Raw genomic sequence first — 115343 nt, forward strand, 5'->3', positions numbered from 1 at the left:
TTGCAAAGAAATTTGGTTATTCTGTGCTAACCATTGAAGATTTGGTTGAATATCGTTTAGCACATAATATTTAAAATGAAGAAGTGCGGTGAAAATTTCTATGATTTTTCACCGCACTTTTTATCTTATACCATTCCACATTTTATTTATTTGGGTAACTTTTATGCTCAGCTCAGCACAATTATGTTATCAGTTTAACTACTGAACAAAAACGCCGAAAACATATTACAGAAGAATTCGGTAAGCAGAATATTCCTTTTGAATTTTTTGATGCTATCACGCCTGAACTTATTGAAGAAACGGCTAAAAAATTCAATATCACCTTTGATCGTTCATCAAAAGCAACTTTGTGTGACGGTGAGATAGCCTGTGCACTAAGCCATATCGTTTTATGGAATTTCGTTTTAGAAAATAATTTAGATTATATTAATATTTTTGAAGATGATATTTATTTGGGAGAAAATGCAAAAGAATTACTTGAAATCGATTACATCCCCAAAGATACCGATATTCTTAAACTAGAAACCTTGTACGGTAAAATTATGCTCGGCAGTATGTATAAAATAAAATGTCAACGAAATATATTTCAATTAAAGTATAAACATACTGGTATGGGCGGGTATACCATCACAGCCAAAGGTGCTCGATATTTATTGAATAAAATCCAAAATAGACAACTTGTTCTAGCAATAGACACGCTTATTTTTGATAAACTCTTAAACCAAAGAGAATATAAAGTTATGCAACTCTATCCCGCTGTCTGTATCCAAGATTTAATTATAAATGGTGAAAGTAAATTTAAGAGTAGCTTACAAGATGGTAGAGAAACCGTTCATGCTAATCAAACCAAAACAACCCCATTAGAAAAAGTGATCAATGAATTGGGGCGAATTAAAAGACGAATATTCGGTAAACCAGTACCATTTAAATAATACTTATTTAATCAAAAATACAATAATTTGAGATTCTAAGCAAAGTGATTACTTAAGATACGAAGTAATATAATAGAAAATTTATTAATACAAGGACTATGTTATGAATTCAACAAAAACATTCCCGCTTCCTACGGGTTATTTCGGTATTCCTCTTGGATTGGCAGCATTATCTCTAGCTTGGTTGCACTTAGAAAATCACTTTCCTGTAGCTCGTACTATAAGTGATGTAATCGGTATCATAGCAAGTGCAATTTGGATTCTATTTATTCTAATGTATGCCTATAAACTTCGTTATTATAGTGATGAAGTTCGCTCAGAATATCATTGCCCAGTACGTTTTTCTTTCATTGCACTCATTCCTATCACCACAATGCTTATAGGCGATATTACTTATCGCTGGACTCCATGGCTTGCGGAAGTAATGATTTGGCTTGGCACTATTGGTCAATTACTTTTCTCGTCCTTACGCATTAGTGAGCTATGGCAAGGTGGTGTATTTGAACAAAAATCTACTCGCCCACCTTTTTATTTACCTGCTGTTGCAGCTAACTTCACGAGTGCAAGCTCTCTTGCCTTACTTGGCTATCACGATTTAGGGTATTTATTTTTTGGTGCTGGTCTAATAGCATGGATCATTTTTGAACCCGTATTGCTTCAACACCTACGAATTTCATCACTTGAACCACCATTTCGAGCTACGATGGGAATCATTCTTGCTCCAGCGTTTGTAGGGGCTGCTGCATATTTATCTCTAAATAAAGGGGAAATTGATACATTCGTCAAAATTCTTTGGGGATATGGCTTTCTACAACTCTTTTTCTTATTACGATTATTACCTTGGATTATGGAAAAAGGCTTAAATATTGGATTATGGGGATTCTCATTCGGATTAGCGTCTATGGCAAATAGCTCAATTGCCTTTTTTCACGGCGACGTATTACAAGGTATCTCAATTTTTGCCTTTGTATTCTCTAACCTGATGATTGGCTTACTCGTATTAATGACCATCTACAAATTAGCCAAAGGACAATTCTTCTTAAAATAAAACACAATTAAAAAATAAGGCGTATGTGATGTGAATAAACATACGCCATTTTAATAAAAACATCATTGATAAAATATAGGATTACTCGGCTTACGTCGTTTGCCGATATTTTTCGTATCCTTATGACGCAATTTCACTTTTTTCTTCGCCTCTGTTTTTTTCTTTTCTTCACGTTTTTCTTTAATACGTGCCTTTTGTTTTTTGCTTACAGATTTCACTTCACCATCTTTTGGTGGCTTAGTGCGAGGTTCTAAACCTTCTAAAATACGCGCCTTTAAAATTTCCTCGGTATAGCGTTTGATTTTACCCAGTAACTTGTAATCATGAGCTTCGACAAAAGAGACTGCCGTGCCCTTTTTACCTGCTCTCGCGGTACGTCCAATTCGATGCAAATAAGTATCTGCACTATAAGGCAAATCAAAATTCATAACATGGCTTACATCATCAATATCAATACCACGCGCAGCCACATCTGTTGCAACCAATACCGTCACAATACCGGATTTCAATTTATCAATCGCATTGTTACGTTGAGTTTGTGCCATTTCACCTTCTAGATACGCGGAACGAATACCTCGTTTACGCAATGTTTCAGAAAGTTCTCGCGCATCTTCACGACGACGAACAAACACAATTCCACGCGTCACTTCTTCAGTTTCAATAAAACGCGCGAGCAATTTGATTTTGTGTTCATTGCTGTCTGCGTGGTAATACCATTGATTGATTTTTTTTCTTTCTCGACGGCTTGGTTCGGCATCCACCTTAATAGGATCATTCAACAAACGCTCCGCGAAATCGACCAATAACTCCCCTTCCAAGGTTGCAGAAAACAACAAGGTTTGTTTCCGCCAACGGGTTTCAGCCGCAATTTTTTCCGCATCTTGCCCAAATCCCATTTGTAACATTCTATCCGCTTCATCAAAAATCAGCATTTCAACCGAACGGCAATCAAAATTTTCTTCCTTAATGTATTGCAATAAACGACCAGGCGTTGCCACCACCAAATCTTGATTAGTGTTGAACACATCACCGTGATTTTGATACGCCACGCCACCTGTAATTGTCGCAATATTTAAATGGGTGAACTGCGCTAATTCTTCCGCTTGTTCTGCCACTTGCATTGCTAGTTCACGGGTTGGTGTTAATACCAAAATACGTGGTGGGCCTGGTTTACGGCGTGGATAATCCAATAAATGTTGTAGCGCAGGTAATAAAAAAGCAGCCGTTTTCCCTGTTCCCGTTGGTGCAGAGCCTAATACATCACGCTCTTCCATTGCTGCTGGAATGGCTTCCATTTGAATAGCTGTTGGGCGGGAATAACCTTTTTTCTCAAGCGCCTTTAAAAGCTCAGGAGAAAGATCGAATTGTTCAAATTGGGATAAATTCATTATTGTGCGGTTCTTTGTTAAAATTGGCGCGGATTATACCTGAAATTAGGGGCTGTTGATAACTCATTTCACGCTTGAGTTATCAACAGCCCCAAGTGCGGTCAATTTACGAAAAATTTATGAGAGGATTTACCTTTAAACAATTCCATGTCAACCAAGATTCTTGTGCGATGAAAGTCGGCACTGATGGCATTTTGTTAGGTGCTTGGGTTGATGTAAAACATTGTAAAAATATTTTAGATATGGGCAGTGGCACAGGGTTATTGGCTTTAATGTTGGCACAACGAACTGAAGAAAACTGCCAAATTCAAGCGGTTGAGTTGGATCCCATTGCAGCAAAACAAGCGCAAGAAAACATCAATGATTCAGTGTGGAAAAATCGCATTCAACTTATTCAAACGGATATACAACATTTTTTACAAACCACTGAACAAACCTTTGATTTAATTGTGGCAAATCCACCTTATTTTGAACAAGGTATTGCTTGCAAACATGAGGAAAGAGAATTGGCTCGTTATACCAAGCAAAGCCACTTAAATTGGTTAGAATGGGCTGCCACGCGCTTAGCGGAAAATGGGAAAATAAGTTTTGTTTTGCCTTATGATGCCGGAAAAATGCTTATAAAATCCACCGCACTTTTTTGCATAAAACAAACGAATGTCATCACTAAAGTGGGAAAAACGTCCCAAAGAATGCTACTCACGTTTTCTAAACAACCCCAAGTTTCAATACAAGATCAATTGGTAATTTATGATGAGGATAACCAATACACTGAAGAGTTTATTGAATTGACTAAAGACTTTTATTTGAAATTTTAAAGGGGAAATCATTTTCCCCTTTAATCATACACTATCTAAAATACCACTTCGCCAACAACACCCCAGCATTCACTGCAATGTTTAAGCCTGATTTAATTGGACTTGCAAGCGTTAAACGCACTTGTGTGTCTTCTGAAGTCGCTAAACTTTCCGTAGAACTTTCACTTAGCACAAAAACCACTTTATTTTTTAACCGCACTTTATCCAACGGTTCGCCTTGTTTATTGTGCGATACGTGAATAATTTGATAGCCTGATTTGCGCAATTGCATTAAAGCAGAATCAATATAATCCGTTTCTAACACACGAATATATTCTGCACCACCTTCTGCTACGCGCATTGAGGCTGCCGAATACAGATTTTCCACATTATCGGAGACAATATTTTTCACGCCAAAATAAGCACAAGTACGCAATACGCCACCAATATTTTGCGCATTATTCACGTTGTCTAATAGCACTAAACAATCCTCTTCGCGAGGAATATCCAAATACCCTTGCAACGTGAAAGCACGCGGTTTCTTCACCAATAAGCAAATGCCACCATGATGTTCTGTTCCACTCACTCGAGCTAATTCTTCGCTATCTACAACATGATAAGCCTTCTTGTTTTCGGCTAAATAACTCAATACCTCGCCAATTTTGTGTGACATTTGTACGGTTGCCCACAATCGAACAATACTTTCAGGGCGTTCTGCAAATAAAGCTAAACAGGCATTTTCACCGTAAACTTTCATTTCTTCCGCACGGTTTTTCTTAATTTTTTCAGGTGCACGAGGAGAAAGCGCCCCCGTTTTCTTTTCTTTTGTTTTATAAACCGTACCCGTACTTTTTATCGTCACTTGAACCTTAGGTTTTTCTACATTTTTATTTGATGGCGCACGAGATAAAGAAAGTTGCGTAATTTTAGTTTCTTTCACTTCTTGTTTATCACGAGAAAAACGAGATTTTTCGTTTCTATTTCCATTAAATTTATCATTAGAGTGCGGTCGATTTTGAGTTGGTTTTTCTCTATATTTTTCACCTACTGAGCGTTCTTGAAAAGATCTGCCGGCGGATTGAAAAGACGGTTTGCGTTTGTCGTTCATAGGGTTTCCCTGAATAAAAATGAATATTTTTTAGCCAAAAAATGCTAAAATTTGTGAGCATTATAACGAAAAAAAGCCTTTTTTCTATTAATAAGCGCGTGAAATATTGTAAACTAAGGCACTAGTCTTTAATCACGAGATGGATTATGTTAATCAATAAAACCAAACGAGCTGAACAAAATTTAAATAATTTGCCATTCCTTGCTTTGCAAGCTGAGCAAATTGAATTTTTGGGTAGCCCGGCTGAATTTAAAACTCAAATTATTGAATTAATCAGAAACGCAAAAAAACGTATTTATGTCACCGCACTTTATTGGCAAAAAGATGAAGCGGGGCAGGAAATCCTCGATGAAATTTATCGCGTGAAGCAAGAAAATCCACACTTGGATGTAAAAATTCTCATAGATTGGCATCGCGCACAACGCAATTTATTAGGGGCGGAAAAATCGGCCACTAATGCAGACTGGTATTGCGAGCAACGCCAAACCTATCAGTTACCTGATGATCCAAATATGTTCTTTGGCGTGCCAATTAATACGCGCGAAGTTTTTGGTGTATTGCATGTTAAAGGCTTTGTATTTGATGATACGGTGCTTTATAGCGGTGCAAGCATTAACAATGTCTATCTTCATCAATTTGAAAAATATCGTTACGACCGCTATCAAAAAATCACTCATTCAGAATTAGCTGATTCGATGGTGAATTTCATCAATGATTACTTGTTAGATTTCAGTGCAGTTTATCCACTTGATGTCACCAACCGCCCTCGCACCAAAGAGATCCGCGGCAATATACGCGCTTATCGTAAAGACCTTGCACAAAATGGAGAATATTCATTAAAAAGTGCAGTGAAATTACCGAATGTTTTAAGCGTATCACCGCTGTTTGGCTTAGGCGCATCGGGCAACGAATTAAATCAAGTGATTGAAGATTTATTCTTGCAAGTACAAGAAAAATTGGTGATTTGTACGCCATACTTTAATTTCCCACGCACATTGCAACATAAAATAGCAACGTTATTGGAAAACGGTAAACGAGTAGAAATTATTGTTGGCGATAAAGTCGCAAACGATTTTTATATTCCACCAGAACAACCATTCAAAATGGCGGGAGCGTTACCTTATCTTTATGAAAGTAATCTTCGCCGTTTTTGTGAAAAATTTGAGACTCAAATTGAAAATGGTCAGCTTGTGGTGCGTTTATGGCGTGATGGCGATAATACTTACCACTTAAAAGGTGTGTGGGTAGATGACCGTTATATTTTACTGACGGGCAATAATCTTAACCCTCGAGCATGGCGTTTGGATGCAGAAAATGGCTTATTAATTTACGATCCTCAACAACAGCTTTTAGCCCAAGTGGAAAAAGAACAAAACCAAATTCGCCAACATACAAAAGTATTAAAACATTACACTGAATTAGAAGAATTGAATCAATACCCAGAACCAGTGCAAAAACTTTTGAAAAAATTTGCACGAATTAAAGCGGATAAATTGGTGAAAATGATTCTTTAGGTTATATTTTTAAAAAATAAGGGAACGTTAAGTTCCCTTTATCATATTTGCTAATCACCGAGCTTTAATGACTTAAATGCCAGATGATTTAGATCAAGATTATTTATTTAATTTAGCTTTGTAAGTTGGATTCATTAAGTTTTCTACAGAAAGAATGTCATCTAATTGTTCTTCTGTTAATAAACCTTTTTCTAACACAACTTCACGTACGCCTTTACCTGTTTGCGCACAGATTTTACCCACTAAGTCGCCGTTGTGGTGACCAATAAATGGATTTAAGTAAGTCACAATACCGATTGAATTAAACACGTAGTTTTCACAAATTTCTTTGTTTACAGTGATGCCATCCACGCATTTATCACGTAAGTTCACACAAGCATTCGTTAAGATGTCAATAGATTCGAACATTGCTTGACCAATCACTGGCTCCATTACGTTTAATTGTAATTGACCTGCTTCAGATGCAAAAGTCACAGTGGTATCGTTACCAATTACTTTAAAGCATACTTGATTCACCACTTCTGGAACAACTGGGTTTACTTTTGCCGGCATGATAGAAGAACCCGCTTGTAATTCAGGTAAGTTAATTTCTTTAATACCAGCACGCGGACCAGAAGAAAGTAAACGTAAGTCATTACATACTTTAGAAAGTTTCACTGCGGTACGTTTTAATGCTCCGTGAACCATGACATAAGCACCACAGTCAGATGTTGCTTCAATTAAGTTTTCTGCTGGTACGCAAGCTAATCCAGTTACCTCAGCAAGGTATTTTACAACTAATTCTGTATAGCCTTGTGGAGTATTTAAACCAGTACCGATCGCTGTTGCACCAAGATTTACTTCAAGGAGTAAACTTGCTGTACGTTTTAAGTTACGCACTTCTTCTTCAAGTAATACCGCGAAAGCTTTGAATTCTTGACCAACAGTCATTGGCACAGCATCTTGCAATTGAGTACGACCCATTTTTAAGATGTTCGCAAACTCTTTTGCTTTATTATCAAAACCGTCGTGTAAATATTGAATTTTATCGATCAATTTTAAGATGCTGTTATACACTGCAATACGGAAACCAGTAGGATATGCATCGTTGGTTGATTGGCTTGCGTTAACGTGATCCATTGGGTTAATTACGTTATATTCGCCTTTTTTATGGCCAATTTTTTCAAGCGCAAGGTTAGCAACCACTTCATTGGTATTCATATTGACAGACGTACCTGCACCACCTTGATATACGTCTGATGGGAATTGATCTAAGCATTTTCCAGTGGTAAGAATTTCATCACAAGCTGCTACAATCGCTTTTGCAATATCACTTGGAATTGCACCTAATTCACCATTGGCTAAAGCCGTTGCTTTTTTCACCATCACCATGCCACGAACAAACTCAGGCACGTCAGAAATGGTTACGTTAGAAATATTGAAATTTTCTACCGCTCTTAATGTATGAATACCCCAGTACGCATCTGCTGGTACATCACGTTCGCCGAGTAAATCTACTTCTTTTCTAAATTGAGTCATTTGAATCACCTTTTCTGGTTAGTTAATTTGACGCCATTATAGAAATTTTAAGGAGAAAAAACTTGACCAAGATCACATTTTCAAGAAATGCTCTCAAGACATATTTTCATTTTTCGAATTAGTTTTTTTAGGGGAAAATCACTTATCTATTAATCTTACGCAGCTTTTAACTGCTCACCAATTTTCTCAAACAGTTTCTGAATTTGCTCTGCTCTATACCCTAACACACGCACAATCAACCCGCCTTCATTCAACTGAGATATACCAAGGAGTAAAGATTTATCTGTTTCTTGCTGTTGAAGCTGTTGCGCTATCTGCTTAATTTCTGCAGATGTTTTTTGTAAGTTAATGTAAACCAAGGATCCCTGATGTGAAAAACCTTCCATTTGGCTTAACGCGGTTAAATTCATTTTAGACGGCAACCACTGAATACAATCCAACATCAGCGGTTTAACTTTCCCATTTTCTTGCACAAGCTGAACTTTTAAATGAGAAGAAAATTGGCGAAATTCAAAACGTTCATCATTTGCCACTCGCCCAATAGCCACAATTTCACCATAAATTAGCGTACTCTCAGGTTGCATATTGATTGACGTTTTTTGCTTAAGGGCAGAATTCTTATGCAAAACCAATGGATGAGGTAAATAAAATAAACGACTTTTCTCAGCAAGTTGAATCAATGTATTTTGCTCGGCAAAATCTCCCTCATTCATTGCCTGAACCCGAGTAAATGCCTGCGTATTTAAAGAAAGTGCGGTAGATTTTTCGAAAGTTATTTGAATATCAACTCGATCCCCTGCTAATAACCCTGGAGAAGAAGACATTTGCATTGCGCTAAGTCCATTTTCCCAAGAATCAGCGTAAGCAGACAATGTCATTACTTTAAAAGGTGGCGTCACAAAGTATTCATCAAGTTGAGTTTTGCCGTTTGAGGAAAGTTTGGTTGAAAGTTTGAGGGTACTATTCATAATTTTTTCAATTTGTACCCCCCCCTCTTTAAAGGAGAGGGGATGCTTCTTTATCTCACTAATGCCTTAGGTTCTTCTACGTTCTTCAACAACGCATATTTTTCAATCCAACCAATCACGCCATCTAGATTTTCTTTTTTCATTAAATTAGTAAACACAAAGGGCTGTCCATTACGCATACGACGCGCATCGCGCTCCATAATGCTTAAATCCGCACCAACAAATGGTGCAAGATCTGTTTTGTTAATCACTAGCAAATCTGAACGAGTGATACCTGGCCCACCTTTGCGTGGGATTTTCTCGCCTTGAGCCACGTCAATCACGAAAATTGTCACGTCTGCTAAATCGGGACTAAAAGTTGCCGATAAGTTATCACCGCCTGATTCGATAAAAACAATTTCTACATCAGGGAAACGTGCCACCATTTCATCGACCGCTTCTAAATTCATTGAGGCATCTTCACGAATTGCCGTATGTGGGCACCCTCCCGTTTCTACACCCATAATACGCTCTGGCGGAAGTAGGCTATTTTTCGTTAAAAACTCCGCATCTTCTTGGGTGTAAATATCATTAGTAATGACTGCCACGCTATATTTACTCGCCATTTCGCGAGTGAGTTTTTCAATTAAGGCAGTTTTGCCCGCGCCAACAGGGCCTGCCACGCCAATTTTAATGTAGTTACGCATAATATTCCTGATTTGATTAATATGTCTTGAAATAAAATTAATGATTGTTAACGAATTACTGAAACAGAATCAACCTCTCCTTCAGCACCTATAAAACGGACTTCTGGCTGTAAACATACACCAAATTTAATTTCCACAGTATGACGCACATGACGAGCTAGATTTGCCACATCTTCACCTTTAGCTCCCCCCTTATTAATCAACACCAGTGCTTGTTTTTCATGTACTGCTGCTCCACCAATTTGATAACCTTTTAATTGACATTGATCGATTAACCATCCAGCAGCAAGTTTGATTGAGCCATCAGGTTGTGGAAAGTGCGGTAAATTTTCGTGATGTTTTTTGATTTCCGCAAAATGCTCTGCACTCACTACGGGATTTTTAAAGAAACTTCCTGCATTACCCAATTCATCAGGGTTAGGCAATTTACTTTGACGAATTTGACATATTTCATCAAAAATTTGTTTTGCCGTAACTTTCAGAGAATCAAACTCAGTTAAAGAGCCATATTTTAGTACTGGCTGCCAGTTTTTGTTTAATTTCACCCCTATCGCAGTGATCACATAGCCAGACTGATAATGGTGTTTAAAGATACTGTCTCGATAACCGAATTTACATTCTTCAGCTGTTAATCGAAATATTTCATGAGTACTTAAATTTAACACCTCTACATAATGGCATATATCTTTAAATTCTACGCCATAAGCACCGATATTTTGGATCGGTGCTGAGCCTGCACAACCTGGAATGAGTGCAAGATTTTCCAAACCATAGATACCTTCATTTACACTCCATTCCACCAAATGATGCCAATTTTCGCCACCATTTACATGAAGATAATGAAAGTCAGTATCTTGTGTATGTGTAATCCCCATTAATCGATTAAGCACAACAATACCACTGAAGTCTGCTAAAAATAGCATATTGCTTCCTTGACCAAGGAAAAGTATGGGGAGATTCATTGCTTTTGCATGATCCCAAGCTTCTTGCAATTGTGCCACACTATGCGCATCAATAATTTCATGGGCTTGAACAGGAATATGAAAAGTATGAAAAGGTTGTAAATTTTGCATTTAAAATACCATTTTAGGATGCACTTATGCTTTGCTACTCGTGCATGAATTATCAAAAGTATATGAATTTTTAAATTCACTCTACGTTTAAACTAGGGTATGAGGTAAAGTAATTTTTACCTGAGTCCCCCCCTCTTCTCGACGTCGAATATCTAATTCTGCATTCAATTGACGACAACGTTCTGTCATAATATTCAAACCATAATGTCCTTCGGGCTCTTCAAGATTAAGAATACCGATGCCATTATCTAGCACAGAAATTTCATACTCTCCCTCAGGGTTAATCAGGGCATGAATTTCAATAGCAGAACCTTTAGAATGTTTTATCGCATTTGTTGTTGCTTCACGTACGATTTGCAATACATGTACTAACTGCTGAGGATTTAAACTTTGTGAAGGTAAATGACTATTCACACTCATTTTCATACTAGTTTGAGCACGTAAAGAATCAATCACTTGCTCCAAAGCCAGTTGTAAGTTAGCTTCTTGAATCGTTAATCGGAATGTTGCTAAAAGTTCACGCAATTGTGCATAACCACCTGAAAGTGCTTGTTCAAAATCAGCAATAATCCCCAAGCTTTTTTCTCTTGCGTGTGGTTCTTCTTTCCTTAAATTATGTTTAAGCAACGTAAGTTGAATTTGCAGAAACGATAATACTTGAGCTAAAGAATCATGCAGTTCTCTTGCAATAATAGAACGTTCTTCCATCAACAAAAGCTGTTCTTGCTGACGCAAATTTTTATGGAAATACAAAGCTCGTGCAAGCATTTGTGCTAAATTCTGCATCATTCTAGGGTCGGGACAAGGCAATCCTGATTGCCAAGAAAGTACGCCTAAATCTTCATTATCTACCGATAGCACTTCGAGTTGTAAAGTACGATGAGAATCCTGCTCTCCAAAAGCAATATTCCAATGCTCCGCCCCCATAACTTCTATTTTAATATATTGCAAATGCTCACTCACACGTATGAGATCTAATACTTGGCTTAAAATTTTATCATTAATAGAATTCGCATTAAGAATCTGTGAACTTTGATAAAGGTTTGTCAAAGATCGGTTGGTTTGGCGTAATTTTTGTGTTTTTTCATTTACGGCATCTTCTAAACGAGAATAAAGTTGACCTAATTCCATCGACATTTGTGTAAAAACATGTGCCAATGTGCCCAATTCATTCTGTTTTGTTGTATCTAATGAAATATGATTAAACTGACGCATCTGCACTTGCATACTTGCTTTTGTCATTAGCTCTAAAGGTTTCACTACCTCACGATGAGTGTACCAAATCAAATAGGAAACCATGACCAAAATTAATAACATAGCTAAACAAAGTACAAATACGCCAAGGATCCATTTTTGCTCACTAAAACGCTGTAATTCAAACACAAAACGATCAACATCTGCGACATAATCCGTTAATTGTTCGCTATAACTTTTTACATTTTTCTGTTGGGCATATTTTTCCATTAATGCCCAACGCTGTAAAATAGTATGGTAGGATTGTTTGACTGCATCTGGAGTAAAAAATTGACGTTGAATTTCTAATAATGCAGATGAATGGAGGCTAATATTATAATGCCGTAAATTAGCCTCGACTGTTGAGGGTTGAGATTGCATTTCATAGAGCAAACGATAGCTTTGCATGCGCAATGAACCTGAAATATTAATCGCTTCAGCATCATACTTATTGCTACTCATAATTGCTAAACTTAGTGAGCTAATAACACCAGAAACAATAAGGATAATAAATAAATATTTAGCAATACGTGTAGAAACAGAATGTTTAGTATGCACAGCAACTCCAATGAAATAACATCAATTTATAGATAAAAGTGCGGTTATTTTCTTACTTCTTTTTTAATTGACTCCAAACTTTATCTTCCTGACCTCGCCATAAACGTTGAATATTATCGTGATGACGATAAACCAATAAACAACAAACTAAAGCAACAGGGAAAGTAAATTCAGGTTTAAACCACCATACATAAAAAGGCACAAGCAATGCCGCAAGTACGGCACTTAATGATGCATAACGACTAACAAGAAAGATCAATATCCACGTTCCAAACATTGACCCCGCAACAGCCCATGAAATAGGCGCTATCGCACCAAATGCAGTCGGCACACCTTTTCCTCCCTTAAATTGAAAGAACAGTGGGAAAATATGGCCTAAACATGCAGCTAAAGCAACCATACCTAATTCAAATTGAGTTAAACCTAAATAATAACCAGCCCATACGGGGAGCATACCCTTTAAAAGATCAAGGATTAATACAATTAATGCAGCCCAATAATTACCAATACGAAATACATTTGTTACATCTGGGGTACATGAGCCATTTTGACGAGGATCTGGCAAGCCTGCAACGCGACAAATTAGAATAGCACTGGAAATAGAGCCTAAAAGATAGGCACAAAGCATATAAAAAAGGGCAAAAAGGCTCATTTTGTACTCTAGCAAGAAAAATTATTCGTTATTCTACCCAAAGTTGATAGCATACGCCTACAATAATTTTAGAGGAAATCTTATGGATCGTGTTTTTATTGAAGAATTGACTGTTTTTGCTCAAATTGGCGTATATGATTGGGAACAGCAAATTAAGCAAAAACTTGTGTTTGATTTGGAAATGGCTTGGGATTGTAAGCAAGCTGCGGAAACGGATGATGTTGCATATTGTTTGAATTATGCTGAAGTGAGCCAAGTGATAATTGATTATGTGGAAAGCAAACCTTTCTTGTTGATTGAGCGAGTGGCTTATGAAGTGGCGGATTTGCTTGAGTCACGTTATCAACTTCAAGGATTAAAAATTAAACTGAGTAAGCCGAAAGCTGTCGCGCAAGCTCGAAATGTTGGCGTGTTGATTGTACGTGGATGTTTAAAATAATGTGAAATTTTCGTAAAAACTTGTCGGCTTTTTAAACGAAATTGACTAAAATAGTCATGAGTTTTTACTGCAATAAAGGAGATTGCAATGAATATGAAAACCTTATTAGCACTAGCGGTTAGTGCGGTATGTTCGGTTGGTATTGCGCAAGCACATGAGCATAATCATGATCACAATATGGCACCCAAAGGTGCTTCTATTGAAGTGAAAGTGCAACAACTTGATCCAGTAAACGGTAACAAAGATGTGGGTACAGTTACTATTACTGAATCTAACTATGGTCTTGTGTTTACCCCTAATTTACAAGGATTAAGCGAAGGCTTACATGGTTTCCACATCCATGAAAATCCAAGCTGTGAGCCAAAAGAAAAAGAGGGTAAATTGACAGCTGGTTTAGGCGCTGGTGGTCACTGGGATCCTAAAGGCGCAAAACAACATGGCTACCCATGGCAAGATGATGCACACTTAGGTGATTTACCTGCATTAACTGTATTACATGATGGTACAGCGACTAACCCTGTTTTAGCACCACGTCTTAAACATTTAGATGATGTTCGCGGTCACTCTATTATGATTCACGCTGGTGGTGATAATCACTCCGATCATCCTGCTCCACTTGGCGGTGGCGGTCCACGTATGGCATGTGGCGTGATTAAATAATTCGATTGTTCGAAACGAAAAGTGCGGTGAATTTTCACCGCACTTTTTTTGCTAGATATTTAGCATTTAATTCACGACTTCAGCAGTATATTTCAGCTTATGAATCGCATCGAATAATTGTTGGTTTGTGACTTTTGGATCTTCTACAATCGTCACTAAACCATCTTTAATGGATGCTTTTGTTGAAATAACGCCATCGATATTACGCAGTTCTTTATTGACTAAGTAAGCACAAAGCTGGCAATTCATTTCTTTTACTTTTAGCACAATTTGTTTGGTTTCATTCGCATGAGCGAAAGAAATTGCAAACAGCGAAAGCAAAAGTGCGGTACATAATTTCTTCATGTTTATTCCTAATTAGCTAATTCTAAAATCCAAGGCAAAATTGTTGGATAGGTTAAGAAAAAAATCATCACGATAAATATAATCCAATATAAAACGATGAGTTTTTTACGGGAAATATATTTGCTACAAATGATTTTTTTGGAAAACATCAACAGCCAAAATCCATAGGCAAAAGCGCATAATGAAACGATAAGCATAGGAATACGCAAATAATCATATTCGCCTAAGCCAATCAACCAAGTGGACGACACACCAAATACTAAATAGATTAATGGCGCAATACAGCACAAAGTTGATGCCACCGCGGCACTAAGTGCGGTGGCTATGGCAACCCAAAAGGATTTATTAGAGTTTTTTAGAGACGTAGTCATATTTAAATTCTTTTGGATCAAAGGAATTTAACGGATCGCCACCCACTTCAGCATACGGATAGCCGAAGTTATTGATCGGAGCTAGTTCTGGTTGTGGATATAAATCGAAGTCACGGGCATGATTAAATCCCACCCAGTTTGCTTCCCAGTTACCAAACAAATATTTTGCTACGGCTTGTGTATCTTTATCTTCAACAGATTTTTTCTCTGCTAAACGCATTTTGGCAACGTCTGCGGAATCAACTGGTACCCATCCAAACCCTGCAAGGTAGAATTCAGCTCGACAGTGTTGGCCACCACTTACGTTTGCGATGCCTTGTTCATTTGCACTACCGAAAGCACCTTTGGAATATTTGCCCATTTTCTCTGCCGCACCTAAGCGAATACCAAAAATTTCACGGGCTGGGATGCCTGCCGCACGAGCAAGCGCCACAAATACAGAGTTAATATCGGTACATTTACCTTTTAATACGCCAGTGGTAAGAATTTTTTCTACATCGCCGTCACCACAACCTAAAACAGAATTATCACGTTCCATATTGTTGACGATCCATTGGTGAATCAACTCAGCTTTTTTCAATGGATTGGTTTCTTTACCTACGATTTTGTCAGCAAATTCTTTCACAATGCCATCAGTTTTAATATGTGGAGTAGCTTTTAAGTATTCTTGTACATCTACAGAATACTGAATATCTTTTGGCGGAGTATAATTCTCTAAAGCACCTTTCACCATCGGTTCACGGTCTTTTGTTTCAATGACCATAGTGACTTTTAAATCACGTTTTTGTGCATCTTTATCCCAAGTTGCAAATAAGGTTTTCGCACCGTATTTATTGTTTTCTGTTACATAGGCATTCATGTAATTACCTTCAAAGTGAATCGATTTCACTTGTTGGTATTCTCCATTAAATGGCAATGGAACCCATAAATTGGTTTGTCCTTGCGAGCCTTTTGGCGCAACTAAATCGTAGGTTTGCGTGAATTCGTAAAGATGGGCGTCTGTATTGTAGTTTGGAATATTGGTGTTTGCATGAGCTAACGAGCCACATGCAGAAAGCACCGCAACTGCGATAAGTTTCTTCATGAAGAGATCCTCTAGTTAATAATAGTTAAACTTAACATATTAGATAAACTAATACGCCACTATGCTAACGGATTTTTGAGCAATAATTCAACCGTTTTGCATAAACTTTTTATTTTTCTTATATAAAAAATACTTTATTTTCCACCGCACTTTCCTTCTAACATTTGACACCCCTAGCCCTTACACCTATTATTCCCTCGTTATTTATTAAGATTTACGGAACAAAATAATTATGGTGAATAAAACCGCTCAACTTAAACAAGCTCTAGAAAATCGTATTCTCGTTTTAGACGGTGCGATGGGGACGATGATCCAAAAATATAAACTGACAGAAGCCGATTTTAGAGGCGAGAAGTTTAAGGAAAGTGCGGTTGATTTACGCGGTAATAATGATTTACTGACATTGACTCAGCCACTGCTAATTTCCGCTATTCATGAGAAATATTTGGCAGCGGGTGCCGATATTATTGAAACCAATACTTTTAGTTCAACTACGATTGCTCAAGCGGATTATGACTTGCAATCTATCGCTTATGAACTCAATTTTGTTGGCGCAAAATTAGCTCGTTTGGCAGCAGATAAATATAGCACATCAGAAAAACCTCGCTTTGTCGCGGGCGTGTTAGGCCCAACAAACCGTACAGCCTCCATTTCACCCGATGTTAATGATCCCGGTTTCCGCAATGTTACTTTTATGGAGTTAGTGGAGGCTTATGCCCAAGCAACAAAAGGCTTAATCGAAGGTGGGGCGGATTTAATTATGATCGAAACCATTTTCGACACGCTTAACGCTAAAGCGGCAGTTTTTGCTATTGAAAGCGTATTCGAAGAATTAGGCGTGGAATTACCAATCATGATTTCCGGCACCATTACTGATGCTTCAGGGCGTACCCTTTCTGGGCAAACTACCGAGGCTTTCTATAATTCCCTCCGTCACGCTAAACCACTGACATTCGGTTTGAACTGTGCTTTAGGTCCAAAAGAATTACGCCAATATGTAGAACAGCTTTCAAAAATCAGTGAAACCTATGTTTCTGTGCATCCTAACGCGGGCTTACCAAATGCTTTTGGTGGTTATGATTTAGGGGCAGAAGAGATGGCAGCTCACTTAAAAGAGTGGGCAGAAAGTGGTTTTGTGAACATTATCGGCGGTTGTTGCGGCACCACACCAGAACACATTAAAGCCTTTGCTGAGGCGGTAGAAAATATCCCGCCACGCAAATTGCCACAAATCAAAACCGCGATGCGTTTATCGGGTTTAGAGCCGCTCAATATTGATGATGAAAGCCTATTCGTGAATGTGGGCGAACGCAATAACGTAACGGGTTCGGCGAAATTCAAACGCTTAATTAAAGAAGACAAATTTGCCGAAGCCATTGAAATTGCCATCGACCAAGTGGAAAACGGTGCGCAAGTGATCGACGTGAACATGGATGAAGCCTTGCTCGACGGCAAAAAATGCATGACCCGTTTCCTCAACATTATGGCGACGGAACCTGATGCAGCCAAAGTGCCAGTGATGATTGACTCGTCTAAATGGGAAGTAATTGAGGCAGGTTTACAGTCGGTGCAAGGTAAACCGATTGTGAACTCTATCTCGTTGAAAGAGGGCGAGGAAAAATTTATCCATCAGGCTAAATTGGTGCGTAAATACGGTGCAGCCGTTGTGGTCATGGCATTTGATGAAGTAGGGCAGGCTGATACTGAAGAGCGTAAAGTGGAAATCTGTACCCGTGCCTATAACATCTTAGTTAACCAAGTCGGCTTCCCACCGGAAGACATTATTTTCGACCCGAATATTTTCGCGATTGGCACGGGGATAGAAGAACACAACAACTACGGCGTGGATTTCATTAACGCCACAGGCCGTATTAAACGCAGTTTGCCACACGCCAAAATTTCTGGTGGTGTATCAAACGTGTCTTTCTCTTTCCGCGGTAACAACGTGATGCGCGAAGCGATTCACGCGGTCTTTCTCTATCATGCCATCAAACAAGGAATGGACATGGGGATCGTGAACGCAGGCCAACTCGCGATTTACGATGATCTAGATCCGGAATTACGCAATGTGATTGAAGACGCTGTCTTGAACCGCACGCCGGATGGCACAGAGCGTTTATTAGATATTGCGGAAAAATATCGCAACCAAGGCAACGATGAAAGTGTGGTAGATTCTGTGGCTGAATGGCGTACGTGGCCTGTGGAAGAACGCTTAAAACACGCTCTGGTGAAAGGGATTACTACGCATATCATCGAAGACACCGAAGAGGCTCGTCAAAAATTGCCAACACCGTTAGAGGTGATCGAAGGGCCGCTGATGGCAGGCATGGACGTGGTGGGTGATTTGTTCGGCGACGGCAAAATGTTCCTGCCGCAAGTGGTGAAATCCGCACGCGTAATGAAACAATCGGTGGCGTATTTAGAGCCGTTTATCAACGCCACCAAACAAAAAGGCTCTAGTAACGGTAAAGTGGTGATTGCCACTGTGAAAGGCGATGTGCATGACATCGGCAAAAATATCGTGAGCGTGGTGTTGCAATGTAATAACTTTGAAGTGATTGATTTAGGCGTTATGGTGCCAGCGGACAAGATCATCCAAACTGCCATTGATGAAAAGGCGGATATTATTGGCTTGAGCGGTTTGATTACGCCATCCCTTGATGAAATGGAATACTTCCTCGGAGAAATGACGCGCTTAGGTTTGGACTTGCCGGTGTTGATTGGTGGGGCAACTACATCGAAAGAGCATACTGCGATTAAACTTTATCCAAAATATAAACAACATGGTGTGTTCTATACATCCAACGCCTCCCGTGCGGTAACGGTATGTGCCACGTTGATGAACCCGGAAGGCCGTGTAGCATTGTGGGAACAATTCAAGAAAGATTACGAGAAAATTCAGCAATCTTTCTCTAACCGTAAACCACTGCGTAAACAGCTTAGCATTGAAGAAGCACGAGCAAACCGCTTTGACGGCTTTAGCGGTGAATGGGCAGATTATGTGCCGCCAACGCCAAAACAAACGGGCATTGTGGAATTTAAAAACGTGCCAATTGCCGAACTACGCAAATTTATCGACTGGTCACCATTCTTCCGTATTTGGGGCTTGATGGGCGGCTACCCTGATGCCTTTGATTATCCGGAAGGCGGCGAAGAAGCCCGTCGCGTATGGAACGATGCACAAGTCGTTTTAGATGAATTAGAGCAAAACCACAAACTCAACCCAAGCGGTATCTTAGGCATTTTCCCTGCGGAACGTGTGGGCGACGATGTGGTGCTATTTTCTGATGAAGAACGCACACAAACCATTGGCACTGCTTATGGCTTACGCCAACAAACGGAACGTGGTAAAAACAGCAAAAGCCCATTTAACTTTGCTTTAAGCGACTTTATTGCTGATCGCGAAAGCGGTAAAAAAGACTGGTTCGGCATGTTCGCCGTATGCGCCGGCATTGAAGAAATGGATTTAGTGGAAGGCTATAAAGCGGTAGGCGATGACTACAACGCCATCTTGCTACAAGCTGTGGGCGACCGCCTCGCCGAAGCCATGGCAGAATACCTGCACTTCGAGCTGCGCACCCGCATTTGGGGCTACACCCAAGAGGAATTCGACAACCAAGGGTTAATCAATGAAAACTATGTCGGCATCCGCCCTGCTCCGGGTTATCCAAGCTGCCCGGAACACACGGAAAAAGCCTTAATTTGGGATTTATTAGAAGTAGAACAACGCATCGGTATGAAACTCACCGAAAGCTACGCCATGTGGCCGGCAGCTTCTGTGTGCGGTTGGTATTTCACCCACCCGGCAAGCAACTATTTCACTATAGGTCGCATCGATGAAGACCAAGCTCAAGATTATGCCAAACGTAAAGGTTGGGATGAGAGAGAAATGATGAAATGGTTGGGTGTGGCGATGAAGTAACACGTATAAGATTCTTATTACAACAATCTAATTGCATAATTTTTTATGCATAAATGAGATAGGAGAAATAAATGTTTACCCATACAAATGAGAGTAGAGAATCTTGGATAAAAGAAGTTTCTCTAGAGTCTTCCTTAGTTGAAGGGGTCAAGAATAGTGATATTCTATTTTTACCTATTAAAAAATATAAAGATATAAATTATATTTTTTTTACAACTGCTGAAGATTTTTTTAAATATGTAAAAAAACAAAATAAAGCATCTGTAGATATTTGTATAAATAATGACGATTATAAGCGGGTTTCATTAAACTCTAGAGAGTTTAGATTAGGTACTATTTTAGTTAAAGAGTTTGTATTACCAGTTCTAGTTGGACTCGTAATTAACTATTTTTCAGATAATCTGAAGACTTCTGTAGATGATGAAGTTTCTATATCTATAATAGTTGAAAAAGAAAATGGCAACTATCAACTAGATTACAAAGGAAACATTGATAATTTCATTAAATTAAAAGATCAGTTTAACTTAAAAAAAGAAGATGTGAAAAATGATGGAGATCATAAAGCAACTAACCAAATTTAAAAATAGAAAATATAACAAAAAAATAGAGATAAATCTAATTAATGACATTAACAATAAAATAAAAGCAAATAAAAACAATGAACATCTAGCAAATGAAATGTGGGAAATAAAGACTATCTTTCTAGCTCAAAACTTCTATTTAATATTTATAGAATCATTATATAAAAAACAATACTATTATGCTTGGTGTACTTTAGAAAAATGCGAACTAAAGATTAATGAGTTAGACCGACATGCTAGTGAAAAGATAAAGGATAACTATTATTTCCATTTTTTAAAATTTCAGGTAAAAAGATGGCAGGCTATATATCCGTATAAACTCTTTACAAGCCCCGAATTTATACATAAAAAAGTTAGATGTAGTATTTGCAATGAAATAATTTCTCCAAGAGGAAATTGCAAACATATTATTGGAGAATTATACTCCGGAGAAATATGCTACTGTACTGTTGAAGAGCTTGAGCTTATTGGCATCGCTATTGTTAAAAATCCGGTAATGAAAAGCAATGTCATAGATCCTGAAGGAAAAAATAAGAATTTTTCAGGGCTAAATATGATACTAAATACATTAAATACACCATTTCAATATTGGGATATAAATTACACAAAAGAATTTATTCCAAAGAAATTCATTACTGAATCTTCTGACAGTCTTTGTCCTTGTGGTTCTGGACTATCATATCTAATGTGTTGTCAGAGAAAAAATGGTTGCTTAATTCCTCATATGCAAATAATTCCATACAATCAAGATATAAAAAATAAATTGGATACCCACTTAAGTATTGGATTAAAAATATCTGATTATCTTTATCAGAAAAAATACTCATAATTTAAAAAGATGGCGCACGCTTACCAGCGTGTGCCTAACTTCAATAAAAAAACACTCCAAAAACTTACCGCACTTTATTTAATTTCCAAGGCACGCGTTAGGAAACACGCACTGTCATAAGCGTTAAACACAAAAAAGTGCGGTGAAAATTTTCAGTGTTTTTGGATTTACTGTCACAACTAATCCACCATAATTTCATTTACTTCCGTTTGTTATTAACTTTAAAGCCTAGTTGCACAATCCCCAATTTCCGCTATCATACGCGCTTTCTTATTTCTCGGAATTTTGTATTTATGAATAAATTAAAGATGGCATTGTTTGTGGGGGCTCTTGTGAGTTTATTTGCTTGTACCACAACACATCAGCCGAAGAAGACGGTTAAATCTCGATTTTTAAAGAATAATATTAGCCAAGCTGAGTTAAATAATTCTGTTAATTACAAGCCATATCATTATCGTTGTAATAATAAAGAAACTGGGGGAATTTCTCATTTAACGACTTATTTCCCTCTGTCGCGTGAAAGCCGTATGAAAGATAACTTCGGGTTTTATTTCCAGTTAGATAATGGTAAGTCGGTGCCTTTTGATCATTCATATACGCTGACACTGAATGCGCGCGGTACAAAATTTGAAGTGGTTTATCGTTCGTATGATCCGATTCAAGGAAGTTATGTGGATTTAATCGCGCGATCTCAAAGTTCAATTTACTACAAGAATCAACAAGGCAAGCAAGTTCCCTGGTTGATTTGTAAGGGGGGCTGATTTGTAAGGGCGGTTAATTTTTCTCGAAAATAACTTTTGCTTTCAGCAAAATGAGAAATTGGAATTAGGTTTCCAATTTCTCTATTCCATAAATCTCTCTTCTTTCTACATCAAATTTCACACTTATATCAAAGGCTTGTGCAAGATTCGCTGAATTTAGCACCGATTGTGTTTTGCCAGTTGCAATGATTTTGCCCTTGTCGAGCAAAATCACTTCATCACAGTATTTATATGCAAGGGATAAATGATGGATCGCTACAACACAAGTGTGCTGTGGCGTGAGCGATTTTAATTGTTCCATCATGTCTATTTGATAATAGGGATCGAGTGGTGCGATAGGTTCATCGGCAAGCAATAGCGGCGCATTTTTGATGCAACAACGAGCGAGTTGGACTCGTGCTTTTTCTCCGCCTGACAGTTTCTGAAAGGGTTTATTAAGCAAATGTTCTATCGAAAATTTTTGTGAAATCTCTGTGATTTTTGACCGCTCTTTTGCCGATGATAATGGCGAATTTAAGCCGAGAGCAATGACATCATAAACCGATAAATCCCAGTGGATATTGGTATCTTGCGCAAGATAAGCGAGTTGCAGGCTTTTTTCAGCTGTACTCATTTTGCTTAACGGGCTGTTTCCAAAATAAATTTCACCTTTTGTAATAGGTAAAATTCCTGCGATCGTTTTGAGCAAAGTTGATTTACCGGCACCGTTTGCGCCCATAATACCGATCAGTTTTCCTTTAGGAAGCGTGCAGCTGATGTTGTTTAAGCCATAAGGCTGAGAAAGGTTTTCGATTCTAATCATTATCTTGCCAACTTGCGTTGCTCCGTAATTAAAATCCAAATTAAGCAAGGTGCGCCAATGATTGCGATGAGCGTGCCAATATAAATATGTGAGAAGACTGGAATATATTGCACGCAAAGATCCGCAATAAGTAGCAATAATGCGCCAAGTAATGCACTTGTGATGTAAAGTTGCGAAGGACGTTTTTTTAGCAATAAGCGAGCAAAGTGCGGTGCGATTAAGCCAACAAAACCGATAGTGCCAGTTTGCGGAATCGTTGCACCCACTAATAATGCCACGCCAAAGGTCGTGACGAAAAAGCTACGTTTAGGATTTACGCCCATTGTGCTCGCGGTTTCTTCACCGAAGGTGAGCAAGTCAATATAGCGGCGTTCACGATATAAACAGAACAATCCCAATAATACGATTGGAAATGAAATGAGTAGCGTATCAAGTTTTGCCCACACAAGAGAACCTTGTAGCCATCGGTAGAGTTCAGCTAACGCCCACGGGCTTTCTGCGTTCGAAAGTAGTAATGCAACAGCAGCAGAGAGCAACATATTGACGGCTAAACCACTTAAAATCATCGCCGTTGTGCCATGATTTTTAGCGATTAAATAAACCAATAAAAAACTAGATAACGCGCCAGCTACACCGCCAATAAGCAACAGACTTAAGGGTACGGAAAAATAGTAAAGCAAAAAGACACTGGTGGTGGTTGCACCGGCACTACTTCCCAATAATCCAGGACTTGCCAGTGGATTTTGAAATATCCCCTGCATTGCATTGCCCGCTAAAGCAAGGCTTGCGCCAGTTAAAATGGCTAATCCGATGCGCGGTAGGCGAATATCAAGCAATACGAGCGAGCGCATATCCGTGAGCACACCATCGGCATTTTTGAGATGGGCAAAATCGCCTAGCTGATGATAAATCGCAAACCCGCTAATTAACAGCAACGCTAAGAAAAGTGCGGTATTTAATTTTAGTGTTTTGGTCAATGAACAATTTCCTATGTAATCCAAATATCATTTTAACTGTTGATAAATCTTCTCCGCCCCTTGCCACACGCCGTGATCAAAGCAATAAGTATATTTCATTGGAATACGAAAGTGCGGTCGATTTTTAAAAAGATTTTGCAAAAGTGGATGTTTAAGCAATTCCGCTTGCTCGTTATAACTTTGTTGGTCGCTGATTTCAATCAACACGTTTGGTTCAGCTCGTAACACTTTTTCAAGAGAAAAATTTTCTGCCGTAAGCGGTGTTTTTAGCGGGGTTAAGCCTAGCAAGTTAAGTAAAGTGGGATACTGTGGCGTATAAGTTTCTACAATGCCTGTATCTGAAAGTATTAATGTGTCAGTGAGTGATAGATTGAGGCGAGAATCTTGTAATTTAAGTTTATCGATTAAAGATTTCACATGCATTTCGTTACCCGTGAGTTTGCCCAAGTGCAATATTAGAGCAAATAATTCTTCTGCCGTTTGTGGCGTGTCATTAATTGGCTCAATTTTTGCCCCGAGTTTTTTCAAATCTGCTACAAGTTGTGGATAAAAGGTTTCATTGATAAGAAACGTTTTATCGAGATAGGGCAATAATGCGGTGAGTTGTGGCTCAAGTGTTGGCTTATCCACATTGAGTTTATCCAACATCATCAAGGGATTTTTAGAATAAGGTGACTGCGCAGCAATTTGCTCAGGGCGTGCAATTTCCGACAAAAGACGATCGCTACAAAGCGTAAGCGAGACAAATTGCTCCGACGCATACGAAGTCAATGGCAAGAAAAGTGCGGTTAAAATCAAACGGTTTTTTTGCATATAGATAATGATACGCTACGTCATCAAGAATGTAAAAAGGCGTGCTAAGCACGCCCTTATTAGTGGATAATAATTAGAACGATCCTTTCAATCCAACGTAAACATTACGTCCGTCTTGACCATAGCCTACAATGTTTTCGTATTTTTTATTGAATACGTTGTTAAGATTTGCATAAATCGTCAAGCTATCCGCCACTTTATAGTTCACGCCTAAGTTTGCCAAAGTGTAGGATGGCATTTTGAAATCGCCAGAATCAAGACGTTTACCCACATAAGAAACATTCACGTCAGAACCTAATTTTTCCGTGATTTGATAAGCTAGCCCTAGGTTTCCTGTGTGTTTCGGACGACGAACATAATTTAAACCATATTGATCATTTTCAGATTTAATATAGGTGTAAGTATAGTTTGCATAACCTGAAAGGCTATCGGTAAATTTACCGTTATACGCCACTTCTACGCCTTTGATCTTCGTCTTACCATCGCGGTTTACTGCACGATTTGTTGGATTCATGTAATTGCCGGTAAGGGAATTTTCGTCACTTAAAAAGTTATTTACATTACGGGCAAAATAGGTCGTATCCAAGCTATGACGCTTATCATCGGTTTCAAGTAAGACACCAAATTCTCCCCCCAAACTTTTTTCTGCTTTCAAGTTCGGGTTAGCTAACCAAGTACCACCCCAACCGTAATATTCGGACATGGTTGGATTATGAATAGCTTTACCCAAACTAGCGTGCGCTTTTACATTTGGCGAGAGGCGATAAGCACTGGCAAGACGCGCAGTGAAGGCATTTTCAAATAAGCTATTGTCAGTATAACGACCACTGACAGAAAGACTGTGGTCGGCTTCGGTAAATAAACGGTACTCTGCGGCAACACTTTTCTCTGTTAATTTTTTCTCAGCAAAATTGTAAGCGGAAGCAATATATTTTGTATTTTGGTAATCCGCTAAGACGCTGACGGCTTGTTTGACTTCACCTTCACGGTCGAAGTTAATATCAAGTTGATAGTTCGTATTCAACTTTTTGCTGTCGTATTCTGTTTTACCAATAGCGGAAGCCCAACTTTGATATTGTGCAGTATCTGCATCCGTTTTAACGTGACTTACCGCCGCTTTATGCACGAATAAATCTTCTGCATTACCAAAATAACCGCTTAATTTATAGCGAGTTTCGCGTGTACGGGTATTGTCATCAAATTTTCTTTCGTGCTCTGCACTATTATCAAAATGAACGGTTTGAGATGAATGTGAGGCAAGAAAATCAACGCCTTTTTTACCATCATCAAAACCTAAACGCATAGACACATTATCACGGTGGAAGCCATCCTTTTCAGTTGCCGGCACATTTATGCTTTTACCGCCGGATACGCTCGTATAATTAAATACGCGTTCGCTGCGCGCAGAAATCCCTTGCGTACGATGGCTATCGCCATGAAGAGCATAGTAAAGACCATGATGCTGACCAGAAAGGGTAACAGAGCCATCACGGGTGCGATGTGAACCTGTGCCTAAGTCAAAATCGACGTTAAATTCTTTGTCTTTATATAATCCGTTTTTTGTGGTGATATAAACAACGCCACCCATGGCATCACTACCCCAAAGTGAAGATTGTTCGCCACGTAACACTTCGATTTGTTCAATGTTACTTAATGCTAAACCACCAAAATCAAAGTTAGCATCTGCAGGATTAACGCGAATGCCGTCAATAATGACCGCAGTATGCTTTGAATTTGCACCACGCAAGAAAAGGCTTGTTAGTGCGCCACGTCCACCACTAGCCCCCATCGCCACACCCGGCATAGTCTTCAACACATCACTTACATAAGTTGCATTACGAGCTGCAAAATCTTTTTCTGTTAATACGGTGACTGATGATGCAGTTTGATCTTGGTTTACAGGCGTTGCGTAAGCTGAATATACATTGATCGATTCAAGCTCTGTTTTGGTTTCAGCTTGTACAAAAGCAGATGCACTCAATAAAAGTGCGGTAGTAATTAAGTTAGTTTTCATTAAGTTGGTTCCTCTTTTAAAAAAGTGCGCTATTTTGGCACAATAGAAATTCATTTCCTAGTTGAGAATTTTCATTTACTTTACAAATTCTGTTTATTTTGTAAAAAAATTCGTTTTTTGACCGCACTTTTTCGCTTTTATCCGCCTTGCGTTTTCAAGTATAATGTTTCAAACTATTGAATGAATTATGATGGTTTAGAATTCCTATTTTGAGCTATTTATCTTCTAACATAAATCCACACTTTATCTTCCTCCAGCGTCCTTTAATTGCTTAATTAAATCCTTCAGGAATAACCGTGTCTTTATCGTTTAATTCTTTTTGTAATATGAAACATTCTTTCAGGTGATTTCTATGAAAAAAAATGTATTTCGTCTTAATTTTCTAACCGCTTGTATTTCACTAGGGATAGCATCACAAGCGTGGGCAGGACATACTTATTTTGGTATTAATTACCAATATTATCGTGATTTTGCTGAGAATAAAGGGAAGTTCACAGTTGGAGCCCAGAATATTGAGGTTTATAACAAGAAAGGGGAAATGCTAGGTACGATGATGAAAGATGTACCGATGCCTGATTTATCTTCCCTAGCAAAAGGTGGATATGCGACGTTGGTCGGTGATCAAACGTTAATCAGTGTTGCGCATAATGTGGGTTATCAAGATGTTGATTTTGGGATGACAGGACATAATCCAGATCAACACAATTTCAAATATAAAGTCGTCAAGCGTTATAACTATAAAAATGATAGTACGCACCGTTATATGACTGACTATCAACATCCAAGACTAGCTAAATTTGTCACGGAAGTTGCCCCGATTGAAATGGTTTCTCGTATGGACGGGAGCGTTTATACCGATTTGAAAAAATATCCAATGCGTGTTCGTGTCGGTAGTGGTCATCAATATTGGAAAGATGATAACAATGATACGAATGCAGACTTAGCCTATGGCGGTGCTTGGCTTACAGGCGGTAATACCTTTATGAATGGTGGCACAGGAGATGGGCATCTCTATTTAAATGGCCGTGTGCAAACCCCTAATGAATATGGCCCATTGCCAATTGCAGGTGCTCAAGGTGATAGTGGTTCTCCTTTCTTTATTTATGATAAGGAACATGGAAAATGGCTATTAAATGGTGTACTACGTGAAGGGCATCCTTATGCTGCGGTGGGTAATGGATATCAAATTGCGCGCCAAGATTATCTTGAAGAGGTTCTTGAGCAAGATCTTGCTGCTAGATTCTTTTTAAATAACGCAAATTACACATTAAAAACAACCCGAGATGGGAATGGCACCATTACGCAAAATGGCAGACGTACCCAAACCATTGGTTTGTATAATAGCGCTTTACCATTTGATTCTCGTGGCGGAAACAATGGTGATGAATCGCCAACTTATAAAGGGCCAAATCCATGGTCGCCAGCATTACATCATGGTAAAAATATCTACTTAGGGGATATGGGAAAAGGCACACTGACTATCGAAAATACGGTCAATCAAGGTGCTGGTGGTATATATTTTGAAGGGGATTTTGCTGTTAAACCAAGTGATAACAACGTAACTTGGCAAGGCGCTGGTGTCTCTGTTGGAGAAGAAAGTACTGTTGAATGGCAGGTGCATAATCCAGAAGGCGATCGCTTATCCAAAATTGGGCTGGGAACCTTACTTGTTAATGGTAAAGGGAAAAACTTAGGAAGCTTGAGTGTCGGTAATGGTTTGGTTGTGTTAGATCAACAATCAGATGAATCGGGTCAAAAACAAGCCTTTAAAGAAGTTGGCATTGTAAGCGGTAGAGCAACTGTTCAACTAAATAGTGCAGATCAAGTTGATTCTAATAATATTTATTTCGGCTTCCGTGGTGGTCGTTTAGATCTTAATGGTAACTCATTGACTTTCAAACGTATTCAAAATACTGACGAAGGAGCGATGTTAGTTAACCACAATGCAACTCAAGCATCAGAAATTATCATTACTGGCAGTGATATTACCAATAATCAAGGAGGCGACTTAACCAATAAACGTGATATTGCTTTTAATGGTTGGTTTGGTGATAAAGATGATACTAAAAATACTGGACGTTTGAATGTTAATTACAATCCACTTAACAAAGATAATCACTTCCTTCTATCAGGTGGAACAAATTTAAAAGGGAATATTACCCAAAATGGCGGTAACTTAATTTTTAGCGGTCGTCCAACGCCTCATGCTTACAATCATTTAAATCAAAATCATGCCAAGATGGAAGGTTCAACGCGAGGAGAGGTCATCATCGATGATGATTGGATCAACCGCACTTTTAAGGCTGAAAATTTTCAAATTCAAGGTGGAAAAGCTATTGTTTCTCGTAATGTTTCCGAAATTAATGGTAATTGGCAATTAAGTAATAATGCTAAAGCCACTTTTGGTGTGACGCCAAATCAAGAGAATTTGGTGTGTATTCGTTCAGATTGGACGGGATTAACAGAATGTAAATCGGAAAATCTAACGAAACAGAAAACAATCGACTCATTACCAAGAACAAAAGTAAATGGCAACGTGCAGTTATCTAATACCGCAAGCCTCGTTGCATCAGGATTCGTGGATTTAATTGGCAACGTGAATTTAACCGAACAGAGTCAATTTACATTAAGCCATCATGCAACCCAAACTGGTTCGTTAAACCTTGTTAATCAGGCGAATGCAACCGTGAATAATGCCCAATTAATGGGGAATGTAACATTATCAGATTCTGCTCAGTTTAATTTAGCGAATAGTCATTTTTCACATCAAATTAGCGGTGCAGAAAGCACTACGGTTAATTTAGACAATGCAAATTGGACAATGCCAGCGAGTACTACTTTAGGTAGTTTGGCACTCAATAATAGCGAAATTACGCTGAACCCAGATTTTGTTACTCAAGCGAACAATAGCCAATTTAATACGTTAACGATCAATGGCAATTTAAGTGGCAATGGGACGTTTAATTATCGTACTTATCTGACCCAGTATTTAGGCGATAAATTACAAATTAATGGACGTGCACAAGGTGACTTTAAGCTTAATGTGCATAATACGGGGGCTGAACCCACAACACTTGAACAATTAACACTAGTTACCCTTAAACAAGCGGTAGATTCAGGCTTGAATTTTACCTTAGCCAATCAACACGTTGATGCAGGTACTTGGCGTTATGAGTTAATTAAAAAAGGTAATGAATATCGTCTATATAATCCAATTAAAGAACAAGAGTTAACTCAAAACTTAACCAATGAAGCTCAAAAGTTAAGCGAATTATTAGCGAAAAAAACGGCATTAACCGAAAAACGTCATGCTCAAGAAGAAAAAGTGCGGTCAAAAAGTTCAGTATTATCTGAAGCATTGCCTGATCAAAGCCATCTCAACATATTAAAAACGGAATTAGCAGCACTTCAACGTAACCAAAATGCAGCGCAGGAAGTGCAAAATCAGAAAGAAATGGCACTAACCCAAGCACAAGCTACAGTACAAGCTGCTCAAGAAAAAGCACAGACTGCAATTAATGCGTACGAATCCGCTAAAAGCCTAGAAACTGCTCAAGCTTTAGATAAAGCAAATATTGCTTTAGCTACAGCACAGGTGAAGAAAGAGGAAGCTCAAATTGAGTTTGCCACAGCTAAACTGACACAACTTAATCTCACAAAACAGCAACAAGAAAAAGCACTTGCTGTTGCTAAAGAGGAAAAAGTGTTATCTGAAAAAGGAGCATCTTTACAGGCTGAAAAGCAGGCTTTCTATTTTATGGTGTTATCACTTGAAGACGTGAAAGAGGAACTTATCATCACAGAAGAACTTCTCCGACAAGCACAAGCTAACAATGCAGAATTGAAAGCGAAAAAAGCATTACTTGAACGCGACTTAGAAGAACAAGCTAATCAAAATAAAGAGGCTCAAACCTTCAAAACTAATCTTGCAGAAACACAGCAAGAGAAAGCAACCGCGGCTCAAGAAAAAGCAAAAGCAACAGAGCAAAATAATAGTAGCTTAAGTGCTCTTAATCTGGCAAATCAAGCTGTTATTGCTAAACAACAAGCGGTCGAAAATCTTAAAAATAGCACTAATGCACAAACTCAAGCATTAACGGCAGAGCAAGCAAAAGTCGAACAAGATAAAACGCAAGCAGAGCATTACAAAGCAAATGCTCAACAACGTCAAACCATTGAGCAAACTATGCCAGTTACTGCTCAATTCCGTCAAGAGGAAGAAAAACGTATCGAGGAAGAGAAACGTGTAGCTGAAGAGAAACGTATCGCGGAAGAAAAACGTATCGCGGAAGAAAAACGTGTAGCTGAAGAAGCTCGCAAAGCCGAAGAAGCACGTAAGGAAGAGCAACGCAAAGCCGAAGAAGCTCGCAAAGCTGAAGAGGCACGTAAAGCCGAAGAAGCTCGTAAGGCTGAAGAGGCACGCAAAGTCGAAGAAGCTCGTAAGGCTGAAGAAGCTCGTAAGGCTGAAGAGGCACGCAAAGCCGAAGAAGCTCGTAAAGCTGAAGAAGCACGCAAAGCTGAAGAGGCACGTAAGGCTGAAGAAGCTCGTAAAGCGGAAGAAGCACGTAAAGCTGAAGAAGCCCGTAAAGCAGAAGAAGCACGTAAGGCTGAAGAAGCTCGTAAAGCGGAAGAAGCCAAACGTCTTGCTGAAGAGCGACGCAAGGCTGAAGAGGCACGTAAAGCTGAAGAAGCACGCAAAGCTGAAGAAGCCCGTAAAGCAGAAGAAGCACGTAAATCAGAAGAAGCACGCAAAGCTGAAGAGGCACGTAAAGCTGAAGAGGCACGTAAAGCTGAAGAGGCACGTAAAGTAGAAGAAGCACGCAAAGCTGAAGAGGCACGTAAGGCTGAAGAAGCTCGTAAAGCGGAAGAAGCCAAACGCTTAGCCGAAGAACAACGTAAAGCCGAAGAGGCTCGTAAAGCTGAAGAAGCACGCAAAGCGGAAGAAAGACGTATCGCAGAAGAGAAACGTCAAGCCGAAGAAGCACGCAAAGTGGAAGAAGCTCGTAAGGCTGAAGAGGCACGCAAGCAAAAAGAGCTTATTAGTCGTTATTCAAATAGTGCTCTTTCTGAATTGTCTGCAACGACAAATAGCATACTTTCAGTTCAACATGAGCTTGATAGAGTTTTGGTTTCGGATTCAGATCTTTCAGTATGGACGAATATTACGCAAGATAAAAAACGTTATGACTCAGATGATTTCCGTGCTTATCAACAAAATATGAATTTACGCCAAATTGGTGTTCAGAAAAAAGTTGAGAATGGACGGATGGGGGGGATTTTCTCACATGGTCGTGCTAATAATACCTTTGATGAGCAGATCTCCAATCAGATGGATCTCACGATGGTGTCTGCGTTTGCACAATATCAATGGCATGATTGGCAACTGGGTATCAACGCGGGTTATGGGGTGAGTTCAAGTAAAATTTCAGGTGAACAAAGCCAAAAAATTCATCGTCGTGTGATGAGTTATGGCCTTAATGCGAACTATCAGTTCCGTTTAGGAGAATTAGGTATTCAGCCTTATCTTGGTTTAAATCGCCATTTTATTGAAGGAGAAAATTACCAATACGAAGGTGTAAATATTCAGACACCGAAAATAGCATTTAATAGTTATACTACAGGGGCTAAAGTAGATTACACCTTTACACCAGCTCAAAATGTAACAATTAAACCGTATTTCTCGGTAAATTATGTCGATGCTTCAAATGCTCGCGTGCAAACTAAAGTCAATCAGGCGACCTTACAACAACAGTTCGGGCGTTATTGGCAAAAAGAATTGGGTGTAAGTGGTGAGATCTCGCATTTCCATATGTCGGTATATGCAACTCAATCTCAAGGTTCACAATTAAGTAAACAGAGAACAATTGGTGTGAAATTAGGGTATTGTTGGTAGCCTAAGATCTGTTCTTAAAGAGGCTTTTATGTTGTAACTGAAACAATGTAAAAGCCTCTTTTTTATTCTTTTCAACTGCATTTTTTCGCCTTTATCCGTTTTACGGATTCAAGTATAATACCAATATTTTTAATCACATCAGATCAACGATTATGAGCACAAAATTTAACGTAAAAACATTCCAAGGTATGATTTTAGCCCTGCAAGAATATTGGGCAAACCAAGGCTGCACCATTGTGCAACCTTTTGATATGGAAGTGGGCGCTGGGACTTCTCACCCAATGACTGCATTACGTGCATTAGGTCCAGAGCCGATGGCATTTGCTTATGTTCAACCTTCACGTCGTCCGACCGATGGTCGTTATGGCGAAAATCCAAACCGTTTACAACATTACTATCAATTCCAAGTGGTGATTAAACCCTCTCCGGACAATATTCAAGAACTTTATTTAGGTTCCCTTGAAATGCTTGGTTTCGATCCGACCAAAAACGACATTCGTTTCGTAGAAGATAACTGGGAAAACCCAACCTTAGGCGCATGGGGCTTGGGCTGGGAAGTGTGGCTAAACGGCATGGAAGTGACTCAATTTACCTATTTCCAACAAGTGGGCGGTTTAGAATGTAAACCTGTAACGGGCGAAGTGACTTACGGTTTAGAGCGTTTAGCCATGTACATTCAAGGCGTCGATTCTGTGTATGACTTAGTTTGGTCTGATGGTCCATTAGGCAAAACCACTTATGGCGATGTTTTCCATCAAAATGAAGTTGAGCAATCAACCTATAACTTTGAATACGCAAACACAGATTTCTTATTCTACTGCTTCGATCAATACGAAAAAGAGGCACAAGAGTTATTAGCCTTAGAAAAACCGTTACCATTGCCTGCTTATGAACGTATTTTGAAAGCAGCACACAGCTTTAACTTATTAGATGCGCGTAAAGCAATTTCGGTAACCGAACGCCAACGCTATATTTTACGTATTCGAGCCTTAACCAAAGGCGTGGCGGAAGCCTATTATGCAAGCCGTGAAGCCTTAGGGTTCCCGGGTTGTAAAAAATAACGTTTAAAGGTAATTCAAAAAGTGCGGTGAAATTTGACCGCACTTTAGGAGAGCAAAATGAGCAAACCAATTCTTTTTTATGCAGAAACATGCCCAGATACCGCGCCATTTATCGCGGAGTTGGATCGCTTAGGTGTGGATTACGATGAAGTAGAAATTATGACTTCATTGCCTAATCTTAAACAATTTATTCGTTTACGCGATAGCAGAGCAGAATTTGATAACTCGAAAGCAAATGGCTATTTAGGTATTCCTGCGTTGTTATTACTAAATGGCGATGTTGTTTTAGATGAATCCAAATTAAAAGAGATTTTCTAAAGTGATGAAAAAAACACTAGCTCTTGCAACTTCTGCCATGATTTTGACCGCTTGTAGCAATGCGCAACCACAAGCTGAAATGCCAACTGTGGGCGGTGAAACAGATGCTCACGGTTGCTTACCAAGTGCGGGACAGTCTTATTCTTATTTGAAAAAAGCCTGTGTACAAGTGTTTGATGTGGCGGATATTAAGCTAGACGACCCTGCCAATAAAACCCAAGCGGTTTATGGCATTCTTTCGGAAGATAAGCAACAGGTTGAAGTGTTTGCGTCTGATTTGCCTGAAAATACGATTTTAGATGTGGTAAAAGGCGGCTATATCTCAAAAGATGGCAAAGTGCGTTTAATGAAAACCAAGACAAGTTGGAAGATTAGTAAGTAATGAAGAAGGTCAGTTTTTTACAATTTTTATTTAAAATTGGCGATGACTATTTAATGTTTCTACGAAATTTAACGCCTGCAGTGTTATTTTTATCACTGGCATTATTTATGTTTTCTGAGCTGGATTGGGTACATTGGGGGTGGAGTGATGTACCAGTGCTGTTTTTATGCCTCGCTTCTGGATTTATTGCACTCAGCGTCATGGCAATAAATACTGTCGCTTTTGTACGCGAGATGCTGAAAACCTTAAGAACACTAAGCGGAGAGAGCGAACTTGATGAAAATATTGGTACGCTCGCATTATTTAAAATGCTCTGGGTGGAGAGCAACAGTAAACAACTAATCTTTTTTGCGGTAGTCAATATTGTTGCAGTATTTATGGTGTTAGTTTACGGCACCAAATATGCCTTGAATTTTTATAGCTCAATTTCAACATTAAATGATTAGGTCTCGAATATGAAAAAAATAACCCTAAAATTCACCGCACTTTTGCTTGGCTCAGCTTTAGCAAGTAGTGCGTTTGCAACAGAAAATGGTCAAACTTCCTCAAGTTCTGATTATGAATTAGAGAAAGTATTGATTTTTAGCCGACACGGATTGCGTTCACCAGTGGAAAAAGATCCGCAAGAAATGGCGAAATATTCCCCTTATGAATGGGCAAAATGGAATGTACCATCTGGCTATCTCACTGCAAAAGGGACGGTGCTAGAAACCTATTTCGGGCAATATTTAGGTCAGTGGCTTACAGATAAAGGGTTATTAACAACAGAACGTTGTGCATCAGGCGAAGGTATTTTCGCTTATGCGAATGGCGTGCAACGCACCATTGCAACAGGGCAAGCGATTGTTTCTGGTGCATTTGCAGGCTGTAATGTTCAACTGCAACATCACGGTAAAATTGGTTCAGAAAAAGATCCGATTTTTAAAACGCAAGCGCATAATCCAAGCAAAGCCTTGATTGAATCTGCAAAAAATAACGTTGATTTAACCGCTTTACAGCAAAAATTAGCGCCAAATTATGCGCTATTGAGTGAAATCATCGATTATAAAAATTCACCAAACTGCTTACAAAAAGGCGAGTGTGATTTAGGTGGAAAAGTCGGTGAATACAGTATTAAAGACGGCAAGTCAGTCAAAATTACTGGCTCTATCAGCAAAGGAAAGAAAATTGTCAGTGCATTATTGCTCGCTCATTATGTGGGTAAGCCTGATTCAGAAATCGCAAACGGCCGCGTGGATAGCCAAGAAAAATGGCGTGCAATTAACGAAATTAAAAACGAATATTACCGCACTTTATTTAAAAACAATGAAGCGTTGGCACAAAATGTCTCATATCCGTTGTTAGCATTTATTCAGCAACAGCTAAATAGTGAGAACAAAATTAACTTATTGGTCGGACACGATTCTAATATCGTCGCTCTGCTGGCAGCACTAGGTGTTGAGCCTTATGAGTTGAATGATTCATTGGAAAATATCCCAATCGGTGGCAAGTTGCTATTTGAAGTATGGAAACACAAACCAAGTGGCAAACTCAAATTTAAGTTGGATTATGTGTATCAAACTACTGACCAGCTGATTAACATCACGCCACTAAGTTTAGCAACACCACCAAACCAAACGGCATTAACCCTTAAAGGCTGTGAAAAAGATGAACATGGCTTTTGTGATTATGAGCAGTTTCAAAAGGTGTTGAGTGAGGGTATTAAGAACGGTAAAAACTAGTTGATTATCAGAAAAAAGATGCATTACGAGATACAGAATTAAATTCACTTGGTTTTACAACTGTGCAATTTAGATGAAGTAATATGTGAAAGAGAACATAAAAAATGCAGAATGATAATTTAGACGAAAATAATACAGATAAACTAATTTCGCTTACTAACTCTGTGTTAGGAGAATTTCCTGGTGGCTCTATTGTTAGCGGAATTATCAATAACTTAGTGCCAAATCAACGCCAAGATAGAATAGTTAAGTATCTTAGAGAATTAGAGAAAAGAGTATCTAAATTAGAATGTTTAATAAATTCAGATGCTAAAAAATTATCTGAATACATAGCACTGTTTGAAGATGGTCTGTTTTACGCTTTTAGAGCAGTTAGCGAAAAACGTCTTGAGCATATTGCTTCTGTTGTAGCAAATGGATTAAATACAGAAGAGATCCAGATATCTCAATATGTCTATTTACTTAATTTATTGTCAGAGTTAAATGATGAGGAGATTATTTGGTTAAGGTTTTATTTACATCCAACACTCGGTGGTGATGAAGAATTTAGAAGTAAGCATCAAAGTGTCTTAAATTTAGCTAGAAATTATATTGGAGCTCCAGAGGAGCAAATAGATAAATCTGCTATTCAAAATAGCTATAAAGATCATTTAGAAAGATTAGGTTTAATAAAAACTAAACTCGACATAGATAGAAATACGAATATGCCTATCTATGATAAATTATCAGGAAAGCCTAGAGGCTCTAAATTTATAACTCATTTAGGAAAAATGTTACTTAACGAGATTGGTTTTTCTGAATAACTGTAATTCGTAGTGTGTTTGTAAATACATTACAAAATTTAAAATTAATGGTGAAATTAAGCACACCTTACAAGAGAAACAAAATGACAACCCAAAACTTCCTAGTAGAAATCGGCACAGAAGAGCTGCCACCAAAAGCTCTCAAAACATTAGCAACCTCTTTTGCGGATAATGTTGAGGCGGAATTAAACCAAGCGGGTTTATCATTCGATAAAATCGAATGGTTTGCAGCGCCGCGTCGTTTGGCGGTGAAAGTGTTGAACTTAGCCACACAACAGCCAAGCAAAGAAATTGAAAAACGTGGACCAGCAGTGTCTGCAGCCTTTGATGCAGAAGGCAAACCAACTAAAGCGGCAGAAGGCTGGGCGCGTGGTTGTGGTATTACCGTTGAGCAAGCAGAACGCATTGCGACTGATAAAGGTGAATGGTTAGTTCACCGTGCAAAAATTGAAGGTCAACCGACCAAAAACTTGCTGAACAGCATCGTGGCCAATGCGTTGGCGAAATTGCCAATTCCAAAACCAATGCGTTGGGCAGACAAAACCGTGCAATTTATCCGCCCGGTTCATACTGTAATTATGTTGTTAGGTGATGAATTAATCGAAGGCGAAATTTTAGGTGTGGCAAGTGCGCGTACTATTCGTGGTCACCGTTTCTTAGGCGAGAAAGAATTTGAAATTCAACATGCAGATCAATATCCACAATTATTACGTGAAAAAGGTTCTGTAGTAGCGGATTTCAACGAGCGTAAAGCAGAAATTTTGGCAAAATCTCAAGCAAAAGCAACCGCACTTGGCGGCGTGGCTGACATTGAGGAAAGTCTGCTTGAAGAAGTGACTTCCTTGGTGGAATATCCAAATGTATTAGCGGCTAAATTTGAAGAACGTTTCTTAGCGGTGCCTGCGGAAGCTTTGGTTTATACCATGAAAGGCGACCAAAAATATTTTCCGATTTATGACAAAGACGGCAAATTATTACCGCACTTTATTTTTGTCTCGAACATCAATCCTGAAGACCCAACCGCGATTATCGAAGGGAATGAAAAAGTGGTTCGTCCACGTCTAACCGATGCAGAATTCTTCTTCAAAACCGACTTAAAACAAAAACTGGTTGATCGTTTACCACGCTTAGAAACCGTGTTATTCCAACAACAGCTCGGTACATTGAAAGATAAAACAGATCGTATTGAGCAACTTGCCGGCGAAATTGCAAAACAAATCGGTGCAGATGAAGTGAAAGCAAAACGTGCGGGTTTACTGTCAAAATGTGACTTAATGACCAACATGGTGTTTGAATTCACCGATACGCAAGGCGTAATGGGGATGCACTACGCTCGTCATGACGGTGAAGATGAAGAAGTGGCGGTGGCGTTAAATGAACAATATATGCCTCGCTTTGCCGGTGATGAGTTACCAAAATCGTTGGTGGCAAGTGCGGTCGCTTTAGCGGATAAATTTGACACTTTAACAGGGATCTTCGGTATCGGCCAAGTACCAAAAGGTAGCGCAGACCCGTTCGCATTACGTCGTGCGGCATTAGGTGCGTTACGTATTATTGTAGAGAAAAATTTACCACTAGATTTAGAAGATTTAGTGAAAAAATCAGCCGCACTTTTCGGTGATAAACTCACGAATCAAAATGTGGTTGCTGATGTGGTGGACTTCATGCTTGGTCGTTTCCGTGCGTGGTATCAAGATGAAGGCATTGCAGTGGATGTGATTCAAGCCGTATTGGCACGTCGTCCAACTCGTCCGGCTGATTTTGATGCGCGCGTGCGTGCGGTTTCACATTTCCGTACTTTAGATTCAGCAGAAGCGTTAGCAGCAGCAAATAAACGTGTAAGCAATATTTTAGCTAAAGCGGATGCTGCAATTGGTGAGATCAATTTGACCGCTTGCGTAGAGCCTGCAGAAAAAGCCCTTGCTGAAGCCGTACTTGTATTACGCACTGAAGTACAACCGCTTATCGCGCAAGGCGATTACACGGCAGTATTAGATAAATTAGCGAACTTACGCGCACCGGTAGACAGTTTCTTTGATAACGTAATGGTAAATGCTGAAGATCCTGCATTACGCCAAAACCGCTTAGCGATTTTAAATACGTTACAAGACTTGTTCTTACAAGTGGCTGATATTTCAGTGCTTCAATAATGATAAAAGGGATGATTGATTTTTCATCAATCATCCCTTCTTTTATAGACTTCAAGTGATTATTTCTCTATAATCACCGAACTTTCCCCCCTTAGCTCAGTCGGTTAGAGCAGGCGACTCATAATCGCTTGGTCACTGGTTCAAGTCCGGTAGGGGGGACCATTTCAAATTTTCTCGTCTTATTTATTCTTTCATCTTCATTCAATAATGACCTTATAAATACTGACCCTTACCAAGTTTTTATTTTTTCTACTCTCGCGTTCTCCTGTTAACTTCTACGTTTACAACCATATTTTTTTAGTTATATACTTAGTTATTCTTATACTTTTAACTCAATATTTTTGCTCACCGTGAGACCTATAGATTTAGGAATTTCAGGCGTTTTTTTTAACCACGAAATTTAAACAATGATGAGATTATAAAGCTTGGTTAAAAAATAGTTATAAAATATATGGTTATAAATACTTGAAGCAGTTGAATTACACTTGTAAAAACTGTGATAAAGCTTTGTAAAAAACGGAAAAAACACGATTAGTTATCGCTGGGTTTGTTTAGTCAAATGATGCCCTCTATAATGTCTTTTTAGTGCATGATCCATAATGGCACCGACAAGCTGGTGGATTTTTTGAGTGTGTTACTTCTATCTGCTATTTTTTCATAAATGCTAACTAACTCTTTTACTTTTATTTCTGATACATGCTTATCGCCAATATAAGGGAAGATATGATTTTTCAATCGTTCCCAATTCTTTTCTCGTGTTTCTGGATTTTTAGCTTTTTCTTTGTAGATACCATTAAAGTAACTTCCTGCAACAGAATGGAAAGTATCTTTTAAACGGTTTTCATATTCTTGTTGGATGCGGATTTTTTCTTCTTGTGGATCGATACCTTTAGCAAGTAACGCACGATATTCTTCACGTTTAGCACGAGCATCTGATAATTGGATTTGGGGATACATTCCAAGGCCAGCATTTGTTCTTTTTTTTGTAACTGGATGATAGTAGTTAAATAGCCAAATTTTAGATCCGTTTGGCTTAACTCTTAGAATAAGACCGTTACCATCAGATAATGGATATTCTTTTTCTTTTGGCTTTGCTTTTCTGATTTCTGTATCTGTTAAAGGTTTTTTGGTTCTAGACATAAGATTTCTTCCCTAACGCAGTAATACAAGATAATAGATATAGTAACATCAACTAAGTCAGTGTTACTAATAGTGTTACTAAAAACAGCGATTAAAGACAATTAGAGACGATTAGATATGATGGGTGAAAGTGCTATAAACCCTTGTGAAATCTGGATAAAACAAAACCCCGCGATTAGTTTCGCGGGGCTTTGTTTAGTCAAATGGTGCCTGGGCGGGATCTGAATCAAATACATACCATATTGAAATACAATGACTTTTATCAAAAAAGTTAGGTTTCTAAGGTTTTATACCCTTATTTGTACCCTTATTATCAAAAGTCATACCTTAAATATTCAATATTAACTCGATATGAAAATCCCTATTTTAACGAATTGTATCACAGATAAAAATGAACTCAAATTTGTAAAACTAGATACAAAAATGCCTACAACTTAGTATTGTAGGCATTCTTTTTTAAGAATTAATGTATTGCTCTATGTCTGATAATCTCCAGCGAACCGCTCTACTACCACAACGTTTAGGTTCAGGAAAAACTCCATTTTTTATGTGTTTATAGATAGTTGTTGATGATAATCCTGTCATAGCTATAACATCTTTAAGCTCTAGAAGTTGCTTAATTACATTATTGCTCTCTACTTGATTTTGTGTGTTCATTTTTTCCGTCCTTATATGTTGTCTTATGTTTTGAACGGTTACAATTAAACAGCATACACTTATACATAAAAATTTATATAGATGAAAATAACATCTATATAGATCTTACCTTATTCATTTGAAATGGGAGGACTTGGCAAATTTATCTCTTATATTGCTTTCACTCATACCTACATAACCTTGATATGTACTAGCAAGATAAATAATCAATTCTTCTTGATTTTTAAATGTATTATCGCTTAAGCATACCTCTTTTAATGCAAGAATTAAATTTAAGTAAGATGTTTCTGATTTTCCTTTAACCTCTTTTTCTATTGGTTCTGTTGGTGAAATAGTACGATTACTTAATAAATAATCTAGTCTAGGCTTATCAAGAAAGAGATTATGATATTCTGATGGAATATAGTCTATTGCGGTACCTGCACTAGAATTTTCGTTAGTAAAATTATCTCTGGCATATTCTAAGGCAATAAATAGAAAATCGGGATTACTGTCCTTTTCCATACAATTCAAATCAGAAAATTTCTCGAAAGAATAAGTCTTAATTCCATTGTTTTTTATCCAATCTTCATAGAAATAAGGATTATGATAATCAGAATGCTCATAACAAGTTAAACGATAACTATGTGGCTTTAATATGATAAGTAAATGATTAGCTATTTCACTATATGATAAGCTAGCATTCTTCTCTTTAATATTATCCATAAATTTAATTATAGAGATATATTTAGAATAACGCTGTATCAATAACTGATCGATTTTTTCTGTTAAATTTATCATAATAATAACCTACATAGATAAGTTTGTATTTACTAGTAGCAAGATTTTAGCATAGATTTTTAATGTTTTTCTGTCATCACTTGCCTACAAATTTTTTCCGCAAAAATGTATTCATACAATATCCCCCTATCATTGATATTTTGAGATTGCAGAGATAGCTATAAAGAACATTTATATAGATCAACAGACGACAAAGACGACAACAAGCAAACTCAAAGCACTCAACAACAGAAAATAGGATAAAAGAAAGATAGAAATAAAAACCTCAAATCAATCTATAAGGCAATATTTCAGGAATTTTCCAAAATTTGACAGATCTAGATTGACAAGGCTTAAAAGTGCATACATTGACAGATCCAGATTGACAGATCGAGATTGACACTAAAAAAGAACGTTATCTAGCGATAAACATCAGAAAGAATAGCAAAATATAAATAAGAATAAATATAGATTTAATCCAACAAATATAGATAATATATAAAGTATAATAAAAATAATAATAATAATTTATATTTTTTACTGTATATATTTACAGGTGTAAATTTGTACAGCATTTCCCTTTCGCGTGATCCAATTTTTTTTCTCTTTTTTTAATTTTTTTTCATTATACTTTATACTTTTCTGTAAGTGTTTGATTTTAAAGGATTTTTTTTCAATTTTTGCCTTATTCTTTTCCTTATAACTCATTATTCTTTTGAAAAAACTCAATAAAATCAATAAGTTAAAAAGAATAATGCGCATTTTTTAAACAGTTTTTTTGCACAATGTAGGAAGAATATCTAATAAAATCATATACTTACATTCCAGATCCTGTGTTAACTGATTAAAATTTGACTGATTAAATGTGTTTTGACAAAAATTCTACTTTTTAAGTATCGCTCTTACCATCTAACTAGCATTGATTTACCTACAAAATCGTAAAAGATTTCTAGATTGCGGATAAGAATCAGAAAAACTTAATTTTACCGCTCTATTTTTCATTTTATTTAAAAGCTGTAGGGTAATAGCCTGCCCCCTAAAATAATCAAAATTTGAGCTTTTTAGAGCGGTAGAAATTGATTTTTAAATACAACCTCTACATCTATCTTATTACATACTCTCTCGATTTGCTTTTTTTGGTTAATTTTTAACCAAAAAGCATTTTGAATGAAAATTATTTGTTGACCAATCATATTGATAGTGGAAAATTTATCAAACATTAAGAATAAGAAGCGGTTGTTTATGATTTTAACTTACATTTGCAAGAGGCTTTTCCTATGAAAAAATTACTATCAATCCTTTTCCTATTTCCTTGTTTATCTATGGCAAACTCAAGTGCAGAGGATTGCTTGAAAATTGATGATAAAGATAAACGTTTAGAATGTTATGACACTTATTTTTCCAACAACATTTCAAAATCAGTTTCAACTGATAGTACTAAATCTAACTTAAAACCTACAAAGTGGGTTCAAAAGTTCAAAGAAGACCCTATGACAGGAATAACTTCGCAAGTTGTTTCAATAGAGAGTGATAATACACACTCTTTCGGTTTCCCATATGAAGGAGCTCAAAGAGCAACATTACAAATTTATAATAGTGGAGAAAATACAGATGAATACTTATACTTTTATATTAAGAAAGGTCAAATACTTTGTAGAGAGCATTGTTCGCTTTATATAAAAATTGATAATAAAAAACCTTTTTTAGCAAAAGGATTTGAACCAGGTGACGGCAGTTCAAACTATACTTGGTTTCTATTAAGTGCTGAGAGTTTACGAGATATTTTAGGGGCTAAAAAGGTTCTTATTCAGCCTACTATATATCAAAATGGAGACCCTATTTTTGAATTTTCAGTAGAGAATAATCCATATAAACCTAAAAAGTCATATCTTAAGGCTGAGTTAAACGAGATGTTAATAAATAAAAAAACACCTCCTGAGTTAAAGGAAATTGCCAAAGAATCTAGCCCCTATATAGATAGTTTTGAAGAATGTATTAAAAAGGCAAAAACTAATATAGGGAAACTTAAACAAGGGGAATTTGGTAAGATTGAGAGTACTTACTCTAATTATGAGCAATTTACATATTTAGAGGAAAAAAGTAAAAATAAGATTAGCTATTATACATATGATGAAAAAACAGTTACACAAAATATCTGTGATAAAAAAGAAAACTTTTTTGGCTATATAACATATGAGTATAAATAGAAATTAGAACTTGAAAAATAGAATAGAAAATTTAACTTATGTAAAAATTCTATTCTATTTTTTCTTATCGGCTAAAGGCATTTATTTGACATATTTCGATAAAATTCCCCCACATTTGTAAAGCCTCTTTTCTTTGTGGAATATATTCAGCCTCATTATATACCCCTCTGATTCCTTTAATTGTGTGGGCTAAACACATTTCTATAACATCAGGTATTACGCCCTTCTCGTGCAGATATGTGCTAGCTATTTTTCTCATTCCGTGAGCGGTTTGACGATCTTTATACCCCATATTATCTCTAATAGCTTTATTAGCTGTTTGGCTATTCAGGTATCCATCTCTAGATCTTGAGCTATAAAATAAATAAGATTTATGGCTAGATAGTGATTTAATTTTCTTTAATAAAGACAATGCTTGTTTTGACAAAGGCACAATGTGAGATATGTTTTCATTTGCTTTTGTTTGTTTCATTTTATGAGCAGGAATTACCCACAATTCTTTATCTTCATCAATATCAGTCCATTCCGCTGTTACAGCTTCATTTGGTCTTACCATTGTTAGTAGTTGCCATTGAATAAGATATTTAGTTAGTAGATCTGTGTTAGAATTTATCAACTTATCAAAAAATTCAGGTAATTCATCAGGTTTAATACTTGGATTTTTCCCTCTTTTTAGTGGTTCAAATGCTGTTGCAATTTTGACACAAGGATTTAGTGGTATAAGAAATAAAGAATAAACAGCATAGTTTAATATGGAATTAAGTAATTTTACTGATTTCCTATACATTTCAGCTTTTCCTTGCTGGTAAGGAATTTCTAAGGCTTTTTTGGATAAGGCAGGTGTAATATCACTTATAGGGTAATTTGCTAGCGTAGGCAATAGGTAATTTCCAATAATTCCCCAATATTTTTTTAACGTTAGATCTTTTATTTTCCCTACCTTACTTTCTTTCCAACTCTCCGCCACACTCTTAAAAGTATTAGTTACCCGTGATAACTCATTTTTTTCTGCTTGTTCTCTATATTGTTTTGGATCTATCCCTTGAGCGATTAAAGTCAAAAATTCATCTCTCATATCTCTTGCTTGAGCGAGAGATATGCTAGGAAAATTACCTAGACTTATTTCATTTTCTTTATTGGTTATTGGTCGTTTATATCTAAATCGCCAATTTTTCACATCATTAGATTTTATTAGTAGAAACAATCCATTACCATCAATTAGCTTATAATTTTTTTCTTTCGACTTAGCGTTATTTACTTCCGTGTTTGTTAATGGTTTTGTCATTCTAGCCATAAAATCTCCATCAAGTTACAGACTCAATTCCCCAAATTTAATACACCTATTTTTAACTTATAGTCTATAAAGGAGTATAGGTTTCTCAACAGTTTTATTGACTGTCTCTCAGAGATAAATAAGGGTACAAATTTCTATATCCTAAACAAGGTACCCTTATTTGTACCCTTAAAGTTGGTGGTTGTCAACGTAAGAAAATGTAAGAATAAATAAGATAAAATAAGAGAAAGGGAATGAGATAACCTTATATCACAAGGATTTGGCTTATGTTAACGTAAGAAAAAAGAAAATAAAAAAAGACCGTAAAAAACGGTCTTTTTCAATACTGGTGCTCTGGGCGAGACTTGAACTCGCACGACCTGTGGTCACTACCCCCTCAAGATAGCGTGTCTACCAATTCCACCACCAGAGCGTTAATTTTTATGCTAATCCTATTTTATTGTGGGATATCGCTATTTTTATTTTCTTTCGCTGGAGCTGTTTGTTGTTGCTGAACTTGCTCTGCAGCTTGTGATAAATCGTCAAAAGCACCTTTTTGAATATTGCCTTTATGTGAATTCATGTTTCCCAAAACAAGAGCAATAACAAAAAATGCGGTTGCTAAAATCGCGCTAGTACGTGTTAAGAAGTTACCTGCACCAGCAGAGCCAAACATTGTACCTGATGCGCCACCACCAAAAGATGCGCCAGCGTTCGCTCCTTTACCTTGTTGAACGAGAATAAACCCGATCAAGGCAATCGCGACAACAACATAAATAAATAAAAGAACTTGATACATTTTTTCTCTCTAATTTGCAATTTTGCAAGAAAACTGGTCGTGAATGTTATAGAAAATTCAATTTTCTCGCAAGTGCTTTGCATAAAAAAAATATTAATTGGTTTAACTTTAATCAGTTTGACCGTTTGATTTACTCGATTTTTTTACCGCACTTTTAGGTTTGGTTCTATCGGATTTGATCATTTTAATGCGGCTTAATTGTCTTAATGCATTAAGATCTACAAAACGGACTAAATCAGGCAGCATTTGATTCAAGTTATGCATAAATTGCTGATAGGTTGCTTGTTTTTGACTAATGTCTGTGAGTTGCGATTCCCAATGGGCGGTCATATCTGGTTGGGTAGCAATATCTGGTAATGCCTGAATTAAAATTCTTCCAGTTTCTGTGCTATGAATATTTCGCCCTTTTTTCGTTAAAAAACCGCGTTTAAAAAGTAACTCAATGATGCCAGCGCGAGTAGCCTCTGTACCCAATCCATCTGTTTCTCGTAGGATTTTTTTGAGATCTTTATCCTGTACAAATCGAGCAATCCCCGTCATTGCAGAAAGCAGTGTGGCATCCGTGAAAGGTTTTGGTGGCTGAGTTTTTTTACTTATGACTTCTCCGCGTTCACAATACAAAATTTGTCCTTTCTTTACTATTGGTAATAAGGGTTCTTGATTTTCTGTGTCGTCTTCTTTGCCTAACAATTCTTTCCAGCCAGCCGTTTGTAAATTTCGCGCTTGGGCTATAAAAGTACCGCCGGCAATGTTTAATGTGATTTTGCTTTTACGATATTCTGCGTCAGGACAAAATTGCATTAAATATTGGCGAGCGATAAGGCTGTAAATATTACGTTCTTCTTGTGTTAGATTTACTGGACGATTTTTAGCCGTTGGAATGATTGCATGGTGAGCTTCTACTTTTTTATCATTCCAACAGCGATTTCGCTGTTCAGTTGAAATGACATTTGGTAAGACTTGATAAGCTTCACAATGGGTTGAAATTGCATTTAGTACATTGTGTCGTTCGGCAAAATGCTCTTCGGGTAAATAGCGACAATCAGAACGCGGATAAGTGATTAAACGATGAGTTTCATATAGGCGTTGGCACGTATCTAATACGGCTTGAGCGGACATGCCGAATCGCTTTGCTGCATCAATTTGTAACGCAGAAAGGGAATAAGGCAAGGGCGCCGTTTCTTTTTCACGAACGTCTTTGTATTCGGTTACTTCTGCAGATTGATTTGTAATACGTTTTACAACGTTTTCTGCTAATCCTTTAGAGAGCACCCTGCCGTCATCATCTTGGTAATCCTCACAAGCTTTGCTTGGTTGCCATAAGGCACTGAAAAGTGCGGTTGATTTTTCCTGAGTTTTTTCTTCTTTATTCTCTGGATTAATCCAAGCTAGTACTTCAAAGAAATCTTTCGGTTGGAAATGTTCAATTTCCAAATCCCGACGTACAATTAAACCTAGCACTGGGGTTTGTACTCGGCCAACAGAAAGCACGCCATCATAGCCAGTTTGTCTGCCACGAATGGTATAGGCTCTTGTCATATTGATGCCGTAAAGCCAATCGGCGCGAGCTCGTGCGAGTGCAGATGTGGCTAGAGGAATAAAGTTACGGTTTGGTTGTAATTTTTTAACCGCTTTTTCTACCGCACTTGGATTTAGGTCGCTAATCAAGCAGCGTAAAATTTTATCGCGTTTTTCGGCAGATAAATTGGCATAACTGAACACTTCATCGACAAGTAATTGTCCTTCTCTATCAGGGTCTCCTGCATTAACAAGAGTATCGGCTTGATGGATTAGTTTTTCCACCACAGAAAGTTGTTTTTTTACTTCTTTTCGCGGTAAAAGTTGCCATTTTTCAGGAATGATAGGGAGATGTTCTAAACACCATTGTTTGAATTTAGGATCATAGGCATCGGGTTCTGCTTGCTCGAGTAGATGCCCTACACACCAAGTTACCACATCATTATCGCCACATTTTATAAAACCATCCCCACGTTGATGGGGTTTGGGGAGCACATCAGCAATAGCTCGAGCTAAGCTTGGTTTTTCGGCGATAAATAAACGCATAATGGTATGAGAAGATTAGTCGATTTGACGACGACCTAGAAAAGAGTGAGTAAGCGTTGTGCCGTCCACAGTTTCCAGTTCACCACCGACAGGAATACCATGAGCGATACGACTTACTTTGATATTGTGCTGGCGACACATTTCAGCGATGTAGTTTGCTGTCGCATCACCTTCCACTGTTGGATTTGTTGCAAGAATCACCTCATGGAAAGATTCTTCTACTAAACGTTTTTGCAGTAAATCTAAACCAATTTCACGAGGACCAATACCATCAAGTGGCGATAAGTGTCCCATTAAGACAAAATAACGTCCTGAAAATTGCCCCGTTTGCTCAATCGCTTGAATATCTGCTGGCATTTCAACGACACAAAGCAAACCTGAATTTTGACGGCGTGGATTATTGCAAATGTTGCAAGTGTCTTCTTCTGTAAAGTCTCGACATTGTGAACAATGGCCAATTTTAGACATGGCTTCTATGAGTGCTCGAGCTAAATTCATTCCACCGCTACGATTACGTTGTAAAAGATGATAAGCCATACGTTGCGCAGATTTAGGCCCTACGCCTGGAAGACAACGTAAGTTTTCAATAAGGAGTTCTAAAAGTGGACTGCTTTGCATAGTGTTTATGATGGGAAAATATAAAATGGTATATGAGGTATCATATACCATAATTTAAATTATTTTGCTGAAAGACGAGCTCTTTCGGCATCTAATAATAGATGACGCTTTGCTTTTTTAGCATTTAAACAAATGAGATCATTTGGATGAATTTCACCATTCTTACATTGATAGAGATATTTTTCTAATAGTGTTTGATCTGCCTTAAACTGTTCCACAGTGATCACATCTTTACTAAAAGTAAAAAAGAAAAATGAGACAATTGCAATAAATAGTTTTTTCATTTAGCACCTCTGTCTTTTATCCAACAAATTAAAATGGAAACTTCATTCCTGGAGGTAATGGCATTCCAGCAGTAACCGATGCCATTTTTTCTTTTTGTAATTCTTCTGCACGACGTACCGCATCGTTAAAAGCGGCCGCGATTAAATCTTCTAACATTTCTTTATCGTCTTCCATTAAAGACGGATCAATGTCAATGCGACGGCAGTTATGTGCACCATTAATTGTGATTTTCACTAAACCTGCACCAGATTCACCCGTTACTTCTAGTTGCGCGATTTCTTCCTGCATTTTTTGCATTTTTTCTTGCATTTGTTGGGCTTGTTTCATTAAGCCGCCTAAACCGCCTTTTCCAAACATAATGTTATCCTTTATTAAGTCAAAAATTGACTGCATTCTAGCGAAAAAATTAATTCTTGGGAACAAAGAAATTAATACATGACGCTTGTAAAATCAGTGAAAAATTTAATATTTATCGCATTGAATCATAAAGATGATGGTAATAAAAAATCTAATAAAATATAGAACCAAGAAAAAGCGAGGATTTCAAAAACTTAATCAATTATCTTTTATTTAAAGTAATTTAGATACGTATCTTCTAAACGGAAACCCTCACATTTCATTCATCATCAACCTATTTTTTCAATGCCCCCATTATTCCTCTCATAATTTGCTTGGTAATTTGATTTCGAATATTTCGCCCTACAGACTGCGCAACACTATTTACAATTTGTTCAGTTGGCGATAATTTTTCACCGCGCTTTTGCGTACCAAAAATCATTCGGCTCAAACTACCTAAGAAGCCGTTTTCTTCTTCCGCTTGGGCTTGCTCTGCTTGTTTTTGTTGTACCGCAGATAAATCCGCTTGAGCAGTTAATACTTCAAAGGCAGATTCATTATCTACATATTCTTTATAATACGCATAAAGATCATCATCTTTCACCCAAGCATTACGTTCGTCTGTCGTTAATGGTGAAAGCTGACTTTTTGGCGGATAGATATAGGCAATTTCAACTGGCGTTGGCATGCCTTTTTCATCTAAAAATGATACCAATGCTTGTCCCACTCCAAGGGTTGAAATGGTCTCGACGACATTCACAGAAGGGTTTGCTCGGAAAGTTTCTGCAGCTGATTTTACAGCTTTTTGATCGCGAGGAGTAAATGCACGAAGAGCGTGTTGAACACGGTTACCTAACTGCCCTAATACGGTATCTGGCAAATCAAGTGGATTCTGCGTGACAAAATAGATTCCCACACCTTTAGAACGAATCAAACGCACAACCTGTTCTACTTTTTCCACTAGTACGCTCGGCGCACCATCAAACAATAAGTGTGCTTCATCAAAAAACATGACAAATTTAGGTTTCTCAGGATCTCCCACTTCTGGCAGTTGTTCAAAGAGTTCTGCCATCAACCATAATAGAAATGCGCTATACATTCTTGGGGAATTAATCAATTTTTCAGAATTGAGTACATTAATCACCCCTCGCCCATCGCGAGTTTGCATCCAATCATCTAGATTCAATGCTGGCTCACCAAATAAATTCGTTGCGCCTTCATTTTCAAGTGTCAGTAATGCTCGTTGGATTGCACCAACACTTGCAGTCGAAACATTGCCATACTCAACTTGGAAGGTTTTCGCATTCTCTGCAACATATTTCAGCATTGCACGAAGATCTTTTAAATCAATGAGCAATAAACCTTTATCATCTGCCACACGAAATACCAGGTTTAATAATCCTTCTTGCGTAGCATTTAAATTCAATAAACGAGAAAGCAACAACGGGCCCATTTCAGAAATAGTTGTTCTGAGAGGAATGCCAGTTTGGCCAAAAACATCCCAAAAAGAAACAGGATAGCCATTGAGATAACTTTCATTGCCTAACCCGAACTGCTCAATTCGTTCAGCAATTTTGCCCTGAAATTGACCGCTCTTTACTAAGCCAGAAAGATCGCCCTTTACGTCTACTAAAAATACCGGTACCCCATCATCACTGAAGGCCTCTGCCATTTTACGTAATGTGACAGTTTTACCCGTACCTGTTGCGCCAGCAATAAGGCCATGGCGGTTAGCCATTTTGGCCGTGATGCCTAGGATTTTACCTTGTTCTGTGCGAGAGAGATCGTATTGCATAAATGAATATCCTTTTGTTTTTTTGTTGTAACGAATAATAAGTAAAAAAAGAAGTGCGGTCAAAAAGTTAAACGTTTTCGGTTATAATTCCACGAAAATTTTTTCTAGAACAATAAAAAATCAAAATGGATGCAAAAATTTTAGTTATAAAAGTGGGACAAGTTGAAACCCTAACCTTTTCAGATGGAAGCGTATACGAAAGCGCAATTCGTAAGAAAACCGTACCATCGGTAAAAATTCATTCTCTTGGTGCAGAAGGAAACGACGTGGGTTTGAAAAAACATCATGGTGGTGTGGATAAGGCGCTATTTTTTATGTCGGCAGATTCTTTTAATGAATTAAATGCTTTATTAAATAAAGATTTTTCTTATATGGAAACTGCTACATACGGAGAAAATTTTGTCGTTTCAGGCTTGAATGAAGACAATGTTTGCATTGGTGATCGTTATCAAATCGGCTCAACCATTTTAGAAGTGTCTCAGCCACGTAAACCTTGTGAGCGTTTATCAAAAAATACGGAAAACGAAGAAACTCGCGATATTGTTTATCAAACTGGGCTCAGTGGATGGTATGTTCGCGTCATTGAAACGGGAGAAATTAGACAAGGTGATGAATTGAAATTGCTCGCGCGCCCTTATCCGCAAGTAACAATTCGTCATTTAAATCGCTTGTTATCTGCACCCGAAAATGAAGTTGAGCTGGAAGCAGCATTAGATATTGAAGTATTAGCTGAAGCCTTTAAACGATCAATTCGATCACAAGTATCGAAATTCAAACAACAGGGATAAATATGTCAGAAATTTCAACCGCACTTTCAGAAGGCTGCCCATGTCAATCTGGTCATCATTACGCAGATTGTTGTGGCAAATTTCATTTGAGACAAGCATTCCCCGAAACGGCAGAACAACTCATGCGTTCACGTTATACGGCTTATGTTTTAAAAAATATACCTTATATTGTTGCAACAACTGTGCCAAGCCAACAAACTTTATTAGAAACTCATCTATTGCAAGAATGGGCTGACAATACTACATGGCTGGGATTAGAAATCTTAAAAACAGAAAACCTCACAAAAACTCAAAGTGCGGTGGAATTTAAAGCTATTTTTCAAGGCGAAGAGGAAGAACTAACCCATCAAGAGCGGTCAATTTTTGTGAAAATTGAAAACCGTTGGTATTTTATTGATCCGACCGTATCCTTGCCTACAATGAAACAACCTTGTGTATGTGGTTCTGGTAAAAAATTTAAACATTGCTGTGGGGGATTTTTATGATTTCATTGAAACAATTTAGCCAGATCTTTTGGAAACGTTTTTCAGAAAATAAACTCAACCAAGCTGCTGGCGCACTAACTTACAGCACGATGCTTGCTATCGTGCCAATGGTGATGGTGATTTTTTCTATATTCTCTGCCTTTCCTGTATTCAATGAAGTAACAGGAGAATTGAAAGAAATGATTTTCACCAATTTTGCGCCATCAGCGAGTGATATGGTAGGCGAATATATCGATCAATTCGTCTCAAACTCAAAGAAAATGAGTGCGGTGGGAATTGTAAGTTTAATTGCCGTTGCATTGATGCTAATTAATAACATCGACCGAACCCTTAACAGCATTTGGCATGATACCAGTATTCGCCCTATTTTTACCTCTTTCGCGATTTACTGGATGATTCTGACTTTTGGACCTCTCCTTATAGGTACAAGTATAGGGATTAGCTCTTATATAAAAGTGATGTTTGAACAATCAGAAACACTTTCGCTCGGTGTGAAATTGCTCAGTTTACTCCCTTTCTTTTTCACATGGTTTATTTTCACATTGATTTATACCATCGTGCCAAATAAGAAAGTGGATACAAGATATTCTGCTTGTGGTGCGCTTATTGCCGCGATTTTCTTTACACTCGGTAAACAAGCCTTTACTTGGTATATCACTACATTCCCTTCTTATCAACTAATCTATGGCGCAATGGCAACATTGCCAATTATGCTGTTGTGGATTCAGATTAGCTGGTTAGTTGTGTTAGTCGGGGCGCAATTATCTGAAGTATTAGGAGAGTTAAAAGAATAAAAATAAAAATAGAAAGACCGATTATCAATATCGGTCTTTTTTATTTAGCTATTTTGCAATCTTTAAGGTTTGATAGAGATAATGACGATAGTCGTTCACGAATGCAGGATTAGAAGAATCCTCCAATTTTCCGTGACTTAGTTTACACATTGCCATATTCGCTTTCATAAATTCATCTTCTGCTGATAATCCAGCTACATTCATCAAGACGCCTCCGGCAAAAGCGAGATCTAAAAAATGTTGCTCTTGCTTAAATTGGCTCGCACAATTACTTCTTACAACAAATTGTGTTACATAATCAGGCTGTGCATAATCCCCTTTCTTCAGAGGGGTAACATTATCAAATGCTACTTGGTGATCACCGAAATACCCTAGAACAAAAGGCTTTTTACGTTCATGTAAATAGTTATTCATTCCTTCAATCGCATCATTCAAAGCGACAATACGTTGAGTATAGTCATTCAATGCAGAAATACTTTTAGCCCCTAAATTAGGCATTTGAAGATTAAATGTATTTTCCATGCCCAATTCATATGGGCCATGTTCTCGCATAGTCAACACATAAACAAACATCGGCTGATCCACATTTTCTAATGCAGGATGCTGTTTTTCCAAAATCATTCGGGTGTACTTCATCATTTCTTCACTACTAATATCCCAAAGATTTTTACTAATAGGCGCTGGATAGCCAAGGTCTTGCGGCTGTAACATCAAATCAAAACCGAAATGATCATAAGCGGATTTCGCATTGTAGTTACCTTTTGTAAAAGGCGATAAGGCAACACAAAAATATCCTTGTGCTTTTAGATTTTTCACTAAACCTGATTGCAAGTGCGGTACAACAGAATAAAAAACGCCACTTGCTAACGCGCCAAAATCGGTCGAAGGCACGCCTGCTAAAAAAGCAAATTCTGATTTCCAAGTTGCGCCAGCAAAAGTATGTACACGCAACGGCGAAGCAAATACCGTATTATTTTGAAGTTCAAACATGGAAAGTGGTGGAATAGATTGCTGACTAAAAGCAAATTGATGAGGGTTCAGCGTGGATTCCATTAATGTTACAACAATATCGGGTTTTGTTTCAGATACCTTGTTTGTATCAAATGAAAGTGCGGTCATTTTTTCAATAAAATTTTGGCTATTGCCATCAAAATTTGGCACTTTAAAAAAAATACCGCGGCAAGACATTGGTAAATTTAAAAACACATCACGACCATCATCGGGCAAAGAATCTAACCAAACTTGCACCGCACTTGGCTTTTTAGAATAATGCCACATCAAGCTAAAACTAACGATAAACAATAACGCCCCAATGCTGTTACCTAATAGCCCTAAAGACTCGACATCATTAAAACCCAAAATCGCATAACCTAATAACGCAAGTAACCCAATAACGCCAAACAACGCACCTTTATAATGAATTAAGGTTTCCCAATTTCGCCAATCCACCACAAGAAAGAAATCTGAAATTAACAAAGGCTGTTTGTAATAATGAATTTTTAAACGGTGAAATAACATCAGTACCACAAAAAGCACAGATGAAAAATTTAAAGCACGTTGCCATTGGCCGGAAACCATAAGCATGCCACCAAATAAAAAAGTAAAAAGCGTAATAGCAAAGAAATAAGTCCAACGATAATGGGAGTTTATGATAAAAATCACTGCCGCAATCGTGAATAAAGCTAAGAAAATATAAGCGATCATGAATTTTCCCTATGATGCATAACAGACTAAAATGAGACATGACAATGTCTGCGCACTTTATCACGTAAACGTAATAGATTGAACGGGAAAAGAAAATTATTTGGATAATTTAAAAATAAAGTGGTGGGCGATACCGGTCTCGAACCAGTGACCCCCTCCTTGTAAGGGAGGTGCTCTCCCAACTGAGCTAATCGCCCGATAATATTAAGGTAAAACCCTAAATTTTCGGTTTATTTAAACACTTTTAAGTGGTGGGCGATACCGGTCTCGAACCAGTGACCCCCTCCTTGTAAGGGAGGTGCTCTCCCAACTGAGCTAATCGCCCACTAGAAAGCGTTTAAATACAACGGGAAAGTTTGAGCGGAAAGGACACTTTAGAAAAGTGGTGGGCGATACCGGTCTCGAACCAGTGACCCCCTCCTTGTAAGGGAGGTGCTCTCCCAACTGAGCTAATCGCCCGCTAGGTCAAACTTAGTAACATTAAGAACACTTTTTAGAGAAGTGGTGGGCGATACCGGTCTCGAACCAGTGACCCCCTCCTTGTAAGGGAGGTGCTCTCCCAACTGAGCTAATCGCCCTTAATGTTGTGGGTTGGCATTATAGGGAGAATGCATTTTCAGTCAATACCTTTTTACTAAATTTTGTTTAATTGTCGTAAAAATAAGCATAAAATCCGCTTTTTTATTTAGAAGTCAAACAAGTCGTAGTAGAATAACGACTAATATTTTATTGAAGATAGGTTATAAAAATGAAACTAGATGCTCCTTTTAATTTAGATCCAAATGTAAAAGTGCGTACACGTTTTGCTCCTAGTCCTACAGGTTATTTACATGTAGGTGGCGCACGTACTGCACTTTATTCTTGGTTATACGCAAAACATAATAACGGCGAATTTGTATTACGAATTGAAGACACGGATTTAGAGCGTTCAACACCAGAAGCAACTGCTGCAATTATTGAAGGAATGGAATGGTTAAATCTTCCTTGGGAACATGGTCCTTATTACCAAACTAAACGCTTTGATCGTTACAACCAAGTGATCGATGAAATGATTGAACAAGGCTTAGCATATCGTTGTTATTGTACTAAAGATCGCTTAGAAGAACTTCGTCATACTCAAGAACAAAATAAAGAAAAACCACGTTATGACCGTCACTGCTTACACGATCACAACCATTCACCTGATGAACCCCACGTTGTACGTTTTAAAAATCCAACTGAAGGCTCAGTCGTATTTGATGATGCCGTGCGTGGCCGTATTGAAATCAGTAACAGTGAGCTTGATGATCTTATTATTCGTCGTACAGACGGTTCACCAACTTATAACTTCTGCGTAGTTGTGGATGACTGGGACATGGGTATCACTCATGTAGTACGTGGTGAAGATCATATCAACAACACGCCACGTCAAATCAATATTTTAAAAGCGATTGGTGCTCCAATTCCAACCTATGCGCACGTTTCCATGATTAATGGAGATGATGGTCAAAAATTATCTAAACGACATGGTGCAGTGAGCGTAATGCAATATCGTGATGATGGCTACTTACCAGAAGCTTTAATCAACTATCTTGTGCGTTTAGGTTGGGGACATGGCGACCAAGAAATTTTCAGTCGCGAAGAAATGATCAACTATTTCGAATTAGATCACGTCAGCAAATCAGCTAGCGCATTTAATACTGAAAAATTACAGTGGTTAAATCAACATTATATCCGTGAATTACCGCCAGAATACGTGGCTAAACACCTTGAATGGCATTACAAGGATCAAGGTATTGATACAAGCAATGGTCCAGCATTAACGGAAATAGTCACCATGCTTGCGGAACGTTGCAAAACCTTAAAAGAAATGGCTAGTTCAAGTCGCTACTTCTTTGAAGAATTTGAAACCTTTGATGAAGCAGCAGCAAAAAAACATTTCAAAGGCAACGCTGCCGAAGCACTAGCAAAAGTAAAAGAAAAATTAACCACACTTTCTAGCTGGGATTTACATTCTACTCACGAAGCGATTGAGCAAACGGCTGCTGAACTAGAAGTGGGCATGGGTAAAGTTGGCATGCCATTACGTGTCGCTGTGACAGGTTCTGGTCAATCTCCATCAATGGATGTTACCCTAGTCGGTATCGGTAGGGATCGCGTACTTGCGCGTATTCAGCGTGCTATTGATTTTATTCATGCACAAAACGCTTAATATTTAATCGGATAACAAACGCATAATAAAATCGTATTGACAGCCACATAGTCAAATTTTATCATGTTGCTGTCTTTTATGGGGATATAGCTCAGTTGGGAGAGCGCTTGAATGGCATTCAAGAGGTCGTCGGTTCGATCCCGATTATCTCCACCAAATTAATAAAGCAAGGTAAATCACCTTGCTTTTTTTATCTCAGAATTTTTACATTCCAAACTTTAAAGGGTAAAAATAGCGCCATTATTAAATGGCGCTATTTATAAAACAATTAACCGTTAAAACTCTCACCTAAACACGGTCTAATTTTATTCAACATTTCTTTTAATACTCTCGCTGGTGCTGCAATAATATTACCGCTACGTAAGTAGCCGTTACCAGCATCAAAATCACAGACTAAACCACCCGCTTCACGCACGATTAAATCGCCAGCAGCACAATCCCATGCTTTTAAGCCCATTTCAAAATAACCATCAATACGGTTTGACGCCACATAGCATAAATCCAATGCTGCAGAACCAGTACGACGGAAATCCGCGGCATCTTCAATTAAAGCATTCATCATTGCAAATTGAGTTGGCATTAATTTTGGTTGTTTGAATGGGAAACCGGTCGCTAAAATTGAACCTTGAATTTCACGTTTACTATCTACACGCAAACGTACTTCGTTTAATTTTGCGCCTTCACCACGCACAGCGGTAAATAATTCATTACGGATTGGATCATAAACAACCCCGACTTCAGTGCGATTTTTTACACGAATTGCGATAGACACGGCAAAATGAGGAAGGCCCGTCATAAAATTACGGGTACCATCTAGTGGATCAATCACCCATTGTACTTCACTATCTTTGCCTTCAAGCGCACCCGTTTCTTCGCTGATGATGGTGTGGTCAGGATAAGATTTACGAATAATTTCAATGATTTCTGCTTCTGCCGCTTTATCAACATTGGTCACATAATCATTAATACCTTTTTGCGTGCTTTCGATAGCATCACGGCGTTCATAATTTTTAGCAATCACATTGCCCGCTTTTCGTGCCGCACGAATTGCGATATTTAACATTGGATTCATATTTCCACCAGATTTTAAAGAACAGAAAAATTCCGCGCCATTATAGCGAGATTTGCCAAAATAACCAGTTGAAAATTATAAAACAATGGTTTTTATAGGTTTTCAAGAAAAGTTTGCGATACAGATCGCAAAAATAGCATGAAGTGATTTTTCTACTCATTATTTATCATTAAAGTGCGGTAGAAAATTGGAGCGTTTTATGCAGAAAGGTGTGACATTAGTAGAATTATTGATTGGGTTAGCAATTATCAGCATTGCGCTGAATTTTGTCGTGCCATTATGGCAAACAGACTCACCTAAAACGATTTTAGCCAAAGAGCAACATCGCCTGTATTTATTTCTACGCCAAATTCAGACTCGAGCAGAAAATTCATCGGAAGTGTGGTTCCTGCTGATAAATCGTAACCTTGCGACACAGCAATGGTGCTTAACGGCACAAGTAAAAAATGATCAAACTTGCGATTGTTTAAACCCAACAAACTGCCCGAAAGAGGCCTATGCACATTTTTACTATCCTTATTTTCCTCAAAAAACGATGATTCAAAGCCATTATATTTATCCCAAAGAAATCACGAGGTTTTATGGTGCTCGTAATACGAGTGTTACTCGTTGCTTTATTCTGCAAGCGGAAAATGAACGTACATTATTTTCATTTTTCAATGTTGGCAGTATTCGTTTGAAAACCAATCAAGCGGCTAGTGCATGCAATCAATCATGAAAACATTATTAAAAGGACAAACCCTATTAGCACTGATGATTTCGCTAGCGTTATCGTCTTTATTATTGCTAAGCATTTCACATTTTTATGTGCAAATACAAACGCAAAATCAACACATGTTATTGCATTTAAAACTACAAGCAGAACTACAACGAACATTACAGCTAATCGGTAAAGATCTTCGGCGATTGGGATTTAGAGCATTAAATACAAAAGGAACAGAAAGCAATTTATCTTTATTTGAATTAGATGAACAAGGCACTGCCATTTTCATTAGCCAAGAAGATAACGCCCCACTTAATAGCTGCGTGTTGTTCTTTTATGATTTAAATAAAAATGGTTGTATTGGCAAAGATTCGCCTAAAACCTGTATGAAAAATGGGAAAAATATATCTAAAAACAGTACAGAAGAATTATTCGGTTATAAAGTAAGTAATAAAATGATAAAAACCAAACTGACTTATCAAAGTGTTATTCCTACTAATTGCACAGCAGAAACTTGTAAACGAGCTTTTCAACAATCGGCTTGCAACGCTGGAGGCGGTTGGACAGATTTATTAGATAACAATGAATACGAAGTCACTACCCTACAATTTAATTGGTTAATCGAAGGCAAAGGATTAGAAATCAAACTAAAAGGAAATTTAAAACAAACCCCAAATATCAGTTACGAAACATCCCTTGTCGTTGCGCTCTGGAATCAAAAATAATGGCTACACACAAAGGCATTATCACGCTGACTATTCTGATTTTTATTTCAGGTTTATTAACCGTAATCTTATTATTGGATGACAGCCATTTAAGTTTTTTTCGTGCACAACAAAATCAACGAAAATACTATGTAGAAAGAACATTACAACTGCAAAAAATAACAGAGGAGAAAAAACAAACCGCCTGCCTTGATTTACCGTTAAATAATAATGAAAGTGTAAAGCAAACCAGCATCACGCTTGATGGCGCCACCGATGCAATTCAATATTTTCTTTGGTGTGAAAGAATGAGTCTATTTAAAAAATCGCCCACAAGAGGCGATAATCAAGGTGCATTGAAAGATTTTATTCACATAGAAAAACTAACGGATTTTCGACCGCGCTTTTCTTCCCCACCCAAAATTTTAAATGCTAACAAAATACCTAAACTTTATTGGTTTTCAAATTCACAAGCGGAAGTTGAAATTAATGGCATCGTGTCTGCCGTATTAATTGCGGAGGGAGATTTAAAACTAACGGGCAAAGGAAGGATTAGTGGCGCGGTGATCACCAACGGGAATTTAACTTTAGATGGGGTAACTTTAGCCTATGGCAAACCGGTTGTAACAACCTTAGTGCAACAATATAGCCAATGGCAGTTGGCTGAAAAAGGTTGGAGTGATTTTAATGTTCCAGATGAATAAAGGCATGTCGCTCACTACCCTATTATTTTCCTTGGCTTTATTTAGCGTTTTATTTATTGCTTTCAATCAATGGACGGCAAGCCAAAGAAAAAGTGCGGTGAAAACTTATCAAGATTTTCAGGCGATACAGATTGCGGAGAATCAAGCTCAACGCCAATTTTTAGGGTTAGCTTGTGAACAATTGATACCACAAAATGGCTTAACTTTTCGCGTTCAATGTCAAAACGAACGAGTCATTGTGCGTTATCCTATGGGTGAAATTTCGATAAAAACTAAGTAAAATGGGGCTTGTCTTTTTCTAAATCAAATCCTCAAAAGGTCGCCATTGTGTTCATTGTTTACTACTCTAATCAACTCGAAAAACAAAAAGAAATTCTTTCTTCCTTATTCAAATCGTTACCTCCAGAAGATCCTTTTCAGCAAGATATTATCTTGGTGCAAAGCCCGGGTATGGCGCAATGGCTGCAAATTGAATTAGCGAAAGAAACAGGCATTTCAGCGAACCTCAAATTTCCTATGCCAGCAAGTTTTATTTGGCAACTTTATGCTCAAAACTTACCCGCAACGGCACTGGAAAATCCTTTTGATAAAGATTCAATGACATGGCGATTAATGCGATTAATCCCGACTTTTCTCAAGAAAGAAAGTTTTTCACCTTTACGCAATTATTTAGCATCATCGCCTCATTCTGAACAATACAAACTTTATCAACTCAGCAGCAAAATTGCCGATTTATTTGACCAATATTTAGTTTATCGACCAGAATGGATTTTTGCTTGGGAAAAAGGCGAAGATGAACAAATCACTGTTCAAATACAAAAACAGCAACCTAACCTAAACGATACTTTGTTTGAGCAAATTCAAAGCAATACAAAATGGCAAGGTGAGTTATGGCGTGCATTGGTCGTCGATGTTAAATCAGATGTTGGGGATGCCACACATCGAGCGGCTTTGCATAATCAGTTCTTAGCCTTGCTTGCCGATAAGAAAGCACCGAAAAAATTACCTTCACGCATATTTATTTTTGGTATTCCAGCACTTCCAACTGCTTATCTCAATATTTTGCAAGCGATGTCATCAGAAGTGGATATTCATTTATTTTTTAATAATCCATGCCAAGAGTATTGGGGAGATATTAGCGATTTACGCCTTGATTATTTGCGTTCTCGCAAGCGTTATCAATTCAATAAACAAGATAAAAATCAACCGCTGTTTTCCGAGGATCAACTTTCTCAACTAGAAAACGCTCAGTTTGATGTCACTTATCAAAAAGAAAACCTTCAAGTAGGCAATCCGTTACTGGCTGCTTGGGGAAAAATGGGGCGAGATTTTCTTTACACCTTGGTGCGAGATGAAGAACATATTCCAACTTATCCCGTCAATGCTTATCAAGAAATTAAATCGAACAGTTTGCTTGGGCAATTGCAGTCTCAAATTCTGCATTTAGAAAATAAACCGCTAAATATCGCAAAAAATGACCGTACTTTAACCCTACATTCTTGCCACAGTGCTATGCGTGAAGTGGAAATATTGCACGATTATTTATTAGATTTATTTAATCAAGATCCTAACCTTACGCCAAAAGATGTGGTTGTTATGGTGGCAGATATAAACCAATATACACCTTATATTCAGGCAGTTTTCGGGCAAAAAAATGGGGATGCGCCACAAATTCCATTTTCACTTTCGGATAATAAACTTTCAGAAAGTGATGTGTTGGTATCAAGTTACTTAACTTTATTGCGCTTAAAAGAAAGCAATTTTAGTGCAGAGGACGTCTTAGCGTTGCTGGATATTCCTGCGATGCGAGAACGATTTAATATTTCTCTTGCTGATTTGCCATTAGTGCGAGAATGGGTGGCGGATTCAGGGATTCGTTTCGGTTTGCAAAAAAATCAAGATGGTATCAATTTCAATTCTTGGCAGGCTGGATTAGAACGAATGATGTTAGGTTATGCGATGCGTGAAGAACACGGTATTTGGCAAGATAGCCTAGGGTTAAACAGCAGCTATGGCTTAAAGGGTGAACTTGCTGGAAATTTATCTCACTTTTTCACCGCACTTTCAGCGTTGCATGAAACGCTGCAACAAGCACATTCCATCGAAAAATGGCAAGAAATTTTAACCGCGCTTTTATCAGATTTCTTCGTGCAAAATGAAGACACAAGCGACACGATTTTCTATATTCAAGAGAAAATTAATGAATTAGCTGAGCATCTAAAAACGCTCCATTTTACTGAAGAATTGCAAGCAGACGTGATTGCCGATGTCATCACAATGAAATTGGAAGATGCGCCAAATAGCCTCAAATTCCTTGCAGGAAAAGTAAACTTCTGCACCTTATTACCAATGCGTTCAGTGCCATTCAAGGTAGTTTGTTTACTTGGAATGAATGATGCGGATTACCCTAGAACACAAACACCAAACAGTTTTGATTTAATGCAATATCACCATCAAAAAGGCGACCGTGTTCGCCGTGATGATGATCGCTATTTGTTCTTAGAAGCCTTATTGGCAGCACGTGATTATTGCTATATCAGCTATGTTGGCCGTTCCATTACAGATAATCAACCGAAAGAACCTTCTGTATTGGTAAGTCAACTCGTGGATTATATTAATCAAGGTCAAAGCGAAAATACCCTTACGGTGATTGAGCATCCCATGACGGCATTTAGCCCAGATAATTTCAAATATAACGAGAAATTTACCCGCTCTTTTGCGACAAAATGGTTGCCAATAGCACAATTTGACGCAACAGCTAGCAATTCAGAATTTGCCGTCACTATGACAGAAAACCCAGAAAAAATAGAAGAAATTGAACTGGATCGTTTAGTCAGCTTTGTGGAAAATCCAGTGAAATTTTTCTTTGAAAAACAACTCGGTGTCTATTTCCGTGATGAAGATGATCGTATTGCCGACAGTGAAAATTTCACCTTAAGTGGATTCGATAATTACGCGCTCAATAATGACTTAATCTACCTTGATGAACAAAATTTTTCTGATTATTTTAGACAAGCAGAAGTAAAAGGCGTGTTACCTCGAGCCGAATTTGGAAAAGTTTATGCTGAAAATATTCGAGACAATGTTTTGGAATTTAAAAAGAAAATAGCGGATCTTGGTGAAGCCAAACATGCTTCCGTCGATTTCAATTTATCCGTAAATTGGCACAATGAAAATCAAGAAATTCGTCTATTTGGTTATATGGAGCCTTTATTTGGCGATGATTCACAGGTGATTCAATGGCATTTTGCGAAATACAAAGATCGCTATTGTATCCGTCCTTGGATTTATTATTTGATTCAATGTGTTACACAAGAAAATGCGGTACCACCAAAATTAATTACGCAAGATCAAGTTATCGAATTACCGCCTATTGAGCGCAAAACCGCTCTCGCTCAATTAGAAACTTACGTAAAAGATTATTTACAAAGTCAAATAGAAATCCAATTGGTGCCAACGGTAAGAAATGTGAATGATTTTATTGTGGACGATGAAAGTGCGGTAGATTTTGACAATATTTCTACAAAACTTCAGGAACTGGGCGAAGACAGCAATTACGGCGCTCAAGCAGATCCATATTGGTCACGCGTATTGGCGCAAACCTCAAGATTTGAACAAACTGGAAATATCGAAAAATTATTAAAACAAACAAAAGATTGGTTTGGCTTATTATTCGTACAAAAGAAGACAAGAAAGGCATAAAGCTAATCGTCAAAGAACCGATTTTTTGCTAAGATAACGGCCCTTTTTACGGAGAATTGTCTATGCGCTGTCCATTTTGTTTTACAGAAGAAACCAAGGTAATTGATAGCCGTTTGGTATCGGATGGCTATCAAGTTCGTCGCCGTCGTGAGTGCGGTCATTGTCATGAGCGTTTTACTACCTTTGAAACAGCCGAATTAATCGTACCAAAAATTATTAAAACTGACGGCACTCGAGAACCGTTTAATGAAGATAAATTACGCAGTGGTATTCAGCATGCGTTAGAAAAACGCCCTGTAAGTGCAGATGATGTTGAACAAGCAATTAACCATATAATTTTTCAATTACGTGCGACGGGTGAACGTGAAGTGCCAAGTAAACTGGTTGGAAAACTCGCGATGAATGAATTAAAAAAACTCGATAAAGTGGCTTATATTCGTTTTGCATCAGTCTATTTGAGTTTTGATAACATTAATCAATTCACCAAAGAAATTGAGAACTTAAAGGATTAACCATGAGCGAATTTTCCGCGCAAGATCGCAAATTTATGCAACGCGCCTTGGATTTAGCCGCCAAAGGACAATATACCACCACTCCGAATCCATCGGTAGGATGCGTATTGGTAAAAAATGGTGAAATTGTGGGGGAAGGCTTTCATTTTAAGGCTGGACAACCTCATGCTGAACGCGTTGCCTTAGCTCAAGCTGGTGAAAATGCCAAAGGAGCAACCGCTTACGTCACCTTAGAGCCCTGCTCTCATTATGGTCGCACACCGCCTTGCGCATTAGGATTAATCGAGGCTGGCGTAGTGAAAGTCATTGCTGCGATGCAAGACCCAAATCCCCAAGTAGCGGGGAAAGGATTGAAAATGTTGTCTGATGCAGGCGTCGAAAGTGCGGTGAATTTATTAAACGATCAAGCTGAAAAAATAAATAAAGGCTTTTTAAAACGAATGCGTCAAGGTATGCCTTTTGTTCAGCTCAAACTTGCAATGAGTTTAGATGGACGAACAGCAATGGCAAGTGGAGAAAGTAAATGGATTACGGGCCCTGATTCTCGTTCGGACGTACAAAAAATGCGAGCAAAATCATCCGCACTTTTATCCACTTCTGCGACAGTCGTTGCAGATGATCCTAGCCTTAATGTACGCTGGAATGAATTCCCTGAAAATCTTAAAACAGAATATAAAAAAGAAGATCTTCGTCAGCCTGTGCGTGTCATTTTAGATTCACAACATCGCATTCAGCCGACTCATAAACTTTTTTTAACGCATTCTCCCGTTTGGTTAGTTTCTAGTGAAACACGAGATTTAACAGGTTTTCCTGATTTCTGCGAACAAATTATGCTTCCAAAAGAAAATTTACTAAAAGAATTAATGCGAGAACTGGGAAAACGCCAAATAAATATGCTTTGGGTAGAAGCTGGAGCAAATCTAGCGGGTAGTTTAATTGATGCGAAATTAGTGGATGAATTGATTATTTACATTGCGCCCAAATTACTTGGCGACAATGCTCGTGGTCTATGCCAATTACCGAATTTAACTAAACTTGCCGATGCACCATTATGGCAACTCAATGAATTAGAACAAATCGGTGACGATATAAAATTAACTTACACACCGAAAGGAATCTAAATGCTTAAAAAACTTTTCCATTCCGCACTTTGGGGCTTGGCGGCTGCTGGCGTGATTTTGTTTGCAGTTCCAAGACTGAATAACAGCAATATCTTCACTTCAGACGATATTGTATCGTTCAAAAATGCGGTGCGTATTGCCTCTCCAGCAGTAGTGAATGTTTATAACCGCTCTTTTTCTTCCGCCAGCATTAATGATAATGATCAGCTACAAGTGAATAACTTAGGTTCTGGCGTAATTATGAGTAAAGATGGCTATATTCTGACGAATAAACACGTTATCCAAAATGCGGATCAAATTGTAGTAGCGTTACAAAACGGAAATATTTTTGAGGCCAGTCTTGTTGGTTCAGATAATCTCACCGATCTCGCTGTTCTCAAAATTCGTGCAAATAATCTTTCAACCATTCCACAAAATTCAGCTCGTCAAGCTCACGTTGGTGATGTGGTATTAGCAATCGGTAATCCCTATAACTTAGGGCAAAGCGTGTCTCAAGGTATTATTAGCGCAGTGGGACGTAATGCCGTAGGTGATTCTGTTGGCAGACAAAACTTCATCCAAACCGATGCTTCAATTAACCGCGGCAACTCAGGTGGTGCATTAATTAATTCTGCAGGGGAATTGGTTGGAATCAGCACCCTTAGTATTGGGAAAACCGCTAATGAAATAGCAGAAGGACTAAATTTTGCCATTCCAATGGATATTGCAAATGATGTTTTACAGAAAATCATTCGAGATGGGCGTGTTATCCGAGGTTATTTTGGTGTGCAAAGCGACATCAGTTCAAGTAGTGAAGAAGGCATAGTCATCACTGGAGTAAGCCCGAATAGCCCAGCAGCAAAAGCAGGAATTCAATTAGGTGATGTCATTTTGAAATTAAATAATCAAGAAGGCATTTCAGCCCGAGAAATGATGCAAATTATCGCAAATACAAAACCTAATTCAAAAGTTCTCGTCACCATTCTACGATTAGGCAAAATCTTACAACTTCCTGTTGTCATTGAAGAATTTCCAGTAAATTAATAAAAAAGTAGCGTTCTTAATCATGGAACTGACTTTCTATTTTTAACTCTTTCTCTTTTTAATAGGAAGAAGAACGAGAAGATCTAATTAAACTATAAAAAATAATACAAACGAAGAAATAAAATAACGATCCCGAATTATGCGCAAGAAATGACTGGCTCATAAAATAGAATAAATGAGATAATAGATGCATAACACCTAAAATTGCGACACATTTTATTTCTAAATTTTGTTGTTGACAATTTTTCATAAAATAAATAAAAGGCACAAATAATATAACTATCAATCCTATAAAACCTAATAGTCCCCGTTTAACCCAAGATTCTAAAAATTGATTATGCAAGCTATTAAACTGCAAGGTCGTTTTCGCCATACTACCTGATTCTATCTGTTTATTTCTGAATAGTTCGTAACCTCTGCTCCCATGACCAAAGATAGGCGATTCTTTAATGGCTACAAATGCATTCTCCCACATGTCAAACCTAGCCCCCAACGATGTACTTTTATCATTTTTTTCTAGATATAACTTAATATCAGACTCAGCCGCATAATAACGCTTCGTCATATTAAATTTAGGGTTCATTACAAGAAGAATAAAAGATCCACCCATAATAGCAAAAAAAGCTATTATCAGTTTCTTACTAAGAAATTGACGATATAGTAATAAAAGAATAATCAGTATAATTGGAAATCCTACCCAGCCACCACGCGCACCGGATAATGCGCTTGTACTCATCGCAAGAATAACTCCAGCCAATCCTATTAATACAGATTTATAATATTGTTTTATGAAAAAATGTATTGTGATCACTAAACTAAATGTCGCTAATGAAATAGCTATATCCCCAACCTGAATATGCATAATTTCAGGAAAAGGCTTATCATATCCCAAATAAAATTTCTGAAATAATGCCACGCACCCTGTTATAATTGCCCCTGTCGGAATAGCATACAAGATCGTATCAATCTTTAATGGGAAATGTCGAAATAAAATGAATAAAGGAATGAATAATAAAACTCGACTTGGGTTGTCAATTTCTCTAAAACTATCCTGATTAATAAAAACAGAAAGTAAAAAACTAATAAAATAATATAATAAGGAAAATATGAAAATTTTATCTATTTTAGATAATTCATCATGTATCTTTGATTTTATAAAATAAATAATAACATAAATAACACTAACAGCACCTAAAGTTATGGGAACATAGCTATATCCCTTCTTGAATATCAAAACCGTTGTAAAAAATAGCCCAACAAATACATTAATACAAAAAGTAATATATTTTTTATGAAAAAATGAAGTCATCGCAACGTCAACCTAATTACTAAGATAAGTCATTTTACCTAAATTTATCCATAAATACTCCTAAAATCAGACTATTACTTTATGAAATCAAGAATAAAACTGGTATAGTGTTCCCCCTCATTTTCTTTTATCTGGAGGACAAAGTGGAAATTATACTTTCATACCAACAAGCTAATGCTGTTTGGGGGGAAAAAACAATTCTCAGTTTTAACGATAAACAAGCGACTATTCATTTACAAAACAATGAAAAAACAGACCGTACTTTAATACAACGCGCTGCACGGAAGTTACGTAACATAGGCATTCAAGAAGTTGAGCTTTTAGGTGATAATTGGGCATTAGAATCTTGCTGGGCATTTTACCAAGGCTTTTATACTGCTAAACAAGATTATTCAATTGAATTTCCTCATCTTGATGACGAACCACAAGATGAACTATTAGCACGTATTGAATGCAGTGATTTTGTACGTGAAATCATTAATGAACCGGCACAAAACTTAACGCCTGTAAAATTGGCCGAGCATGCAGCCGAATTTATCTTAAATCAATCAGATATTTATAATAAAAAAAGTGCGGTAAGTTTCCAGATCGTTTCAGGAGAAGAACTTAAACAACAAGGATATCATGGTATCTGGACGGTTGGTAAGGGGTCAGCAAATCCACCAGCTATGTTACAACTTGATTTTAACCCAACAAATGATCCTAATGCGCCAATATTAGCCTGTTTAGTTGGGAAAGGGATTACTTTTGACAGTGGTGGTTACAGCCTAAAGCCAAGTGATGGAATGAGTACTATGCGTACCGACATGGGGGGAGCAGCATTATTAACTGGTGCTTTAGGATTAGCAATTACACGAGGGTTAAATCAACGTGTAAAACTTTACTTATGTTGTGCAGAAAACCTAGTGAGTAGTCATGCCTTTAAATTGGGAGATATTATCACTTATAGAAATGGCATTACCGCTGAAGTATTAAATACAGATGCTGAAGGCCGTCTTGTCCTAGCGGATGGGTTAATTGAAGCTGATAATCAGCACCCCAAATTTATTATTGACTGTGCAACATTAACTGGAGCGGCAAAAGTTGCATTAGGTAATGATTATCATGCAGCACTTTCAATGGATGAAAACTTAGTAGCAGAGCTATTCCAGTCTGCTCAAGATGAAAATGAACCCTTCTGGCGTTTACCGTTTGAAGATTTCCATCGTTCACAAATCAGCTCATCATTTGCAGACATTGCTAATATTGGTAGTGTCCCGGTTGGGGCAGGTGCAAGCACAGCAACAGCGTTTCTCTCTTATTTTATAAAAAATTATCAGAAGAACTGGTTACACATTGATTGTGCAGCAACTTATCGTAAATCAGGTAGCGATTTATGGGGTGTGGGAGCTACAGGTATTGGTATACAAACACTTGCAAATTTATTATTGTTAAAATCAGAAGAATAAGGATCTATTTATGACGGAAAGAACACTTTCTATTATTAAACCTGATGCAGTTAATCGCCATCTTATGGGTGCTATTTTGGCACGTTTCGAACAGGCTGGTTTTAAGATTATTGCCACAAAGATGATACATTTAACGCGTGAGCAAGCTGAAGGTTTCTATGCTGAACATCAAGGGAAAGTATTTTTTGAACCACTTATTAATTATATGATATCAGCACCAATTTTAGTTTCTGTATTAGAAAAAGAAAATGCAATTAAAGATTACCGCACTTTAATTGGCAATACGAATCCAGAAACAGCAGAAGAAGGTACAATTCGTAAAGAGTTTGCACTAAGTCAACGCGAAAATTCAGTTCACGGTTCTGATAGCCTAGAAAGTGCTAAACGTGAAATAGCCTATTTCTTTGTTGATTCAGAAATCTATACCTATTGACATATTTATATTATCTCTAACAACAAAGCACCTAGATACATATCTAGGTGCTTTATTAAAAAAAGCCCACTTTATGTGGGCAAAATAAGGATTAAAATTATAAAACTAAACTACTTTCTATAAAGTCTGTTATCTAATGATAAAGCGCCCGCACCAGAAAAAACAAAGTACAAAAATATAACAGAATAAAGTAACGCGAGCTCACCGCCATTTGCAATTGGGAATAATAAATTCCCTTTTCCAGCCACATGCATAAAGAAATACGCAAAAGCCATTTGACCAGATAAAACAAACGCAGCTGGGCGCGTAAATAATCCTAAAATTAATAAGATTGAGCCGACAATTTCAATCACGCCACCTACAATCATCATTGAGTCGCCGACTGGACCATTTCCACCCGTCATAGAAATTGGAAACTCCCAAAATTTTGCTGTGCCATGTAAGATAAACATGTAAGCAGCAGTGATACGTAATAGAGCTAATACATAAGGGCGATATTTTTCAAGATTGTTCATTTGCTTTCCTTTTGTTTAAAGATAAATTAGAACGGCGCCATATTAATATTTAACGGATAGTTAAACAATAATTAAAATTGAAAAATACTTTTTACCAAAAGTTAAAAATAACTAAAGTAGCTTTTCAATCCAATTAGAAAAAGAATCAGCATCCATAAAGCCCGTTACTCTACTTCCTTGAATCTCATTATTTTGCTTATCAAAAAATAAAATTGTGGGTAATCCCATCACATTAAAGCGTTCCATTAATGCTTTATTTTCCGGACTATTCTTTGTCATATTGACTTGTAACAATAAGATATTTTGAAATTGCTGTTGCACTTTTGGATCTGAAAAAGTCAACTTTTCAAATTCTTTACAAGCAACACACCAATCCGCGTATAAATCCAACATCGCGATTGAATAGGGATTTTCCGCTAAAGTGCGGTCAAGTTCTTCAATATTTTTAATTTGCTTAAATTTAACCTGAGAAACAGGCTTATTTTCTACCGCACTTTGTGTTGTGTTCTGAGCTTGCCAAATCCAATTTTGCAGAGGTTGTACGGAAACCATAGCCAACGCAAAACTAATAATTTTAATGGCATAGCCAAAACCGCTCTTAGGCATCTGCAACGCAAACCAAATAAAGAATGCTGTCGCTAATCCAGCCCATAAGCGTGGCTCCCATACTTCAGGCAAAATACGAGAAAGCAAAAACACAGGTAATGCTAACATAACAAAGCCGAATGTTTGTTTCACTGTGTTCATCCACTCACCTGATTTTGGCAAAATTTTATTACCAAATAATGTGATTAACATTAGCGGCACGCCCATACCAAGAGCGAGCAAATAAAGGGTTGCCGCACCTGTGAATAAATCACCACTTTGCGCCACATAAAGTAAAGCACCTGAAAGCGGGGCTGAAGTACAAGGTGAAGCAACAAGGCCGGCTATCATCCCCATAGCGAAGGCGCCACCAAAAGCCCCTGACGTTTGTTTCTGACTCCATGTATTAAGTTTATTTTGTAAACTATTCGGCAATTGAAGGGTAAACATCCCAAACATAGAAAGGGCAAGTACAACAAACAAAATAGAAAGCCCTACCATGACATAAGGATGTTGTAAGGCAATTTGGAACGGTAAGCCAATTGCTGCAACAGCAAGACCTAATAAAGTATAAGTCAACGCCATCCCTTGTACATAAAGGAATGTTAAAATAAATGCTCGCGACATACTTCTTTGTTGTTGACCAATAACAATTGCTGAAAGTAAAGGCAACATAGGCAACACACAAGGTGTAAAAGCAAGCCCTACGCCTAATAAAAAGAAGCCCCAAATTGCCCATTTGCTATGAAATAAGCTATCAGCCAAACGATCTTGCTCTGATAAAAGCACTGGTTCTTCCGTATTATTTTCTATAGCTTTAACATTAGAAATAACAAGATCACCAAGCCGTAAAACTTTACTTTCTGGTGGATAACAAAAACCTTCTGTACAACCTTGATAAGATATTTCCACTTTATCATCAGCATGGGAAAAATCACCGATAAAAGTGCCATCTATGGGTTGGGTAAAGACACTCACTTCACCAAAATAAGGATCCTGATGTCGTTCTGATTGTTGTAGAAAACGAGCTACCAACAATTTTGATTTATCAACAAATCTACCACTGATTTTATCTTGATAAAGATAATATCCTTTCACGATATCCCAATGAATCTGGAGTTGAGTTTTATCTGGAGATAATGTAGCAGAAAATGCAAATGCATCATCTACATTTAAAAATGATTGTTTTTTATCAAACAATCCTGCATTAGCTACAAATGTGGTAAAAATAAATATAAAAAAAAGGATAAATTTTTTCATAAAATAAACTAGAAAAGGAGAAACTTGCCTAAAATTTTAACATAAAGAAATTTGAAAGCATAAAACTATGATGTAGATCACAAAAACAAAACCTAATGAAAAAATCAGAGCATTTTTCTGTTGTTACAACAATGTTACATCGTTAGAATGATAACCACGATAGCATACGCCAAAATAAGTATAAGGATGGAAAATGGCTACCCCAAAAATTCTCATTGTTGAAGATGAAATCGTGACCCGTAATACGCTTAAAGGGATTTTTGAAGCTGAAGGGTATGATGTTCTTGAGGCTCAAGATGGCGCAGAAATGCATCATATTCTTGCACACTACACGATTAATCTTGTGGTAATGGATATTAACTTACCTGGAAAAAATGGTTTATTACTTGCCCGTGAATTGCGTGAAAATATTAATTTACCACTTATATTTTTAACGGGACGAGATAATGAAGTTGATAAAATTTTAGGATTAGAAATAGGTGCGGACGATTACTTAACCAAACCATTTAATCCCCGCGAACTTACTATTAGGGCTCGTAACTTACTACACCGTACTCTGCCTCACCAAGAAAAGGAAAATACATCGGGAAAAGAATTTTATCGCTTCAATGGTTGGGTATTAGATTTAAATAGCCATAATCTCATTACCCCAGAAAACCAAGAACTAAAATTGCCACGCAGTGAATTTCGCGCAATGCTTTATTTCTGTGAAAACCCAGGTAAGTTGCTAACTCGAGAAGAACTTCTGCGTAAAATGACAGGTAGAGCATTTAAACCACAAGATCGTACTGTAGATGTTACAATTCGCCGAATTCGGAAACATTTTGAGGAATATTCAAATACCGATGAAATCATCATGACAGTGCATGGAGAAGGATATCGATTTTGCGGTAATATAGAATAATGTCAAAGGCTATTATTCATTTCTTAAGATAAATGATAGCCTTTACCTAGCCGAATAACCCTCAAACCAACTTTCTAAAATCAAGCAAGCAGAAATACCATCGACCTTGTCCTTTTTAAGTGATCTGAAACCACCACGTTCAAATATCTCACTACGCGCTTCCATTGTTGTAAGACGTTCATCTTGTAACTCAACAGTAATACCAAAACGCCCATGCAACCGGTTAGCAAATTTTTTCGCTCGTAGTGTTAAGTCTTGAATGGTTCCATCCATATTAAGTGGCAAACCAACAACAAGTACATCAGGCTTCCATTCCTTTAGGCAGTTTTCAATAGCGCTCCAATTAGGGATCCCATCCTGTGCTTTAAATGCCGGAAGTGCTTGAGCCGTTCCAGTTATACTTTGTCCAACCGCGCAACCAATACTTTTTGTACCAAAATCAAAGGCAAGTACAGTAATCCCCATTAACTATGCCCCACTTGAGCCATCACAAAATTATGAGGATGAATACCAAGAGATTGATTAGCCACTATATAGCGTTCTTCATAAGGTGTATCAAACAAAATTTGTTCACTAGCTGGTGCAACTAACCAGGTATTATCAATAATTTCTTTTTCTAACTGTCCTGCAGACCAACTTGCACATCCTAGCGCAACTAAATATTTTTCTGGAGCGAATGTAGACCCAAGGGTTTCTACAACATCAGCAGATGTTGTCATAGAAAGTGTATCAGTAACCTTATAAGTATGTTGAAAATGATTAAGTGTATTTTTATGTAAAATAAAACCACGTTCTGAATGTATCGGACCGCCAGCAACGACCATTTCATTACCAAAAGTGCGGTCATTTTTCATCATAAAATTAAGCTTTAAATAAAGTTCTGCAATACTTAAATCCGTGGGCTGATTGATTACTAATCCCATAGAACCTTGTTCGTTATGTTCACACATAAACACCACAGTTCGGTTAAAATAATCGTCTAGATGAGGCATTGCGATGAGAAACTTCCCTTGCAGTTCCATCATTCTCCTAAATCTCCAAAATAAATTTGTAATGCACTGATCGCTGCTAGTGAAGCAGTCTCGGTACGTAATACACGCTTTCCTAATAAAATTTCAGTAAAACCTTTCTGTTGTGTTTGCACTATTTCCTGTTCTGACAACCCGCCTTCTGAACCAATTAACAAACGTACCCCATCTTTTGGAATCATTGGTAACGTTTTTATACTATGTTGTGCTCTAGGGTGTAAATTTAACTTAAGCGCTCCATCATCTTCTGCACACCAATCCTGTAATTTCATTAAAGGACGAATTTCTGGCACCACATTACGACCACATTGTTCACAAGCCGCAATGATAATTTTTTGCCACTGTTGAATTTTTTTATCCATCCGTTCGCCATCTAACTTCACGCCACAACGTTCAGACCACAGTGGCGTAATCACATTTACTCCCAATTCCACAGATTTTTGAATGGTGAATTCCATCCGTTCACCTCGTGAAATAACTTGACCTAAATGGATCTTTAAATTGGATTCTTTATTAGAAAGTTCTCTCCCTAAGATATTAACTTTTACCGATTTCTTATTGGATTCTGTGATTATTGCCGGATAAATATGGTTTGAACCATCAAAAAGTTCAAGTTGCTCACCTTCTACCATTCTCAATACACGACCTACATGATTGGTAGCATCTTCAGAAAGTTGACATTGCGTTTGATATTCTAGTGATTCAGGGTGATAGATTCTAGGTATGCGCATAGTATTCTAAAATGTTAATAGGAGACGGGAATAATATCTTTCACATGAAAAATAAATAAATTTACACGTGGGCTATTTTAAGCCCCTCATTCCCTATAGATTAATCAGATAGATTTTGAGGTAACCGCTCTAAAATAGCATGCCAGTAAGTGATAGAGCGAATATTATGTTTACGAATACAATCTACCACAGCATCAGCGTTACCTACCTGACAAATTTGCTGCATTTCTAAGTAGAATTGTTTAGTAAGTTCTCTGTGCTTTTCCTCTTTAAAGAAGAGTAAACCAATTCGTTGATAAACGCCCTTTAAACTATTGAATACTAATCGATAAAAAGGCTTATTAGCTACCACAGTAAATTGACGAAACAAAGTATAGTCAAATTCCGTGTAATCTTTAGCAGTATTCTCCAATTGCTCTAGTGATGCAAAAAGTGCGGCAGATTGCGCAGGAGAATTTTTAACAGCCTCATAAATATAAAATTCAGACATTTTACTACGTAAAGATAGCATATTATCAATAATCATTGGTGCTGAACGCATATCCAAACTAATCAATGTCTCGATAATATTTGGTCCGGCCGTATCCCAAATATTATTCACTTTCGTCGGTTTACCATGCTGAATTGTTAACCAGCCATCTCTCGCCAAACGTTGCAACACTTCACGTAATGTTGTACGAGTTACCCCTATTTTATCAGCAAGATCTCGTTCTGAAGGCAAATTACTCCCTGCGGGAAAAATATCCTGCCAAATACTTTTTACAATATACTCTTCAGCCAAAGCCGCAGGACTTTGCGCTTTTAAAATGTCATTATCGTTTTGCATTACACTTAAAAATCAGATAAAAATAAAAAAAGATGCAATTTTATGAAAAAATAGCTAGTTTTTATTATCCTTTAAAGACGGATATATTACAATGTCAGCATGATAAAAAATAATGGAGTCCCCTATGACAAACATTCAAGCTTTTATGAAAAACTTTCTTGGTTCAAGTCCGGATTGGTATAAACTTGCCATTGTTGCTTTTCTCATTATTAATCCGATTATTTTCTTTTTCATCAGCCCTTTCCTAGCGGGCTGGCTATTAGTCGCTGAATTTATTTTCACGTTAGGCATGGCATTGAAATGCTACCCCCTTCAACCCGGTGGTTTATTAGCTATTGAAGCTATTATTATAGGGATGACTAATGTAGAACACGTAAAAACGGAAATTATGGCAAACTTTGAAGTGGTATTGCTATTAATGTTCATGGTAGCAGGAATTTTCTTCATGAAACAACTGCTTCTTTACGTATTCACGAAATTACTTGTCAAAATTCGTTCAAAAATCGCGCTTTCTTTAGCTTTCTGTTTTAGCGCTGCCTTCCTATCAGCCTTCCTTGATGCATTAACGGTTGTTGCCGTAATTATCAGCGTAGCAATGGGATTCTATGGCGTTTACCACAAAGTCGCATCAGGCAATAATTTAATTGATGCCGTTGATATTGCTGATGATGGAAAAATCGCGACACAACACCACGAAACCTTAGAAAAATTCCGTTCGTTCTTACGTAGTTTGATGATGCATGCTGGTGTCGGAACCGCACTTGGTGGCGTAATGACAATGGTGGGTGAACCACAAAACTTAATCATTGCTGAACAAGCCAAATGGAACTTCATCGAATTTTTCTTCCGCATGGCTCCAGTTACTGTTCCAGTATTTATCTGCGGATTGCTAACTTGCTTCTTAGTCGAAAAATTCAAATTATTCGGTTATGGTGAAAAATTACCTGAAGATGTATGGAAAATTTTGTCAGATTTAGACCGCACTAATTCAGAGAAAATGTCTAAACAAGACAAAATTAAATTAGGCGTCCAAGCGTTAATCGCAATTTGGTTAATTCTTGGATTGGCGTTCCATCTCGCGGCGGTAGGTTTAATTGGTTTAAGTATCATCATTTTTGCCACAGCATTCACTGGTGTGACTGATGAACACACTATCGGTAAAGCATTCCAAGAATCCTTGCCCTTTACAGCCCTACTTGTTGTCTTCTTTTCTGTGGTTGCTGTAATTATTGATCAAAAACTATTCGCACCTATTATTCATTTTGTACTTGCTTCTGAAGAAAATACTCAGCTTGCTCTCTTCTATATCTTTAATGGATTGCTATCTTCTATCTCTGATAACGTATTTGTCGCAACGGTTTATATTAACGAAGCAAAATCTGCATTAGCGAATGGCGTAATTTTACCTCATCAATTTGAATTGCTTTCTGTGGCAATCAATACTGGAACAAACTTACCATCAGTCGCAACACCAAATGGACAAGCTGCATTCTTGTTCTTATTGACTTCATCCCTTGCCCCATTAATTCGCCTTTCTTACGGAAGAATGGTTTATATGGCTTTGCCTTATACTGTTGTTATGTCGCTTGTAGGTTTATTTGCTATCGAATTTATTTTACCTGCAACTACAGATTGGTTGGCAAGCTTAGGTTTAATTTTGCCGATTTAAGGAGACAGAATGCTCACATTATTAAAACAATTTTCTGAAAAACGCTCCGCATGGTTTTTGCTAGCTTTATCAAGTTTAGCCTTGGAATCTACCGCACTCTATTTCCAATATGGAATGAGGTTACAGCCTTGTGTGCTTTGCGTATATGAACGTTTAGCGATAATTGGATTATTTATTGCGGGCATTATTGGTCTTTTCGCACCAAAGTCATTTATTGTGAGATTAATCGCATTGATACTCGGATTATTTAGTAGTATTAAAGGCCTTTTGGTATCACTGCGCCATTTGGATCTACAAATGAATCCAGCCCCCTGGAAACAATGTGAGTTTATCCCTAACTTTCCAGAAACCTTACCATTTCATCAATGGTTCCCTGCTATTTTTAATCCTACAGGCTCTTGTAATGAAAGCCAATGGTCATTCTTAAATTTAACCATGGTTCAGTGGCTCGTATTTATTTTTGTTGTATACATTACAATACTCACAATATTATTTATTTCTCAAATACAAAAAAGTCGTAAACAAAGACGGCTATTTAACTAAAAACAATGCCATTTGAAAAAATCAAATGGCATTTTTCTTTATTACATATTCTCATTTTATGATCAGTAAAATCTTTCTATATTTACGCAAACGTTTGCGCTATAATTCACTCCGCTTATTTTTAACTGTTTAATGAAGGAAAATGTAATGACAGATCGTCCAATTCGTCAGGCTTTACTGAGTGTTTCTGATAAAACCGGTATCGTAGAATTTGCTCAAGGCTTAGTACAGCGTGGTGTAAAACTACTTTCCACAGGCGGTACCGCAAAATTGTTGGAGCAGCATGGTTTGCCAGTGACTGAAGTGTCTGATTATACGGGATTCCCAGAAATGATGGACGGTCGTGTGAAAACCTTACACCCAAAAGTGCATGGTGGGATTTTAGGTCGTCGTGGTACAGATGATGCCATCATGCAGCAACACGGCATTGAAGGCATTGATATGGTAGTGGTGAATTTATATCCTTTTGCCGCAACCGTAGCTAAGCCAAATTGCACGTTAGAAGATGCAGTAGAAAATATTGATATCGGTGGCCCAACCATGGTGCGCTCTGCTGCGAAAAACCATAAAGATGTAGCGATCGTGGTGAATAATCATGATTTCAACGCTATTCTTGCGGAAATGGATAAACACCAAAATAGCCTAACGATTGAAACCCGTTTTGATCTTGCCATCAAAGCATTTGAACACACCGCGCAATACGATTCCATGATCGCCAACTATTTCGGTCAGTTGGTGAAACCTTATCATGTTGCTTCTGAAGAAGATGCGGAGGCGAAGAGCGGTCAATTCCCACGGACTTTAAACCTTAACTTTGTGCGTAAACAAACCATGCGTTACGGTGAAAATGCCCATCAAAATGCTGCCTTCTATGTTGATTTGAATGTGAAAGAGGCGAGCGTGGCTACGGCTAACCAACTCCAAGGTAAAGCCTTGTCTTACAATAATATTGCAGACACCGATGCAGCGCTTGAATGCGTGAAAGAATTTGATGAGCCAGCTTGTGTGATTGTGAAACATGCTAATCCATGTGGTGTGGCTTTAGGTAAAGATATTTTAGACGCCTATAACCGCGCCTATCAAACAGACCCAACCTCAGCCTTTGGAGGCATCATTGCTTTTAACCGTGAATTAGACGAAAAAACAGCAAATGAAATTGTAGAACGTCAATTTGTGGAAGTGATTATCGCACCAAAAGTGTCTGCAGAAGCTGTTGAAGTGGTGAAACGTAAGAAAAATGTCCGTTTACTTGAATGTGGAGAATGGCAAGCACGTACCCAACGTTTAGATTTCAAACGTGTGAACGGTGGCTTGTTGGTGCAAGATGCGGATTTAGGCATAGTTGGCTTGGATGATTTAAAAGTGGTCAGCAAACGTCAACCAACTGAACAAGAATTAAAAGACTTATTGTTCTGCTGGAAAGTGGCGAAATTTGTGAAATCGAATGCCATTGTTTACGCCAAAGATAACCAAACTATTGGTATTGGCGCAGGCCAAATGAGCCGCGTGTATTCGGCCAAAATTGCAGGTATCAAAGCACAGGATGAAGGCTTGACCGTGGCAGGTTGTGTAATGGCATCTGATGCTTTCTTCCCATTCCGTGATGGCATTGATGCGGCGGCGAAAGTAGGCATTCAATGTGTGATTCATCCGGGCGGCTCAATGCGTGATCAGGAAGTGATTGATGCGGCAGATGAACATAATATGGTGATGGTATTAACTGGAATGCGTCATTTTAGACATTAATTTATGCAGCAACTTCGCTCAATGAGCGACTTACTTATCCTCCCTCTTTCGTAAAGAGGGGGCGAGAGGGAGATTTAAACGATGCTAAATGTACTATGAGGTTGAAATAACTTCTGCCAAATCTCCCTTACCCCTCTTTGCTAAAGAGGGGATTAAATTCAAAAAGATACAAGGAGCATTATGAACATCCTCATCATCGGAAACGGCGGTCGTGAACATGCCCTCGCTTGGAAAGTGGCGCAATCTCCATTAGCGAATAAAATTTTCGTTGCACCAGGCAATTCAGGGACAGCGTTAGAACAAAAGGTCGAAAACGTGAATATCGCCGCAACGGATATTCCTGCATTGGTTAAATTTGCCCAAGATAACCACGTAGGTTTAACGATCGTGGGGCCTGAAGCGCCACTTGTGATTGGCGTGGTGGATGCGTTTCGTGCAGCGGGTTTAAAAATTTTCGGACCAACGCAAGCGGCGGCGCAATTAGAAGGTTCAAAAGCTTTTACCAAAGATTTCTTAGCGCGTCATAAAATCCCAACGGCAGAATATCAAAACTTCACTGAAGTCGAACCGGCATTGGCTTACTTGCGTGAAAAAGGTGCGCCAATTGTCGTAAAAGCAGATGGCTTGGCGGCAGGCAAAGGCGTGATTGTGGCTATGACGTTGCAGGAAGCCGAAAACGCAGTGCGTGATATGCTTTCCGGCAATGCCTTTGGTGAAGCCGGCAGTCGAGTGGTCATTGAAGAATTTTTAGATGGCGAAGAAGCGAGTTTTATCGTCATGGTGGACGGCAAAAATGTCGAGCCTATGGCGACCAGTCAAGACCACAAACGTGTGGGTGAGAAAGACACCGGTTTGAATACCGGAGGCATGGGGGCTTATTCTCCTGCGCCTGTGGTGACACCTGAAATTCATAATCGCGTGATGCGTGAAGTGATCTATCCAACGGTCAACGGCATGGCGGCAGAGGGCAATATTTACACCGGTTTCTTGTATGCGGGTTTGATGATCATGCCGAATGGCCAGCCGAAAGTGATCGAATTTAACTGCCGCTTTGGTGATCCGGAAACCCAACCGATTATGTTACGTTTGGAATCGGATTTGGTGGAGCTTTGTCTTAAAGCCTGTGATGGCAAATTAGACGAAGTGAAATCCCAATGGAATCCGAAAGCTTCTTTAGGTATCGTATTGGCAGCAGAAGGCTATCCGGGCGATTATCGCAAAGGCGATGAAATCAGCGGTTTGCCTCAAAGTGCGGTCGAAAATGAGAAAGTTTTTTTGGCGGGCGTAGAAGCGAAAGCGGGCAAGTTAGTCACCAACGGCGGCCGCGTGCTTTGTGCTACGGCATTAGGAGAAAGCGTATTTGAGGCACAACAGAAAGCGCTGAAACTGGCTGAACAAATTCAATGGAACGGTCGTTTTTATCGCCGTGATATCGGCTATCGCGCTGTGGCTCGTGAGCAGAAAAAATAACTACATTTAATGTTAAGGGATCGAATGGATTATAAAAATAAAGAATTATGTCGTTTTCGTACCATAAGTTTTTTTCTAACGTTACATAAAAATAAAACGCAATGGGAAGACGCCCTTTATTCAGTCAAACGTGATGTGGATTTGTTATTGCCAGCTGTGCAGAAAGCAGGTTATACCTTGCAATCGATTCGAGTGATTACCAATCCCTTTGGTGAATATTTGGATTTAACCAATTTGCAGACGGCAAAAGCAGATTTGCAGTATTTAACGGAGTTACTGAATAAATTTAATGAAAGTGGAATTCGTCTTCGATTTGCAATAGGCGCGGCGAGAAATAAAGAGGAAATAGCGTTATTGCCAGAGTTAATCGCAGCTTATGGTGACTTGTGTAATGCCTGTGTTAATGTGCCATTAGATGAAAATGGCGTGTTAGATAATGAACTTATTGAGCAATCTGTTTATGCGGTACAACGGATTGCAAATATCACACCACGTGGCGAAGGTAACTTTAATTTTACTGTGAATTTTAACTGCAAGCCATTTATTCCTTATTTCCCCGCCGGTTATCATCTAAGTCATTTACCAAATAGTTTTGTCATTGGTTTAGAAACGCCTGATTTATTAGTCGAAGTATTAAAATCTGTACCCAAATCACCTCATAATCAATTTTATGCGGATTGTTATCAAGCGATGTCGCAAGCGTTGCAATATCATGTAGATCAAGTATTAGAGATGTTAAGTGCGGTCAAATTATCAGGTGAATTTGAATTTGCAGGCATTGATAGTTCGGCGGCACCATCTAAAAATTGTTCATCCATGACAAAAGTGTATGAATTAATGGGATTGCCCTATTTTGGTGCGGCTGGTTCAGTAGAGGTTTCTGCTTTACTGACAAAAGTCTTTAAATCAATCCAGCGTGTACCATTGGTTGGATTTTCTGGATTAATGTTGGCGGTGACAGAAGATTTAGGTTTAGCCGAAGGGACACAAAAACACTATTTTGATATTCGCGCTTTACTAACTTATAGCGCCGTATGTGGTATCGGTTTAGATACGGTTCCTGTGGCGGGAAATGCTAAGGCTGAAAGCATCGCAGCTATTATGCGTGATACGGGAACGATGGCATTTCGCTTAAATAAACCGCTAACTGTGCGTTTATTCCCCATTCCGAATAAGATTGCAGGTGAAATATCCGAATTTGAGAGTGATGATTTATGTAACTGCCGCCTTTTACATATTCCGGATTAAAAAAAATTTTCCCTACTTTGTATTGATGAATGTTATCTCTACTGTTAGTAAAAGAAATATCTCATGAGAAAATTAATATTGGGTAGTCTTGTCGCCGTATTGCTATCGGGATATGCAACGGCACATCAGCAAACCGAACAGAAAAAAGCGTTGGTAGGCGATTGGATGCGTCATATGAAACCAGCCGCCAAGGAGCCTTTGCCAGTTGAGCATTTTGATTATGTCACTTATCGAGCGGATCAAACCGTGCTGATGCGTGGTATCTCTCAGATTGATACAAAAGAAGGTTGGATGCGCTATTTATTGCAAGCCAAAGCCAAATAGCAGGCAAGTGATGGTAAGTTATGATTTTACCGTTCGTCTATTTAAAACCGCCCATTCACCACTAGTCGCAAAAATTATTGAACAATCTCCAGAATTTAAAGAATTAGATAAGGAATTTGTTTCACCTTGTAATAGCTGTGGTAATCATTTGGATATGAAGATTAAAATGAAAAGCCCAACAAGGATGACCAATTTTAATACTTATACGAAAGAAACCAGCCAATGCCGTAAACTTGGTGCTGGCGAGAAAACAAAAGAAGTTAAACTAATTGAGACATTAGTGAAAGAAAAAAGCCTGATTTAGATAAATGAATGTTTTTCATTGTAATAATGAAAAATATGATCGAAATTTTTGATTAAGTTTTTACTTGGAAACAGATAAACTATGCACAAATAATTCAAACAAAGAGGAAAACACAATGTTTAAAAAGAGCATGAACATCGCTGATTACGATCCGGTTTTATGGCAAGCCATTCAAGATGAGAATCGTCGTCAAGAAGAACATATTGAATTAATCGCTTCTGAAAACTATGCCAGCCCGCGCGTAATGCAAGCTCAAGGTTCACAATTCACTAATAAATACGCTGAAGGCTATCCAGGTAAACGTTATTACGGTGGTTGTGAGTATGCAGACATTGTGGAACAGCTAGCAATTGACCGTGCGAAAGAATTATTTGGTGCAGATTACGTGAATGTTCAACCGCACTCTGGCTCACAAGCAAACGCAGCTGTGTATGGTGCATTGATTAATGCGGGCGATACTATTTTAGGTATGGATTTGGCTCACGGTGGGCACTTAACTCACGGTGCAAAAGTAAGTTTCTCTGGCAAGATTTATAACTCTGTGCTTTATGGAATCACTGCGGATGGCTTAATTGATTATGAAGATGTTCGTCAAAAAGCATTAGAATGTAAGCCAAAACTTATCGTTGCGGGTTTCTCGGCTTATTCACAAGTTGTGGATTGGGCGAAAATGCGTGAAATCGCAGATGAAGTTGGTGCGTATTTATTTGTGGATATGGCGCATGTAGCGGGATTAATTGCAGCGGGTTTATATCCAAATCCATTGCCTCATGCACATGTTGTGACAACAACAACCCATAAGACATTGGGCGGTCCGCGTGGTGGTTTAATCCTTTCTTCTTGCGGTGATGAAGAAATTTATAAACGCTTACAATCTTCTGTTTTCCCTGCAAACCAAGGTGGCCCATTGGTTCACATTATTGCGGCGAAAGCGGTATGTTTCAAAGAAGCATTAGAGCCAGCTTATAAAGAATATCAAGCAAACGTGATTAAAAATGCGAAAGCAATGGTAGAAGTGTTTAAACAACGTGGTTATGACGTGGTTTCAAATGGCACAGAAAACCATTTATTCTTAGTCAGTTTCATTAAACAAGGATTAACAGGTAAAGCAGCTGATGCGGCATTAGGCAAAGCAAATATTACAGTGAATAAAAATGCTGTACCAAACGATCCGCAAAAACCATTTGTTACTTCAGGTATTCGTGTAGGTACACCATCTGTGACTCGCCGTGGTTTCAATGAAAATGATGTTCGTGAATTAGCTGGCTGGATGTGTGATGTTTTAGATGCTTTAGGCAAAGAAAATGAAGAACAAGTGATTGCTGAAACTAAAGAAAAAGTCTTAGCAATTTGTAAACGTCTTCCAGTTTATCCGAAATGATTTATTTTCTTTCGTTGATTATATGGTTAGCGGCGATCAATATCGCCGCTTATTTTTTTATGTGGAGAGATAAAATTCGGGCCATGCGTAACGAGTGGAGAATTCCTGAAAAAACGTTTTTTCTTCTAAGCCTTTTAGGTGGTTTTATGGGAATGCATTTGGCCATGAAACATTTTCGTCATAAAACGCTGCATTTTAGTTTTAAATTTATTGCTGTTATTAGTGCATTTCTTTGGGTTATCGTTTTTCCATGGTTATATTTTTCTTTTATTTTTCAATATGTAAAAGCATGGTGATTTAGATAAACTAATTTGTTATGGTTCACTAACTATTGGCTTGGAGAACTGATTTTTACTAGCGTTATTTTGTATAATATTGGAAATTTTTTATGGGAAATCATATGACTTATATTGTTGGCTTAACTGGTGGAATTGGTAGTGGTAAAACAACGATTGCTAATTTATTTGCCGATCTTGGCGTACCTCTAGTGGATGCGGATGTGGTTGCTAGAGAAGTCGTCGCGAAAGATTCCCCCTTATTGTCTAAAATTGTTGAGCATTTTGGTGCTCAAATTTTAACGGAACAAGGCGAGCTTAATCGTGCGGCTTTACGAGAGCGAGTGTTTAACCATGATGAAGATAAATTGTGGTTAAATAATCTTTTACATCCCGCTATTCGTGAACGAATGAAACAACAATTAGCTGAACAAACTGCGCCTTACACATTATTTGTCGTCCCTTTATTAATAGAAAATAAATTGACAGCACTTTGTGATCGTATTTTGGTGGTGGATGTGAGTCCACAAACTCAACTTGCTCGTTCAGCTCAACGAGATAACAATAATTTTGAGCAAATTCAACGAATTATGAATTCTCAAGTTTCTCAACAAGAGCGTTTAAAATGGGCAGATGATGTGATTAATAATGATGCTGAACTGGCCCAAAACTTACCGCACTTGCAGCAAAAGGTGCTAGAATTGCACCAGTTTTATTTACAACAAGCGTAAAATAAAAATGTCTGACGAAATTATTGAAGTACCTTGTCCGATTTGCCAAAAATTGGTGCCTTGGACAAATGAAAGTACTTTTCGCCCTTTTTGTAGCAAACGTTGCCAGTTAATCGATCTTGGCGAATGGGCGGCTGAAGAAAAAGCGATTCCAAGTGATACTGCAGATTTTGCTATGGATCCAAATGTGAGTGACGAATGGAGCATTAAATAGAGATTAACCGATAGGAAACCCTATCGGTTAATTTTTATAAGTGCGGTCCTTTTTTGAGGATTTTCCCTAAGCATGCTATGCTAAACCTAATTTTATTATTCTAAAATGTGATTTTTATGCAACAAGATTATTTAAGCCAACAACGATTCTCCGATCTTCCTCTACATCCGATTGTACGAGATGCTTTGGCAAAAAAAGGCTTTGATTTTTGTACCCCAATTCAGGCTTTATCTTTGCCTATCAGTTTAAATGGACGAGATGTCGCAGGACAAGCTCAAACTGGTACAGGCAAGACAATGGCTTTTTTAACGGCTACTTTTCACCATCTTTTAACTCAGCAAGATCCTAATCTTGAATATCCTCACCCAAGAGCTTTGATTTTAGCGCCTACTCGAGAATTAGCAGTGCAGATTAGTAATGACGCAGAATTTCTTGCAAAAGCAAGTGGATTAAAGACCGCACTTGCCTATGGTGGCGATGGTTATGATAAACAACTACAGGCGATTGAGCGTGGCGTAGATATTTTGATTGGCACGACGGGACGAGTCATTGATTATGTGAAACAAGGCGTGATTTGTTTAGATGAAATCCAAGTTGTTGTGCTAGATGAAGCGGATCGAATGTTCGATCTTGGATTTATCCGTGATATTCGTTATTTATTGCGTAAATGCCCCGCTCCGCAAGCTCGTTTAACGATGTTATTTTCAGCGACGCTTTCTTATAAAGTGCGTGAATTAGCATTTGAAGATATGAATGATCCTGAATATATTGAAATTGAACCAGAACAAAAAACAGGACATCGAATTAAAGAAGAGCTTTTTTATCCATCTAATCAGGATAAAATGGCACTTCTCTTAACCTTAATGGAAGATGAATGGCCTGAGCGCTGTATTGTGTTTGCGAATACGAAACATCGTTGTGAAGAAATTTGGGGTTATTTGGCGGCTGATGGGCATCGTGTTGGTTTATTGACTGGCGATGTAGCACAGAAAAAACGTTTATCGTTATTAAAACAATTTACTGATGGTGATTTAGATATTTTAGTGGCAACAGATGTGGCCGCTCGTGGCTTGCATATTTCTGATGTGACTCATGTTTTCAATTATGATTTACCCGATGATCGAGAGGATTATGTTCACCGAATCGGTCGTACTGGACGAGCAGGGGACAGTGGTGTTTCTATTAGTTTCGCTTGCGAAGAATATGCGATGAATTTACCCGCTATTGAAGAATATATTGGCCATTCTATCCCAGTGAGCCAATATGAAACAGAAGCCTTGCTTGAACTGCCGAAACCATATCGGTTAAAACGTGCAGTACCACAGCAAGGACATACAAGACATCGTTCTTATCACACAAAATAGTGATATAATTTTTTAGTCTCAATAATTAATAAGGAAATCATTATGGCCATTTTAGTGACAGGTGGCGCCGGTTATATCGGTTCTCACACAGTTGTAGAATTATTAAATGCTGGCAAAGAGGTGGTGGTATTAGATAATCTTTGCAATTCATCGCCAAAATCCCTTGAGCGTGTAAAACAAATTACAGGCAAAGAAGCAAAGTTTTATGAAGGTGATATTTTAGATCGTGCTTTGTTACAAAAAATCTTTGCAGAAAATGAGATTAACTCTGTTATTCATTTTGCAGGGTTAAAAGCCGTAGGGGAAAGTGTTCAAAAGCCGACAGAATATTATATGAACAATGTCGCTGGCACCCTTGTATTAATTCAAGAAATGAAAAAAGCAGGCGTTTGGAACTTCGTATTTAGCTCATCTGCAACGGTTTACGGTGATCCAAAAATTATTCCAATTACAGAAGATTGTGAGGTCGGCGGTACAACTAATCCTTATGGTACATCTAAATATATGGTTGAACAGATTTTACGCGATACAGTAAAAGCAGAACCAAAATTTAGCATGACTATCTTGCGTTATTTTAATCCAGTTGGGGCGCATGAAAGTGGTTTAATTGGTGAAGATCCAAATGGTATTCCAAATAATTTGTTGCCTTATATTAGCCAAGTTGCCATCGGTAAATTAGCACAACTTTCTGTATTTGGTAGTGATTACGACACTCATGATGGAACAGGCGTGCGTGATTATATTCATGTAGTGGATTTAGCAGTAGGGCATTTAAAAGCGCTTCAACGTCATGAAAATGATGCAGGTTTACATATTTATAACCTTGGTACAGGCCATGGTTATTCCGTATTAGATATGGTAAAAGCCTTTGAAAAAGCCAACGACATTACAATTGCATATAAACTTGTAGAACGCCGCCCGGGTGATATTGCGACATGCTATTCTGATCCTAGTTTAGCTGCAAAAGAACTTGGTTGGGTGGCAGAACGTGGTCTTGAAAAAATGATGCAAGATACGTGGAACTGGCAGAAAAATAATCCAAAAGGGTATCGAGATTAATATTCTCTAATATTTGTTTTTCTTTTTTAGGAAGAAGAACGCTAAACATTGGGGGATGCGATTAAAAATCCCCCTAAGTTTTACACTTATCCTAATTGAAAGGCGAAGTTTCTAAAATACAACCAAAATTAACCGCACTTTATGTCAAATTCCCTTTCTTCCCAAATTTTTACGCGCAAAATGTTGATTTGCGTATTCACAGGTTTTAATTCTGGTTTGCCATTATTTGTGTTATTGCAAATGTTGCCTGTTTGGCTGACAGATAAACATCTTTCAATTGAGCTTATTGGTGCGGTAACCGGTGTGATGTTGCCTTATGGATTGAAATTTTTGTGGGCACCATTATTGGATCGTTATTTCCCGAGTTTTTTAGGGCGTCGTCGTAGCTGGATGCTGCTTTCACAAGTGGTATTATTGATTTTACTTTACATAATTAGCCTTTTTGATCCGCTCACACAACTGAGCACGGTGGCAAATATTGCTTTGCTTATCGCTTTTTTTTCAGCCACACAAGATATCGTGTTGGATGCGTATCGTCGTGAAATTTTGAGTGATCATGAATTAGGTTTGGGAAACACTATTCATATTAATGCTTATCGAATTGCGGGATTAATTCCAGGTGGACTATCGCTCTATTTGGCGGCGATTTATCCTTGGGAAACGGTATTTTTATGGACCGCACTTTGTATGTTAGCAGGCATCTTCATGACGTTATTTTTAGCAAAAGAGCCCAAAATAGACATGCAGCAAACTAATCAGCCTTTCTATCAAGCATTTTGGATTCCATTACAAGAATTTTTTCAGCGTAAGGGCATTATTCAGGCTATCGGTTTTTTACTGTTTTTGTTTTTATATAAGTTCGGGGATTCTTTTGCCACAACGTTACAAACCAAATTTATTTATGATATGGGATTTAGCAAAGAGGATATAGCCATTGTTGTAAAAAGTACCGCACTTTGGTCAAGCATTTTATCTGGGCTTGCTGGTGGTGTGATCATGCTAAAACTGGGTATTAACCGTGCATTGTGGCTATTTGGGTTGGTACAGATGGTAACAATCGGTGGGTTTATTTGGTTGGCTGCTTTCGGACATTTTGATGTTATTACATCTGCCGAGTTATGGAAACTGGGTGTTGTGATTGCAGCCGAATATATCGGCGTTGGACTTGGCACCGCAGCTTTTGTGGCTTTTATGGCGCGTGAGAGTAATCCTCTTTATACCGCAACACAGCTTGCACTTTTTACGAGCCTTTCAGCTTTGCCAAGTAAAGTGTTAGGTATGCTTTCTGGTTATGTTGTGGGAGCCGTGGGGTATTATCAGTATTTTTGGTTTTGTTTATTTTTAGCGATTCCTGGCATGCTTTGTTTATTTTGGGTAGCGCCTTGGAATCAAGAAAATAATACGGCCAATTCACTATAAAAGTGCGGTAAAAATTATAAAAAATTTGACCGCACTATGCTTTATCAGTATCTTAATCACGTTTTTTATTAATGGAGATTTTTATGAAAATTATTCTTTTAGGTGCACCGGGCGCAGGTAAAGGCACTCAAGCACAATTTATTATGAATAAATTTGGTATCCCACAAATTTCAACTGGCGATATGTTCCGTGCTGCAATTAAAGCAGGGACTGAACTTGGAAAACAAGCTAAAGCATTAATGGATGAAGGTAAATTAGTACCGGATGAATTAACCGTTGCCCTTGTAAAAGATCGTATTGCACAACCTGACTGCGCAAATGGTTTCTTGTTGGATGGTTTCCCTCGTACCATTCCTCAAGCGGATGCATTGAAAGATTCAGGCGTTAAAATTGACTTTGTTTTAGAATTTGATGTACCAGACGAAGTGATTGTTGAACGTATGAGCGGTCGCCGTGTACACCAAGCATCTGGTCGTTCTTACCACATCGTTTACAACCCACCAAAAGTGGAAGGTAAAGATGATGTAACAGGTGAAGATTTAATTATTCGTGCAGATGATAAACCTGAAACTGTATTAGATCGTTTAGCCGTATATCATAAACAAACCAGCCCATTAATTGATTATTACCAAGCCGAAGCGAAAGCGGGGAATACTCAATATTTCCGTTTAGATGGTACACAAAAAGTGGAAGAAGTTAGCCAAGAGTTAAATAAAATTCTAAGCTAAAATTAACCGCACTTTTTGATATCGAGAAGTGCGGAATATTCCTTAACATGTCTAAAATCCCTAGTTTTATCTTTTAATGATTTACCTCGTGTAAATTCCTGACCTGAAATCAGACAAAAGAGAATATTATGACAACCCAATTCAAACCAGAATTACTTTCCCCTGCTGGCTCTCTCAAAAATATGCGCTATGCTTTTGCCTATGGGGCAGATGCTGTTTATGCAGGCCAACCACGTTATAGCTTACGTGTACGCAACAATGAATTTAATCATGCCAATTTAAAAATCGGGATCGATGAAGCCCATGCACTTGGCAAAAAATTCTATGTAGTGGTGAACATTGCACCGCATAACTCCAAACTCAAAACCTTTATCAAAGATTTACAACCTGTGATCGACATGGGCCCTGATGCCTTAATTATGTCTGACCCAGGCTTAATCATGTTGGTGCGTGAAAACTTCCCGGATATTGATATTCACCTTTCTGTACAAGCGAATGCGGTAAACTGGGCAACGGTAAAATTCTGGAAACAAATGGGGTTAACCCGTGTGATTTTATCGCGCGAATTATCCATTGAAGAGATAGCAGAAATTCGCCAACACGTGCCCGATATCGAACTCGAAATTTTCGTACACGGTGCGTTATGTATGGCGTATTCTGGCCGCTGCTTGCTTTCTGGCTATATCAACAAACGCGACCCAAACCAAGGCACTTGCACCAATGCTTGCCGTTGGGAATACAAAATGGAAGAAGGCACGACGGATGAAGTAGGCAACATCGTGCCTAAAATCGATCCTGCTCAACAAATCGAAGTGAAAAATGTGGCACCAACCTTGGGTGAAGGTGCAGTAACGGATAAAGTCTTCCTTTACACCGAATCACAAAAGCCAGATGAGCAAATGACCGCTTTTGAAGATGAGCACGGCACCTACTTTATGAACTCAAAAGATCTGCGTGCCGTACAACACGTGGAAAAATTGACCGCACTTGGTGTGCATTCTTTAAAAATCGAAGGTCGTACTAAATCATTCTATTATTGCGCAAGAACCGCACAAGTTTACCGCAAAGCCATTGATGATGCGGCAGCAGGAAAACCATTTGATGAAAGCTTAATGGATACCTTGGAATCCCTTGCTCATCGTGGTTATACCGAAGGTTTCTTACGTCGTCATACGCACGATGAATACCAAAATTACGAATACGGTTATTCTATTTCTGATCGTCAACAGTTTGTCGGTGAATTTACTGGTAAACGTAACGAACAAGGTATGGCTGAAGTGGCTGTGAAGAACAAATTCCTACTTGGTGATGATGTAGAAATGATGACCCCTCAGGGGAATATCAATTTCAAAATTGAAAAAATGCTAAATCGTAAAAATGAAGCAGTTGATGCAGCACTAGGTGATGGGCATTTTGTGTTCTTAGACGTACCACAAGATATCAACTTAGACTACGCCTTATTAATGCGTAATTTAGTCAATAGCAATACAAGAAATCCACATAATTAAATGATAAAAAATTATTTGTTAAAAAAATGTTGCATTTTTGTATTTTATTATTATAATACACCACATACCTGATTTGTTAATTCAACAACTCATAGTATGACTCCAAATATTTTTGCCCTTTCAGCTTTTGAAAGGGCTTTTTTATCCTTGAATTTAAAGCCCTAACTTATTCATTTCTTTAATTACAGAGTCCACTTGGATCTGAGCCATTAAATCTTTTCCTTTTAGTTTTGTTACCCAAGGTAATAGATAGGATGGTTTTCCAAATTCTTTTTGTGCATTCTCTTCATAAACAGAGACGACATTAGACAAATTATGATAAGGGCCCGTACGTAATGGATTGTGATAAGCATATAAACCAATAACAGGCGTATTTTGAGCCGTTGCAATATGTGCTGGGCCAGAATCAGGCGATAAAACTAAATCTACTTGAGAAATTAAGGCAGCAAGTTGCTTCAAGTTAGTTTTACCTGAGGCATTAGTTGGTTTAAAGTCACAAAGTGCTATGATTTTTTCAACCATTTCTAATTCACGCTTTGAGGGGGAACTACAAAAAATAACATGAATATTACGTTTATTTGCAAGATTTGCAACCTCAGCATAACGTTCAATGAGCCAATCTTTTTCTACTTTACTAGAGCAAGGAGAGATCAGTAAATTTTTACGTGAAGGATCGATAAATTGATATGCATATTCACTTTCCTGGGGAGAGATTTCAAGTTTCCAGGTTAATTTAGCTTTTGGCACACCAATATATTCTGCAAAAGCCATAAAACCGTCTAAGACATGAGGTGAATCAGGATCATTTACTTGACGATTAACAAATAGCCATTGTCCCTCTCGTGATCGTTTTTTACCAAACCCAATTTTATATTTAGCTTTAATTCCTAAGGAAATAATAGAAGCACGAAATGCAGTTTGCATATTTAACAAGGCATCAAAGTGTTGATTCTTTAACGTTTTCCATAATGAGAAAAGACCTTTCCAACCGGTTTTCTTATCATAAGGAATCAGAGTAATATTAGGAATCCCCTCTAATAAACCGAATTCTGTTTTACCTACAACCCAAGTAATTTGGGTTTGAGGATAATAAGCCTGAATATGTTGTATGACAGCAAGGGCATGACAAACATCTCCTACAGCAGAAAGGCGGAGAATACAAAGTGATTTGGGAGCACGAGTGAAAAGTGACATTTGCAATCCTTTCTCATTTAATTTGGATGTATTTTAAAGTAGAATAAGGACATTTTCTATCATCCAATTCCACTAATATGCACTCATTCCAACAGGGTAATGAATATTTTATCTTCAGTTTTGACCGCACTTTTAACGATAAAAGTAACTTCTTTAAACCTAAATTCTGGCAAACTCAAAAAAGAATTATTGGGACTGCAAAAGGCCGAGGCACAACTTATTTTCTACAAACAGAAGATTATCTAGGCGTAAACTGCGCACTGAGACATTATTATCGCGGTGGATTATGGGGAAAATTCAACAAAGATCGTTATTATTTCTCCTCTCTCAAGAAGACCCGTAGTTTTGCTGAATTTTATTTACTACAACGCTTATATGAATCAGGGCTCCCGGTTCCTAAACCTATTGCTGCACGAGTTCAAAAGGGAAAATTTGGGATCTGCTATCAAGCGGATATTTTGACAGAAAAAATTGAAAATGCTCAGGATTTATCCCTACTATTACAGGCAACCCCTTTACCAAAAGAAATCTGGACTCAAATAGGAAAATTAATTCGTCAATTACATGATCAGCAGGTTTGCCATACAGATTTAAATGTACATAACATTCTAGTTCAACAAATAAAAAATAGAAAACAATGTTGGTTATTAGATTTCGATAAGTGCACTATAAGATCGGGAGATAGTTGGAAAACAGATAACTTGAATCGATTACACCGCTCTTTTACAAAAGAAATTAAAAGAATGAAGATTCAATTTACAAAACAAAATTGGGCAGATTTAATCGAAGCCTATAATCAACCTCAAGAATAAAGGATAAGCCATGAAACAAAAAATCGTACTTGCTACAGGTAACCAAGGTAAAGTGAAGGAAATGTCTGATGTATTAGCTAATCTTGGATTTGAAGTGATCGCACAAAGCGATTTAGGCATTAATAGCCCCGAAGAAACAGGCTTAACCTTTGTAGAAAATGCACTATTAAAAGCACGCTATGCGTCAGAAAAATCGGGGTTACCCGCTATAGCAGATGATTCTGGTTTAGTTGTTTATGCGCTCAATGGGGCTCCAGGGTTATATTCTGCGCGATACGCTGGAGAGGATAGTAACGATGAAAAGAATCGCAAAAAATTATTAACCGAACTCTCTCATGTCACAAAAGAAAATCGACAAGCAAAATTTGTGAGCTGTATCGTTTATCTAAAACACCCAAATGATCCGTCACCAATCATCGCTGAAGGTGAATGCCATGGTCTCATTGAGTTTGAAGAAAAAGGTAAAAATGGTTTTGGTTACGATAGTTTATTTTTCAGCCCAGAAAAAAATTGCACGTTCGGTGAACTGGATACAATCGAGAAAAAAAGAATCTCACATAGAGCACGCGCACTTAATATCTTAAAAAATAAATTAGAAAATTAATATTTATAGGCACTCAAAAACGGTCAGAAATATAAAATAATTTCTGACCGCACTTTAACGTTATAATTAAGCTAAACGTATTTTCGCTTCTGCAATAGCTTCGGCAACACGCAATGGAGATACCCCACCTTTTGCACAACGTTTGTCTAAGCAAGATTGGAGCGAAAGAATCTCGTAAACATCATCTCCCACTACTTCACTAAATTGGCGGAATTCAGGAATACTGAGATCTTCTAATCCCTTCCCTTTATCAATCGCATAAACAACCGTTTCACCCACAATATGATGAGAATCTCGGAAAGGTACACCCTTAGAAACTAAATAATCCGCTAATTCAGTTGCGTTTGAATAGCCTTTTAACGCAGCTTCTCGAGTACGTTCAACATTTACTTTCAATTCATCTAATACGAACGTTGCCATATCCACACAGTTTTGCCAAGTATCTAAGGCATCAAAAATACCTTCTTTGTCTTCTTGCATATCTTTATTATACGCAAGTGGCAAGCCTTTTAAGGTGACTAGCATGCCTGTTAATGAGCCAATCACTCTGCCTACTTTACCCCGAATTAACTCACATGCATCAGGATTTTTCTTTTGTGGCATTAATGATGATCCCGAAGTCACGCGATCAGATAGCTCGACGAAATTTGCCTCTCCGCTATTAAAGATAATCATATCTTCAGCAAAGCGGGAAAGATGCGCCATACTGAGGGATGCGATGTAAAGCAACTCTACAATATGATCGCGATCAGAGACGCTATCTAAGCTATTTCTAGTTGCGAAAACAAAACCAAGATCGTGCGCAAGTGAATCACGATCTACGGCATAAGCCGTACCAGCCAGCGCACCACTACCAAGTGGACAGGTATTCATACGATTATACGCATCTGTTAAACGTGAATAGTCGCGGTCGAACATTTCCACATATGCCATACACCAATGAGCAAAAGTGATTGGTTGAGCTCGTTGTAAATGGGTATAGCCAGGCATTACTGCTTGTTGTGTGTTTTCTGCGGTTTGAACTAAGTGGCGTTGCAAATTACGTACTGATTCTTGTAATTCAACCACACGTTGTTTGCACCATAGTTTTATATCTACTGCCACTTGATCGTTGCGGCTACGGCCAGTATGTAATTTTTTACCAAGGTTGCCTACTTTATCGATTAGCTTACTTTCAACCCAACTATGAATATCTTCAGCATCATCTTGTAAAATTGCTTGCGGATTTGACCGCACTTCAATAAGTAATTCATTGAGTGCTTGCTCAAGTTGATGCTGTTCTTCGATAGTTAATACATTGACTTTCACCAAGGCTTTGGACCAACCAATCGAGCCTTGAATATCCTGTTCTACCAAACGATAATCAAAACGTAACGAGTCATTAAAATCTTTAAAACGTTTATCCGCTGCCTGCGTAAAACGCCCCCCCCAAAGTGCCATAATCTTTCCTTTTTATTTTAATTAATTATTCTATTATTGTGCATATTTATGCATAAATCAACATTCTATATTAATAATAAAACAAAAATGGACAAAATCTTTCATTTTGTCCATTTTATCTGTATTAGTGCTATTTATAGCGTTTTTGCTAAATTTTTGATAAAGGTTTTGAATTCTTTACCTAATTTTTCATGACGAATACCGTATTCTACGAAAGCTTCCATATAGCCAATTTTATCACCACAGTCGAATGTTTCACCTGTCATATGGAATGCTTCGACAGTTTCTTTTTCAATGAGCATATCAATAGCATCGGTCAATTGGATTTCATCACCAACACCTACCGGAGTTTTTTCCAATAAATCCCAGATTTCAGCAGAGAATACATAACGACCCACTACAGCAAGGTTCGATGGTGCCTCTCCAACGGCTGGTTTTTCAACAATGTTATTAATTTTTGCACTTTCACCACCATTAAGAGCTACACCGCCACAGTCTGCAACACCATAGCTACTCACATTTTCTTGTGGTACCGGTGCAACCATTATCTGACTAGCTCCTGTTTCTTTAAAACGTTTAATCATTGCAGAAAGATTTTCTTTTTTCTGATTTGCGCTAAAATCAGCCAATAATACATCGGGTAATACTACAGCAAAAGGCTCATTACCAACTACTGGACGACCACAAAGAACAGCATGACCTAAGCCCTTAGCATTACCTTGGCGAACGTGCATAATCGTTACATCTTTTGGACAGATAGAACGCACTTCTTCTAGAAGTTGACGTTTAACTCGTTTTTCTAGCATCGTTTCTAGTTCAAAAGAGGTATCAAAATGGTTTTCGATAGCATTTTTTGATGAATGCGTGACAAGTACAATTTCTTTTATGCCAGCTGCAACACATTCATTTACAACATACTGAATTAATGGTTTATCAACTAATGTAAGCATTTCTTTTGGAATTGCTTTTGTTGCAGGTAACATGCGGGTCCCTAACCCTGCTACAGGAATAATTGCTTTCATAATATTAAATCCATTATTTACGATTATGATGAACCGTCTAATTGTTCATCTTTCATCTGTTTAATTCGTTGGTAAATTTCTTCTCGGTGAACGGATACTTCTTTAGGCGCTTCTACACCGAGTTTAACTTGGTTTCCACGTACACTCAAAATCGTGATAGAAATATCATTTCCAATAAGTACACTTTCGCCAACTTTACGAGTCAAGATTAACATCTTTTATCTCCTTAGTTTGCATTTATTAGATATCCCTATCAATCAAGGAAGGTTGGCATCCCACCAACCGGCTCGTACTACAGATTTTTGTTTAACCAGTCCTGCGCCACTTTAACTGCTTGTGCTACATTTTCTGGTTGGGAGCCTCCTGCCATTGCCATATCCGGACGACCACCGCCTTTACCCCCGACCTGTTGAGCCATTAAATTAACGAGCTCTCCAGCTTTTACTTTGGTAGTTAAATCGTTTGTTACACCAACGACAAGGTTGACTTTTTCATCTAAGATCGATGCGAATGCGATTACGCCTGAGCCGAGTTGATTTTTTAAATCATCGACCATCACACGTAATGACTTTGTTTCTATGCCATCTAATTGTTGTGCGATAACAGAAACACCGTTGATTTTCACCGCACTTTTCACAAAATCAGAACCCGCCTGCATTGCGGCTTTTTCTTTTAGACCTTGCAATTCTTTTTCCACTTTCTTCGCTTTGTCTTGAAGTTGTTGGATTTTTTCTACTAAGGTATTTACATCTGATTTGAATAAGTCTGCGCTTTGGAGCAGAATGCGTTGTTGATTATGTAACCATTCAATCGCATTTTCACCAGTTACAGCTTCAATACGACGAACGCCTGCAGCCACTGCACTTTCAGTAATAATTTTAAATAGACCGATATCCCCAGTGCGTTTTGCGTGAATACCACCACAAAGCTCAATTGAGAAGTCGCCCATGGTCAATACGCGAACGTTATCACCATATTTCTCGCCAAAGAGTGCCATTGCCCCTTTAGCTTTTGCTGAATCAATGTCCATAATATCCGTTTGAACAGGGAAGTTAGCACGGATTTTTTGGTTTACTAGTGTTTCAATTTGAGTTAATTGTTCTTTTGTAATTGCTTCTGGCTGTGCAAAGTCAAAACGCAAGGCTTTATCTGAAACAAGTGATCCTTTTTGCACAACATGTTGACCTAAAACTTGACGTAAAGCCGCGTGCAATAAGTGTGTTGCTGAGTGATTAAGTGATGTACTGTGGCGACGTTCCGCATCCACAATAGCATTCACTGTTTGCCCAACTTTCAAACTTCCTTGCGTTAATTCTCCAATGTGTCCAAATACTTGCCCATATTTTTGGGTATCTTTAACATTAAAGGTCACGCCTTGCGCGTTTAAATATCCGCTATCGCCAATCTGACCGCCTGATTCTGCGTAAAACGGTGTATTTTCTAGAATAACGACTGCACTTTGACCTGCTTCGATACTTTCCACTGATTTACCATCATAGAAAAGTGCGGTGATTTTTGCTTGAGATTCGACTTCAGTATAGCCTTCAAACTTGGTTTCACCATCTACACGAATAATGCTGTTGTAGTCCACACCAAACTGACTTGCGGCTTGAGCACGAGTACGTTGCACTTCCATTTCACGGTCAAAGGCTTGTTCATCAATAGTGATATTGCGCTCACGACATACATCAGCCGTTAAATCCAATGGGAAACCATAGGTGTCATAAAGTTTGAATGCAACTTCACCTGAAAGAATGCCATCTTTCACTTGAGCAAGGGCTTCATCTAATAAGCTCAAACCACGTTCTAGAGTGCGAGCAAATTGTTCTTCTTCTAAACGTAATAGTTTTTCAACATTTGCTTGTTTTGCTTTTACGTCTTTGCCCGCTTCAGCCATTACTTCAATTAGAGTTGGTACGAGTTTATAGAAAAAGGCTTCTTTGGCACCTAATAAGTGACCGTGACGAACTGCGCGGCGAATAATACGACGCAAGACATAACCACGGCCTTCGTTTGATGGAATAACGCCATCTGCGATTAAATATGCACAAGAACGAATATGGTCAGCAATAACACGTAATGATTTATTACTTAAATCTGTTGTGCCAACAACTTCAGCCGTCTTTGCGATTAATGTTTTGAAAATATCAATCTCGTAGTTTGAGTTCACATGTTGCAATACAGCAGAAATACGCTCTAAGCCCATACCTGTGTCAACTGATGGGCGTGGTAATTTTTCCATTGTGCCATCAGCTAAACGGTTGAATTGCATGAACACAACGTTCCAGATTTCGATATAACGGTCGCCATCTTCTTCTGGTGAGCCTGGAGGTCCGCCCCAAATATGATCACCGTGATCGTAGAAAATTTCAGTACAAGGACCACAAGGACCTGTATCGCCCATTGCCCAGAAGTTGTCTGATGCGTAAGGTGCGCCTTTATTGTCACCAATGCGAATAATGCGTTCAGCAGGTACACCGACCTCTTTATTCCAGATGTTGTAGGCTTCGTCATCCGTTTCATACACGGTTACCCATAGTTTTTCTTTAGGTAAACCAAGCCATTGTGGGGAAGTTAAATATTCCCAAGCAAAATTAATCGCATCGTGTTTAAAGTAATCACCAAAACTGAAGTTACCGAGCATTTCAAAGAAAGTATGATGACGCGCGGTATAACCAACATTTTCTAAGTCGTTATGTTTACCACCAGCACGTACGCAACGTTGCGCTGTGGTGGCTCTAGAATAAGGGCGTTTATCCATTCCAAGGAATACATCCTTAAATTGGTTCATCCCAGCGTTCGTGAAAAGCAAAGTCGGATCATTTTCCGGCACAAGTGAGCTACTCTCAACTACTTGGTGACCTTTGCTATGGAAAAAATCAAGGAATGATTGTCTTATTTCTGCTGTTGTTTTCATTAAAAAGAATCCTTGTTACCCATAATAAAAATAAAAACTAAATCGCTCTATTTTTGCATATTTTTGAAATTTATAAAAAGGCTTTTTGCCAAAACCCAAAAATAAAACCGCACTCCACGACGCTATTTGAGAAGTGCGGTTAAAATTTAAGTTATTTCAGATTATTCAAAAAACAATTTCTTGTTAATTATTCATCTCTAAGCGGAACAACCAACATATCAATTTTAATCGTATTCATCACTTGACGTGTTGAAGACATTAACTTACTCCAAAAGTCTTGGTGATGTCCCGTCACTAATAAATCTACATCATATTGTTCGATGGCATCACTTAGAACTTGTCCTAAATCACCACTGCCACTCAATTTTTCTGAAATTGGATAATCCGCACTTTCAGCTAAATCTAACAAGGCTTTTTGTGTTTCCGTGGAAATTCTGTCTTGCATTGAAGACATATTCACATCAATCAATCCAGTGTAAAGATCCGAGAAGTTCACATCAACGTGGATGATAGAAAGTTTTGCTTCGTGACGTTTTGCAACCCCAACCGCTTTTTTAAGTAAAACAGGACTCTCTTCAGAAAGATCTACTGCCACTAAAACGTGTTTGTACATAATCGACTCCTTAACTGATTGGTTCGGTTTTTTAACTGGTTCTAATGCTAACATTTTGAGCAATAAAAAACTGTGTACTAGATCACAATTTAAACATTTTTATTCAAAATTCATTAAATTTTCAATGTCTGCAATTTCTTTAGGGGCAGCTACGGTTAGGATTTTATTACCATATTCAGTCATGAGTAAATTGTCCTCAATACGCACGCCAATGCCTTTGTATTGCTCTGGCACATCAGCATCTTTTGAAATATAAATACCAGGTTCAACGGTAATCACCATGCCGATTTCGAGTATCCGCTGTTTATCCTGACCATAGCTACCCACATCATGTACATCTAAACCTAGCCAGTGTCCTAATCCATGCATATAAAATTGGCGATAAGCTTGTTGTTCAATGAGTGTATCGACATCACCGTTTAAGATACCTAAATCCACTAATCCTTGGGTTTTAATACGAATGACTTCATCATTGGCTTGCTTAATGGAATTGCCTGGTACAAGTAATTCAATCGCACGTTTTTGTGCTTTTAAAACTAACTCGTAAATTTCACGTTGAGGCTGGCTAAATTTTCCATTTACAGGAAAAGTGCGGGTAATATCGCCTGCATACATGGCAAACTCACAGCCGGCGTCTATAAGCACCAAATCCCCATCATTTAATGGGCGATCATTTTCTGTGTAGTGCAAAATACAGGCGTTGTTTCCCCCAGCAACAATGGAATTGTAAGAAGGAAATCTGGCGCAATGACGATTAAATTCATGCAAAATATCGCTTTCAATTTCATATTCAAAGCGATTTGGACGTGTCGTTTGCATTGCTTTAATATGCCCAAGTGCCGTAATTTGTCCTGCTTGTTGCATTAAGCGGATTTCATTAGGCGATTTTATAAGGCGCATTTCGCTGAGCATTGGTCGCCAATCTAAAATCTCGTTAAAATTCACCGCACTTTCTGTCACTAATTTATCACCCCAAGTATGAATTTCTGGCACATAGTAAAGTGCGGTCAAATTTTTCAGTATTTTGGGGAGTACGGTAACGAATTCTTCAATAGAATAGGCTTCATTTACATTAAGTTGTTGTGGTGCTCGCTCAACACCTAATCGGCGACCATTCCACGTTTCAAGTAACGGATCGCGTGGACGAAGAAAAATAATAGCTTTTTCTGCTTGTTCTGTTTTCAGTAATAACAACGCTGCATTAGGTTCATTAAAGCCCGTTAAATACCAAAAATAGCTATCTTGACGGAAAGGATAGGTACAATCATTATTACGGCGTTTTTCGATTTCAGAAAAAAGCAATAATGCTGAATTAGGTTGCATTTGAGTGAATACTCGTGTGCGACGTTCCTCAAATTCTTCTTTAGGCAATTCAGCCATATAAGCCAATTCCATTCGAGATCTCCTTAATGTAATACAGGTTTGCTCTCAATTTCTCCTTCGTTGAAATGAGAATAGAATAACATAGCAATGGTGCGAACATATTCAATGATTTCTTCTAGTGCTTCCACTAGTTCTTCTTCGTTATCGTCTTCATCATAACCAAGTTGGCAAATATCTTGTAAATCATCTACGGCTTCGCCAATCTCGCCTTTTTCTTTTGCTAATTCAGGTTGAGCTAAGCCAAGACCAAGTAAGAATTGGTTTGCCCAGTCAGATAAGCTATCCGCTTGCGCAAAGACATTTTCATCTTCGGTTAAACCAAGTTCAAAGGTAAATCCTTCAACATCTGATAAGGTTTGACTAATTTGTTCATAAAGTTCTGTAACGGGTTGAACTAATGCTGTTGGGTAAGCGTGATTATCATTGCTGAATTGATATAAGAGCGGTAGCCAACTTTGATCTTTTAATCCGCCACAAAGTAAACCGCTTAAAAAACCGTGTAGTTCTGTTGCATTAAAGCCGATTCCAGCAGATTTAAGTTGTTGGTTAAGGTCAGAATGAGAAATGAGCATAATAGATTTCCTGAGTAAATTTGAAATTAGTGTAAACCTTTGTAAATAAAAAAGCGATCGCTTTTCCTTGTGGAAAAACGACCGCACTTTTATCTGATGATGAGCGAATTACATCATTCCGCCCATGCCACCCATACCGCCCATGCCTGCGCCTAGGTCAGCTTTTTCATCTTTTGGAAGCTCAGTTACCATACATTCAGTGGTAATCATTAAGCCTGCTACAGATGCCGCAAATTGCAATGCAGAACGAGTTACTTTAGTTGGATCTAAGATACCCATTTCGATCATATCGCCGTATTGTTCTGTACCTGCGTTATAACCAAAGTTTCCTTCGCCATTTTTAACCGCACTTGCCACAACAGATGCTTCTTCACCTGCGTTAGTAACGATTTGACGTAAAGGTGCTTCCATCGCACGTAATGCAAGTTTGATACCCACATTTTGTTCTTCGTTGTCACCTTTTAGACTTGCTGCAACTTTCGCTGCTGCGCGAACTAATGCAACACCACCACCTGCAACGATACCTTCTTCAACCGCTGCACGAGTTGCATGTAATGCATCATCCACACGGTCTTTTTTCTCTTTCATTTCAACTTCAGTTGCTGCGCCGACTTTGATTACTGCCACTCCGCCAGCTAATTTAGCCACGCGTTCTTGAAGTTTTTCTTTATCGTAGTCAGAAGTTGATTCTTCAATTTGTTGGCGAATTTGAGCCACACGACCTTTGATTTGAGATTCATCACCAATACCATCAATAATGGTTGTGTTATCTTTATTGATAACAACACGTTTTGCTTGACCTAAATCTTCTAATGTCGCTTTTTCAAGCTCCATACCGATTTCTTCAGAAATCACAGTACCCGCAGTTAAGATCGCAATATCTTGTAACATCGCTTTACGACGATCACCAAAACCAGGCGCTTTCACGGCTGCAACTTTCACGATACCGCGCATAGTGTTCACCACTAAGGTTGCAAGCGCTTCACCTTCCACATCTTCAGCGATGATTAATAACGGTTTACCTGCTTTCGCAACACCTTCTAACACTGGAAGTAATTCACGGATATTAGAGATTTTTTTATCAACAAGAAGAAGATATGGATTATCTAATTCAACCGTTGCAGTTTCTGGTTTGTTGATGAAGTATGGAGAAAGGTAACCACGGTCAAATTGCATCCCTTCAACCACATCTAATTCATCTTCAAGACCTGTACCATCTTCAACGGTAATCACGCCTTCTTTACCCACTTTTTCCATCGCTTGTGAGATTAATTGACCCACAATGCTGTCAGAGTTTGCAGAAATGGTACCTACTTGTTCAATTTCTTTCGCTGTTTCACAAGGTTTAGATAAATTTTTAAGCTCAGAAACAACCGCACTTACTGCTTTATCGATACCACGTTTTAAATCCATTGGATTCATGCCTGCCGCTACTGCTTTCAAGCCTTCATTTACGATAGCTTGCGCAAGTACAGTTGCCGTGGTTGTACCATCACCTGCAGCGTCATTTGCTTTAGATGCTACTTCTTTCACCATTTGTGCACCCATGTTTTCGAATTTATCTTCTAATTCGATTTCACGAGCAACAGATACACCGTCTTTAGTGATAGTTGGTGCGCCAAATGATTTATCTAAAATTACATTACGACCTTTCGGGCCAAGGGTTACTTTTACTGCATCGGCTAATACATTCACGCCTTTAAGCATTTTTACGCGTGCGTCATTACCAAATTTTACGTCTTTTGCTGCCATTTTCTTTTCCCTTATCTAATTATTCTACAATTGCTAAGATGTCATTTTCAGAAATGATTAATACTTCTTCACCATCGATTTTTTCGCTTTTCACGCCGTAACCGTCGTTGAAAATTACGGTATCGCCAACTTTCACATCTAAAGGTTGAACAGTGCCATTTTCTAAAATACGACCTTTACCCACTGCTAATACTTTCGCTCGGGTTGATTTGGTCGCTGCTGAACCTGTTAATACGATACCGCCAGCTGAACGGGTTTCGACTTCTTCACGTTTAATAATTACACGATCGTGTAAAGGACGAATATTCATGATTAATTTCCTTCTTAAAGAATTTGTAAAGCATCTCTTATATAGGGAACGATTTCTAACTTTCAAGTGTGATAAATTAAAAAAAATTTTGCACTTACTTATTGAAATCTAAATACGGGCTATTCATCATTACATTTACTTTTCTTTTGAGCATATAAAGAAACACGCTATTCCAGCAGCCACAAACGTTGCAATAATATAAACTGCTAAATAACCAAAAGTACCTGCAATTCGGATAGAGATAAATCCAGCTAAATAGGCTCCTAAAAGCGCGATAGAAAATTGTAACGCACTGTCCAGCGTAGCGTATGTTTTAGTTGATTTGTCCATAATCATGGCGAGTAAGCAAGGCACAAGTAATGCGTAAGTCATACTTAATAATAAGATTGGTACGGTGATAAGATAAGGAAAATCCGTGCCGACATATTCAAATAAAATAAATAAGCAGAAGGCAAAAATTTGGCTAAATAATACCCATTGGGTGACGGAAACCCGAGAATATTTTTTGAGTAATAGACCGTTGAGTGGAGCAAAAGCGATAGCACAAAGGGGTTCGAATACGGAAAGTAATAACCCAATGTGTTGGCTGCTCCAGCCCAATGCATTTAGACGTGGAATGAAACTACTGACCACCATGCCGCTGGGAATAAACACAAATAACAATAAAATCAACCAATGAAATGAGATGTGCGGTTGTTGCCAAAAGTGGAAAAAGCGTGTGAATAAAAAACGCAATGGCGGATTTTGCGGTTCAGTGGCAACTGTAGGTTCGGAATATAGGCTGATTTGTAGAATCAACAGTAGCGCAAAAACACTGATTAAATCCACCGCACTTTGCCAGCCGTAATGATGATAAATCAGTAACACCAAACCGCCGCCAAGCATTTTACCCAGGCGTCCTGCGATCACTTGAATGACGCCGCCAAAGCCACGTTGCTCAAAAGGCAGGATGGCACACGTCAGCCCCAACGCCGCACAACCAAAAAATAGACTGCTTAGGTTCAATAGCACACACGCCACCATAAGCAGTGCAAAATCTTGTTGCGGTTGGATGAAATGCAACATAAATAAGGCAATAAAAATGATTAGCGAGGAAAGGCATAGCCAGCCTCGAAATTGCCCGATACGTTTGAGACGATAGCGTTCAATTAACGGCGAAACGATGAATTTCGCCATTTCCATTCCACCAAGCAAATAGAACCAACTAAGCTGTTTAAGATCAAACCCCATTTCTTTTAACATGGTGATGAGCGCAATCATATAAAACGCTACTACGCAGAATTTAAAACCGGCAGTTGTGGCAAGGATCGCCCAATCCTGTTTAGTGAGTGATGTTGCCTTGTTGGCATTGCCAAAATGCTGCATAACGTCCTTTTTGTTCTAAGAGTGTTTGATGCGTGCCTTGTTCGGCAATGTTGCCGTTTTCCAACACATAAATGCAATGCGCACCCACAATGGTGGAAAGTCGGTGAGCGATTATCAACACGATTTTGTCTTTAACCAGCTGATCCAACGCTTTTTGCACTGCCAGCTCATTGCAGGTATCCAACGATGCTGTCGGTTCATCTAAAATGAGAATCGGCGCGTCTTTTAAAATCGCTCGAGCGATAGCAAGTCGTTGCTTTTCACCGCCGGAAAAGTTACTCCCAATTTCATTAACTTGCGTTTGATAGCCTTGTGGTAATGCCTGAATAAAATCATGGCATTGGGCAAGTTTACAGGCGTGAATCACCTCTTCATCGGTGGCATTGGGTTTTGCCATTCGGATGTTATTTAATACACTGTCTTGGAATAAATACACGTCTTGAAACACCACAGAAATTAAGCGCATGAGCTGTTCTTGGCTAACATCCCGAATATCGATACCGCCGATCGTAATTCGCCCTGATTGCGGATCAGCATAACGCAACAACAAGCGAAGTAATGTTGTTTTACCACAACCACTGGTGCCCACAAAAGCATTGAGGCTGTTAGGTTGTATATCTAGATTAATGTCTTTTAGGATGGTTTTTTCAGCATTATAACCAAAGTGGACATGCTCATAGCGAATGCGATAATCTGTGGGTAATCTGCTGCCATGATTTTCCGCCAATTCAGGCAATGCCATCAGTTTTTCAAATTTTTCACAGCTAATCACAAAAATTTCTAAGAGCGAAGACATTTGCACAAAGAAGTTCAATACATCTGAAATTCGCGCAATTAAAATCAGCACCGTGGCTAACAATACCCAATGGGCGCTACCAGAAATCACCCAAAATATGCCAACAATTAATACCGCAATAAGACTTAATTGAATGCTTGAGGTAATAATCAAATTCGGGCGTTCGCCTTTTTTTGTGCCAATGCGTTGAATATTGGCCACATCTTCAATCACACGGTTGAAAATATGTTGTTTGTTTTCAGTCTGCCCTGTTGATTTCAGAATTTCCAAACCTTGCACAAACTCGATGGTTTCGCCTTTAAGTCGCTGATTAGCTTCTGCCAAAATACTAAATCCACGACGGAAAGCTTTTCTCCACCATAAATAAAGTGGCACGATAAGCGGAAAAATAATGAAGATCAGCAGCCCAAAGCGGTAATCAAAGAAACAAAGACAAAGGGCGGCAGACACCGGTGTTACAATGCCGTAAATTAGAATACTGATTAAACTGAAAGCGTAATTTGTGGCTTCATTAATACTTTGGATGGCAACGGCACTGAGTTCGCCTGCACGAAATCCACTGAGGACGGCAAGAGATACGCGACGAAGTTTTTCGCCTAGTTGACGTCTTAATTGATATGTCGCCAAGAATGAATCACCTTTGGTGTCATAATATTCCGCCCAAATGCGGAAAAGGAGGCTGGCGATTAAAAGCACTCCACACAAAATACTCCAAAAAATGACCGCACTTTGTCCAGCTTCAGTTTGTTCTAATGCCAAAAGCAGCGGATACAGCAAGCCGATAGCCACGCCGAATAAAGTTGCAGACAGTGCTGCAAAAGCAAGACAGCGTAAGAATGCGCTTTGTTGCTGTTGAGCGGCGGCAAATAAGGCGTGATAAGTTTGCCATAGGCTTTTTACACGTTGAGTTTCGGGATTAAAGTAAGATTGCATAACATTCTCTAATGTATCGTCCAAGATTTTGCCTGTTGATATTCCGCCCAAAGGGTTTGATAGGCGACATTGGTTTGCAACAAGGCTTGGTGATTGCCTTGAGCAATGATTTTACCGTTCTCTAAATAAATAATTTGATCGGCTTGGGTAATGCTAGACAGGCGATGCGCCACCATGATCACCGTTTTATTTTGCATCAGCGCATGAAATGCCTGCATTAAATCCGCCTCGTTTTTTGCATCGGAAAAAGCCGTGGGTTCGTCTAGCAATAAAATCGGGCGATTTTGTAAAAAGGCACGGGCTATACTGATACGTTGTTTTTGTCCGCCTGACAATAATTGTCCGCGTTCACCCACTTTCGTTTGATATTGCTCTGGCAAGGCCATAATAAAGTCATGAATACGGGCTTGTTTGGCGGCATTGATAATGGCTTCTTCCGTCACATTTTCTATGCCGTAAGCGATGTTTTCGGCAATAGAGCAAGAAAATAAGAAATTATCCTGAAATACGACCGAGCAATATTTCATGAGTTGATCCTGTTCCATATGACGAATATTCGCACCACCTAAAGTAATTTTTCCGCTATCGACATCCCAAAAGCGCAACAGCAAATTGAGTAAGGTAGTTTTGCCGGAGCCTGAAGTGCCAATAATGGCAGTAAAACTATTTTGCGGCACGCTGAAGTCGATATTTTTCAGCGTTGCTTTATCGGCATCATAGCTGAAATTGACCTGTTCAAATTGAACAGCATACCCCTTCGGCGTTTGTAATGGCAAAAGTGCGGTGGCATTTTCCAACGTTTTTATTTCGTTAATGCGTTCAATTGCGGCGCGGGAACGTTCCAACAAATGAAACAGCCCCATGTAAGGATGCATGGTTTCAATTAACCCGGCGGCTAACACTAAAAAGGCAAAAAAGCCAAAGGTGGAAAGCAGAGCAAGCGAGTGTAAATACACGCCTAACACGATCAAAAACAGCATGATCGGCATTGGTGTAAAGAGCGAACGGGCAAGACGTGTTGGAGCGCCTACTTTGGCTAAAAAAGCGAAGATGACCTGATTAAAATTTTCCAATGCGGTGCTAAAACGACTGTATGAACTTTGTCCCGCATCAAAGGTACGAATCGTGCTCATGCCTTGAATATATTCAATAATCGCGCTGTTAATTCTGCTCACGGCAGCACCGTAATCACGATAATTCAATCGACTTTTTTGCATTAACCATTGCAGAATCGTAAATAGCACGACTAGGAAAATCACCACAGCCAATGCCATTTGCCAATTTAACCAAAATAATGCTGCCAACACGAAAATTGGTGTGGAATAAGCCTCCGCTTTAAGGGGGGGCGCATCGGCAACAAAGGTGTGCAATTCGTTTACGTCATCGCACAGTACTTTGGTTAAACCGCCTGAACCGATTTCATTGACTTTGCCTAACGATAATTGACTAATTTTTTTCGCAAGCTGTTGGCGTAGCATTTTTTCCAATTCAAAGGCTGCATAATGAGATTTGTCGTGCGCTTTAATTTTGCAGGTGTAATACAAAATGGACGTGACAAGCAGCGCGAAAATCTGCCAATAAGGAAACGTAAGAGATTGGCTGACGGTGAACACAATGTGGATCATCAAAAGCCAAATCACGATTTTTAATCCTTGCGCGAAGGTTGCCAACCACATTGAGGCGCGTAATTGCTCTGCAACAGGTTGGCAAATTTGTTGGTGTTGCTGACTCATTGCTTAAAATCTTAACTCAGTAGAAAGCCCAATTTGACGTTCCGGCTGACGGGTAATGTCGCCAGAGCGCGGTACGAGTAAGATATCTTTTCGTGAATTAAGCACGTTGTCGGCATAAAGCGTGATTCTGGCATGCTTAAAGTCATACGCTAAATAAAAATCAAGTTGGTCATAATGCCCTACTTTACCATTGGCTAAGTTATCGGCAGTGGAATAATAACTACTGTTGTAGCTGTAATTGGTCCCAATTTCTAGATGGTCAAGAAGACGATAATTGGCCCCCACTTTTCCACTAAAACTTGGTGCACGAGCGAGTTTATTCCCTTCAATGCCGCTGTTTGGATAACGTTTGATATCGGTTTTTAACATCCCGATGCCTGCGTTGAGTGCCAGTTTCTCCGTGGCTTGCCATTCGGTATTAATTTCCGCACCATAGGTAATGACTTTATCGGCATTGCGGATCACGATGGAATTCGGACCAAGGGTGAACGGTAACTGCATGTCTTTGTAGTCGTTATAGAATAGGTTGCTGTTAATGCGTAGGCGTTTATCTGCGGATGTCCAACGATGATAAAGTTCGTAGTTCCAGACATATTCCGCGTCATATTCATAGCTGGTGTACGGCACACCGAAAGTCACACCGGCACTGCCCGGATTATAACCTTTGCCTACTTTAAAGCCTAAGCGTTGAGCATCGTTAATTTTCCATGCAATGTCTGCTTTTGGCAGGAAGACATTGTATTTTTTATCTCGGTTGATGGAAAACATCGCACTTTTGCCTTTACGCTGATGATGTTCCTGTTCATAGCGAGCAGAAAGCGTCAATTCAAACGGAATATCAGGTGTAAAGGTAATTTCACCAAAGGCCGCCTTGGTTTTCGTTTTATCATTAAAATTTGTCGTAATCGGCGTGCGAGCAATGCGTCCATTAAGCATCGTAACACTTTCATCTTGTTTCGCATTGAAATAGAACAAACCGAATAAACCACGGTATTTTTCGCTTTCGTATTTTACAATGGGTTCAATTTGTAATTCATTGCCATCAACGTGAGCCGGAACACCTCGACGATTTGGAGGCAATGCGGTGTTGAATGGCGACGTTGTTTTTCTATCGTGAATAAAGTGGGTGTAAACCAATTTATTTTCCCATTTCCAATGATCTGAGAGTTGATAGCCAATGTCCCAAATGGTACTGGCAGAGCGTGTTTGGAATACCGGACGTTCCGGCGTGTAACGTGGAGAATTAGGTTGTAATTCCATTTCACCTTGTGGTGCTCGCGCGTTTAAATGATTGAACGTTAAACGGCTATAGAGATCAGGCAACGCAGACGGCGTCCAGAGTAATTTTGCGCGGGTGTTAGTGGCTTTAAACCAACGCGGGTTTCCGACGGGATCATAATGCGGTAAATCCACAGCAGTTTCCCGCTGTTGATGATCTACGCTTAAACGAAACGCTAATTCGTCTTTCACGACAGGACCAGAAATTAGGGCCGCCGTTTGTGCCAATCGATGATTACCCATGTTTAATTTCGCTGCACCTTCCCATTCTTGTGTTGGGTCATTGCTAGTCATCACCACCGCACCGGCAATGGCGTTACGCCCTTGGGCATAGCTTTGCGCCCCACGATAGATTTCTACCTGTTTCATATCCCAGAGGGATTTTGTGCCGAACGCCAGTTCGTTATAGCTAGACGTTCTGCCGTCAATTTGCATGTTTAAACGTGGACGTGAACCGGCAAAAAATGCCACCGCACCTACTGCTGGACCGGAACCGTCAACGCCGCGCACTGTAGGTAAATCATTGCCCAAGCCGGTATCTAAAATATTTACATCGCGTTTTAATAATTGGGTCGCAGACAGTAAATTAGCTTCTCGTTTGAGTTGTTCGGCGGTTACCACGGAGGTGCTTGAACCAGTAGAAGATTGACTACGCTCGAATTTTTCACCAGTGACTGTGATTTCATCTAGTACTGTAGTCTGCTTACTTTCTTCAGCATGAGTAGAAAAAGAATATGCACTCATCAGGCAAAGGCTAATGAGGCTGAGTCGTGGGGATAACTTGTTCATGGGGTCTCCTAGGCTTTATCTTGGTTTAAGGTTTACACTTTTTAAATTAATTAACAAATAATGTAAATCCAACACAATTATAATACGAAAGTAAATAAGAATTTTTCTCAAATTTAATATTTGACAATTAAAGGCTTTCGGCTATGTTATTGAGCCTTAAGGAGTGAACCATGAAAAAAGATATTTTTTTGAAACAGGTTGCCACTGAACTGTTTTATCAACAAGGCTGGAGATTAACCTCTGTTGCAGAAATTTGTCGGGTGGCAGGGGTGAGTCGAGTGACGTTTTATAAATATTTTCCCACCAAGCAAGATTTAGTGAAAAGTATTTTTGAAGAACAAAAAAACAATATGCGTCAGGAGTTTGACAGGCTGTTAGCCACAAAGGCAGATTTAGCCACGGTGATCCAGCAGATTTTGACGATGCAACAAGAGTCCATGGCCACGCTATACTCCGCTGCTGTATTACATGACTTAAACCATGATCAAGATGAAACCTTACAGGCCTTTTTTAGGCAAATGGCACAGGAAAAATACCACTATATGCACTATTTCTTTAGTACGCTACAACAACGTAAAAGCGTACGTAATGATTTTCCTGTGATTTTAATTGATGTATTAATTCAAAAAATGGATGAAATGATTCATTCTTCCGTCTTACAACAGCATTATTCAGGAAAAGAACAACAACTCTTTAAAGATGTATTACAGCTTTTTTTGCATGGACTCACTTATCAATATGCCCCCTAATAAAAATATTATTTCTACGCATCATATATCTAAACTATTTGCTACTTTACTCTACGTTTCTATTAAAATTCTTTTCTTATTTATCTATTTTTACGTAAAATCCAACAACCTATCAAAAATTTGAAATAAAGGACAGCAATATGCATTTAACCTCTAGAGAACAAGAGAAACTAATGCTCTTTTTAGCCGGTGAGTTGGCGGCAAAACGCAAAGCACGTGGCGTTAAATTAAATTATCCAGAAACTATTGCTTATATTGCGAGCCATTTACAAGAGGCGGCAAGAGACGGAATGAGTGTAGCGGAAGTGATGCAATATGGTTCAACGCTTTTAACCGTTGATGATGTCATGGAGGGTGTAGCCGAAATGGTTCATGAAGTTCAGATTGAAGCCACTTTCCCAGATGGTACAAAGCTTGTTACCGTGCATAATCCGATTAGATAAAAAATAGAAGGATTTAAATACTATGATCCCAGGCGAATACCAATTAGCTGAAGGCGATATTCTCGCTAATGTCGGCAGAAAAACAGTGATAATTGAAGTAACCAATTCAGGCGACCGTCCAATTCAAGTTGGCTCTCATTACCATTTTTTTGAAACTAATAACGCTCTTAAATTTGACCGCACTTTGGCCCGCGGAATGCGTTTAAATGTACCTTCAGGCAATGCGGTGCGTTTTGAACCAGGCGAGGTGAAATCAGTAGAATTAGTGGCTTTTGCTGGTAACCAAATTATTTACGGTTTCCATAATCAAATTGATGGCAAATTATAAGGTAGGGCAGAATGGCATTAACAATTTCAAGAGCGCAATATGTAGCAACTTATGGCCCTACGGTGGGTGATAAAGTCCGTTTAGGTGATACCAATTTATGGGCAACTATTGAACAAGATTTATTAACCAAAGGTGATGAGTGTAAATTTGGTGGCGGTAAAAGCGTACGCGATGGTATGGCACAAAGCGGCACAGCCACTCGCGATAATCCGAATGTATTGGATTTTGTGATTACCAATGTGATGATCATTGATGCCAAATTAGGCATTATCAAAGCCGATATTGGTATTCGTAATGGTCGTATTGTGGGCATCGGACAAGCTGGTAACCCTGACACCATGGATAATGTCACGCCAAATATGATTATCGGTGTAAGCACAGAAGTGCATAACGGCGCACATTTAATTGCGACCGCTGGTGGTATTGATACGCACATTCACTTTATTTGCCCTCAACAAGCACAGCATGCGATTGAAAGTGGCGTTACTACATTAATTGGTGGCGGAACAGGCCCTGCTGATGGTACACACGCAACGACTTGTACACCAGGTGCGTGGTATATGGAACGTATGTTCCAAGCGGCAGAAGCATTGCCTGTAAACGTAGGCTTTTTTGGTAAAGGAAACTGTTCAACTTTAGAGCCGCTACGTGAACAAATTGAAGCGGGCGCATTAGGCTTAAAAATCCACGAAGACTGGGGCGCAACTCCTGCGGTGATTGATTCTGCATTAAAAGTGGCTGATGAAATGGATATTCAAGTGGCAATTCACACCGATACACTAAATGAAAGTGGCTTCTTAGAAGATACCATGAAAGCGATTGATGGACGTGTCATTCACACCTTCCACACGGAAGGTGCAGGTGGTGGTCATGCGCCAGATATCATTAAGGCGGCGATGTATACAAACGTATTGCCAGCTTCAACCAACCCGACTCGTCCGTTTACGAAAAACACCATTGATGAACATTTAGATATGTTGATGGTTTGCCATCACTTAGATAAACGAGTGCCAGAAGACGTAGCTTTTGCCGATAGCCGTATCCGTCCTGAAACTATTGCAGCAGAAGATATTTTGCATGATATGGGCGTTTTCTCAATTATGAGTTCAGACTCTCAAGCGATGGGACGTATTGGCGAAGTCGTCATTCGCACTTGGCAAACCGCAGATAAAATGAAAATGCAACGTGGTGAGTTAGGCAATGAAGGAAACGATAACTTCCGTATTAAACGCTACATTGCGAAATACACTATCAACCCAGCGATTGCACACGGTATTGCGGATCATATTGGTTCGTTAGAAGTGGGCAAAATTGCAGATATCGTGTTATGGAAACCAATGTTCTTTGGGGTAAAACCTGAAGTCGTAATTAAAAAAGGCTTTATTAGTTACGCGAAAATGGGTGACCCAAATGCCTCAATTCCAACGCCGCAACCCGTATTCTACCGCCCAATGTACGGTGCTCAAGGTTTAGCAACGGCTCAAACCGCAGTGTTTTTCGTTTCACAAGCCGCTGAAAAAGCCGATATTCGTGCGAAATTCGGTTTACACAAAGAAACCATTGCGGTGAAAGGATGCCGTAGCGTAGGGAAAAAAGATTTGGTTCACAATAACGTAACACCTGAAATTTCCGTTGATCCTGAACGTTATGAAGTACGTGTAGATGGCGAGCTAATTACCTGCGAACCCGTGGATACCGTGCCATTAGGACAACGATATTTTATGTTCTAAGCAGAAAAGAGCGGTCAAATTTTAAGGAGAATTTACAATGAAACTTTGGTACTCCACCACCAGCCCGTATGTACGTAAAGTGCTGGTAACGTTGAAATATCAACAATTCTTAGACAAAACAGAACTGATTAAAATTGGTTCATCATTTGATGCAAGCTCTCTGCATAATCAGGCAAATCCTCTGGGTAGAGTGCCTGCGTTAGAACGTAATTGCGGTAATTGGCTTTATGGCAGTTTGCTGATTTGTGAATATCTTGATCAAAAAGGCAAGGTAGAGCCTAAACTCATTCCAGAAAGTGGCAAGCCACGTTGGGCGGTACTCGCCTTACATAATTTAGCTGATGGCATTATGGAAAACACCGTGCCGATGATGGCTGAAAAAATGCTTCGCCCTGAAAGTGAATGGTGGACAGCTCGCCATCAACAACTAACCGAACGCAATCGTCAAAGTTTTGCAAGACTTGAGCAAGATTTGAAACCGTTTGGCATGGAATTAAACATTGGTACGTTAACGGCTGTTGCAGTTATTGATTGGTTCTTATTCAGAGCTGAGAAAATTGGATTAGATCTTGCAAAAGAATTTCCAAATTTAACCGCTTGGGCGGCAGAGATGAATGAAAAATATGAGGTTTTAAGCGAGACAACGCCTACTTTGTAACCATTTTTTGCGTCACGAAACTGGTCTAAATAATCTAATTTCTCTGTATTTTCTTCTGCCAAA

The 115343-nt window shown here is 38.4% G+C and carries 105 protein-coding genes, 7 tRNA genes and 1 pseudogene (1 of these 113 only partly in view); 60 read left to right on the forward strand and 53 right to left on the reverse strand.

Features of this window, described 5'->3' with window-relative positions; genetic code table 11:
• From ribB to tehA, 3 genes and pseudogenes are all read left to right on the forward strand, one after another.
• On the forward strand, window positions 1-74 hold the 3' portion of the coding sequence (gene ribB, locus KP710_RS06170) for a 3,4-dihydroxy-2-butanone-4-phosphate synthase (protein WP_009500753.1). It extends 574 nt beyond the left edge of the window; the window shows 74 of its 648 coding nt (coding positions 575-648); the start codon falls outside the window, past its left edge; the stop codon is at window positions 72-74.
• A gap of 14 nt (window positions 75-88) precedes the next feature.
• Window positions 89-932, forward strand: a pseudogene (locus KP710_RS06175) (glycosyltransferase family 25 protein).
• A gap of 103 nt (window positions 933-1035) precedes the next feature.
• Window positions 1036-1980: a dicarboxylate transporter/tellurite-resistance protein TehA gene (gene tehA / locus KP710_RS06180; RefSeq protein WP_048952955.1), complete on the forward strand. Its 945-nt coding sequence runs from the start codon at window positions 1036-1038 to the stop codon at window positions 1978-1980.
• Window positions 1981-2042: 62 nt separating this feature from the next.
• On the opposite strand, the gene srmB is transcribed toward tehA, so the two are convergent.
• Window positions 2043-3368, reverse strand: a complete 1326-nt coding sequence (srmB, locus tag KP710_RS06185; RefSeq protein WP_111407698.1) for an ATP-dependent RNA helicase SrmB — start codon at window positions 3366-3368, stop codon at window positions 2043-2045.
• A gap of 119 nt (window positions 3369-3487) precedes the next feature.
• On the opposite strand from srmB, the gene KP710_RS06190 reads away from it, so the two are divergent.
• Window positions 3488-4186: a tRNA1(Val) (adenine(37)-N6)-methyltransferase gene (locus KP710_RS06190; protein WP_215771000.1), complete on the forward strand. Its 699-nt coding sequence runs from the start codon at window positions 3488-3490 to the stop codon at window positions 4184-4186.
• 31 nt (window positions 4187-4217) lie between these two features.
• Here the strand turns inward: KP710_RS06190 and KP710_RS06195 are convergent, their stop codons facing one another.
• Window positions 4218-5273, reverse strand: a complete 1056-nt coding sequence (locus KP710_RS06195) for a tRNA/rRNA methyltransferase (RefSeq protein WP_215771001.1) — start codon at window positions 5271-5273, stop codon at window positions 4218-4220.
• 146 nt (window positions 5274-5419) lie between these two features.
• Between KP710_RS06195 and pssA the strand changes: the two genes are divergently transcribed.
• Window positions 5420-6787 carry a CDP-diacylglycerol--serine O-phosphatidyltransferase gene (pssA, locus tag KP710_RS06200; protein WP_111407701.1) on the forward strand — a complete coding sequence of 456 codons (1368 nt, stop codon included), beginning with the start codon at window positions 5420-5422 and terminating at the stop codon, window positions 6785-6787.
• A gap of 99 nt (window positions 6788-6886) precedes the next feature.
• On the opposite strand, the gene aspA is transcribed toward pssA, so the two are convergent.
• From aspA to plsY, 6 genes are all read right to left on the reverse strand, one after another.
• Window positions 6887-8305: an aspartate ammonia-lyase gene (gene aspA, locus KP710_RS06205; RefSeq protein WP_111407702.1), complete on the reverse strand. Its 1419-nt coding sequence runs from the start codon at window positions 8303-8305 to the stop codon at window positions 6887-6889.
• A gap of 155 nt (window positions 8306-8460) precedes the next feature.
• A complete protein-coding gene (locus tag KP710_RS06210) occupies window positions 8461-9273 on the reverse strand; it encodes an urease accessory protein UreD (RefSeq protein ID WP_111407703.1) in 813 nt (270 codons plus the stop codon).
• Between the two features lie 50 nt (window positions 9274-9323).
• Entirely contained in the window at window positions 9324-9959 is a 636-nt protein-coding gene (ureG, locus tag KP710_RS06215; protein ID WP_005635755.1) for an urease accessory protein UreG, read from the reverse strand.
• A gap of 47 nt (window positions 9960-10006) precedes the next feature.
• Window positions 10007-11032 (reverse strand): UDP-N-acetylmuramate dehydrogenase, encoded by a 1026-nt coding sequence (gene murB, locus KP710_RS06220; RefSeq protein WP_111407704.1) that lies wholly within the window; start codon window positions 11030-11032, stop codon window positions 10007-10009.
• Window positions 11033-11119: 87 nt separating this feature from the next.
• A complete protein-coding gene (gene narQ / locus KP710_RS06225; protein ID WP_111407705.1) occupies window positions 11120-12823 on the reverse strand; it encodes a nitrate/nitrite two-component system sensor histidine kinase NarQ in 1704 nt (567 codons plus the stop codon).
• A 52-nt stretch (window positions 12824-12875) separates the two neighbouring features.
• Window positions 12876-13475, reverse strand: a complete 600-nt coding sequence (gene plsY / locus KP710_RS06230; protein WP_111407706.1) for a glycerol-3-phosphate 1-O-acyltransferase PlsY — start codon at window positions 13473-13475, stop codon at window positions 12876-12878.
• Between the two features lie 82 nt (window positions 13476-13557).
• Here plsY and folB point away from each other — a divergent pair, with 82 nt between their 5' ends.
• Together folB and sodC are read left to right on the forward strand one after the other, a co-directional pair.
• A complete protein-coding gene (gene folB / locus KP710_RS06235; RefSeq protein ID WP_065246561.1) occupies window positions 13558-13914 on the forward strand; it encodes a dihydroneopterin aldolase in 357 nt (118 codons plus the stop codon).
• Window positions 13915-14001: 87 nt separating this feature from the next.
• Window positions 14002-14574 (forward strand): superoxide dismutase family protein, encoded by a 573-nt coding sequence (sodC, locus tag KP710_RS06240; protein ID WP_009500820.1) that lies wholly within the window; start codon window positions 14002-14004, stop codon window positions 14572-14574.
• 66 nt (window positions 14575-14640) lie between these two features.
• Here the strand turns inward: sodC and KP710_RS06245 are convergent, their stop codons facing one another.
• From KP710_RS06245 to KP710_RS06255, 3 genes are read right to left on the reverse strand one after another with little or no spacing between them, the layout of a single operon-like run.
• Entirely contained in the window at window positions 14641-14919 is a 279-nt protein-coding gene (locus tag KP710_RS06245) for a heavy-metal-associated domain-containing protein (RefSeq protein WP_009500821.1), read from the reverse strand.
• Between the two features lie 8 nt (window positions 14920-14927).
• A complete protein-coding gene (locus tag KP710_RS06250; RefSeq protein ID WP_165818744.1) occupies window positions 14928-15290 on the reverse strand; it encodes a hypothetical protein in 363 nt (120 codons plus the stop codon).
• The gene (locus KP710_RS06255) at window positions 15265-16374 is read right to left on the reverse strand and encodes a transglutaminase-like domain-containing protein (RefSeq protein ID WP_111407707.1); all 1110 of its coding nucleotides are present in this window, start codon (window positions 16372-16374) and stop codon (window positions 15265-15267) included. The genes KP710_RS06250 and KP710_RS06255 overlap by 26 nt, the downstream gene beginning before the upstream one ends.
• A gap of 232 nt (window positions 16375-16606) precedes the next feature.
• On the opposite strand from KP710_RS06255, the gene metH reads away from it, so the two are divergent.
• The 4 genes from metH to KP710_RS06275 all read left to right on the forward strand — a co-directional run bounded on the left by metH (window position 16607) and on the right by KP710_RS06275 (window position 22467).
• Window positions 16607-20296, forward strand: coding sequence for a methionine synthase (metH, locus tag KP710_RS06260; RefSeq protein ID WP_215771002.1), 3690 nt, complete (start codon window positions 16607-16609; stop codon window positions 20294-20296).
• Window positions 20297-20367: 71 nt separating this feature from the next.
• The gene (locus tag KP710_RS06265) at window positions 20368-20877 is read left to right on the forward strand and encodes a hypothetical protein (protein ID WP_215771003.1); all 510 of its coding nucleotides are present in this window, start codon (window positions 20368-20370) and stop codon (window positions 20875-20877) included.
• Window positions 20843-21706 carry a hypothetical protein gene (locus KP710_RS06270; protein WP_215771004.1) on the forward strand — a complete coding sequence of 288 codons (864 nt, stop codon included), beginning with the start codon at window positions 20843-20845 and terminating at the stop codon, window positions 21704-21706. Before KP710_RS06265 ends, KP710_RS06270 begins: the two co-directional genes overlap by 35 nt.
• Before the next feature lie 293 nt (window positions 21707-21999).
• Window positions 22000-22467 carry a hypothetical protein gene (locus KP710_RS06275; protein WP_118777185.1) on the forward strand — a complete coding sequence of 156 codons (468 nt, stop codon included), beginning with the start codon at window positions 22000-22002 and terminating at the stop codon, window positions 22465-22467.
• 64 nt (window positions 22468-22531) lie between these two features.
• Here the strand turns inward: KP710_RS06275 and KP710_RS06280 are convergent, their stop codons facing one another.
• From KP710_RS06280 to KP710_RS06295, 4 genes are all read right to left on the reverse strand, one after another.
• The gene (locus KP710_RS06280; protein WP_118777186.1) at window positions 22532-23269 is read right to left on the reverse strand and encodes an ABC transporter ATP-binding protein; all 738 of its coding nucleotides are present in this window, start codon (window positions 23267-23269) and stop codon (window positions 22532-22534) included.
• On the reverse strand, window positions 23269-24246 hold the full coding sequence (locus KP710_RS06285; protein ID WP_215771005.1) for a FecCD family ABC transporter permease: 978 nt from the start codon (window positions 24244-24246) through the stop codon (window positions 23269-23271). Before KP710_RS06285 ends, KP710_RS06280 begins: the two co-directional genes overlap by 1 nt.
• A gap of 27 nt (window positions 24247-24273) precedes the next feature.
• The gene (locus tag KP710_RS06290; protein WP_215771006.1) at window positions 24274-25059 is read right to left on the reverse strand and encodes a substrate-binding domain-containing protein; all 786 of its coding nucleotides are present in this window, start codon (window positions 25057-25059) and stop codon (window positions 24274-24276) included.
• A 73-nt stretch (window positions 25060-25132) separates the two neighbouring features.
• Window positions 25133-27073, reverse strand: a complete 1941-nt coding sequence (locus KP710_RS06295; RefSeq protein ID WP_215771007.1) for a TonB-dependent receptor plug domain-containing protein — start codon at window positions 27071-27073, stop codon at window positions 25133-25135.
• A gap of 352 nt (window positions 27074-27425) precedes the next feature.
• Between KP710_RS06295 and KP710_RS06300 the strand changes: the two genes are divergently transcribed.
• The 9 genes from KP710_RS06300 (at window position 27426) to KP710_RS06340 (ending at window position 39563) form a co-directional block, all read left to right on the forward strand.
• Window positions 27426-32966, forward strand: coding sequence for a S6 family peptidase (locus KP710_RS06300; protein WP_215771008.1), 5541 nt, complete (start codon window positions 27426-27428; stop codon window positions 32964-32966).
• A gap of 152 nt (window positions 32967-33118) precedes the next feature.
• Window positions 33119-34027, forward strand: coding sequence for a glycine--tRNA ligase subunit alpha (gene glyQ / locus KP710_RS06305; protein WP_005635052.1), 909 nt, complete (start codon window positions 33119-33121; stop codon window positions 34025-34027).
• A gap of 57 nt (window positions 34028-34084) precedes the next feature.
• Window positions 34085-34345, forward strand: a complete 261-nt coding sequence (locus tag KP710_RS06310) for a hypothetical protein (protein ID WP_215771009.1) — start codon at window positions 34085-34087, stop codon at window positions 34343-34345.
• A gap of 1 nt (window position 34346) precedes the next feature.
• Complete coding sequence (locus KP710_RS06315) at window positions 34347-34727, forward strand: hypothetical protein (RefSeq protein WP_215771010.1); 381 nt, start codon at window positions 34347-34349, stop codon at window positions 34725-34727.
• Window positions 34727-35173, forward strand: a complete 447-nt coding sequence (locus KP710_RS06320; protein WP_046939701.1) for a hypothetical protein — start codon at window positions 34727-34729, stop codon at window positions 35171-35173. The genes KP710_RS06315 and KP710_RS06320 overlap by 1 nt, the downstream gene beginning before the upstream one ends.
• A 9-nt stretch (window positions 35174-35182) precedes the next feature.
• Window positions 35183-36448 (forward strand): histidine-type phosphatase, encoded by a 1266-nt coding sequence (locus tag KP710_RS06325; protein ID WP_215771011.1) that lies wholly within the window; start codon window positions 35183-35185, stop codon window positions 36446-36448.
• A gap of 104 nt (window positions 36449-36552) precedes the next feature.
• Window positions 36553-37251 (forward strand): hypothetical protein, encoded by a 699-nt coding sequence (locus KP710_RS06330; RefSeq protein WP_048952642.1) that lies wholly within the window; start codon window positions 36553-36555, stop codon window positions 37249-37251.
• 83 nt (window positions 37252-37334) lie between these two features.
• On the forward strand, window positions 37335-39401 hold the full coding sequence (glyS, locus tag KP710_RS06335; protein WP_215771012.1) for a glycine--tRNA ligase subunit beta: 2067 nt from the start codon (window positions 37335-37337) through the stop codon (window positions 39399-39401).
• Between the two features lie 85 nt (window positions 39402-39486).
• Window positions 39487-39563 (forward strand) — tRNA-Ile (locus tag KP710_RS06340).
• 420 nt (window positions 39564-39983) lie between these two features.
• Here KP710_RS06340 and KP710_RS06345 read toward each other — a convergent pair.
• The 3 genes from KP710_RS06345 to KP710_RS06355 all read right to left on the reverse strand — a co-directional run bounded on the left by KP710_RS06345 (window position 39984) and on the right by KP710_RS06355 (window position 41978).
• Window positions 39984-40541 (reverse strand): integrase arm-type DNA-binding domain-containing protein, encoded by a 558-nt coding sequence (locus KP710_RS06345; RefSeq protein WP_243583124.1) that lies wholly within the window; start codon window positions 40539-40541, stop codon window positions 39984-39986.
• Window positions 40542-40997: 456 nt separating this feature from the next.
• The gene (locus tag KP710_RS06350) at window positions 40998-41198 is read right to left on the reverse strand and encodes a helix-turn-helix transcriptional regulator (RefSeq protein WP_111407717.1); all 201 of its coding nucleotides are present in this window, start codon (window positions 41196-41198) and stop codon (window positions 40998-41000) included.
• A gap of 114 nt (window positions 41199-41312) precedes the next feature.
• Window positions 41313-41978 (reverse strand): hypothetical protein, encoded by a 666-nt coding sequence (locus KP710_RS06355; RefSeq protein WP_111407718.1) that lies wholly within the window; start codon window positions 41976-41978, stop codon window positions 41313-41315.
• A 1256-nt stretch (window positions 41979-43234) separates the two neighbouring features.
• Here KP710_RS06355 and KP710_RS06360 point away from each other — a divergent pair.
• Window positions 43235-44164, forward strand: a complete 930-nt coding sequence (locus tag KP710_RS06360; RefSeq protein WP_111407719.1) for a hypothetical protein — start codon at window positions 43235-43237, stop codon at window positions 44162-44164.
• A 64-nt stretch (window positions 44165-44228) separates the two neighbouring features.
• Here KP710_RS06360 and KP710_RS06365 read toward each other — a convergent pair whose 3' ends face one another.
• The 8 genes from KP710_RS06365 to KP710_RS06400 form a co-directional block, all read right to left on the reverse strand.
• Entirely contained in the window at window positions 44229-45458 is a 1230-nt protein-coding gene (locus tag KP710_RS06365; RefSeq protein WP_111407720.1) for a tyrosine-type recombinase/integrase, read from the reverse strand.
• Between the two features lie 326 nt (window positions 45459-45784).
• Window positions 45785-45870, reverse strand: a tRNA-Leu gene (locus KP710_RS06370).
• Window positions 45871-45894: 24 nt separating this feature from the next.
• Complete coding sequence (gene secG / locus KP710_RS06375) at window positions 45895-46236, reverse strand: preprotein translocase subunit SecG (RefSeq protein WP_021034373.1); 342 nt, start codon at window positions 46234-46236, stop codon at window positions 45895-45897.
• A gap of 108 nt (window positions 46237-46344) precedes the next feature.
• Window positions 46345-48300 carry a DNA topoisomerase III gene (locus KP710_RS06380; protein WP_111407721.1) on the reverse strand — a complete coding sequence of 652 codons (1956 nt, stop codon included), beginning with the start codon at window positions 48298-48300 and terminating at the stop codon, window positions 46345-46347.
• A 15-nt stretch (window positions 48301-48315) separates the two neighbouring features.
• Window positions 48316-48918, reverse strand: coding sequence for a recombination mediator RecR (gene recR, locus KP710_RS06385; protein WP_111407848.1), 603 nt, complete (start codon window positions 48916-48918; stop codon window positions 48316-48318).
• A 59-nt stretch (window positions 48919-48977) separates the two neighbouring features.
• Window positions 48978-49202, reverse strand: a complete 225-nt coding sequence (locus tag KP710_RS06390) for an EexN family lipoprotein (protein ID WP_111407722.1) — start codon at window positions 49200-49202, stop codon at window positions 48978-48980.
• Between the two features lie 28 nt (window positions 49203-49230).
• Window positions 49231-49560, reverse strand: a complete 330-nt coding sequence (locus KP710_RS06395; RefSeq protein WP_005629464.1) for a YbaB/EbfC family nucleoid-associated protein — start codon at window positions 49558-49560, stop codon at window positions 49231-49233.
• 274 nt (window positions 49561-49834) lie between these two features.
• A complete protein-coding gene (locus tag KP710_RS06400; RefSeq protein ID WP_111407723.1) occupies window positions 49835-51334 on the reverse strand; it encodes a helicase HerA-like C-terminal domain-containing protein in 1500 nt (499 codons plus the stop codon).
• A gap of 125 nt (window positions 51335-51459) precedes the next feature.
• On the opposite strand from KP710_RS06400, the gene KP710_RS06405 reads away from it, so the two are divergent.
• From KP710_RS06405 to KP710_RS06415, 3 genes are read left to right on the forward strand one after another with little or no spacing between them, the layout of a single operon-like run.
• On the forward strand, window positions 51460-52122 hold the full coding sequence (locus KP710_RS06405) for an MOSC domain-containing protein (protein ID WP_111407724.1): 663 nt from the start codon (window positions 51460-51462) through the stop codon (window positions 52120-52122).
• Between the two features lie 2 nt (window positions 52123-52124).
• Window positions 52125-52607 carry a YchJ family protein gene (locus KP710_RS06410; protein WP_111407725.1) on the forward strand — a complete coding sequence of 161 codons (483 nt, stop codon included), beginning with the start codon at window positions 52125-52127 and terminating at the stop codon, window positions 52605-52607.
• Window positions 52604-53401 (forward strand): virulence factor BrkB family protein, encoded by a 798-nt coding sequence (locus tag KP710_RS06415; RefSeq protein ID WP_111407726.1) that lies wholly within the window; start codon window positions 52604-52606, stop codon window positions 53399-53401. The genes KP710_RS06410 and KP710_RS06415 overlap by 4 nt, the downstream gene beginning before the upstream one ends.
• Before the next feature lie 48 nt (window positions 53402-53449).
• Here KP710_RS06415 and lpt6 read toward each other — a convergent pair whose 3' ends face one another.
• The 5 genes from lpt6 to KP710_RS06440 all read right to left on the reverse strand — a co-directional run bounded on the left by lpt6 (window position 53450) and on the right by KP710_RS06440 (window position 55683).
• Entirely contained in the window at window positions 53450-55105 is a 1656-nt protein-coding gene (gene lpt6, locus KP710_RS06420; protein ID WP_111407727.1) for a phosphoethanolamine transferase Lpt6, read from the reverse strand.
• Window positions 55106-55226: 121 nt separating this feature from the next.
• A tRNA-Val gene (locus KP710_RS06425) sits at window positions 55227-55302 on the reverse strand.
• Window positions 55303-55354: 52 nt separating this feature from the next.
• Window positions 55355-55430, reverse strand: a tRNA-Val gene (locus KP710_RS06430).
• A gap of 58 nt (window positions 55431-55488) precedes the next feature.
• Window positions 55489-55564: transfer RNA gene (locus tag KP710_RS06435), tRNA-Val, on the reverse strand.
• A 43-nt stretch (window positions 55565-55607) separates the two neighbouring features.
• Window positions 55608-55683 (reverse strand) — tRNA-Val (locus tag KP710_RS06440).
• 170 nt (window positions 55684-55853) lie between these two features.
• On the opposite strand from KP710_RS06440, the gene gltX reads away from it, so the two are divergent.
• Together gltX and KP710_RS06450 are read left to right on the forward strand one after the other, a co-directional pair.
• Window positions 55854-57296 carry a glutamate--tRNA ligase gene (gltX, locus tag KP710_RS06445; RefSeq protein WP_048953522.1) on the forward strand — a complete coding sequence of 481 codons (1443 nt, stop codon included), beginning with the start codon at window positions 55854-55856 and terminating at the stop codon, window positions 57294-57296.
• A gap of 80 nt (window positions 57297-57376) precedes the next feature.
• Window positions 57377-57452, forward strand: a tRNA-Ala gene (locus KP710_RS06450).
• Window positions 57453-57564: 112 nt separating this feature from the next.
• On the opposite strand, the gene suhB is transcribed toward KP710_RS06450, so the two are convergent.
• Window positions 57565-58368: an inositol-1-monophosphatase gene (gene suhB / locus KP710_RS06455; RefSeq protein ID WP_140450237.1), complete on the reverse strand. Its 804-nt coding sequence runs from the start codon at window positions 58366-58368 to the stop codon at window positions 57565-57567.
• 199 nt (window positions 58369-58567) lie between these two features.
• Here suhB and KP710_RS06460 point away from each other — a divergent pair, with 199 nt between their 5' ends.
• The 8 genes from KP710_RS06460 (at window position 58568) to degS (ending at window position 66837) form a co-directional block, all read left to right on the forward strand.
• Window positions 58568-59086 (forward strand): type II secretion system protein, encoded by a 519-nt coding sequence (locus KP710_RS06460; protein ID WP_140450238.1) that lies wholly within the window; start codon window positions 58568-58570, stop codon window positions 59084-59086.
• The gene (locus tag KP710_RS06465; protein WP_140449943.1) at window positions 59080-59796 is read left to right on the forward strand and encodes a PulJ/GspJ family protein; all 717 of its coding nucleotides are present in this window, start codon (window positions 59080-59082) and stop codon (window positions 59794-59796) included. The genes KP710_RS06460 and KP710_RS06465 overlap by 7 nt, the downstream gene beginning before the upstream one ends.
• A complete protein-coding gene (locus tag KP710_RS06470) occupies window positions 59796-60479 on the forward strand; it encodes a DUF2572 family protein (RefSeq protein ID WP_140450239.1) in 684 nt (227 codons plus the stop codon). The genes KP710_RS06465 and KP710_RS06470 overlap by 1 nt, the downstream gene beginning before the upstream one ends.
• A complete protein-coding gene (locus tag KP710_RS06475) occupies window positions 60472-60759 on the forward strand; it encodes a DUF5374 domain-containing protein (RefSeq protein ID WP_181153749.1) in 288 nt (95 codons plus the stop codon). The genes KP710_RS06470 and KP710_RS06475 overlap by 8 nt, the downstream gene beginning before the upstream one ends.
• A 47-nt stretch (window positions 60760-60806) precedes the next feature.
• Window positions 60807-64181, forward strand: coding sequence for an exodeoxyribonuclease V subunit gamma (gene recC, locus KP710_RS06480; protein ID WP_140450240.1), 3375 nt, complete (start codon window positions 60807-60809; stop codon window positions 64179-64181).
• A 62-nt stretch (window positions 64182-64243) separates the two neighbouring features.
• The gene (gene nrdR, locus KP710_RS06485) at window positions 64244-64693 is read left to right on the forward strand and encodes a transcriptional regulator NrdR (protein WP_046949673.1); all 450 of its coding nucleotides are present in this window, start codon (window positions 64244-64246) and stop codon (window positions 64691-64693) included.
• Between the two features lie 2 nt (window positions 64694-64695).
• Window positions 64696-65814, forward strand: a complete 1119-nt coding sequence (gene ribD / locus KP710_RS06490; RefSeq protein WP_111407732.1) for a bifunctional diaminohydroxyphosphoribosylaminopyrimidine deaminase/5-amino-6-(5-phosphoribosylamino)uracil reductase RibD — start codon at window positions 64696-64698, stop codon at window positions 65812-65814.
• Complete coding sequence (degS, locus tag KP710_RS06495) at window positions 65815-66837, forward strand: outer membrane-stress sensor serine endopeptidase DegS (RefSeq protein WP_065265561.1); 1023 nt, start codon at window positions 65815-65817, stop codon at window positions 66835-66837.
• A gap of 58 nt (window positions 66838-66895) precedes the next feature.
• Here the strand turns inward: degS and KP710_RS06500 are convergent, their stop codons facing one another.
• Window positions 66896-68146, reverse strand: a complete 1251-nt coding sequence (locus KP710_RS06500; protein WP_111407733.1) for an O-antigen ligase family protein — start codon at window positions 68144-68146, stop codon at window positions 66896-66898.
• Between the two features lie 143 nt (window positions 68147-68289).
• Between KP710_RS06500 and pepB the strand changes: the two genes are divergently transcribed.
• Together pepB and ndk are read left to right on the forward strand one after the other, a co-directional pair.
• Window positions 68290-69594 carry an aminopeptidase PepB gene (gene pepB, locus KP710_RS06505; protein WP_065265559.1) on the forward strand — a complete coding sequence of 435 codons (1305 nt, stop codon included), beginning with the start codon at window positions 68290-68292 and terminating at the stop codon, window positions 69592-69594.
• Window positions 69595-69604: 10 nt separating this feature from the next.
• Window positions 69605-70027, forward strand: a complete 423-nt coding sequence (gene ndk, locus KP710_RS06510; protein ID WP_065265558.1) for a nucleoside-diphosphate kinase — start codon at window positions 69605-69607, stop codon at window positions 70025-70027.
• Between the two features lie 110 nt (window positions 70028-70137).
• Here ndk and KP710_RS06515 read toward each other — a convergent pair whose 3' ends face one another.
• Complete coding sequence (locus KP710_RS06515; protein WP_065265557.1) at window positions 70138-70542, reverse strand: DoxX family protein; 405 nt, start codon at window positions 70540-70542, stop codon at window positions 70138-70140.
• A 111-nt stretch (window positions 70543-70653) separates the two neighbouring features.
• Window positions 70654-72387: a protein-disulfide reductase DsbD gene (locus tag KP710_RS06520; protein ID WP_065265556.1), complete on the reverse strand. Its 1734-nt coding sequence runs from the start codon at window positions 72385-72387 to the stop codon at window positions 70654-70656.
• A 193-nt stretch (window positions 72388-72580) separates the two neighbouring features.
• Here KP710_RS06520 and arcA point away from each other — a divergent pair, with 193 nt between their 5' ends.
• Window positions 72581-73291 carry a two-component system response regulator ArcA gene (arcA, locus tag KP710_RS06525; RefSeq protein ID WP_048953492.1) on the forward strand — a complete coding sequence of 237 codons (711 nt, stop codon included), beginning with the start codon at window positions 72581-72583 and terminating at the stop codon, window positions 73289-73291.
• Window positions 73292-73333: 42 nt separating this feature from the next.
• Here arcA and ruvX read toward each other — a convergent pair whose 3' ends face one another.
• From ruvX to fadR, 4 genes are all read right to left on the reverse strand, one after another.
• Window positions 73334-73756: a Holliday junction resolvase RuvX gene (gene ruvX / locus KP710_RS06530; protein ID WP_048953491.1), complete on the reverse strand. Its 423-nt coding sequence runs from the start codon at window positions 73754-73756 to the stop codon at window positions 73334-73336.
• On the reverse strand, window positions 73756-74316 hold the full coding sequence (locus KP710_RS06535; RefSeq protein WP_048953489.1) for a YqgE/AlgH family protein: 561 nt from the start codon (window positions 74314-74316) through the stop codon (window positions 73756-73758). Before KP710_RS06535 ends, ruvX begins: the two co-directional genes overlap by 1 nt.
• A complete protein-coding gene (rsmE, locus tag KP710_RS06540) occupies window positions 74313-75050 on the reverse strand; it encodes a 16S rRNA (uracil(1498)-N(3))-methyltransferase (protein WP_048953487.1) in 738 nt (245 codons plus the stop codon). The genes KP710_RS06535 and rsmE overlap by 4 nt, the downstream gene beginning before the upstream one ends.
• 100 nt (window positions 75051-75150) lie before the next feature.
• Window positions 75151-75876, reverse strand: a complete 726-nt coding sequence (gene fadR / locus KP710_RS06545; protein WP_048953484.1) for a fatty acid metabolism transcriptional regulator FadR — start codon at window positions 75874-75876, stop codon at window positions 75151-75153.
• 124 nt (window positions 75877-76000) lie between these two features.
• On the opposite strand from fadR, the gene nhaB reads away from it, so the two are divergent.
• The 16 genes from nhaB to trhP all read left to right on the forward strand — a co-directional run bounded on the left by nhaB (window position 76001) and on the right by trhP (window position 91859).
• A complete protein-coding gene (gene nhaB / locus KP710_RS06550) occupies window positions 76001-77545 on the forward strand; it encodes a Na(+)/H(+) antiporter NhaB (RefSeq protein ID WP_048953483.1) in 1545 nt (514 codons plus the stop codon).
• A gap of 9 nt (window positions 77546-77554) precedes the next feature.
• Complete coding sequence (gene dsbB / locus KP710_RS06555; RefSeq protein WP_048953481.1) at window positions 77555-78088, forward strand: disulfide bond formation protein DsbB; 534 nt, start codon at window positions 77555-77557, stop codon at window positions 78086-78088.
• Window positions 78089-78235: 147 nt separating this feature from the next.
• Window positions 78236-79834, forward strand: coding sequence for a bifunctional phosphoribosylaminoimidazolecarboxamide formyltransferase/IMP cyclohydrolase (purH, locus tag KP710_RS06560; protein WP_048953479.1), 1599 nt, complete (start codon window positions 78236-78238; stop codon window positions 79832-79834).
• A 180-nt stretch (window positions 79835-80014) separates the two neighbouring features.
• A complete protein-coding gene (gene purD / locus KP710_RS06565; RefSeq protein WP_048953476.1) occupies window positions 80015-81304 on the forward strand; it encodes a phosphoribosylamine--glycine ligase in 1290 nt (429 codons plus the stop codon).
• 24 nt (window positions 81305-81328) lie between these two features.
• The gene (locus KP710_RS06570; protein WP_048953475.1) at window positions 81329-82552 is read left to right on the forward strand and encodes a DUF711 family protein; all 1224 of its coding nucleotides are present in this window, start codon (window positions 81329-81331) and stop codon (window positions 82550-82552) included.
• Window positions 82553-82615: 63 nt separating this feature from the next.
• Window positions 82616-82876: a hypothetical protein gene (locus tag KP710_RS09420; RefSeq protein WP_226385919.1), complete on the forward strand. Its 261-nt coding sequence runs from the start codon at window positions 82616-82618 to the stop codon at window positions 82874-82876.
• A 7-nt stretch (window positions 82877-82883) separates the two neighbouring features.
• Entirely contained in the window at window positions 82884-83180 is a 297-nt protein-coding gene (locus tag KP710_RS09425; RefSeq protein ID WP_239990460.1) for a hypothetical protein, read from the forward strand.
• Window positions 83181-83295: 115 nt separating this feature from the next.
• Entirely contained in the window at window positions 83296-84561 is a 1266-nt protein-coding gene (glyA, locus tag KP710_RS06580; RefSeq protein ID WP_048953474.1) for a serine hydroxymethyltransferase, read from the forward strand.
• Window positions 84558-84857, forward strand: coding sequence for a DUF1294 domain-containing protein (locus tag KP710_RS06585; RefSeq protein WP_048953471.1), 300 nt, complete (start codon window positions 84558-84560; stop codon window positions 84855-84857). Before glyA ends, KP710_RS06585 begins: the two co-directional genes overlap by 4 nt.
• Before the next feature lie 104 nt (window positions 84858-84961).
• Complete coding sequence (gene coaE, locus KP710_RS06590) at window positions 84962-85567, forward strand: dephospho-CoA kinase (RefSeq protein WP_048953527.1); 606 nt, start codon at window positions 84962-84964, stop codon at window positions 85565-85567.
• A gap of 7 nt (window positions 85568-85574) precedes the next feature.
• A complete protein-coding gene (gene yacG / locus KP710_RS06595) occupies window positions 85575-85781 on the forward strand; it encodes a DNA gyrase inhibitor YacG (protein ID WP_048953469.1) in 207 nt (68 codons plus the stop codon).
• Between the two features lie 116 nt (window positions 85782-85897).
• Window positions 85898-87145 carry an ATP-dependent RNA helicase RhlB gene (rhlB, locus tag KP710_RS06600; RefSeq protein WP_048953468.1) on the forward strand — a complete coding sequence of 416 codons (1248 nt, stop codon included), beginning with the start codon at window positions 85898-85900 and terminating at the stop codon, window positions 87143-87145.
• A gap of 42 nt (window positions 87146-87187) precedes the next feature.
• Window positions 87188-88204, forward strand: coding sequence for a UDP-glucose 4-epimerase GalE (gene galE, locus KP710_RS06605; protein WP_048953467.1), 1017 nt, complete (start codon window positions 87188-87190; stop codon window positions 88202-88204).
• A gap of 141 nt (window positions 88205-88345) precedes the next feature.
• Window positions 88346-89623 (forward strand): MFS transporter, encoded by a 1278-nt coding sequence (locus tag KP710_RS06610; protein ID WP_080351556.1) that lies wholly within the window; start codon window positions 88346-88348, stop codon window positions 89621-89623.
• A gap of 83 nt (window positions 89624-89706) precedes the next feature.
• Entirely contained in the window at window positions 89707-90351 is a 645-nt protein-coding gene (gene adk / locus KP710_RS06615; RefSeq protein ID WP_048953463.1) for an adenylate kinase, read from the forward strand.
• Between the two features lie 128 nt (window positions 90352-90479).
• On the forward strand, window positions 90480-91859 hold the full coding sequence (gene trhP, locus KP710_RS06620; protein ID WP_048953461.1) for a prephenate-dependent tRNA uridine(34) hydroxylase TrhP: 1380 nt from the start codon (window positions 90480-90482) through the stop codon (window positions 91857-91859).
• A gap of 153 nt (window positions 91860-92012) precedes the next feature.
• Here trhP and KP710_RS06625 read toward each other — a convergent pair whose 3' ends face one another.
• Window positions 92013-93053, reverse strand: coding sequence for a glycosyltransferase family 9 protein (locus tag KP710_RS06625; protein ID WP_048953459.1), 1041 nt, complete (start codon window positions 93051-93053; stop codon window positions 92013-92015).
• Between the two features lie 77 nt (window positions 93054-93130).
• Between KP710_RS06625 and KP710_RS06630 the strand changes: the two genes are divergently transcribed.
• Together KP710_RS06630 and rdgB are read left to right on the forward strand one after the other, a co-directional pair.
• Window positions 93131-93865 carry a 3-deoxy-D-manno-octulosonic acid kinase gene (locus tag KP710_RS06630; protein WP_048953458.1) on the forward strand — a complete coding sequence of 245 codons (735 nt, stop codon included), beginning with the start codon at window positions 93131-93133 and terminating at the stop codon, window positions 93863-93865.
• Window positions 93866-93875: 10 nt separating this feature from the next.
• Entirely contained in the window at window positions 93876-94469 is a 594-nt protein-coding gene (gene rdgB, locus KP710_RS06635) for an RdgB/HAM1 family non-canonical purine NTP pyrophosphatase (protein WP_048953456.1), read from the forward strand.
• Between the two features lie 66 nt (window positions 94470-94535).
• On the opposite strand, the gene argH is transcribed toward rdgB, so the two are convergent.
• The 13 genes from argH to KP710_RS06700 all read right to left on the reverse strand — a co-directional run bounded on the left by argH (window position 94536) and on the right by KP710_RS06700 (window position 111372).
• Window positions 94536-95909 (reverse strand): argininosuccinate lyase, encoded by a 1374-nt coding sequence (gene argH / locus KP710_RS06640; RefSeq protein WP_048953453.1) that lies wholly within the window; start codon window positions 95907-95909, stop codon window positions 94536-94538.
• Window positions 95910-96043: 134 nt separating this feature from the next.
• On the reverse strand, window positions 96044-96931 hold the full coding sequence (gene galU, locus KP710_RS06645) for a UTP--glucose-1-phosphate uridylyltransferase GalU (RefSeq protein WP_215771013.1): 888 nt from the start codon (window positions 96929-96931) through the stop codon (window positions 96044-96046).
• 23 nt (window positions 96932-96954) lie between these two features.
• Entirely contained in the window at window positions 96955-97146 is a 192-nt protein-coding gene (gene csrA / locus KP710_RS06650) for a carbon storage regulator CsrA (RefSeq protein ID WP_048953448.1), read from the reverse strand.
• A 77-nt stretch (window positions 97147-97223) separates the two neighbouring features.
• On the reverse strand, window positions 97224-99848 hold the full coding sequence (gene alaS, locus KP710_RS06655; protein ID WP_048953446.1) for an alanine--tRNA ligase: 2625 nt from the start codon (window positions 99846-99848) through the stop codon (window positions 97224-97226).
• Window positions 99849-100035: 187 nt separating this feature from the next.
• Window positions 100036-100461 (reverse strand): universal stress protein UspA, encoded by a 426-nt coding sequence (gene uspA, locus KP710_RS06660; RefSeq protein WP_005629483.1) that lies wholly within the window; start codon window positions 100459-100461, stop codon window positions 100036-100038.
• Window positions 100462-100560: 99 nt separating this feature from the next.
• Entirely contained in the window at window positions 100561-101856 is a 1296-nt protein-coding gene (gene pepP / locus KP710_RS06665) for a Xaa-Pro aminopeptidase (protein ID WP_048953444.1), read from the reverse strand.
• A gap of 11 nt (window positions 101857-101867) precedes the next feature.
• Complete coding sequence (locus KP710_RS06670; RefSeq protein ID WP_048953442.1) at window positions 101868-102416, reverse strand: YecA/YgfB family protein; 549 nt, start codon at window positions 102414-102416, stop codon at window positions 101868-101870.
• Window positions 102417-102524: 108 nt separating this feature from the next.
• A complete protein-coding gene (groL, locus tag KP710_RS06675; RefSeq protein WP_005635749.1) occupies window positions 102525-104168 on the reverse strand; it encodes a chaperonin GroEL in 1644 nt (547 codons plus the stop codon).
• A 19-nt stretch (window positions 104169-104187) separates the two neighbouring features.
• Window positions 104188-104478 (reverse strand): co-chaperone GroES, encoded by a 291-nt coding sequence (locus tag KP710_RS06680; RefSeq protein WP_005629492.1) that lies wholly within the window; start codon window positions 104476-104478, stop codon window positions 104188-104190.
• A 135-nt stretch (window positions 104479-104613) separates the two neighbouring features.
• Entirely contained in the window at window positions 104614-105843 is a 1230-nt protein-coding gene (locus KP710_RS06685; RefSeq protein WP_111407736.1) for an MFS transporter, read from the reverse strand.
• Window positions 105800-107572, reverse strand: a complete 1773-nt coding sequence (locus KP710_RS06690; protein WP_111407737.1) for an ABC transporter ATP-binding protein — start codon at window positions 107570-107572, stop codon at window positions 105800-105802. The genes KP710_RS06685 and KP710_RS06690 overlap by 44 nt, the downstream gene beginning before the upstream one ends.
• An 8-nt stretch (window positions 107573-107580) precedes the next feature.
• Window positions 107581-109305 carry an ABC transporter ATP-binding protein gene (locus KP710_RS06695; RefSeq protein WP_215771014.1) on the reverse strand — a complete coding sequence of 575 codons (1725 nt, stop codon included), beginning with the start codon at window positions 109303-109305 and terminating at the stop codon, window positions 107581-107583.
• Between the two features lie 3 nt (window positions 109306-109308).
• Window positions 109309-111372, reverse strand: coding sequence for a TonB-dependent receptor (locus KP710_RS06700; protein ID WP_215770740.1), 2064 nt, complete (start codon window positions 111370-111372; stop codon window positions 109309-109311).
• 170 nt (window positions 111373-111542) lie between these two features.
• On the opposite strand from KP710_RS06700, the gene KP710_RS06705 reads away from it, so the two are divergent.
• From KP710_RS06705 to KP710_RS06725, 5 genes are all read left to right on the forward strand, one after another.
• Window positions 111543-112121 carry a TetR/AcrR family transcriptional regulator gene (locus tag KP710_RS06705; protein WP_106013654.1) on the forward strand — a complete coding sequence of 193 codons (579 nt, stop codon included), beginning with the start codon at window positions 111543-111545 and terminating at the stop codon, window positions 112119-112121.
• Window positions 112122-112261: 140 nt separating this feature from the next.
• Entirely contained in the window at window positions 112262-112564 is a 303-nt protein-coding gene (gene ureA, locus KP710_RS06710) for an urease subunit gamma (protein WP_005688619.1), read from the forward strand.
• Between the two features lie 22 nt (window positions 112565-112586).
• Window positions 112587-112892, forward strand: coding sequence for an urease subunit beta (gene ureB / locus KP710_RS06715; protein ID WP_111407740.1), 306 nt, complete (start codon window positions 112587-112589; stop codon window positions 112890-112892).
• 11 nt (window positions 112893-112903) lie between these two features.
• Window positions 112904-114622, forward strand: coding sequence for an urease subunit alpha (ureC, locus tag KP710_RS06720; RefSeq protein WP_111407741.1), 1719 nt, complete (start codon window positions 112904-112906; stop codon window positions 114620-114622).
• A 37-nt stretch (window positions 114623-114659) separates the two neighbouring features.
• Window positions 114660-115280, forward strand: a complete 621-nt coding sequence (locus tag KP710_RS06725) for a glutathione S-transferase (RefSeq protein WP_111407742.1) — start codon at window positions 114660-114662, stop codon at window positions 115278-115280.
• The last annotated feature ends 63 nt before the right edge of the window (window positions 115281-115343 follow it).

The sequence above is a fragment of the Haemophilus sp. SZY H35 genome (assembly GCF_018829705.1).
Classification (GTDB): Bacteria; Pseudomonadota; Gammaproteobacteria; order Enterobacterales; family Pasteurellaceae; genus Haemophilus; species Haemophilus haemolyticus_K.

What these genes read in the sequence shown, in the direction of transcription:
- KP710_RS06410 (WP_111407725.1), top strand. Translation starts at nt 52,125, where the DNA reads ATGTCAGAAATTTCAACCGCACTTTCAGAAGGCTGCCCATGTCAATCT.
- KP710_RS06355 (WP_111407718.1), bottom strand. Translation starts at nt 41,978, where the DNA reads ATGATAAATTTAACAGAAAAAATCGATCAGTTATTGATACAGCGTTAT.
- alaS (WP_048953446.1), bottom strand. Translation starts at nt 99,848, where the DNA reads ATGAAAACAACAGCAGAAATAAGACAATCATTCCTTGATTTTTTCCAT.
- KP710_RS06395 (WP_005629464.1), bottom strand. Translation starts at nt 49,560, where the DNA reads ATGTTTGGAAAAGGCGGTTTAGGCGGCTTAATGAAACAAGCCCAACAA.
- KP710_RS06630 (WP_048953458.1), top strand. Translation starts at nt 93,131, where the DNA reads ATGCACTCATTCCAACAGGGTAATGAATATTTTATCTTCAGTTTTGAC.
- rsmE (WP_048953487.1), bottom strand. Translation starts at nt 75,050, where the DNA reads ATGCGCATACCTAGAATCTATCACCCTGAATCACTAGAATATCAAACG.
- trhP (WP_048953461.1), top strand. Translation starts at nt 90,480, where the DNA reads ATGACAACCCAATTCAAACCAGAATTACTTTCCCCTGCTGGCTCTCTC.
- KP710_RS06245 (WP_009500821.1), bottom strand. Translation starts at nt 14,919, where the DNA reads ATGAAGAAATTATGTACCGCACTTTTGCTTTCGCTGTTTGCAATTTCT.
- degS (WP_065265561.1), top strand. Translation starts at nt 65,815, where the DNA reads ATGCTTAAAAAACTTTTCCATTCCGCACTTTGGGGCTTGGCGGCTGCT.
- KP710_RS06470 (WP_140450239.1), top strand. Translation starts at nt 59,796, where the DNA reads ATGGCTACACACAAAGGCATTATCACGCTGACTATTCTGATTTTTATT.
- ureA (WP_005688619.1), top strand. Translation starts at nt 112,262, where the DNA reads ATGCATTTAACCTCTAGAGAACAAGAGAAACTAATGCTCTTTTTAGCC.
- folB (WP_065246561.1), top strand. Translation starts at nt 13,558, where the DNA reads ATGGATCGTGTTTTTATTGAAGAATTGACTGTTTTTGCTCAAATTGGC.
- KP710_RS06680 (WP_005629492.1), bottom strand. Translation starts at nt 104,478, where the DNA reads ATGAATATTCGTCCTTTACACGATCGTGTAATTATTAAACGTGAAGAA.
- KP710_RS06325 (WP_215771011.1), top strand. Translation starts at nt 35,183, where the DNA reads ATGAAAAAAATAACCCTAAAATTCACCGCACTTTTGCTTGGCTCAGCT.
- KP710_RS06520 (WP_065265556.1), bottom strand. Translation starts at nt 72,387, where the DNA reads ATGAAAAAATTTATCCTTTTTTTTATATTTATTTTTACCACATTTGTA.
- argH (WP_048953453.1), bottom strand. Translation starts at nt 95,909, where the DNA reads ATGGCACTTTGGGGGGGGCGTTTTACGCAGGCAGCGGATAAACGTTTT.
- ruvX (WP_048953491.1), bottom strand. Translation starts at nt 73,756, where the DNA reads ATGGGGATTACTGTACTTGCCTTTGATTTTGGTACAAAAAGTATTGGT.
- secG (WP_021034373.1), bottom strand. Translation starts at nt 46,236, where the DNA reads ATGTATCAAGTTCTTTTATTTATTTATGTTGTTGTCGCGATTGCCTTG.
- KP710_RS06210 (WP_111407703.1), bottom strand. Translation starts at nt 9,273, where the DNA reads ATGAATAGTACCCTCAAACTTTCAACCAAACTTTCCTCAAACGGCAAA.
- ureC (WP_111407741.1), top strand. Translation starts at nt 112,904, where the DNA reads ATGGCATTAACAATTTCAAGAGCGCAATATGTAGCAACTTATGGCCCT.
- KP710_RS06405 (WP_111407724.1), top strand. Translation starts at nt 51,460, where the DNA reads ATGGATGCAAAAATTTTAGTTATAAAAGTGGGACAAGTTGAAACCCTA.
- srmB (WP_111407698.1), bottom strand. Translation starts at nt 3,368, where the DNA reads ATGAATTTATCCCAATTTGAACAATTCGATCTTTCTCCTGAGCTTTTA.
- sodC (WP_009500820.1), top strand. Translation starts at nt 14,002, where the DNA reads ATGAATATGAAAACCTTATTAGCACTAGCGGTTAGTGCGGTATGTTCG.
- KP710_RS06500 (WP_111407733.1), bottom strand. Translation starts at nt 68,146, where the DNA reads ATGACTTCATTTTTTCATAAAAAATATATTACTTTTTGTATTAATGTA.
- KP710_RS06365 (WP_111407720.1), bottom strand. Translation starts at nt 45,458, where the DNA reads ATGGCTAGAATGACAAAACCATTAACAAACACGGAAGTAAATAACGCT.
- KP710_RS06290 (WP_215771006.1), bottom strand. Translation starts at nt 25,059, where the DNA reads ATGCAAAAAAACCGTTTGATTTTAACCGCACTTTTCTTGCCATTGACT.
- KP710_RS06415 (WP_111407726.1), top strand. Translation starts at nt 52,604, where the DNA reads ATGATTTCATTGAAACAATTTAGCCAGATCTTTTGGAAACGTTTTTCA.
- groL (WP_005635749.1), bottom strand. Translation starts at nt 104,168, where the DNA reads ATGGCAGCAAAAGACGTAAAATTTGGTAATGACGCACGCGTAAAAATG.
- KP710_RS06725 (WP_111407742.1), top strand. Translation starts at nt 114,660, where the DNA reads ATGAAACTTTGGTACTCCACCACCAGCCCGTATGTACGTAAAGTGCTG.
- KP710_RS06685 (WP_111407736.1), bottom strand. Translation starts at nt 105,843, where the DNA reads ATGCAGCATTTTGGCAATGCCAACAAGGCAACATCACTCACTAAACAG.
- ureG (WP_005635755.1), bottom strand. Translation starts at nt 9,959, where the DNA reads ATGCGTAACTACATTAAAATTGGCGTGGCAGGCCCTGTTGGCGCGGGC.
- KP710_RS06610 (WP_080351556.1), top strand. Translation starts at nt 88,346, where the DNA reads ATGTCAAATTCCCTTTCTTCCCAAATTTTTACGCGCAAAATGTTGATT.
- KP710_RS06625 (WP_048953459.1), bottom strand. Translation starts at nt 93,053, where the DNA reads ATGTCACTTTTCACTCGTGCTCCCAAATCACTTTGTATTCTCCGCCTT.
- ndk (WP_065265558.1), top strand. Translation starts at nt 69,605, where the DNA reads ATGACGGAAAGAACACTTTCTATTATTAAACCTGATGCAGTTAATCGC.
- murB (WP_111407704.1), bottom strand. Translation starts at nt 11,032, where the DNA reads ATGCAAAATTTACAACCTTTTCATACTTTTCATATTCCTGTTCAAGCC.
- lpt6 (WP_111407727.1), bottom strand. Translation starts at nt 55,105, where the DNA reads ATGATCGCTTATATTTTCTTAGCTTTATTCACGATTGCGGCAGTGATT.
- KP710_RS06460 (WP_140450238.1), top strand. Translation starts at nt 58,568, where the DNA reads ATGCAGAAAGGTGTGACATTAGTAGAATTATTGATTGGGTTAGCAATT.
- purH (WP_048953479.1), top strand. Translation starts at nt 78,236, where the DNA reads ATGACAGATCGTCCAATTCGTCAGGCTTTACTGAGTGTTTCTGATAAA.
- pssA (WP_111407701.1), top strand. Translation starts at nt 5,420, where the DNA reads ATGTTAATCAATAAAACCAAACGAGCTGAACAAAATTTAAATAATTTG.
- KP710_RS06255 (WP_111407707.1), bottom strand. Translation starts at nt 16,374, where the DNA reads ATGAAGAAACTTATCGCAGTTGCGGTGCTTTCTGCATGTGGCTCGTTA.
- KP710_RS06475 (WP_181153749.1), top strand. Translation starts at nt 60,472, where the DNA reads ATGAATAAAGGCATGTCGCTCACTACCCTATTATTTTCCTTGGCTTTA.
- tehA (WP_048952955.1), top strand. Translation starts at nt 1,036, where the DNA reads ATGAATTCAACAAAAACATTCCCGCTTCCTACGGGTTATTTCGGTATT.
- KP710_RS06275 (WP_118777185.1), top strand. Translation starts at nt 22,000, where the DNA reads ATGAATAAATTAAAGATGGCATTGTTTGTGGGGGCTCTTGTGAGTTTA.
- KP710_RS06515 (WP_065265557.1), bottom strand. Translation starts at nt 70,542, where the DNA reads ATGAACAATCTTGAAAAATATCGCCCTTATGTATTAGCTCTATTACGT.
- adk (WP_048953463.1), top strand. Translation starts at nt 89,707, where the DNA reads ATGAAAATTATTCTTTTAGGTGCACCGGGCGCAGGTAAAGGCACTCAA.
- gltX (WP_048953522.1), top strand. Translation starts at nt 55,854, where the DNA reads ATGAAACTAGATGCTCCTTTTAATTTAGATCCAAATGTAAAAGTGCGT.
- KP710_RS06195 (WP_215771001.1), bottom strand. Translation starts at nt 5,273, where the DNA reads ATGAACGACAAACGCAAACCGTCTTTTCAATCCGCCGGCAGATCTTTT.
- KP710_RS06250 (WP_165818744.1), bottom strand. Translation starts at nt 15,290, where the DNA reads ATGACTACGTCTCTAAAAAACTCTAATAAATCCTTTTGGGTTGCCATA.
- KP710_RS06585 (WP_048953471.1), top strand. Translation starts at nt 84,558, where the DNA reads ATGATTTATTTTCTTTCGTTGATTATATGGTTAGCGGCGATCAATATC.
- glyA (WP_048953474.1), top strand. Translation starts at nt 83,296, where the DNA reads ATGTTTAAAAAGAGCATGAACATCGCTGATTACGATCCGGTTTTATGG.
- csrA (WP_048953448.1), bottom strand. Translation starts at nt 97,146, where the DNA reads ATGTTAATCTTGACTCGTAAAGTTGGCGAAAGTGTACTTATTGGAAAT.
- KP710_RS06295 (WP_215771007.1), bottom strand. Translation starts at nt 27,073, where the DNA reads ATGAAAACTAACTTAATTACTACCGCACTTTTATTGAGTGCATCTGCT.
- pepP (WP_048953444.1), bottom strand. Translation starts at nt 101,856, where the DNA reads ATGGAATTGGCTTATATGGCTGAATTGCCTAAAGAAGAATTTGAGGAA.
- KP710_RS06390 (WP_111407722.1), bottom strand. Translation starts at nt 49,202, where the DNA reads ATGAAAAAACTATTTATTGCAATTGTCTCATTTTTCTTTTTTACTTTT.
- KP710_RS06300 (WP_215771008.1), top strand. Translation starts at nt 27,426, where the DNA reads ATGAAAAAAAATGTATTTCGTCTTAATTTTCTAACCGCTTGTATTTCA.
- KP710_RS06400 (WP_111407723.1), bottom strand. Translation starts at nt 51,334, where the DNA reads ATGCAATACGATCTCTCTCGCACAGAACAAGGTAAAATCCTAGGCATC.
- KP710_RS09420 (WP_226385919.1), top strand. Translation starts at nt 82,616, where the DNA reads ATGAGAAAATTAATATTGGGTAGTCTTGTCGCCGTATTGCTATCGGGA.
- ribD (WP_111407732.1), top strand. Translation starts at nt 64,696, where the DNA reads ATGAGCGAATTTTCCGCGCAAGATCGCAAATTTATGCAACGCGCCTTG.
- ureB (WP_111407740.1), top strand. Translation starts at nt 112,587, where the DNA reads ATGATCCCAGGCGAATACCAATTAGCTGAAGGCGATATTCTCGCTAAT.
- metH (WP_215771002.1), top strand. Translation starts at nt 16,607, where the DNA reads ATGGTGAATAAAACCGCTCAACTTAAACAAGCTCTAGAAAATCGTATT.
- KP710_RS06265 (WP_215771003.1), top strand. Translation starts at nt 20,368, where the DNA reads ATGTTTACCCATACAAATGAGAGTAGAGAATCTTGGATAAAAGAAGTT.
- yacG (WP_048953469.1), top strand. Translation starts at nt 85,575, where the DNA reads ATGTCTGACGAAATTATTGAAGTACCTTGTCCGATTTGCCAAAAATTG.
- KP710_RS06280 (WP_118777186.1), bottom strand. Translation starts at nt 23,269, where the DNA reads ATGATTAGAATCGAAAACCTTTCTCAGCCTTATGGCTTAAACAACATC.
- dsbB (WP_048953481.1), top strand. Translation starts at nt 77,555, where the DNA reads ATGCTCACATTATTAAAACAATTTTCTGAAAAACGCTCCGCATGGTTT.
- nrdR (WP_046949673.1), top strand. Translation starts at nt 64,244, where the DNA reads ATGCGCTGTCCATTTTGTTTTACAGAAGAAACCAAGGTAATTGATAGC.
- suhB (WP_140450237.1), bottom strand. Translation starts at nt 58,368, where the DNA reads ATGAATCCAATGTTAAATATCGCAATTCGTGCGGCACGAAAAGCGGGC.
- KP710_RS06345 (WP_243583124.1), bottom strand. Translation starts at nt 40,541, where the DNA reads ATGTCTAGAACCAAAAAACCTTTAACAGATACAGAAATCAGAAAAGCA.
- KP710_RS06570 (WP_048953475.1), top strand. Translation starts at nt 81,329, where the DNA reads ATGGATTATAAAAATAAAGAATTATGTCGTTTTCGTACCATAAGTTTT.
- rdgB (WP_048953456.1), top strand. Translation starts at nt 93,876, where the DNA reads ATGAAACAAAAAATCGTACTTGCTACAGGTAACCAAGGTAAAGTGAAG.
- KP710_RS06350 (WP_111407717.1), bottom strand. Translation starts at nt 41,198, where the DNA reads ATGAACACACAAAATCAAGTAGAGAGCAATAATGTAATTAAGCAACTT.
- KP710_RS06270 (WP_215771004.1), top strand. Translation starts at nt 20,843, where the DNA reads ATGATGGAGATCATAAAGCAACTAACCAAATTTAAAAATAGAAAATAT.
- KP710_RS06380 (WP_111407721.1), bottom strand. Translation starts at nt 48,300, where the DNA reads ATGCGTTTATTTATCGCCGAAAAACCAAGCTTAGCTCGAGCTATTGCT.
- KP710_RS06320 (WP_046939701.1), top strand. Translation starts at nt 34,727, where the DNA reads ATGAAGAAGGTCAGTTTTTTACAATTTTTATTTAAAATTGGCGATGAC.
- KP710_RS06690 (WP_111407737.1), bottom strand. Translation starts at nt 107,572, where the DNA reads ATGCAATCTTACTTTAATCCCGAAACTCAACGTGTAAAAAGCCTATGG.
- KP710_RS06670 (WP_048953442.1), bottom strand. Translation starts at nt 102,416, where the DNA reads ATGCTCATTTCTCATTCTGACCTTAACCAACAACTTAAATCTGCTGGA.
- purD (WP_048953476.1), top strand. Translation starts at nt 80,015, where the DNA reads ATGAACATCCTCATCATCGGAAACGGCGGTCGTGAACATGCCCTCGCT.
- KP710_RS06360 (WP_111407719.1), top strand. Translation starts at nt 43,235, where the DNA reads ATGAAAAAATTACTATCAATCCTTTTCCTATTTCCTTGTTTATCTATG.
- plsY (WP_111407706.1), bottom strand. Translation starts at nt 13,475, where the DNA reads ATGAGCCTTTTTGCCCTTTTTTATATGCTTTGTGCCTATCTTTTAGGC.
- fadR (WP_048953484.1), bottom strand. Translation starts at nt 75,876, where the DNA reads ATGCAAAACGATAATGACATTTTAAAAGCGCAAAGTCCTGCGGCTTTG.
- galE (WP_048953467.1), top strand. Translation starts at nt 87,188, where the DNA reads ATGGCCATTTTAGTGACAGGTGGCGCCGGTTATATCGGTTCTCACACA.
- KP710_RS06535 (WP_048953489.1), bottom strand. Translation starts at nt 74,316, where the DNA reads ATGATGGAACTGCAAGGGAAGTTTCTCATCGCAATGCCTCATCTAGAC.
- rhlB (WP_048953468.1), top strand. Translation starts at nt 85,898, where the DNA reads ATGCAACAAGATTATTTAAGCCAACAACGATTCTCCGATCTTCCTCTA.
- KP710_RS06330 (WP_048952642.1), top strand. Translation starts at nt 36,553, where the DNA reads ATGCAGAATGATAATTTAGACGAAAATAATACAGATAAACTAATTTCG.
- uspA (WP_005629483.1), bottom strand. Translation starts at nt 100,461, where the DNA reads ATGTACAAACACGTTTTAGTGGCAGTAGATCTTTCTGAAGAGAGTCCT.
- arcA (WP_048953492.1), top strand. Translation starts at nt 72,581, where the DNA reads ATGGCTACCCCAAAAATTCTCATTGTTGAAGATGAAATCGTGACCCGT.
- nhaB (WP_048953483.1), top strand. Translation starts at nt 76,001, where the DNA reads ATGACAAACATTCAAGCTTTTATGAAAAACTTTCTTGGTTCAAGTCCG.
- KP710_RS06695 (WP_215771014.1), bottom strand. Translation starts at nt 109,305, where the DNA reads ATGAGTCAGCAACACCAACAAATTTGCCAACCTGTTGCAGAGCAATTA.
- KP710_RS06190 (WP_215771000.1), top strand. Translation starts at nt 3,488, where the DNA reads ATGAGAGGATTTACCTTTAAACAATTCCATGTCAACCAAGATTCTTGT.
- recR (WP_111407848.1), bottom strand. Translation starts at nt 48,918, where the DNA reads ATGCAAAGCAGTCCACTTTTAGAACTCCTTATTGAAAACTTACGTTGT.
- KP710_RS06310 (WP_215771009.1), top strand. Translation starts at nt 34,085, where the DNA reads ATGAGCAAACCAATTCTTTTTTATGCAGAAACATGCCCAGATACCGCG.
- glyS (WP_215771012.1), top strand. Translation starts at nt 37,335, where the DNA reads ATGACAACCCAAAACTTCCTAGTAGAAATCGGCACAGAAGAGCTGCCA.
- KP710_RS06700 (WP_215770740.1), bottom strand. Translation starts at nt 111,372, where the DNA reads ATGAACAAGTTATCCCCACGACTCAGCCTCATTAGCCTTTGCCTGATG.
- aspA (WP_111407702.1), bottom strand. Translation starts at nt 8,305, where the DNA reads ATGACTCAATTTAGAAAAGAAGTAGATTTACTCGGCGAACGTGATGTA.
- coaE (WP_048953527.1), top strand. Translation starts at nt 84,962, where the DNA reads ATGACTTATATTGTTGGCTTAACTGGTGGAATTGGTAGTGGTAAAACA.
- KP710_RS06705 (WP_106013654.1), top strand. Translation starts at nt 111,543, where the DNA reads ATGAAAAAAGATATTTTTTTGAAACAGGTTGCCACTGAACTGTTTTAT.
- galU (WP_215771013.1), bottom strand. Translation starts at nt 96,931, where the DNA reads ATGAAAGCAATTATTCCTGTAGCAGGGTTAGGGACCCGCATGTTACCT.
- glyQ (WP_005635052.1), top strand. Translation starts at nt 33,119, where the DNA reads ATGAGCACAAAATTTAACGTAAAAACATTCCAAGGTATGATTTTAGCC.